General features: G+C 50.7%; 94 protein-coding genes and 1 pseudogene (2 of these 95 cut by a window edge). 31 read left to right on the top strand and 64 right to left on the bottom strand.

Going from position 1 to position 115,343, the window contains the following annotated elements; translation table 11 throughout:
- Together AB1L42_RS01645 and AB1L42_RS01640 are read left to right on the top strand one after the other, a co-directional pair.
- Positions 1 to 262, top strand: the 3' end of a protein-coding gene (locus AB1L42_RS01645; RefSeq protein WP_367050473.1) for an FAD-binding oxidoreductase. The gene continues 962 nt to the left of window position 1, outside the view; only the last 262 of its 1,224 coding nucleotides appear in the window; its start codon lies beyond the left edge, outside the window; it ends in the stop codon at positions 260 to 262.
- Between the two features lie 65 nt (positions 263 to 327).
- Positions 328 to 1,488 (top strand): multiheme c-type cytochrome, encoded by a 1,161-nt coding sequence (locus AB1L42_RS01640; protein WP_367050471.1) that lies wholly within the window; start codon positions 328 to 330, stop codon positions 1,486 to 1,488.
- 145 nt (positions 1,489 to 1,633) lie between these two features.
- On the opposite strand, the gene AB1L42_RS01635 is transcribed toward AB1L42_RS01640, so the two are convergent.
- A complete protein-coding gene (locus AB1L42_RS01635) occupies positions 1,634 to 1,759 on the bottom strand; it encodes a hypothetical protein (protein ID WP_367051721.1) in 126 nt (41 codons plus the stop codon).
- A gap of 9 nt (positions 1,760 to 1,768) precedes the next feature.
- Between AB1L42_RS01635 and AB1L42_RS01630 the strand changes: the two are divergent.
- From AB1L42_RS01630 to AB1L42_RS01610, 5 genes and pseudogenes are all read left to right on the top strand, one after another.
- Positions 1,769 to 2,689, top strand: a pseudogene (locus tag AB1L42_RS01630) (multiheme c-type cytochrome); the annotation flags it as partial.
- A 34-nt stretch (positions 2,690 to 2,723) separates the two neighbouring features.
- Entirely contained in the window at positions 2,724 to 4,445 is a 1,722-nt protein-coding gene (locus AB1L42_RS01625) for a cyclic nucleotide-binding domain-containing protein (protein ID WP_367050469.1), read from the top strand.
- Positions 4,442 to 5,269 carry a hypothetical protein gene (locus tag AB1L42_RS01620; RefSeq protein ID WP_367050467.1) on the top strand — a complete coding sequence of 276 codons (828 nt, stop codon included), beginning with the start codon at positions 4,442 to 4,444 and terminating at the stop codon, positions 5,267 to 5,269. Before AB1L42_RS01625 ends, AB1L42_RS01620 begins: the two co-directional genes overlap by 4 nt.
- A gap of 868 nt (positions 5,270 to 6,137) precedes the next feature.
- Positions 6,138 to 7,274, top strand: a complete 1,137-nt coding sequence (locus AB1L42_RS01615; RefSeq protein ID WP_367050465.1) for a hypothetical protein — start codon at positions 6,138 to 6,140, stop codon at positions 7,272 to 7,274.
- Positions 7,275 to 7,603: 329 nt separating this feature from the next.
- The gene (locus tag AB1L42_RS01610) at positions 7,604 to 9,754 is read left to right on the top strand and encodes a right-handed parallel beta-helix repeat-containing protein (protein WP_367050463.1); all 2,151 of its coding nucleotides are present in this window, start codon (positions 7,604 to 7,606) and stop codon (positions 9,752 to 9,754) included.
- 127 nt (positions 9,755 to 9,881) lie between these two features.
- Here AB1L42_RS01610 and AB1L42_RS01605 read toward each other — a convergent pair whose 3' ends face one another.
- Complete coding sequence (locus AB1L42_RS01605; protein ID WP_367050461.1) at positions 9,882 to 10,334, bottom strand: type III secretion system chaperone; 453 nt, start codon at positions 10,332 to 10,334, stop codon at positions 9,882 to 9,884.
- Positions 10,335 to 10,596: 262 nt separating this feature from the next.
- On the opposite strand from AB1L42_RS01605, the gene AB1L42_RS01600 reads away from it, so the two are divergent.
- A complete protein-coding gene (locus AB1L42_RS01600) occupies positions 10,597 to 11,241 on the top strand; it encodes a hypothetical protein (protein WP_367050459.1) in 645 nt (214 codons plus the stop codon).
- A 27-nt stretch (positions 11,242 to 11,268) separates the two neighbouring features.
- Here the strand turns inward: AB1L42_RS01600 and AB1L42_RS01595 are convergent, their stop codons facing one another.
- From AB1L42_RS01595 to AB1L42_RS01570, 6 genes are all read right to left on the bottom strand, one after another.
- Entirely contained in the window at positions 11,269 to 11,751 is a 483-nt protein-coding gene (locus tag AB1L42_RS01595) for a hypothetical protein (protein ID WP_367050457.1), read from the bottom strand.
- Between the two features lie 61 nt (positions 11,752 to 11,812).
- On the bottom strand, positions 11,813 to 12,259 hold the full coding sequence (locus AB1L42_RS01590; RefSeq protein WP_367050455.1) for a CesT family type III secretion system chaperone: 447 nt from the start codon (positions 12,257 to 12,259) through the stop codon (positions 11,813 to 11,815).
- Between the two features lie 61 nt (positions 12,260 to 12,320).
- Positions 12,321 to 13,283 (bottom strand): hypothetical protein, encoded by a 963-nt coding sequence (locus tag AB1L42_RS01585; protein ID WP_367050453.1) that lies wholly within the window; start codon positions 13,281 to 13,283, stop codon positions 12,321 to 12,323.
- A 68-nt stretch (positions 13,284 to 13,351) separates the two neighbouring features.
- Positions 13,352 to 13,906, bottom strand: a complete 555-nt coding sequence (locus AB1L42_RS01580) for a tetratricopeptide repeat protein (RefSeq protein WP_367050451.1) — start codon at positions 13,904 to 13,906, stop codon at positions 13,352 to 13,354.
- A gap of 69 nt (positions 13,907 to 13,975) precedes the next feature.
- Complete coding sequence (locus tag AB1L42_RS01575) at positions 13,976 to 15,508, bottom strand: hypothetical protein (protein WP_367050449.1); 1,533 nt, start codon at positions 15,506 to 15,508, stop codon at positions 13,976 to 13,978.
- Positions 15,505 to 16,014 carry a SycD/LcrH family type III secretion system chaperone gene (locus AB1L42_RS01570; protein WP_367050447.1) on the bottom strand — a complete coding sequence of 170 codons (510 nt, stop codon included), beginning with the start codon at positions 16,012 to 16,014 and terminating at the stop codon, positions 15,505 to 15,507. The genes AB1L42_RS01575 and AB1L42_RS01570 overlap by 4 nt, the downstream gene beginning before the upstream one ends.
- A gap of 304 nt (positions 16,015 to 16,318) precedes the next feature.
- On the opposite strand from AB1L42_RS01570, the gene AB1L42_RS01565 reads away from it, so the two are divergent.
- On the top strand, positions 16,319 to 16,951 hold the full coding sequence (locus AB1L42_RS01565; RefSeq protein WP_367050444.1) for a sigma-70 family RNA polymerase sigma factor: 633 nt from the start codon (positions 16,319 to 16,321) through the stop codon (positions 16,949 to 16,951).
- A gap of 259 nt (positions 16,952 to 17,210) precedes the next feature.
- Positions 17,211 to 19,478 (top strand): type III secretion system outer membrane ring subunit SctC, encoded by a 2,268-nt coding sequence (gene sctC / locus AB1L42_RS01560; RefSeq protein ID WP_367050442.1) that lies wholly within the window; start codon positions 17,211 to 17,213, stop codon positions 19,476 to 19,478.
- Positions 19,479 to 19,510: 32 nt separating this feature from the next.
- Here sctC and AB1L42_RS01555 read toward each other — a convergent pair whose 3' ends face one another.
- The 6 genes from AB1L42_RS01555 to AB1L42_RS01530 form a co-directional block, all read right to left on the bottom strand.
- Complete coding sequence (locus tag AB1L42_RS01555; protein ID WP_367050440.1) at positions 19,511 to 19,747, bottom strand: hypothetical protein; 237 nt, start codon at positions 19,745 to 19,747, stop codon at positions 19,511 to 19,513.
- Between the two features lie 123 nt (positions 19,748 to 19,870).
- Positions 19,871 to 20,371 (bottom strand): hypothetical protein, encoded by a 501-nt coding sequence (locus tag AB1L42_RS01550; RefSeq protein ID WP_367050438.1) that lies wholly within the window; start codon positions 20,369 to 20,371, stop codon positions 19,871 to 19,873.
- A gap of 40 nt (positions 20,372 to 20,411) precedes the next feature.
- Positions 20,412 to 21,437 (bottom strand): hypothetical protein, encoded by a 1,026-nt coding sequence (locus AB1L42_RS01545; protein ID WP_367050436.1) that lies wholly within the window; start codon positions 21,435 to 21,437, stop codon positions 20,412 to 20,414.
- Between the two features lie 278 nt (positions 21,438 to 21,715).
- Positions 21,716 to 23,140: a hypothetical protein gene (locus tag AB1L42_RS01540; protein WP_367050434.1), complete on the bottom strand. Its 1,425-nt coding sequence runs from the start codon at positions 23,138 to 23,140 to the stop codon at positions 21,716 to 21,718.
- A 43-nt stretch (positions 23,141 to 23,183) separates the two neighbouring features.
- Positions 23,184 to 23,606 (bottom strand): hypothetical protein, encoded by a 423-nt coding sequence (locus AB1L42_RS01535; protein WP_367050432.1) that lies wholly within the window; start codon positions 23,604 to 23,606, stop codon positions 23,184 to 23,186.
- An 89-nt stretch (positions 23,607 to 23,695) separates the two neighbouring features.
- Positions 23,696 to 24,346, bottom strand: coding sequence for a hypothetical protein (locus AB1L42_RS01530; RefSeq protein ID WP_367050430.1), 651 nt, complete (start codon positions 24,344 to 24,346; stop codon positions 23,696 to 23,698).
- Between the two features lie 239 nt (positions 24,347 to 24,585).
- On the opposite strand from AB1L42_RS01530, the gene AB1L42_RS01525 reads away from it, so the two are divergent.
- On the top strand, positions 24,586 to 25,851 hold the full coding sequence (locus AB1L42_RS01525) for a hypothetical protein (protein WP_367050428.1): 1,266 nt from the start codon (positions 24,586 to 24,588) through the stop codon (positions 25,849 to 25,851).
- An 18-nt stretch (positions 25,852 to 25,869) separates the two neighbouring features.
- Here AB1L42_RS01525 and AB1L42_RS01520 read toward each other — a convergent pair whose 3' ends face one another.
- The 12 genes from AB1L42_RS01520 to AB1L42_RS01465 form a co-directional block, all read right to left on the bottom strand.
- The gene (locus AB1L42_RS01520) at positions 25,870 to 26,274 is read right to left on the bottom strand and encodes a type III secretion system chaperone (protein WP_367050426.1); all 405 of its coding nucleotides are present in this window, start codon (positions 26,272 to 26,274) and stop codon (positions 25,870 to 25,872) included.
- 39 nt (positions 26,275 to 26,313) lie between these two features.
- Positions 26,314 to 26,874 (bottom strand): hypothetical protein, encoded by a 561-nt coding sequence (locus tag AB1L42_RS01515; RefSeq protein WP_367050424.1) that lies wholly within the window; start codon positions 26,872 to 26,874, stop codon positions 26,314 to 26,316.
- A gap of 56 nt (positions 26,875 to 26,930) precedes the next feature.
- Positions 26,931 to 29,690: a hypothetical protein gene (locus AB1L42_RS01510; protein WP_367050422.1), complete on the bottom strand. Its 2,760-nt coding sequence runs from the start codon at positions 29,688 to 29,690 to the stop codon at positions 26,931 to 26,933.
- 216 nt (positions 29,691 to 29,906) lie between these two features.
- A complete protein-coding gene (locus AB1L42_RS01505; protein WP_367050420.1) occupies positions 29,907 to 31,349 on the bottom strand; it encodes a hypothetical protein in 1,443 nt (480 codons plus the stop codon).
- A gap of 80 nt (positions 31,350 to 31,429) precedes the next feature.
- Positions 31,430 to 31,921, bottom strand: a complete 492-nt coding sequence (locus tag AB1L42_RS01500) for a type III secretion system chaperone (protein ID WP_367050418.1) — start codon at positions 31,919 to 31,921, stop codon at positions 31,430 to 31,432.
- 162 nt (positions 31,922 to 32,083) lie between these two features.
- Positions 32,084 to 33,124 carry a GNAT family N-acetyltransferase gene (locus AB1L42_RS01495; RefSeq protein WP_367050416.1) on the bottom strand — a complete coding sequence of 347 codons (1,041 nt, stop codon included), beginning with the start codon at positions 33,122 to 33,124 and terminating at the stop codon, positions 32,084 to 32,086.
- Positions 33,125 to 33,163: 39 nt separating this feature from the next.
- Positions 33,164 to 33,625: a type III secretion system chaperone gene (locus AB1L42_RS01490; RefSeq protein ID WP_367050414.1), complete on the bottom strand. Its 462-nt coding sequence runs from the start codon at positions 33,623 to 33,625 to the stop codon at positions 33,164 to 33,166.
- 139 nt (positions 33,626 to 33,764) lie between these two features.
- A complete protein-coding gene (gene sctU / locus AB1L42_RS01485; protein ID WP_367050412.1) occupies positions 33,765 to 34,826 on the bottom strand; it encodes a type III secretion system export apparatus subunit SctU in 1,062 nt (353 codons plus the stop codon).
- The gene (sctT, locus tag AB1L42_RS01480; protein WP_367050410.1) at positions 34,823 to 35,614 is read right to left on the bottom strand and encodes a type III secretion system export apparatus subunit SctT; all 792 of its coding nucleotides are present in this window, start codon (positions 35,612 to 35,614) and stop codon (positions 34,823 to 34,825) included. The genes sctU and sctT overlap by 4 nt, the downstream gene beginning before the upstream one ends.
- Complete coding sequence (gene sctS / locus AB1L42_RS01475) at positions 35,611 to 35,880, bottom strand: type III secretion system export apparatus subunit SctS (protein ID WP_367050408.1); 270 nt, start codon at positions 35,878 to 35,880, stop codon at positions 35,611 to 35,613. Before sctS ends, sctT begins: the two co-directional genes overlap by 4 nt.
- Positions 35,881 to 35,951: 71 nt before the next feature.
- Complete coding sequence (gene sctR, locus AB1L42_RS01470; protein WP_367051690.1) at positions 35,952 to 36,602, bottom strand: type III secretion system export apparatus subunit SctR; 651 nt, start codon at positions 36,600 to 36,602, stop codon at positions 35,952 to 35,954.
- Positions 36,595 to 36,975, bottom strand: coding sequence for a FliM/FliN family flagellar motor switch protein (locus tag AB1L42_RS01465; RefSeq protein WP_367050406.1), 381 nt, complete (start codon positions 36,973 to 36,975; stop codon positions 36,595 to 36,597). The genes sctR and AB1L42_RS01465 overlap by 8 nt, the downstream gene beginning before the upstream one ends.
- Positions 36,976 to 37,284: 309 nt before the next feature.
- Between AB1L42_RS01465 and AB1L42_RS01460 the strand changes: the two genes are divergently transcribed.
- The 4 genes from AB1L42_RS01460 to AB1L42_RS01445 all read left to right on the top strand — a co-directional run bounded on the left by AB1L42_RS01460 (position 37,285) and on the right by AB1L42_RS01445 (position 40,354).
- Positions 37,285 to 37,836 (top strand): hypothetical protein, encoded by a 552-nt coding sequence (locus AB1L42_RS01460; protein WP_367050404.1) that lies wholly within the window; start codon positions 37,285 to 37,287, stop codon positions 37,834 to 37,836.
- 117 nt (positions 37,837 to 37,953) lie between these two features.
- Positions 37,954 to 39,057: a hypothetical protein gene (locus AB1L42_RS01455; protein WP_367050403.1), complete on the top strand. Its 1,104-nt coding sequence runs from the start codon at positions 37,954 to 37,956 to the stop codon at positions 39,055 to 39,057.
- Positions 39,058 to 39,192: 135 nt separating this feature from the next.
- Positions 39,193 to 39,732, top strand: a complete 540-nt coding sequence (locus AB1L42_RS01450) for a type III secretion system chaperone (RefSeq protein WP_367050401.1) — start codon at positions 39,193 to 39,195, stop codon at positions 39,730 to 39,732.
- Positions 39,733 to 39,874: 142 nt separating this feature from the next.
- Positions 39,875 to 40,354, top strand: a complete 480-nt coding sequence (locus AB1L42_RS01445; RefSeq protein ID WP_367050399.1) for a CesT family type III secretion system chaperone — start codon at positions 39,875 to 39,877, stop codon at positions 40,352 to 40,354.
- Positions 40,355 to 40,561: 207 nt separating this feature from the next.
- Here the strand turns inward: AB1L42_RS01445 and AB1L42_RS01440 are convergent, their stop codons facing one another.
- From AB1L42_RS01440 to AB1L42_RS01335, 22 genes are all read right to left on the bottom strand, one after another.
- Positions 40,562 to 41,905, bottom strand: a complete 1,344-nt coding sequence (locus AB1L42_RS01440; RefSeq protein WP_367050397.1) for a serine/threonine-protein kinase — start codon at positions 41,903 to 41,905, stop codon at positions 40,562 to 40,564.
- Between the two features lie 299 nt (positions 41,906 to 42,204).
- Positions 42,205 to 42,522: a hypothetical protein gene (locus AB1L42_RS01435; RefSeq protein ID WP_367050395.1), complete on the bottom strand. Its 318-nt coding sequence runs from the start codon at positions 42,520 to 42,522 to the stop codon at positions 42,205 to 42,207.
- A 92-nt stretch (positions 42,523 to 42,614) separates the two neighbouring features.
- Positions 42,615 to 43,244: an ECF-type sigma factor gene (locus tag AB1L42_RS01430; RefSeq protein ID WP_367050392.1), complete on the bottom strand. Its 630-nt coding sequence runs from the start codon at positions 43,242 to 43,244 to the stop codon at positions 42,615 to 42,617.
- Positions 43,245 to 43,584: 340 nt separating this feature from the next.
- Positions 43,585 to 45,672, bottom strand: coding sequence for a type III secretion system export apparatus subunit SctV (gene sctV, locus AB1L42_RS01425; RefSeq protein ID WP_367050390.1), 2,088 nt, complete (start codon positions 45,670 to 45,672; stop codon positions 43,585 to 43,587).
- Between the two features lie 70 nt (positions 45,673 to 45,742).
- On the bottom strand, positions 45,743 to 46,156 hold the full coding sequence (locus AB1L42_RS01420; protein ID WP_367050388.1) for a hypothetical protein: 414 nt from the start codon (positions 46,154 to 46,156) through the stop codon (positions 45,743 to 45,745).
- 10 nt (positions 46,157 to 46,166) lie between these two features.
- On the bottom strand, positions 46,167 to 46,568 hold the full coding sequence (locus AB1L42_RS01415; RefSeq protein ID WP_367050386.1) for a hypothetical protein: 402 nt from the start codon (positions 46,566 to 46,568) through the stop codon (positions 46,167 to 46,169).
- Positions 46,569 to 46,743: 175 nt separating this feature from the next.
- Positions 46,744 to 47,133 (bottom strand): CesT family type III secretion system chaperone, encoded by a 390-nt coding sequence (locus tag AB1L42_RS01410; protein WP_367050384.1) that lies wholly within the window; start codon positions 47,131 to 47,133, stop codon positions 46,744 to 46,746.
- A gap of 26 nt (positions 47,134 to 47,159) precedes the next feature.
- Positions 47,160 to 47,447 (bottom strand): TyeA family type III secretion system gatekeeper subunit, encoded by a 288-nt coding sequence (locus tag AB1L42_RS01405; RefSeq protein ID WP_367050382.1) that lies wholly within the window; start codon positions 47,445 to 47,447, stop codon positions 47,160 to 47,162.
- The gene (gene sctW / locus AB1L42_RS01400) at positions 47,387 to 48,310 is read right to left on the bottom strand and encodes a type III secretion system gatekeeper subunit SctW (protein WP_367050380.1); all 924 of its coding nucleotides are present in this window, start codon (positions 48,308 to 48,310) and stop codon (positions 47,387 to 47,389) included. The genes AB1L42_RS01405 and sctW overlap by 61 nt, the downstream gene beginning before the upstream one ends.
- 96 nt (positions 48,311 to 48,406) lie before the next feature.
- Positions 48,407 to 49,435, bottom strand: a complete 1,029-nt coding sequence (locus AB1L42_RS01395; RefSeq protein ID WP_367050378.1) for a FliM/FliN family flagellar motor switch protein — start codon at positions 49,433 to 49,435, stop codon at positions 48,407 to 48,409.
- Complete coding sequence (locus tag AB1L42_RS01390) at positions 49,432 to 50,724, bottom strand: type III secretion HpaP family protein (RefSeq protein WP_367050376.1); 1,293 nt, start codon at positions 50,722 to 50,724, stop codon at positions 49,432 to 49,434. Before AB1L42_RS01390 ends, AB1L42_RS01395 begins: the two co-directional genes overlap by 4 nt.
- 3 nt (positions 50,725 to 50,727) lie before the next feature.
- Positions 50,728 to 51,228: a YscO family type III secretion system apparatus protein gene (locus tag AB1L42_RS01385; protein ID WP_367050374.1), complete on the bottom strand. Its 501-nt coding sequence runs from the start codon at positions 51,226 to 51,228 to the stop codon at positions 50,728 to 50,730.
- A 12-nt stretch (positions 51,229 to 51,240) separates the two neighbouring features.
- Positions 51,241 to 52,563, bottom strand: coding sequence for a type III secretion system ATPase SctN (gene sctN, locus AB1L42_RS01380; RefSeq protein ID WP_367051688.1), 1,323 nt, complete (start codon positions 52,561 to 52,563; stop codon positions 51,241 to 51,243).
- Between the two features lie 8 nt (positions 52,564 to 52,571).
- A complete protein-coding gene (locus AB1L42_RS01375; protein WP_367050371.1) occupies positions 52,572 to 53,270 on the bottom strand; it encodes an HrpE/YscL family type III secretion apparatus protein in 699 nt (232 codons plus the stop codon).
- Positions 53,258 to 53,947, bottom strand: coding sequence for a SctK family type III secretion system sorting platform protein (locus AB1L42_RS01370; protein ID WP_367050369.1), 690 nt, complete (start codon positions 53,945 to 53,947; stop codon positions 53,258 to 53,260). The genes AB1L42_RS01375 and AB1L42_RS01370 overlap by 13 nt, the downstream gene beginning before the upstream one ends.
- Before the next feature lie 8 nt (positions 53,948 to 53,955).
- Positions 53,956 to 54,825, bottom strand: a complete 870-nt coding sequence (gene sctJ, locus AB1L42_RS01365) for a type III secretion system inner membrane ring lipoprotein SctJ (RefSeq protein WP_367050367.1) — start codon at positions 54,823 to 54,825, stop codon at positions 53,956 to 53,958.
- A 42-nt stretch (positions 54,826 to 54,867) separates the two neighbouring features.
- Positions 54,868 to 55,302, bottom strand: coding sequence for a hypothetical protein (locus tag AB1L42_RS01360; RefSeq protein WP_367050365.1), 435 nt, complete (start codon positions 55,300 to 55,302; stop codon positions 54,868 to 54,870).
- A gap of 43 nt (positions 55,303 to 55,345) precedes the next feature.
- Positions 55,346 to 55,747, bottom strand: a complete 402-nt coding sequence (locus AB1L42_RS01355; protein ID WP_367050363.1) for an HrpB1 family type III secretion system apparatus protein — start codon at positions 55,745 to 55,747, stop codon at positions 55,346 to 55,348.
- Between the two features lie 75 nt (positions 55,748 to 55,822).
- Complete coding sequence (locus AB1L42_RS01350; RefSeq protein ID WP_367050361.1) at positions 55,823 to 56,077, bottom strand: hypothetical protein; 255 nt, start codon at positions 56,075 to 56,077, stop codon at positions 55,823 to 55,825.
- 62 nt (positions 56,078 to 56,139) lie between these two features.
- The gene (locus AB1L42_RS01345; protein WP_367050359.1) at positions 56,140 to 56,412 is read right to left on the bottom strand and encodes a hypothetical protein; all 273 of its coding nucleotides are present in this window, start codon (positions 56,410 to 56,412) and stop codon (positions 56,140 to 56,142) included.
- Between the two features lie 9 nt (positions 56,413 to 56,421).
- Entirely contained in the window at positions 56,422 to 57,678 is a 1,257-nt protein-coding gene (locus tag AB1L42_RS01340; RefSeq protein WP_367050357.1) for an FHA domain-containing protein, read from the bottom strand.
- 102 nt (positions 57,679 to 57,780) lie between these two features.
- Positions 57,781 to 59,127, bottom strand: a complete 1,347-nt coding sequence (locus AB1L42_RS01335) for a serine/threonine-protein kinase (protein ID WP_367050355.1) — start codon at positions 59,125 to 59,127, stop codon at positions 57,781 to 57,783.
- A gap of 525 nt (positions 59,128 to 59,652) precedes the next feature.
- On the opposite strand from AB1L42_RS01335, the gene AB1L42_RS01330 reads away from it, so the two are divergent.
- Together AB1L42_RS01330 and AB1L42_RS01325 are read left to right on the top strand one after the other, a co-directional pair.
- Positions 59,653 to 60,966: a hypothetical protein gene (locus AB1L42_RS01330; protein WP_367050353.1), complete on the top strand. Its 1,314-nt coding sequence runs from the start codon at positions 59,653 to 59,655 to the stop codon at positions 60,964 to 60,966.
- 339 nt (positions 60,967 to 61,305) lie between these two features.
- Positions 61,306 to 62,970, top strand: a complete 1,665-nt coding sequence (locus AB1L42_RS01325; protein WP_367050351.1) for a hypothetical protein — start codon at positions 61,306 to 61,308, stop codon at positions 62,968 to 62,970.
- 488 nt (positions 62,971 to 63,458) lie between these two features.
- Here AB1L42_RS01325 and AB1L42_RS01320 read toward each other — a convergent pair whose 3' ends face one another.
- Positions 63,459 to 63,935 (bottom strand): type III secretion system chaperone, encoded by a 477-nt coding sequence (locus AB1L42_RS01320; RefSeq protein ID WP_367050349.1) that lies wholly within the window; start codon positions 63,933 to 63,935, stop codon positions 63,459 to 63,461.
- A 107-nt stretch (positions 63,936 to 64,042) separates the two neighbouring features.
- Positions 64,043 to 66,121: a hypothetical protein gene (locus tag AB1L42_RS01315; RefSeq protein WP_367050347.1), complete on the bottom strand. Its 2,079-nt coding sequence runs from the start codon at positions 66,119 to 66,121 to the stop codon at positions 64,043 to 64,045.
- A gap of 432 nt (positions 66,122 to 66,553) precedes the next feature.
- Between AB1L42_RS01315 and AB1L42_RS01310 the strand changes: the two genes are divergently transcribed.
- The 6 genes from AB1L42_RS01310 (at position 66,554) to AB1L42_RS01285 (ending at position 77,038) form a co-directional block, all read left to right on the top strand.
- Complete coding sequence (locus AB1L42_RS01310) at positions 66,554 to 69,001, top strand: protein kinase (RefSeq protein ID WP_367050345.1); 2,448 nt, start codon at positions 66,554 to 66,556, stop codon at positions 68,999 to 69,001.
- Positions 69,002 to 69,062: 61 nt separating this feature from the next.
- Complete coding sequence (locus tag AB1L42_RS01305; protein ID WP_367050343.1) at positions 69,063 to 70,580, top strand: serine/threonine-protein kinase; 1,518 nt, start codon at positions 69,063 to 69,065, stop codon at positions 70,578 to 70,580.
- A gap of 365 nt (positions 70,581 to 70,945) precedes the next feature.
- A complete protein-coding gene (locus tag AB1L42_RS01300) occupies positions 70,946 to 71,419 on the top strand; it encodes a type III secretion system chaperone (RefSeq protein ID WP_367050342.1) in 474 nt (157 codons plus the stop codon).
- Between the two features lie 60 nt (positions 71,420 to 71,479).
- A complete protein-coding gene (locus AB1L42_RS01295; RefSeq protein ID WP_367050341.1) occupies positions 71,480 to 74,632 on the top strand; it encodes a hypothetical protein in 3,153 nt (1,050 codons plus the stop codon).
- An 89-nt stretch (positions 74,633 to 74,721) separates the two neighbouring features.
- Complete coding sequence (locus AB1L42_RS01290) at positions 74,722 to 75,177, top strand: type III secretion system chaperone (RefSeq protein WP_367050340.1); 456 nt, start codon at positions 74,722 to 74,724, stop codon at positions 75,175 to 75,177.
- Between the two features lies 1 nt (position 75,178).
- Positions 75,179 to 77,038, top strand: a complete 1,860-nt coding sequence (locus AB1L42_RS01285) for a hypothetical protein (protein WP_367050339.1) — start codon at positions 75,179 to 75,181, stop codon at positions 77,036 to 77,038.
- 160 nt (positions 77,039 to 77,198) lie between these two features.
- Here AB1L42_RS01285 and AB1L42_RS01280 read toward each other — a convergent pair whose 3' ends face one another.
- Positions 77,199 to 79,103, bottom strand: a complete 1,905-nt coding sequence (locus AB1L42_RS01280) for a hypothetical protein (RefSeq protein WP_367050337.1) — start codon at positions 79,101 to 79,103, stop codon at positions 77,199 to 77,201.
- A gap of 160 nt (positions 79,104 to 79,263) precedes the next feature.
- Positions 79,264 to 80,781, bottom strand: a complete 1,518-nt coding sequence (locus tag AB1L42_RS01275; RefSeq protein ID WP_367050335.1) for a YrhK family protein — start codon at positions 80,779 to 80,781, stop codon at positions 79,264 to 79,266.
- Positions 80,782 to 81,120: 339 nt separating this feature from the next.
- On the opposite strand from AB1L42_RS01275, the gene AB1L42_RS01270 reads away from it, so the two are divergent.
- A complete protein-coding gene (locus tag AB1L42_RS01270; RefSeq protein WP_367050333.1) occupies positions 81,121 to 81,834 on the top strand; it encodes a hypothetical protein in 714 nt (237 codons plus the stop codon).
- A gap of 329 nt (positions 81,835 to 82,163) precedes the next feature.
- Here AB1L42_RS01270 and AB1L42_RS01265 read toward each other — a convergent pair whose 3' ends face one another.
- The 3 genes from AB1L42_RS01265 to AB1L42_RS01255 all read right to left on the bottom strand — a co-directional run bounded on the left by AB1L42_RS01265 (position 82,164) and on the right by AB1L42_RS01255 (position 85,091).
- Complete coding sequence (locus AB1L42_RS01265) at positions 82,164 to 82,649, bottom strand: SMI1/KNR4 family protein (protein ID WP_367050331.1); 486 nt, start codon at positions 82,647 to 82,649, stop codon at positions 82,164 to 82,166.
- 280 nt (positions 82,650 to 82,929) lie between these two features.
- The gene (locus AB1L42_RS01260) at positions 82,930 to 83,466 is read right to left on the bottom strand and encodes a hypothetical protein (protein ID WP_367050329.1); all 537 of its coding nucleotides are present in this window, start codon (positions 83,464 to 83,466) and stop codon (positions 82,930 to 82,932) included.
- A 41-nt stretch (positions 83,467 to 83,507) separates the two neighbouring features.
- A complete protein-coding gene (locus tag AB1L42_RS01255) occupies positions 83,508 to 85,091 on the bottom strand; it encodes a sulfatase (RefSeq protein WP_367050327.1) in 1,584 nt (527 codons plus the stop codon).
- Positions 85,092 to 85,394: 303 nt separating this feature from the next.
- Between AB1L42_RS01255 and AB1L42_RS01250 the strand changes: the two genes are divergently transcribed.
- From AB1L42_RS01250 to AB1L42_RS01240, 3 genes are read left to right on the top strand one after another with little or no spacing between them, the layout of a single operon-like run.
- Positions 85,395 to 88,373 carry a PSD1 and planctomycete cytochrome C domain-containing protein gene (locus AB1L42_RS01250; RefSeq protein WP_367050325.1) on the top strand — a complete coding sequence of 993 codons (2,979 nt, stop codon included), beginning with the start codon at positions 85,395 to 85,397 and terminating at the stop codon, positions 88,371 to 88,373.
- A gap of 60 nt (positions 88,374 to 88,433) precedes the next feature.
- On the top strand, positions 88,434 to 89,864 hold the full coding sequence (locus AB1L42_RS01245; protein ID WP_367050323.1) for a DUF1501 domain-containing protein: 1,431 nt from the start codon (positions 88,434 to 88,436) through the stop codon (positions 89,862 to 89,864).
- A gap of 39 nt (positions 89,865 to 89,903) precedes the next feature.
- Positions 89,904 to 94,214 (top strand): sulfatase-like hydrolase/transferase, encoded by a 4,311-nt coding sequence (locus AB1L42_RS01240; protein WP_367050321.1) that lies wholly within the window; start codon positions 89,904 to 89,906, stop codon positions 94,212 to 94,214.
- Between the two features lie 180 nt (positions 94,215 to 94,394).
- Here AB1L42_RS01240 and AB1L42_RS01235 read toward each other — a convergent pair whose 3' ends face one another.
- The 5 genes from AB1L42_RS01235 to AB1L42_RS01215 all read right to left on the bottom strand — a co-directional run bounded on the left by AB1L42_RS01235 (position 94,395) and on the right by AB1L42_RS01215 (position 104,614).
- A complete protein-coding gene (locus tag AB1L42_RS01235; protein WP_367050319.1) occupies positions 94,395 to 96,413 on the bottom strand; it encodes a polysaccharide deacetylase family protein in 2,019 nt (672 codons plus the stop codon).
- 262 nt (positions 96,414 to 96,675) lie between these two features.
- Positions 96,676 to 100,230, bottom strand: coding sequence for a PVC-type heme-binding CxxCH protein (locus AB1L42_RS01230; protein ID WP_367050317.1), 3,555 nt, complete (start codon positions 100,228 to 100,230; stop codon positions 96,676 to 96,678).
- Between the two features lie 98 nt (positions 100,231 to 100,328).
- Positions 100,329 to 101,855: a sulfatase gene (locus AB1L42_RS01225; protein WP_367050315.1), complete on the bottom strand. Its 1,527-nt coding sequence runs from the start codon at positions 101,853 to 101,855 to the stop codon at positions 100,329 to 100,331.
- An 84-nt stretch (positions 101,856 to 101,939) separates the two neighbouring features.
- The gene (locus AB1L42_RS01220) at positions 101,940 to 103,529 is read right to left on the bottom strand and encodes a sulfatase (RefSeq protein ID WP_367050313.1); all 1,590 of its coding nucleotides are present in this window, start codon (positions 103,527 to 103,529) and stop codon (positions 101,940 to 101,942) included.
- A complete protein-coding gene (locus AB1L42_RS01215) occupies positions 103,526 to 104,614 on the bottom strand; it encodes a LacI family DNA-binding transcriptional regulator (protein ID WP_367050311.1) in 1,089 nt (362 codons plus the stop codon). The genes AB1L42_RS01220 and AB1L42_RS01215 overlap by 4 nt, the downstream gene beginning before the upstream one ends.
- 240 nt (positions 104,615 to 104,854) lie before the next feature.
- Here AB1L42_RS01215 and AB1L42_RS01210 point away from each other — a divergent pair, with 240 nt between their 5' ends.
- The 3 genes from AB1L42_RS01210 to AB1L42_RS01200 are packed head-to-tail and all read left to right on the top strand — an operon-like array spanning position 104,855 to position 107,801.
- The gene (locus tag AB1L42_RS01210; protein WP_367050309.1) at positions 104,855 to 105,865 is read left to right on the top strand and encodes a sugar phosphate isomerase/epimerase; all 1,011 of its coding nucleotides are present in this window, start codon (positions 104,855 to 104,857) and stop codon (positions 105,863 to 105,865) included.
- Positions 105,862 to 106,224: a hypothetical protein gene (locus AB1L42_RS01205; protein WP_367050307.1), complete on the top strand. Its 363-nt coding sequence runs from the start codon at positions 105,862 to 105,864 to the stop codon at positions 106,222 to 106,224. Before AB1L42_RS01210 ends, AB1L42_RS01205 begins: the two co-directional genes overlap by 4 nt.
- Positions 106,221 to 107,801, top strand: a complete 1,581-nt coding sequence (locus tag AB1L42_RS01200; protein WP_367050305.1) for a sodium:solute symporter family protein — start codon at positions 106,221 to 106,223, stop codon at positions 107,799 to 107,801. The genes AB1L42_RS01205 and AB1L42_RS01200 overlap by 4 nt, the downstream gene beginning before the upstream one ends.
- Positions 107,802 to 107,822: 21 nt before the next feature.
- On the opposite strand, the gene AB1L42_RS01195 is transcribed toward AB1L42_RS01200, so the two are convergent.
- The 4 genes from AB1L42_RS01195 to AB1L42_RS01180 all read right to left on the bottom strand — a co-directional run bounded on the left by AB1L42_RS01195 (position 107,823) and on the right by AB1L42_RS01180 (position 113,827).
- Positions 107,823 to 110,858 carry a serine/threonine-protein kinase gene (locus AB1L42_RS01195; RefSeq protein ID WP_367050303.1) on the bottom strand — a complete coding sequence of 1,012 codons (3,036 nt, stop codon included), beginning with the start codon at positions 110,856 to 110,858 and terminating at the stop codon, positions 107,823 to 107,825.
- Positions 110,859 to 111,083: 225 nt separating this feature from the next.
- The gene (locus tag AB1L42_RS01190) at positions 111,084 to 111,854 is read right to left on the bottom strand and encodes a PEP-CTERM sorting domain-containing protein (protein ID WP_367050301.1); all 771 of its coding nucleotides are present in this window, start codon (positions 111,852 to 111,854) and stop codon (positions 111,084 to 111,086) included.
- Between the two features lie 469 nt (positions 111,855 to 112,323).
- On the bottom strand, positions 112,324 to 113,109 hold the full coding sequence (locus tag AB1L42_RS01185; protein ID WP_367050299.1) for a PEP-CTERM sorting domain-containing protein: 786 nt from the start codon (positions 113,107 to 113,109) through the stop codon (positions 112,324 to 112,326).
- 190 nt (positions 113,110 to 113,299) lie between these two features.
- Positions 113,300 to 113,827, bottom strand: coding sequence for an ECF-type sigma factor (locus AB1L42_RS01180; protein ID WP_367050297.1), 528 nt, complete (start codon positions 113,825 to 113,827; stop codon positions 113,300 to 113,302).
- Between the two features lie 532 nt (positions 113,828 to 114,359).
- Between AB1L42_RS01180 and AB1L42_RS01175 the strand changes: the two genes are divergently transcribed.
- Positions 114,360 to 115,343, top strand: the 5' end (the start) of a protein-coding gene (locus AB1L42_RS01175) for a GMC oxidoreductase (protein ID WP_367050295.1). It continues 1,209 nt past the right edge of the window; only the first 984 of its 2,193 coding nucleotides appear in the window; the start codon lies at positions 114,360 to 114,362; its stop codon lies beyond the right edge, outside the window.

The raw sequence follows: 115,343 nt of genomic DNA, 5'->3' as shown, positions 1-115,343 counted from the left end.
CACAGGTGGCAAAACCGTCACGTTCCAACGATCGAAGAAGACTGTGCTGTGGAATTCACAAGCTGATTCACTGTTAGATCTCGCAGAAAGGAACAGCGTCGAATTGGAGTCGGTCTGCCGGTCTGGCGATTGTGGTGCATGTCGAGTCGGAATTTTGAAAGGCTGTGTAAGGTACGACGATGAGATGCGTTCTGAGAGTCTCGACAACTCCTGTCTGCCGTGTATCGCCAAACCGGTCGGTGATCTTGTGCTGAACGCATAACTGTATCTGACTCATAGTTTCGAACGAGTCAGAACTCATCGGTTTGGATTGAATGAGATCGTCCCATGCGAATCCTCGATGAGTCGCTTCATCACCCGTTCCGGTCACTCACGATCGTACTGATCTACGTGATGTTATTTTCAGTCGTCTGCGATGCACAAACGCTTCCCACTGAAAACTCTGAAGAGTCTATGCTTGCGGAATGGGTACGGACGATCGGAGTGAGTCGAGGTGACTGCAAGAAGTGCCATCCATCAGAAGTTGCGGCTTGGATGAAATCGACACATTTCCGTTCTGCCGACTTGAGGCTGTTCGCGAAAGATGCAAATACGCAGAAGTATGTTGCCGCGCTGAATATCGATCATCAGGAACTTGCCACGACATCGGTGTGTGCATCATGTCATGGGACGCAGGCGATTCGCCGAGACCAAGTTGTGGTGCTTGGCGGGATTTCATGCGAGAAGTGTCACGGTCCTGCGGGCGGAGAAAACGGCTGGCTGAATCGCCATCAGTCTTACGATGCTGATCGCGTCATTCCTCGCACATTAGAAACAGCAGAGCATCGTGCAGAGCGTCTGAAAGAATGTAATAAAGCGGGGATGATTCGCTCCGACAACTTGTACGACTTGGCAAAAGCCTGTTATCGCTGTCATCTTGTAAACAACGAAGACTTAGTGGCTGCCGGTCATAGACTTGCTAGTGCGTTCGACTTCGTCTCATGGTCAGACGGCGAAGTTCGACATAACTTTTTCATGAATCGCGACGTCAACGCCGACGCTCCAAGTCTTTGGTTGGAGACGACGGGTAATTCTGTTCAGAACCGTCGTCGATTGAAGTTTGTCGTTGGAGCCCTCGTTCAACTCGAGATGGGATTGAGAGCTCGAGCGGCGACCACGAATCCGGTATTGGTCCCTCAGATTGGCGGCATGATTGCCGCAGCCAACGGAAAAGTCTCGCAGATCAGCGGAGTTGCACCCACAGCTGACTTGGCTGAAGTGACGTCTGCTGTGAATTCCTTAATGGCAACCCTATTCGTTCCGTTACCCGATGACGCACAGAAGTACTCACTTGTCGCAGACGACATTTCAAAAGTGACGAAGCAATTCCTCAAGGATCATGACGGATCAGAACTATCGGGAGTCGATGCTTTGTTGGTCCTATTGCAGCCACACTATTCACAACATTTCATAGATAGGTACCGCTCTGCCGGCGATGGTGTGAAGTAATCTGAGTTCTCTTGTAATGACTCGCAGATTGTGTGGTGAATTGCGTTCCAGCTGTACAACTAATTTGGGGATTAAAATAGTGCCTGATCACAAGCTCATAATCCACTTTCGGACCGTTTTCTTATTCTTTACATTCGCATTGGCTCTATCGAACCTGAATGTCTTCGCTGACGAGATCTTGTGCGATCCGATGCAAGTTGTCGGCGTCGAGGAAGCGAATTGCGCGAAGTGTCATCCTTCCGAGTTTGAGCAGTGGCAGAAGACCACTCATTTCCGCTCTGTTGATCGTCTCAAATACTCTGGGAATTCAAAAAAGTACGTCGATGCACTTAGAATTGACCCTCAAACTCTCATGTCAACGTCTGTCTGCGCAGACTGTCATGGGACCAAATCAATTGTCGATTCCAATCCAGTGGTGGTCTCAGGTGTCTCGTGCGAATCTTGTCATGGCGGAGCGAAGGACTGGCTGAAGCCGCACGGAGAATATTTCAACGGCCAAACCTTCAGCACACTCGCCAACCTTCGCTCAGACCGCAAAAAAGAGACGGAAGAACATCGAGTTCAGCGGATTGAGCAATCTAAGAGTGCCGGAATGATCCGCTCTGAGATGCTCGTTGAACTCGGTCAAAACTGTCTTGGTTGCCATCTTATCAACAATGAAATACTCGTTCTGGCTGGGCACAAATCTGCGAGCGCATTCGAACTGTCGTCTTGGTCAAGTGGTGAGATTCGGCACAATTTCTTGCTGGATCCGGAAACAAATGCTCTCGCTCCGAGCCTTTGGATGGAAACGCACCATTCAACGCCTGCGGCCCGAAATCGAATGAAATTCGTGGTCGGGGCAATGGCTCAACTCGCTGCGACATTCGAGCAGCGATCCAATGCAACGAATACGGCCTACATCCCGCAAGTTGGGGGAGCCATTGCTGCCCAAAACGGAAAACTGGCACAGATCAATGCACTGAGTGGAACACCGGAAACTCAGGCAGCATCAGCTCTCGTCACACCAATGCTGGGAACGCTGTTCATCGCAGGTCCGACCGACAAATCGCAATATCACTCTGCATCCGAGCAAGTCTCCGAACTCACTCGATCGTTCGCGGAGCAACACGACGGACACGCAATGCAGACTTTGGACACACTTCTCAACTTGCTCCGTCCGCACTACTCGGCAAAGTACTCTGAAAGTCTTTCCAACTAGTCATCAATAAGTTGGGTACAACGGATTAATCGTCATGCCGCAGGTTCATGCTTCCTCGAGGCCTAAGCGTTGGGATCACCCGTTTTGCAATGAACTATCCGGCGCAGGCGGAATCGATCCCTCATGCATTCTGAGAATTCTTCAGTTTGAGCCGTTCTGTAATATGGACGAAGCTGGATTTCGAAAATCTCTGTCTCTACGCGACATTCTGAGCAACGATACTCGAATCCAAAGATACGAACCGGGCGATCTGGTTGTTCGAAGCGGAGATTGGGGTAACTCAGCTTTTTTTGTTTTAAGCGGTCAACTTCGAGCAGAGATTGAACGTCCCGGGCGATCTCTGCCTCCTGAGACACTCGGTCGAAAGCAACCGGTCCATAAAACGTTTCTTTCATCCATCGCTCGCTTATGGAACAAGCCAGAGTATGGTGACTCTCCATCGCCGGAGGTACAAATCTCTTCGCGGCAACATGGGAGTCAAACTCGTACTTTCATCCAAGATCTGCCAACGGTTCTTGATGAATATAGAACGTCGATTCTGTCTCCGGGCCAGTGGTTTGGTGAGCTCTCTGCGCTCGGTCGAACTCCTAGAACGACGACAGTCTTTGCAGAAGAGCCTGCTAAACTACTTGAGATTCGCTGGCAGGGACTTCGGGATTTAATGCGGTTTGATAAGAATGCCGCCGTCAAAACACAAATTGAAGATGCTTTCCGCGAACACGGTTTAAACGAGTTCCTAAGAAATAATCCGATGTTTCATGATCTCGATGAGAACGAGCTTGAAGCGCTTGCAACTCAGGTCGAGTTTCGCACCTACGGCGAATACGACTCACCAAAGCCTTTCAAGGAACTGGCTCGCGAGGGCTACGAAAACAATTTCGAGACCGAAGCTCTGATCTTCGAAGAGGGACACTATCCAAATCAGGCATTGATCGTCCGCAGCGGGCTCGCACGTATGACTGTGAGGCACTATCACGGACATCGCACGATTGGATATCTGACTGCTGGGCAATCTTTCGGGCTCGAAGAAATTGTTGAGGGAGCTGGTCGGGAGCTTGCAGTCCCATACCGGTCGTCATTGCGGGCAATTAGCTTCCTGAGTGCAGTTCTCATTCCGACCAATGCAGTTGAAAGGATTGTTTCGCAACGTCCATCGGAAAAGAATCTAAAATGCACTACCAGTAGCGGAAAACTAGATAAGTGCTCGAAGTCGAATGGCGTTCCAGAGAATTTGATTAACTTCTTTGTCAAAAATCATTACGTACAAGGGACGGCAACAATGGTCATTGACCTTGACCGTTGTGTCCGTTGTGATGACTGTGTTCGAGCTTGTGCCGCGACGCATGACGATGTCCCTCGATTTGTTCGGCATGGACCGATCTACCAAAACTACATGATGGCCAACGCTTGCCTGCACTGCCTTGACCCGGTTTGCATGGTGGAATGTCCAACAGGGGCGATTCATCGACATCTTGAAAATGGTCACATCGTTATCAATGAAGAGACGTGCATCGGCTGTGCTCAATGTGCCAATAACTGTCCGTTCGATGCGATTCGAATGGTTCCGCTGACAGATCAAAGTGGTCGAGTCATTGTCGACCAAAAATCGTCATCTCCACTCAAACAAGCGACGAAGTGCGATCTTTGCGCCGACCAATCGGGGGGCCCAGCATGTCAAGCTGCCTGTTCCCACGATGCCCTCTACCGCGTCGAAATGAGTGACTTTCGACAGCTGGAGAAGAGGTTCAAGCAATGATGCCCCTCGCTTCTCGAAGAATTTGCTCGTTACTCATTTGCTTCGTCGTCATCATTGGAGTGTTCATCGTCGACGAAGTTGCCGTCGCTGCGCATGTGCACACCGCGTTTCTATCAGGTTGGGTGCTCTTTGCGATGATCGTCGTCCTCGCTGCTTACGGACTCCGTAAGAGCAACTTGTTTTTGCGAGTTTCCAGTCGCTACATCGGGACATCATCCGGTTGGCTGCAAGTTCACATTTACCTCGGCCTGTGCACTGCGTTTGTGTTCGGAATTCACACTCGTTTTCGCATTCCTGATGGGGTTGTGGAAACAACTCTTGCTTCGCTTTACGTTGCGACCTTTTCCAGCGGAGTGATCGGGCTGCTGATGACGCGTTGGTTTCCTAAACGACTGGCTAACCGACGAGAGGAGGTCATTTTCGAAAGGATCGCAGGCTATCGGCATCGGCTTAATCAAGAAGTCATAGATATTGTTCGCGAAGATAGCACTCATTCTCAAGAGTCTGCTTTCCTCGATTTGTACACTGATTTGTTGCAGAACTTCTTCGAGAAGCCACGAAATCTGCTGTGGCATCTTGTCGATTCCCAACGTCCTGTTGCTTTATTGTGCAACCGCGTCGGCGAGTATCGTTCGTACCTTTCTGAAGAAGAGTCGCCTCGCCTCAATCGAATTCTGGAACTCATCCGCGTCAAGAACGAGCTTGACAATCATTACACCTTGCAAGGGGCACTCAAGCTCTGGTTGTTCATCCATATTCCCTTGGCCTGGGGATTAGTGGTTCTGGCAGTCTTTCACGCGCTGCTTGTTCTGGCCTTTACATAGCAAACGCTCTTCATTTTTTTTCGACGCTCATCGTAATCCATTGATGTCCAAACCGCTTCAAAAATTTGGCTGGAAGTTCAGCAATTATGAACATCCTTCGCATGATTGGGTCTGTGGAAGGCTCTGTGAAGGAAAACCATGCGAAGTTGGTCCGAGTCAGACTGGACGATGCGGTGGTTTAGCTACGTCTTCAAGAGAAAAACGGGACTCAAATGGGAACTGCACATCGAATTTTGAAGCATGCAAACCGAGACGCAGCCTGAGATACACCAGGAAGCTGATCACGATTTCGTTTGTCGCACTTTGTCTTGCTGGATGCCTCTTTCTCTGGAGTGGGGAGTCAAGTGACGCCATCTCGCCCGGGGCTCTTAGCGAAGCTCATCATTCCGCAGGGCTGAAGTGCTCGAATTGTCATGTCGCAGCCGATGGGGACTGGACAGCTTTTGTCACCGTTAAAAATCTCTCCAAATTCGATTCCATGCGTTGTCTCAAGTGTCATCAAGAACTCGGAGAGAGTGCTCTTCTCGCACATGGGTTAAGCGTCTCTGAGCGAGAAAAACTTGCACGGGATGTGAGTGATCAACGTCAGGATGTTCCGTGGATTACACTTTTCGCTTCAAATTCGCTCGATAAATCGAACAGCAGTGAGTTGTCCTGCAGTAGTTGTCACAGCGAACATCACGGGAGTTCACATGACTTGATGCAACTTTCGGACTCGCGATGTCAAACATGCCATTCGCTGCAGTTTCACAGCTTCGAGAAGGGACATCCTGAATTCTTTGACTATGGATTGAATGCAAGCAGCCGGTTGAATTTCAATCATGCGAACCACATTGATAGATACTTCCTTGATGATTCCAACCGTCTAATGCCAGGGGCAATTTCGCCGACGTCCTGTTCCGACTGCCATGTTCCAGATGGAAGCGGCGAGGCGATGCAAACTCTCGGTTTTGAGGCCATGTGCAAAGATTGTCATGGACGCAACATTGCGGATCGAGACTTTCCTGGAATCCCGTTCTTCACAATTGCGGATCAAGCTGGCAACCAGTCAATTTCAGAAGCGAGTTTCACTGAATTTCCAGCATTCATGAGAATGCTTTTCGCATCGGACCGCCGGCTTGAGAATGTGGATTCGCCAGACGGTGAGGTTGCGCGCGTTTACGGGGTGCGAGAGTTTCTCGACGATGTTTCGAGGAATGGTCAACGAGCAATTGATGACCAGCTTGGTGAAAGGTTTGCAGCCTTTGGGAGTTTTGAGCCGTCGATCGTCCCTAGTTTGATTGAAGCTAAGCATGTCTGGATGTCTTCAGCAGACCAAGATAGTGATCAGATCCAGGCGAGCAATGCGAACTCGGTGAAATACCAATCCCCACCGGTTTCGGAATTCGGCGGTGGATGGTATCTCGAGCACGATGATCAATCGGTCCGCTACCGACCGATTGGACATGCCGATCCGCTGGTTAAGAATTGGCTGGAGCTTCTTATTAGGCGATCAAATCAAAACACGCCGCTATCTGCCGACGATCCTATTTTGGAATTGACGACGCTTCTGGCGAATCCAACAGCTTCAGGAAATGAGCCGCTCATCGGACCAGTTTCATCCGGGCGATGCCTTTCGTGCCATGTCGTAGCACGAGATCAAAGTGGCCAATTAGCGATTGACTGGGGCTCGAATGGATCATCCACAAAACTCGGACTGACAAAGTTCGCGCACGCTCCGCACCTTATCACGTCCAACGAGACATCCTGTCTGAATTGTCACGTGCTGGATAGCCAAGACACGCTAATGCTTGGACAGCAGAAACAGGATTTTGCTTCGATCTGGAACGATTGTGAACAGGTGCAGCTTGGATGCTCCAGCGGATTGAAGGCGATCTCGAAGGCAACGTGTATCACATGTCACAACACCGCCTCCCGGTCTCAGCAGTGTGGGAAATGTCATAATTATCATGTACGCGATCTGCGAAGACTTCTGAACGCCAATGTCTTTCGAGCAGCCAAGTGACTGTCAGAAATTCTACAGAGAGCCGATCGCGTGCCCGCGTCGTGTTCTTGGAATTCGAACTGCGCATCATCAGAGCTTTAGCGTTGGGACGGCTGTTCGACACTCAGCTCTGCCTGAGAATTCGGAATAATTGTTACAACCGGATACTCGGTTGCGAGGTTTCAAAAGATTGGCTGCGCGAGTGTCGCTTTTGACTTCAAACTGCGTTCTTAGACACGGGAGACACCGCGTTTCAGGACTTGGAGCGCCGCTGGCGAGGAGAATGTCTTCCAGGAAAACGTCGAGGTCGGCTCGCAAGAGCGACTTCGCTAAAGGTCAGGAGGACGACGATGAATGGATTCCAGAAGCTTGTGATCACCCTGTTGGCTTGCGCTTCCGTGGCAAGCAGCACCACCGCGAGTGATCGCTGGAATCCGTATGTGGAAGGTGAAACACGATGGTCGTCCGAACGTTTGACTGGCCGTGGTGGGCCTGTTGTTCCTCTTTGGCAGGACGATCAAACTCTTCTCTTCACTGACCTTCGCGGCCTGGTCGCTGAAAATTCATTTCAAGGCGGCAGCTTTGGCCTGGCGTGCCGAACGATGGTGTCGAGTCAACGCATTCTCGGCTTCAATACCTTCTATGATGTCTTGAACACTTCGGAGAGTAACACTTTTCACCAGGCGGGAATTGGTGCCGAGCTACTGTCGGTTGACTGGGGGGTCAGAGCTAACGGATACCTTCCTCAAACTGGTTCTCGTTCTGCTGCCGGAGAAAGTACGACATTTCTCGCTGATGAAGATTTGTTTGTCCGAGCTGGACTTGAAGCGGCCTATTGGGGAATGAATGTTGAGGCAGAGCGGAGACTCTTGTGGACTGGAGGTGCCCCAACAGTTCCGGTCGGCGACGTTGAACTGTGGGCCGCAGCAGGAATGTTTCACTTCGAGAACGATACATTCGGCTTCGATAACATGACTGGTCCACGTTTACGGACCGAGTTAAGAGTTTACGATCTCCCATGTCTCGGCTTCGGTTCACGATTCGTGTTTGGTGGCCAGTACGATTACGACGACGTGCGTGGATCAGTCGGAACAGCGTCGGTCAATCTTCGCATCTCGCTCGATCTTCGAAAGGACGATTGTCGTGAACGAACGTCTGGCTTAAGTCGGAGGATGCTCGATCCAATTGTCAGAAATGTGGAGATCGTCACAAATCGTGGAAGCTATGGTGCCCCGGAGCCAGCCAAGTTTTCAAGAACAGATCGATTAGTCGATTCGGTGATCGTGTTAACCGCCGACGATGACATCACGAATCGTATTGAGGAGGCTGGAGAGGACAGTGTTGTTATCCTTGATGGCTCACTCGGAGAATTCGAGACGACGACTGAAACCGTCCTCAATGATGGACAGGTTGTCATGGGAGGACAGGCACGTTTGCAGGTGTATGGTTGCGAAACCGGAGCAAGAGCAGTTTTTTATGCACCGGGTGAGCGGCCGACGGTTCGGTATTCTGGATTCGGAGAGGAAGCCATTTTCTACGTCGCAGATCGATCTGCAATCATTGGTCTGAATCTGGTTGGCGGACCTTTCGCCATCTACGGGGAATCTCCGCAAGATGTTCTGATTCAGGATAACATCTTGAGATCAAATGAAGCTGGGATTCTGTTGCTCGGCGATGTTGTCGCAGACGTTGTTGGCAATGATGTCTCTGAAAATGATGAATTTGGAATTGCCGTTCAGCGATTTCACGGTGGAAATATCTCCAATAATACTCTTCATCGAAATGGCGAGGATGGATTGTCGTTTCAAGTGGTGTCTGCAGGAACGGTTTTCAACAATCAAGCTCACCAGAATGGATCGAATGGAATTGCGATTGACACTCTCGAAGGTGGCTTAATCGTACGCAACGTCGCTAGCGAAAACGACGATGACGGATTCGACGTCGATGAATTCTATGATGGAGTCATGACGCAAAACATTGCTCGAGGCAATCTCGACGATGGATTCGACTTCGATGAAATGTACGGTGGAATTGCATCCGAGAATCTCGCCATCGGAAATGACGAATTCGGATTCGAGATCATCGATTTCGATGGAGGAGAACTCTTCGGAAATTCGGCTGGCGAGAACCTCGCCGGGTTCTTCATCGAATCACTTGATGGAGGCACACTGGCAAACAACAAAGCGTTCGAAAATGAGATTGACGGGTTTGTGATCCTTGGGCTCGACGAAGGTGTCGTCAGAAACAATCGCTCGCTGAGAAATGGCGATGACGGATACTACTTTCGCGACGTTGATGCCGGGCTGATCTCGAACAACGCATCTCGACGGAATTCAGGCGACGGATTTGATATCGAGTTTGAACCGTTTAACACGAGCGAGTTTTCTTTTAACCATTCTTCGCGGAATCGGGAGCGTGGATACAACTTCGATGACGACCTGCCGAGCATTGGCGAAGGTACCAACACAGGACGGAGTAACCAGGCTGATGATCGCTTTTGAGTCGAAAGTCAGCGTTTCCTCGAGTGAGGAGCGCCAGTAGAAGCTGCGTCGCTGTAGCGGTCGGCCGTCAGACGTGACCGGTTGATTGAGGTTGTTCGTGAAACGTTCAGTCTTAAGTTCGAACTCATCAGACGCGAATGAGCCCTTCCTCGGACTGTTTCGACTCTTGTGGTTCGTATTCGGTTTCGATTTCCGATTTTCCCAGCAGATGCTTCCAGTGAGAAACCGTATCGACAAACAGCTCAAGGCTCTTGATGAACACATCCATATCGAGGTTCGTCGTACGGAACGATTGAATCAACAACACTTCGTCACGATTGATGTCAATCGAAAATGCGGATCCATTCGTTTCCCGGCCAAAGAGGTTGGCTTTCAACAGCTGAACATATTTGGGTTCCAACTCGGACGCCCGGGAGTGAACGACAGAGTACATGTGCAGCATTTGAGATGTGTCGACCCATTCGACATCGACGACGAATTCTCCATCGAAGATGAGTCTGCAGATAGAGTCATCGTTGAATTTCAGCAATGAAAGCTCGAGGCGAGCGGCCAATTGGGCTGCAAACTGATCTTGATGCATAACTCAACCAGGAATTCGTGATGAGAGAAATGGAGTGTGTGATTCCATTCTTGAACGTCAGGAATCGTTGAGATCTTGCAGAGAAGACCGGGAATCAGAGCTGAATTCGTTGGAATGGATGCCGTCACATTCAACAAAATGAGGCGATTCTTCTGCTTCTCTCAGTTTGAATGCGAGGCTTCGTCATCAGCGTCCGATGACATCAGTAGAGATCCACTTGTCCGCCTTTCAGGACCCGATCCACTTCGACAGGTTGGTTGAAATGACTTTGCTATCAATTGTCCGCCGTTGGTTTCTGTTTGTGGTGACTTTCTGCCTCGTCTCCACCAGTGTTCAGCGATCGGCCTCTGCCACCGACTTGCATACCTTGACGACTGATTTGGCTTGTCAAGCAGTCATGCTCTATCACCCCAAAGTCAAGTATGATGAAATTCGAGTGGTGGACTACGCATTCGGGCGTTATGGCGATGTTGCCAAGACGTATGCAGTCGTCGAATTTTCGAAGAAGAATCTCAATCGAGCTCGCACGGCTCATCTCGCTGAAGTGCGTGTCACACTTGTTGATGTCCCAAATCGTCAGGTCATCACAAATCTGGACTATCTCGACAACGACCGGACGTGTCTGGCAAATGTCGATTACACACCTGGCCTGATCGCGGAATACAACATCACACTCGAGAGGGCGAATCACTTGCCCGGACTGGACGTTCGTTCGCCGTTACTTGGCTCGCAGAATGCGAATGGTTTCCATCGCGTCGGAAGTGGACGACGGATGATGGACAAGAGTTTTCCCCGCGAAGATTCGGGGAGCAAATTCATGCGAAGTCCGGTGTCGTGGTTTCGCGGCACGCCAGCACAATCGTCCCCGTGCTTTTCTGAGAATCCGTCGAAGAGTGTCAATCAGTGATCATAATGAGAGTCTGATTCATCTGCTCTACACTTTGATGCCGGGGAGACGTTGCCATTCTGTGAATTTGGGTATCTCGCTGCTCGGGCATTGACCGTTCTGATTGGCAGAACCTCCGTGTTTTGTGGTTCTTTCCCAGCGAGCAAGCTTGTTCAGGTATGAGAAGAGCCAGTCACATAAGGGGGCGACATTGAGGGCATTTACAAACCAGTCGTAAATCGGGCGCGGTTGTCCCGATGCCAGGAGAGGTGCCTGTCCTGTCTCATAGAGTTGTGTATTCAGGTAATAATACAACAACATTGTTTCATACGCCGAAAGCTGACTTTCACGCGATGGCTCTTGCAAGTCACAGTCGGCCAACGATGCTTCCGTCTCGTCGTCGTCATGCTCAATTTGGAAGAGCGGTTTGTCTCTTGTTTCGAGTCGATTTGATCGCCGATCGAGTTCAACGGTCGGCGTAGATTCCGCGATGCTTTCTGGAATGTCAACGAGATTCTGAGATTGCGGCATCGGGGACTACGTTGACTGCTGCTGGCTGACGAGAAGTTGATTGTATGACCACTGCAAAGGACTAAGGCGTCACAAACTGTAGCGGCATCGAAGCGATCGATGGTGAGTCGGACTCTTTGATTAAGTTTCTCCAAGGTTCCAATGTGTTGAGAAACTCCTCCAGTTGCTCGTGAAAACCGGAGATGGAGATGTCGTCGAGGTTGAACGACCTCTGCAGTACGATTTGTTCCGATTCCGGCTCATAACAGACAACATCTCTACACCTTCGAAAGTGGAGCAAACTCCGACCGAGAACTTGCTTGAGGAGGTGTTCAGCTCGCATCTCGTCGTCTGGAACCGGACCGAGTGCCGACTCCAAAATGACTGTGGATCGACCGTCGATACGGATGCTGACATCCAGTTGCTGGTCGAACTGCATGCGATAGCGTCCATCCTCTTCTGGAATCAAGTCGTCGATTCCAAGCGTTTCGCTGAGGTGCTGAAAAACGGTATCGAGTGAGGCAGTCATGTGATTACTTTCGCAACCGACGGTCAAGCTGAAGGAGGTGTCGGAAGATTTGATTCCGCGATCAGGCCTGAGTCATTCTTCGGATCGAGGCCTGTTCCGTCTCTTGAGCATGCATGATTTGTTCAGACAAACCGTTGATTGTCGACATGCTTTGAGAAGCATACTGCTCGAATGCGGAGGCTCGATCGCCGTGCCAGCGTTGCAGCGTATCGTACTCTTCACCCTCAATTCGAACGGACTCGCCCGCGTATCGAAATGTCGCTGCCAAACCTTTACCAGCAGCCATCGAGACCTGACTCATCATTTCGACATCCATGTGAAGTTTGTCGCCGATCCTGCGTCGCTCGGTGTCGGCCAAACGTTGCATGTCCTGCTCGACGGTGTTGATTTCCGACTTCGTACTCTGAAGTTTATCGTAACCCCCGATTTGCTTGTTCAGGGTGTTCACCCGCTTGCGCATCGTGGCTCTTTGTTCCGGGGTCAGGTTGGGTTGTGTGTCGAGTTGAATTTCCAAATCGGAACGTTCATCTCGCCATCCCTGAGCCTCTTGTTCGTTCACCTCCGACAGTGTTCTGCCATTGTTGTCGACTCCCGTGGGAGTCTCACCGTCAACGCCGGTTTCGGTTCCATCGACGGATTGTCTTCCGAGTTCCGTCTCGGTCTTCTTGAGTGTGTCGAGTTTTGTTTCTTTCGATGTGTATTGGCTTTGGAATTCTGGTGATCCTTGTTTTTGAACGTCGATCTTCCCCATTTTTCTGGATCCGATTCCATTCGACAGAGCACCCAGACCAGTTGATGCCGCGTCGATGCCTTCGGCAATTGCCTGCTTCCCGGCGGCATCGAGTTTCTTCGAACGAGCGACTTCCGCATCGTCAAGCATCTGCAATCCGAGGTCGCGAGAGAATTCTCGCTGGGCAACGAAGATGTCATCCTGAGCTTCCATTTGATTGACGCCAGCAATCAGCATCATGTGGCCTAAGCTCATGCCATTGTCGGATTGTGATCCGGAGATTTGGTCACCCATTTTGTTACCTCTTCGTTGAGCCTCGAAATTTAATGTGCAGGTCGACAAATCGTGTTTTAGCGGGAGTGTTATTCGCGTGGTGGCGAATGGTTGTCTTCGCGCTGTTTCCGTCTTTCCAATCCGCGGCGCAGCATCGTGATGCGACTCTGAAGTTGTGACGGGTCTTTGCTGGAGTTGAGCCATTCTTCTGCATCGTTCAACGCCAATGCTGCTTTGTCGAATTCAGCGAGTTGAATTAGACATTCCGCTGCGTGCAGCGGTGCCCAGGGATTCTTGCTGCCGTTGTGGGCTGCCAACGAGAATGCATTCAGAGCTTCGCTGAACTTGTTCTGTTTCTTACAAGCAACACCCAAGGCGATCCAGTTGCGGTCACGATGGGATTCGAACAGACAACACTGAGTCCACCAGTATTCTGCGGCGCTGAATTGTCCATTCTGGAAGTTACGAAAGCCGAAGTCGTACATCGTTTCCCAAACTCGATCATCGAAGTCGACGAGTTCCTTCAGCGGACGGCCTTCTTTCAGGCATCGTGCTACCTCTTCTGGATCGAACGCTTTTACTTCGAAATTCGAAGACGAAGGCACTTCCGCAGCAGGCTGCTCATGTTGAACGGTCGCAGTCATCGTAGAGTCCAGGAATCGAGTGGTTGGGAGGAATTTTATGCAGCGGAGACTCACGGTCTCATTCGTTCGTCAAATGGCGCGAAGGTGTCCGACGACAGCATCATGTACATCATGAATTGCATCCGTCATTTTTGAGACCCGCGTCTGATAGTTTGTGGAAGCCTGATCCATGATCGACTTCCAGGCGTTATATCGTTCAGTTGTGTAGCTCATCTCAGCATCGATGTAGTCAGCGTCTGCCTGAAGGACAGCGACGTCGTAGTTGTAATCGGCGTAGACAGCTTTTGTTGCGGTCGTGAATGTGTCCATCACTGTTTGCGTCAGCATCGTGTACTTATTCATCGTTGTGACGGCGTCTTTTCCAGCGTCACTGGCGACCCCCAGCTTAGAAGCGATTTTCGCAGCTTTATCCAATCCATGCTGGATCATCTTTTCGAGTCGAGCGGAGCTGAGCTTCTGCATGAGTGACTGTGACTCACGGATTTGATCGGTCTGTTCCTCGATCACCTGCATCAATTTCTGCGAGGCACTATTCAATGTTTCCGTCGTCTTTGCCGACGTTTGTGCTGCTCCGGTGGCAGTGCGAGTCGTTGTCGTCGCAGCATTGGCGGTCTGAGTTCCAGTTTTTGCCGTCGCTGTCGTTGAGCTTGCAGTTTTCGCAGATGTCGTTGCCGTCGTACTCGTTGTCTTGGCGGTCGTGCTCGCTGTTTTGGCGGTGGTCGACGCGGTGTTTGCAGATGTGGAAGCCGTTTGAGATGCGGTCGTCCCGGATTTAGCGGCCTGACTTCCTGCTCGCAAAGCTGAACTCGACTTGCTGAGAGCGATCGCTCCAACTCCGCCCAACAATGCTACGCCAATTCCAACGCTCAACGAGACCCACATGGCTGCCTCGCTGTCCATTCCCATGTTCTCACAGTTTTCGGCCGAGAAGAGCATTCCGGGTGCCATGGTTGTAAAGATCGCCACACCAGCTGCACCGCCAGATGCGACGGAGATTCCAACGATTGCAATTCCCAGAAGAACCGTTCCTAAGACGGTGTCGTCGTTGCCGAATGAAAGTGCTTTGATAATGTCTTCTGTCGCTCCGGTTTCGTTGAGACATGTCATCGTCAACATGGCGATCCCGGCGACCATCATCGCTGGGCACGCTAAACCTGCGACCAGTGTGAGCCCTGTCGCGATGTAGCCGGCGATTCTCCCGAACTCGCCCCATTTCTCTGCTTGTTCAGCTTTCTCCCGCATTTGTGAAAGCTTCTCGATGTTCTTCGCAGCGAGATCGCTTCTTTCTGATGTCAGATTTGTCATCTGCTCCGCACTGAACTCAAGCTGATCCTCGGCAATCTCAGATTGATTACTTCCGAGGATTAAGAGTGCGTCTTTGAGATCGATGTCTGCCGGATATGACAGCCCATTCACATCCGCTCCGTCACCAGAGCTTCGTTGTGATGAGTTGCCGGTCGTCCTTGATTGATGTTCTTCGGAATAGGAGACGCTGAGGGTTTCCGCATTCTCAACGGCGACCTCGTCGACAACCGCAGTTTCACCATTCACCATGGTTGTGTCAGTGATTGGGTTGGAACTGTAGGATGAGACTTGACTCACTGTGATTTCTCCTTGGCCATACGTTTTTCAATGATTTTGAGGAGAAATTCAGCGCGATCCTTGCGCTGAACGAGGTGAGGTTCGTCGGTGGAATTTTCGATTGCCATCAGGACAGCGTCTTTGGCAGCTTCCAGTTCGCCCATCTGCATCAGGCATTCTGCAGCACGGATGCTCGGAATCGGGTTGTCGATGTCGAGCGTCCCTGCAAGAACGTAAGCCTGAAGAGCCTTCTTGTAGTTCCGAAGTTTTTCGCGACAAAAACCGAGAGCAACCCAGGAGCTGGATTCGTAGTGGTCAAGGAAGCACAAGTACTCAAAGACGGTTTCAGCGGTGGAATATTGCTCGCGTTTTTGCAGGTCGTAGGCATAGGCGTAAAGTGCCGATTTCATTTCGTCTGTGACCTGAAATGCGTCACCGAATGTGTAGCCTTGGCACATGATGAGTTCCACCATTTTGGCCAGGCTCTTCTCGTCGACGTTCGGGATCTGAGGAGAATCGACACTCATGTGGCGGTTTTGACCTTGTTGTTCGGATAGCTGGATGAACACATTTCCGGCGAGAGAACGCAACGGAGATAGGGTTCTTGCAGATTGTTCACTTTTTTCATGAGTGAATTCGCTCACTGGCCATAGTCGTTGAGCGTGAGCTTCTTGAGAGAATTCTTCAGATCCGGCGGCAATTCAGAAAATTGATCTGTTTGAAGAAACTTAAGAGCGCGATGTCGCTCACAAGACTGGTTTGCGATTGAAGGAGAAGTGCAGGCCAGAACACTCATCATGTCCTTCAACACCATCGCGAGTGGAGTTTCTGATGTCAGTCAATTTTGACATCCCAACCCGATTGTCGATGTTCGTACATCTGCAAGCGAACGAGGAACAAGCCTGGTCAGAATTCGTTCGCCAGTACGGACCAATGATCGCTTCGTGGTGCATGCGATATAATCTGGATGAAACAGAGACCGCGGACGTCACTCAAACCGTGCTGATCAAGCTTGTTCAGGTCATGCGGGAGTCGCGCTACGACTCGAACAAAGGGAGCTTTCGCGGCTGGCTCAAAACTGTGACCAACAACGCCGTTCGAGATGTCATCCGAACATGGCACAAACCGGGACGAGGAAGTGGCGATTCGGTCAATCTGGATCGACTCAGCGCACTCGAAGATCCAGCTGCCCTCGAAACTCTCAATGAGTGTGTCGACGAAGAGTACAAGCGAATTCTTCTGCATGAGGCGGAGCGTCGTGTTCGAGAGCGTGTTCGAGACTTCACATGGCGGGCGTTTGAGATTACGACTCTTGAACAGCGCAGCGCTAAAGAAGCTTCTGAAGAACTCAACATGAAGATTGCAGAGATCTATGTCGCCAAGTCCCGTGTCATCAAGATGCTGAATGAAGAAGTCGCACGGCAGGAAGAGGAACTCGAGGGGAACCAATCTGACCAGTCCTAAGACTGATCTATTAGCGCAGTAGCTGCCATGTTCATTGGTGGTCGTCTGCGCTTCAATTATGCGCACTCACAATCGGGAAAACGATGGTGCAAAATGCATTTGGACTGCATGATTCATCATGTTTGCAGCATTGATTCACGGCAACGGCACCGAAAGTCATTCATTTGCATTTTGAAGGCATTTCTTCCCTCGTCGAGCGAATGTTGTGTGCCGGTTAAGCCGATTGATAGGTATAGAACAATCGGTATGGGGTAAATCAGTGAAAACTGCGAGAGCAATCATTGTCACGTTGGTGCTGACCGTTGCAGCACGGTCAGCGCACGCGCAGTTGCCGACGAGTGTTGAGGTCTATCAATACCGCGCTGTCAATCGTGAGCTGACGGAAGTTCTCCGTGCATTCGCGTCTGATCAACGACTCAACATTGTCATCGACGAAGCTGTTGAACCCAAGCTGATCAATGAAGAGATCGAGTTACCTCCTGAGCAGTTCCTGAACTATATCACCGGGAAAAATGGGCTGGTCTGGTACTACGATGGGACATCTGTTTACATCAATCGCAGCAGCGACCTCCAAACGCAAGCCTTTCGACTTCGATACACGACACCTGCACGTGTGACCGAGACGATGCAGATCTTGAATGCGTATTCGGACAACTTCCCTTTTCGATTGCTCGATCCAGAAAAAGTGATCCTGGTCGTCGGTCCACCTCGGCTGATCGAAATGACACGTTTTGCTGTCGAAACACTCGAGAGCGGAGGCGAAGCAAACCTGATGAACGAGGTGTCGATCGCGGTTTTTCCACTTACTTTTGCATCCGCAACCGATCAGACTCTGGAGTTTCAGGGACAATCGGTTCAGGTCCCGGGCGTCGCAACGATTCTGGAAAGCCTGATTTCCGGTCAACCGATTCAGGGAAAGTTGTCGACGTTGTTGCCTCGTAATCTTCCGGGCCTCACCGGTTACGGATTGGATCGATTCTCGCAAACTCCCGAGGCACGTTTGTTCAGCCGTCAGCCATCACTAGTTGGTGAAACAGACGTTCAGCCGGACGAATACATTGCAACTCGCGAGGACTTGGCAACTCAAATCAATCCTGATGGGACGGTTGAAGAATCTGATCAAGTACGAGTCATCAATACTGCATCGATCACGCCGACGATCCGCGCTGACCCCCGATTGAATGCCATCGTTGTCCGCGATCTTCCTGAACGGATGGAGTCATACCGTCAGCTCATTCACTCGCTCGATCAACCGTCCGGGATCATCGAAATCACAGCGAGAATTATCGACATCACGAAGAGGGGAGTCTTCGAATGGGGGCTGCCATATGACTTTCAATGGGACAGCGGCGGTCAGGCTCGACAATTCTCGATGCAACTTACAACAACCGACACCGCGAATCTCGCTGTGACATTGTTGAAGGACGAGACAGTCCAGTTCATGCAGCAGATTAAAGCTCTTGAACAAGACGGATACGCCAGGGTCGCCAGCCGACCTTCGATTTTGACGCTCGACAATGTGCAAGCTGAGATCAATAACAGCGAAACATTTTTTGTTCGCGTCGAAGGCGATTTTGAAGTCGATCTCTTTGATGTTTCTGTCGGGACCAAACTCAACATCACTCCTCGGATTATCGAAAAGGATGCAAAGAAGCTGATCAAACTGAGTGTCCAGATTGATGATGGTGCTGTTCTCGAACAAACCGTTGATGAAATTCCTCGAATTCGCAACGACTCGATCACAACGCAGGCACTCCTTTCTGAGAACCAGAGCCTCTTGATCGGTGGGCTTTTCCGCGAGGAGAAATCGACTGTCGAGTCGCGAATACCTGTCTTGGGAAATCTTCCCGGCGTGGGCTTTCTTTTCAGGACGGAGGAGTTCAACACCAGTAGAGTCGAAAGAGTCATTCTGATCGAGCCGAGAATCGTGACTCTTGCGTCATTGCAGGGAGGCGATATTCCACCTGGTCTCGACTATTTCCCCGATCCTGTTCCGCTCGACGCCGATGAGCTCTGTCCTCCCCTGCCCGCGTGTCCTCCCGGTCAAATTCCGCCAGTTGGCTTGCCCTCAAACCCAGTTGGGCAGAATCGGCAGGGAGCTCAAGAGGGATCGCCAGGGAAGTTTCCAGTTTGGGCGAGCGAAAATGAAACTTCGGTCAATGACGTACGCCGAGCTGAAATGAGGGTGAGCAGCGAAGAATCCAACGGACACCTTGAGCGGGCAAGCTACTCGAAATCCACAACGGTTCAGGGCTCGTCTCAGATCACCAACGAACAAGCAGCTGCGAGTCTCAACATGAAGACCCTTGGTGGGGCCCACCCGGCCCTGCAGCGATTAGAAGCTAACTCCCCGAGATGGGAGCAGAGTTCTTCAGGCAACGTCTACAAGACGGCGCAAATTCAGAAAACGGAGTCCACTACCGAGAACCGAAGAGTCCCATTCAACCTCTTTCGGAAGAAGGACTCGGATGAACAGCCGAAGTCCGAAACGACCGGCCGACGGTCTCTCTTCCGCTGGAAGGACTGAAGTCGATTTCTGTTCAAGGATGTTGCAGGACTTTACTGCTGTTTTCCAATCTCATCTTCGATGTGATCATAGATTCCTTTCATGAACAGATACGAGATCGTCTGAAAATTCTTCTCGTATTGCTTCTGCATCGTGATTTCATCTTCGAGTGACGTTCCTTCATCAACAAGCTGAGCGAATTGCTGAGCATCCGCTTCGGACACTGACGACATCGGATCATAGGTCGGAATCACTTCTTCTGCCGTTCCGAATGAGTTGATTTCAGTCATGGTTTATCCGCGATCTAGTGCTGTTTGACAGTTGTTCGAAAAGGTCCCCTCCCCTTTCAGGGAGAGGATGGGGGGGATGCAATGTCTTACAGTGTGAAAGTCCTCAATGATTTCACGTTCAACTTAGCGGATGTGTCCGCGTGCAGAACTTCGAAGCGTATCCACAATGTTCATGAACTCATTGTTTCCATCCTCCACGTCTCCAATGAGAGCGTTTGAAAACAATGAAACTTGATCTGTATGCGAAGATAGACTTTCAATCTCCAGGCTGAGCAACTCAAGAACCTCGGAGACTTCGTAGTCGCTTTTGATTTTGGTGGTGATCGAACTGCTGGTGTTGAAATACTGCTTGAAGTCAAATCCAATCGAATCCAGCCACTCGGTAAACTCAGTTCTTTCGCTGAGTGATTCATCACTGAAACTTCTGCCCTGTGCTGTCACTCCGCTCAGCCAGACCATCCAGTCGTTGCTTTCCTCCAGAAAGTCTGTTGTTTCTTCGTACCAACTCAGAAAGTCCTCAGCGACGTCTGACACCAGTTCGATCAATGCAAACATCGGATCGATATCAACATCGTTCAGTTCACCATCAATATAGCTGCCGGTGACGACTTCAATTGTGCTCATCGGAAGTTCCTCAACTTGCCGCCTTTGTCATTCTCGAACGTTATGCGCTGTTGTTGCTGGCTCGCTGGAGAGCATCATGGACGTATTGATGAATTAAATCCCACACATCGTTGAGTTCGCCCCACTCAGTGATTGCTGAGTTGGTATAGAGAAGTGCAACTTCTGTTGACGTCGATTGACTTTCGATCGCCGTTGCCGCAGCTTCCAGAAGAACGTCGATGTCTTCGCTCTTGAAATCATCATTTAGGTCCTCATCAGCATACGCTGACCAAGATCGACTGCTTGCAGAGACTCCACCCCAGTCCCACATGTCCTCTCGATCATCAAAGGCATAATATCCTGTAAGTCGAAAGAAGGCGCTGTCTTCTTCCCCTCTCAATGGTTCTGGAAACCCCAGGGTGCTCTCGTCGTTGAGATATTCGCTGTACTCATTGACTTCGATTCCCATTTCCCGCATTGCCGCAGAACCATTATACGTGACACTGATGGTTCCGGCGTCAGTATCACGTTCGATGCCGACCTTGCCGAAGTAAAGTTGCATGAATTGTGTGATATTGTTTGGATTTGAATCATCGAACATCACTGGATGCAAAACAACGTCGGAGCCGATGAATCCTGCAAGTTGCAAGACCGAAGCAATGATATAGTTTTCAAATTGCTCAGTACTTAGTGTGACCAACATGCCGACCGTGCCAACCAATGAATACTGAACATTACCTGTTGTTGGATCGAAGCTTATGAATCCATCATCTATAAATGGCGATGATGATAAGTTGTCAATTGCGAAAAGATTGTATATGTTGAACGACTCGCCATATTGAACATCGTCTGCGGTCATGTAAGTGTTGGAATCAAGGGCATCCAGGAAATCTTCAAGGTTTTCGAACGTGATTGTTCCCCCGCCCAGTAAGTCGGATACATCAATCGGGACCTCGCTGAGATCCGTTGATTCTGCGTTGAGCGAGTCAATGAAGGTGGTTTCTACTTCCAGGAACTGAATCAGGTCTGCCTTTGTGGCATCGTCCGGAGTTAGATAGTCTCGCAGGTTATTGAGAACCTCTTGCATCGCTGACAGTTTGTCTGTCTCAATTTCATAAGCTGACAGAAGTTCTTCAATATCAGTCGACTTCGCAGTGATCGCATCGAGGACAACTACGTTTGTCACAAATGCAAGGCTCTCCAACTCCCCATCGGTGTAGAGGTCGTTTCCAAGTTCGTCATAGACTTCGATTCCCAGATCGACCAAGTCCTGTTTAATTGTCGCGGGATCGAAACCGAGATCTGCAAAATCAGTCGACATAGCTTTGTGCTCGAATACCTGAGTTAATAGTTCACTTGAAGCGATTATTTCATCATTTCGATGACACGGTCGATGGCATCGGTGACGTATTTGTGTATTGTGTCCCACCCGGCGTGGTACTCACTCCATTCAGTCAGCAATGTGCTGATCGATAGCAGGTTTAGCTCTCCTTGAGCGGCGAAGCCCTCCACCCCACCACCGATGTCTGTGTAGAGTTCTTTGATGGACTCCCGTTCCATGTAGTCTTCATCAAGCACAGAATCACCTGAGAAGTCGCTCCAGCGTTTGTCGTCCCATCGGTATTCCCATGAGACCTTGGGAGCCCCGTCGCTGAGCGGATTTCGCTTGCCGGACGTGAGGTCAAACGCGTCACTCAAATCGTCGTATGCATACGCAGCTGTCATGACGAGATAAGCATTGAAAGTTTCACTTTCGAAGGGTTCGATCGTCTCTGAATTGCTGTCAGTCAGATCAGTATTGAATTTTTTATCCCAGCTGCTCGTGATTTTGTTCGCGTTTTCCCAGTATTCGACGCGGACAGGTGTGTCGTCGAAGTAGTCGGTGAGGTTGTAGCCAAACTCACTTGTCGCTGCGGGAGCGTTGTAGTCAACGGTCAGAGTCCCGGCTGTTGCGTCAAATGCGATCGTCGTCTTTCCGTAAAAAAGCTGATGCCAGGTCGCAAACTCATTTGCTAGTGCTCCAGCTTGAGCTGGTTGAGAGCTGCTGGCGAAAATTACGGGCTCGATGTAAACATCTTCTCCAATGAATCCTGATGTCTGAAGTGCTTTCGCAATCAGATATTCGCGAACTTCGTCCAGACCTAGGTAGACGGTGGGGGCGGAACTATCTTCATTCGCGACCTTGACAGAGTAACTCAACGAACCGTCCGCGAAGTCCGTCCAAGAGGAGTAGACATTCACTTGCTCGATGCCTGTCGTGCCATTGTAGATTCCCGAGATCGCCGACTCGAATGCGCCCTCGTCCATGGCAGCCTTGAGGCCGAGGAGCAAAGCCTGATAGTCACCTCCTGTCAGTGCGTCCAAGTAATCCTGCATTGTTGAATATGTTGCTGTCGCGTCAGGACCAAATCCCGCCACTGTCAACTCCGGAGAAGTGATTTCGTAGTCCAGCGTCATCTTCGAGGCGTCGCCGATATTCAAGAACGTGTAATCCTTTGTCATGAAGTCCATCAGACCAGCGAGCGTGACGCTCTCGTTGTCGAGCGTCGTCATCAATTCGTTAAAGAAGATCTGAGAAGCCTGCAACTTGCCCGATTGGATCTCAAAGTCATACATCTCCAGTTCGAGCTCATCGGTCTTGTTAGTAATCTCGTTTCGAAGAATGATGTCCGAGACGGTCATGACACTCTTTAGCTCCGAGTCGCTGTAGAGACTTTCATCAATTCCGAGATTGATAAGATCGACACGGATCGATGTAGGATCAAGCGCGAGATCGGTGTAGCTGGACATGAGTCAGGACCATTCAATTCATCAAAGTGGGGGCGCCATCGATTCAGACCGTCATCCGATTCCGAGGTGGTTTGCGTTTCTTGCTAGCAGACTGTTCCGGATATTGGCGAGCCATTTCCTCCTCTGCGCGCTTGCGAATCTTCTTGCGAATGGAGTCTTTGAGAGCTTGAAGCTCGGCCTGAGCTTCTGGAGAGATCTCTGGGGTATCCATGTTGCTCATTTTCTCTCGCAATAGTTGACTGAGACGATCGACCGTCAGTTTCATCTCGGCATAGCCCTCGCGGATTGCATTCACGCGTTGGTTCACCCGCCGAACCGGATCATGCTCACGTTTTGCAGCAACAAGCGCGTGCATGGCTGGACTGTTTTGCTGTTTGGTGTGCATCCCATTGATGATTTTTTCAATCACCTCACAGGCATTGTGGACGTCGTTGACGTCAATTTGGCGACTTTCTTTTTGCAACATCTGGCCGAGTTTCTGTCTTAGAAGTTCCAAGAGGCGTCGATAAACGCAGATAAATGACGTGTTGACTTTCCGAAAAGTACGCTTGAATTCTATGGATCTTGCAGTCCGTGAATTGGACTCGTTGTCTTTGGGAGTGCCTCGATTGCAGCGTTTATTAATTGTTGATCTTCGATGAGCGATTTCGTGACCTCGCTGTGAGAAATTATCGAGTCAATCAGCGTGGTGTCGAAATGGCGGTTAAAAGCGATCATGCGTTGCAGGTCTTCCGCGAACTGAAGATGTTCCAGGTGTTGTTCCTGAATTTCGTGCTCAGCTTCGTTCCAAGCCATTTCTTCGGTTTGTTGTTTCATCGAGAGAAGACGCTGTTGCACAAGACGCTCGTCTAATTCTTCTCGATTTCGACGCGTCAATGCCGAACTTCCAGACCGAACGTGATTCAGGCTCCTGCGTTTTTTCAGCAACGACAGCAGAAACTGTTTGACACTTGGGTTCTTGCGTAGAAGTTCTACTGCCTGCGAGATCTGACGATCCGTGATGCGTCCCGCCCGGATTAGAAAGCGGTTGCGGATCAGTGACTCCCGTGTGAATTCCATATCCGGCCCCACTTCGATCGGTTCCACAGTTTTCTCGAAGATCCTTCCAGATTGGGATTCAGCGTCATTCTTCTCCGGCTGCAACTCATCCACAATTCGCGCATGTTCGTCGGCTTCGTTTGTGGTCAGTTGGGAATAGGTCGACATGACACACCTTTCCAAGCGATCGGAAGTATTGACATTTTCAAGACAGAACTGCAGTTGCTGGAAGTCAACGTTTGATTCGAATTGATGGGACTCATGCGACGAATCGCTCCGACTGTTATGTACGAATTTCGACGATGGAACTTGCACCCAGTGTTTGAGGTTCTCGTTTGCAAGAAACGCAGAGATGGCACGTTCCGTATAAGAGGCGATAGATCTTTACACCCAATCGAGGCCAACTCATGGCATTCCAGTCGCTGTCGAGCCAGAACGACCCACTGCGTAACAACGACTTCTTTCATGAGAATGAACAGCAAAGAATGTCGATGGACTCGCAGGATTCGATTGGCAGTATCGACTCCGAACTCGGCACCCAGATCAATCAAGTAAATCAGGAACAAGAGGGTAAGTTTCACTTACGCTGGTATCGTCCGGGAGCTCATGATCTCGATGCCATTTTTGCCGGCTCAATCGCTGCAGCTCGTCGCGGTCGAAAGGGTGTGAACGGTTTTCATCAGGAGGAATCGCCGAATCCCTCGAATTCGACGACTGCCTCTTCCAGTCAGTTCACGTCTCCACTGACCTTGTCCCCACGCCCCAATCACTCTGAAGCGATCGAAGAGTCTCACGAAATGACGGTTCGCCTGGTGAATCCATCCAGCGAAAATGAGGACGAAATCTCGTCACCCGAACACTTGGGACAACCATCGTTTTCTTTCGAGAGTCTTCGCGACTTGACGCTACAGCTACCAGATCCAGATATTTCTCATTCGATGGATTCGACACTCGATTCACAGGACTTCGGAACTGAGACGACGAGGGGGACGTCGAAAATTCGTTTGTTTGGTTGGCGAAGAAATACGCACGGAGAAGTCCGCCAAGTGGAGATGGTGCCTTTGGTTTGTCAGGACTCTGTGCAGGTTCCGGATAACGAGTCACTGGTTGGACATGAAGTGACGGTCCTGCATCGTGGGGAGAAGTGGTTCAAACGAGGATTGGTCGCCGGTTTGGCAGCGAACGCTGGACTGGCACTTGGGAGTGGAATTGTGGCTGCAATCACCGCGAAAGGAACGGTACTTACGATCGCTTCCATTCTCGGAATTGCGTCCGGACCGGTCGGCTGGGTCATCGGGTCCATTGCGTTGACCGTCATTGTCTCCTCATGTCTTGCCGGTGCTGCCGTCAGCGCACCGATTCTCATTCATGACGTCAAGCAGTCGAAAAAGGATCGAAAACAGTTCGAAGAGGCAGAAAGAGAACGTTATATCAGGGAACTGAATGCAGTTGGCCCTCCAAAACGCGGTGCGAAAGTTCCAATCAATTTTGACTTAGACGAGTACTACTTCGAGTCGGACGAGTTGCTAAGAAAAGTCCTGGATGAGGACGAAGTCAGCAATACTGAAAACGCTGACAGAGGCGAGCTTGAAACTGACGTGAGTTTAACAGACCTTGAATCGTCTAGTTCGACAGGCACGAGTCGAGAAAAGTCATCCGATACAGGTGATTAGCCGCAGCGATAATGGCAGTCAGAGAACCTCTGCAATATTGCTTTCGTCCATTTGTCGCACTGCCTTAGCAAACTGCTCGGACAGATCCAGGAATGATCCGACCACTCGATCGAACTCAGCAGGGTCAAGGTCGTCAATCGAAATCATGATCCACAACACGATGTTCTCTCCAGTTTCGTCGAGCGAAAACGACGCGCCCTGAGTTTTTACTCCAAGATGATTCCATCGCAGCAACTGCCGAAACAGATCGCTCTCGGATTGAATGGAAACAGTTGCAATCGTTGACGAAAGCATCACAAATCGTCCGCCTTCGGTCGCTTCAATTCGGAAACCGAAGTCATCGTTGTAGGTGAAGCTGCAAGCTCCATGAAAATTCTCAACGCCATAATTTCGTGACCAGATTTGCAGTTCTTCCATTGTCATTCTTCTTGCTCTTTCGATGTGGCGAAGCACGAAAACTCGTCAACTCAATGATGCATTCACTTCGTTTCTCTCCGAGATGCCGAACAGTGGAGGAATCGCGATCCCTTTCACTTCGAGCTCTTCGATGAATTGCTCGGCATTGATCTCTCCTTGAAATATTCGACTGATGAAACGTCCGTGGTTGCGAGTAAAGAAACCAATCATGTCGACGACTTCACGAATCAAATCAGGGTCGACGGTCATGGCGCCGGAAACCACCAGTTGATACTGAAAGAAGACAGCGGGAGTCTGTTCGCAGAACTGATGTCGACCAACTGGCAGAAAGCGATTCAAAAGAAAGAGTGTCCGAATCACCTCTGGGACGCAATCAACATGATCGATCACGAATGGATAGATGAGCGAGAAGTGAATGAACTCGACCGCGTCTTGTGATTCTGCTGGCATCACCTCAATGAAGAGGGAGTATTCACGACCCAACTCATCGGGTCGAAACGGCACAACGAGTGTGCTGAGCGATTTTTGAGTTTCTACAGAATCAGCCAGGACAGGTTTGTACCCGGAGCCTTCCAGACTCTCCGCGATGCGTTCAATAGCGGTCATCGCTTCCCTTTCTAATAAACTATTTAAGTACGTTGTGCTGTTGTATTCCAAAGATTTCATTGCGTGAGTTCGGCCTGATATTCTCCGATCAGCTTTGCTCCGATTTCGTCGTATTCTTCGCTGTTCGGTGCGTCGACGAGTGCCACAATTTCTTCCTGAGACATGCGGTAGGCGTTCCGCAACACGTGTGCGGCGGGGGTTCTCAAGATGCTGTTGAAATGTGCGTCTTGAATAAGATTCCGGCGAGACGACAACTTCTGAAGTTCAGACTCGAGGTAGCGTTCCGCTTCGATCGGAATGTGCGGATCTCGTAGTTGCAGTTCACAGGCTTGGATGTCATCGTTTACTGATTGAAGTTCGCGGGCCGCATCATTGTTGAATCGCATATCACGTGTTTGCCACTTCAATTGATGGAGCAGTTGCATCGCTGTTGGCCGCTTCGCCGCGGCTCCATGCCCTCGGGAAATCCTCGTCAGAGCGATCGCTTCCGGTGTTGTTCCTTTTTCCTCTGCTTCAACGATCAAATCAGCGAGAAATTTGGTATCCCCCCCGCGTCCTAGAAGCAGGTCTTCAGTCCGTTGAATCTTCCAGATTTCATGCGTCGCTTTCGCGACTTTGAAGATTGCAATTCCAACCGCGACTGTTGCAAATGAAGCGAGCAAGATTGGTGCGACGACCGGACTGAAGACAGTCGTCACTCCAACAGCGGCCAGGGCAACAAGTGTGTAACCTGCCGCCATCCCGAATCCCTTCAGCGAGGAGCAGACATTGAGGAGGCGGGTTTGTTGGTCCTTAAGATCGTTGAGAGTCCGAATCTGGTATTTCAGCGACTCAACCAGTTGAGGGGCGGTTTCCGTTTCCAGCTGCCTTTCAAGTCGTTTGACTGTCTTATCCAATCTGCGATAAGTCATCTGGCCACGGATTGCTTTGAAGCTTCCAATCACTCCTTCCGTGAACTCAGCCGCTGCTGCTCCAAACGCTCCGAAGACTTTTGCGATCGTCGTCCCGACACCGGTCAGACCAACTTGAACAGCGATGTCGTGCCCCATCGTGGCAGCGTGGCGATTGACTTGCGTGACAGCAACTCCTTGCTCGATACGATCAAGAGCGATCTCTTGGTCTCCGAGTTTCTCGAAATAAAGCCTCTTGAGGTTCGATCGGTATTTGTCGACCTGATTGAGAGAATCTTGACTCACTCTGAGATCTCTCAACCCCTGCTCTGCAACTCTAATTTTATGCTTCTTGTGTTCGACTTCTTTTTGAATTCGGACAAAGTCGTCAGCGTTTTTAACGATCGCTAGAGTGTGGAGGACATCCTTTGCCACAAACTCAGCGACGTCCATTTTCTCGGTGGCACTGGTGTCAACCTCTTCACCAGATTCTTGTGCTTTCAGGCTCCCGATCGCGATCCCTGCTTCGTTCTGAGCGATCATGCCTTCCGTGCCGAATGCCCCTGTTTCCGCTGTTTTTCTGCGGAATACGCTCGTGCTGAACCAATTCTTGAACGCTTCCCATGTCCTTTTGACTCGGCCCTTGGGAACAAGTGACTCTGCCAGCGATCGGTATTCCGCAGCCCATCCGTCAACGAGCGAATCGATCTCTGAGAAGACTCGCTCTTGTTCGTGCGGTTTAAGATGCGTCAGTCCTTCAATGTAATAATTTTCGCTTGCGTACTTCGGCAGATGCTTGAGGTCCAATCCATTCGTATTCGCCAAGTGAAGAATTCGCGAATACTTAAGTACTAATTCGTTTCGCTGCGTATCTGTGTCTTTTACCGGGTTCGACTGCTTCAACTTTGATAGCTGATTTCGCCATGAGTCCAGGTTGGCAACCGTCTCTATGTCATCATCCTGAGCGGCAACAAGCACGCTTCCAATCTGACGAAGCCGACTACTGCGGGCAATTCGACTTTGGACTTGCCGGTCCGCTGAGGAGGGACGAGCGACACTCGATTCTTGCTCCGTTCCTAAAGCATCTAGTCCTGGCGAAGAACTGCTCCAGACTGCTTCCAAGTGGTCGACTTCAACTGCAAGGCTTTGAAGTTGACGTTGCGTTTCACGATTGTCTTGTTGGTCCGACGACAGTTGATTGAACTGCGTTGCATTGGATTGATTGAACTGCGTTGCATTGGATCGAAGACTTTGGCGAAGAGACTTCAGTTCATTAAGTTTTGCAAGGTCGACTTCGGTGGCAGTACTTTGAGTTTTGAATGACTCCAATGTCTCCACTTGAAAGTCGACGACGATCAGTAGATTTCTGAGAGTTCGTTTTAGGTTTTCCTGCACATTGGACAACTCGGTAGAAGACGATTCTGCGATTTTGCCCTGTGGATCGATTCGCCGATATTCCGGAGTTCCAGACAGTTCGTGGAATCGTTGCTCGGCAGATCGAAAAGTCGCCAGCAAACCACCACGCTGTCGATGCAAGATGCGTTGTTGCATGCTTGTTGTCGGAGCGTTCAATTGAAGCTGCCCTTTGACGTCAGCTTCGTTTCGATCCCAGAAACTGCGGTCTCGTTGGAATCGATTGCGGGATGTCAACGTTTCTTTAACGTTGCGTGACAGATTGGCTTCGGCGAGTTGATCGATCGTCTGCTGCTTGATCGATCGCTGGCTTTCATCAGCGTGATATCGAAGAGCGTCCCGATAGTGTTGGACGGGATGCTGGGGAGGAGCGGAAAGTGGTGGAGCGAGGTAGTGAGTGGGCGCGGGTTGCGGGTCGCTCAAGTTCAGAGTGAACTCATCTGCGACATGAGCCTGTTCAGTGTCACTAATTGAAAGAATGAGCGATGATGTATCACGAATATCAGCGGACATAATCAATCACTCCTTCCCGTCACTTTGCAAAGAGCGTCGTTTTATCGAGGAAGGCTCACAAGCTGAGTTGTCAGACGACATTCAACGGACGACCCGTCCCTTTAGGGAGACCGACTGTTGTCGTCCAAGATACAAAACGAGAATGAGAAGAAGTCTTGCAGCGACCACCTGAAAGGATCGATCCCGTGGTTGCCGAAAAAATGGACCAGCAATAGATCACTTCTTCGTCAGGACGAGCCCTGTATTGGTCAACTCGCATGAACTGAAGCGGACATTCTTAAGTACCTCATCAGAGAGTGTCGTTTTATGATTAAATGCTTTGGAGCACGCTTTCTGCGAAAACTGAAAAGTGAAATCGAGATCGTCACCGTTGTTCTTGGGGACCAGACCACCTCCAGATCCTTTCTCGGCGGCCACTCGTTTCGTCCAGTTGATATTCTTGCCGATGATTTTCAGGACCAGATTACCATCTTCGCTAACGTGGAATTGAACGTGCTTTGTCTTTGGATTGCTGGGGTCCGTCCTGATGAGCTCGTTCTTGTCAGGACCTTTCTGAATTTGAGGCCGCCATCCAAGCCCCGGCGATCCGTTCAGAAACTTTCCAATCGCCTCCATTGGAATTTCGACTTTCGAGCCAGACGGTCCCTTTGCAGCATCTTCAATTCGTGATGCAATCACTCCTCCTGCCTCGTTTGCGGCTGCCTTGATGTCATCCTCCGATGGTTTTCTTACTGCCGTGCTTACGACCACCACGTTCGAACGCACTTCGGAAGCATCGCTCGTGTCATTGCTTTTCGCATGGTTGGTTGGATTGGTCGCTGACGAGTTGACTGTGTCCGACTTTGCATTGGTTTTTGGCCCTGATTGATCGTCGATTTGGGGAGACTGATTTGATTCGTCGGTCTTTGAAGTCGGCGCTAAGTTCTTTTCGGCTTCGACGTTCGGTCGATCGACTTCATTTTTAGTTGGCTGCGATTCGAGGGGCTGCTGTGGTCCTGAATCGTCCTGCGTGTGAGTCGAGAGTTGTGAATCGAGTCTTGATCGGTCAATGCTGTTCCCGCTCTCATTTTCCTCGACGAGCGAATCGATGAAGTCGAAGAACTGATTCTCGTCTGCAATCGATTTGCGGCTGAGGTGATCGCCCTTATCGACTGAAAGGCGTGGATCAGATTGTTGAGATGCATGCGAATCACCGCTTGGAGGTTCTTCCGCAGTCGACGTATTCGCACGCTGACTGATATCGACATGACCTGATCTAGGTCGAGTGAAGTCATTCTGTTCGTATGCTGGGGCTTCGAGATATTCCAAATCACGCAACAACTCTTCGATGTCTTCATCGGTGAGTTGATCGTTATCGACGACATTGCCCTTGAACTGATCGACGAGGTTGTTGTAGCCGTTGACCAGATCTTGATGTTTGGCTTTCAAGTTCCCGTGTGATTCACGCAGATCTTTAGCAAGCTCCAGGCCACCCTTCTCTTGCTTGGACTTGAGTGGATGATTGATCTGATCGTCCAGCTTCTGCTGCAGGTTCGCGGAAGGCTTCTCCTGCGATTGATGCAGCACATCTGACTTGATGTCCGGGTCTTCGTCGATCGCGTTTTTCCGGCTGCGAGTCAATGCGGTCGCATCGGTTGCTGAGATTTGTGACATGCTCATTGCGAATGCCGATCTAGTCAGAAGGATCAAGATAAAACAGTAAAACGTTCAGCTGCCAGGTTGAGCGCGCGTTCAGGAATTCAGACTCGTAGTGCTTCTGTGGTGCATCCGGAAGTGTCAAATTCTTCGCCGATGGCGATTTGCTGATCGCAATTCTGTTGAATTCGGCAACTCGACAGAATCAGTTTTTGCCACACTCGCACCTTGCGTTGAAAACCAGTGACAAGTTGGCAGAATTCCGTCACGTTGAGGTGTCTGACGAAATGTTCGTAGCTTTGCACGAGGTCATCATCCGTCGAATCAAGAGAGACTTTGACACCTCCGGTGTGATTCCAGAGAAAGTTGTATCTCAATAGCTGCTCATAGATTTCGAGTCGATCCATCATTCCGACTGTTCCCAAACGTGAAGACAGCACGAGGCGACAAGTTTTCGGGTCATAGTCGATGCGAATAATGCAGTCTTCGTCGATTGCAACGAGAAAAGAAGACTCGTCGAGAGCTTCCACATGGACGGCTCTGAGAAGAGGTCCCGACTCTGCAATGATCATCCGAAGTTGTTCTAATGTTATCATGCCTGATTACTCTCAATCGATACTACAGACGGCAATAGCTGTTGGTGGAAAGTGAGCGAATGGTCAGCACACCACAGTTTCAGAACGTTCAACTTCCCCGTTATTGCAGCCGAATTTCTATGCCAGCCGTAGATTGAGCTGTTCCCGGGAGTCTGACCGCCATTATCGATTAAGCGGTTCGTTCGTCAGCTCTTTCGCGAAGAGCTTCCAAGTTCCGTCAGGCTCGAATCCACACGTTCGATAGAGGTTCCAGGCTGGCAAATTGCATCCATCGCACGTCAGGATGATGCGTTTCGCGTTGGATTCGATACAGATCTTCTGAGCATGATGAATCATTGCACTACCCAAACGCCGCCCCCTAGCCTCTGGAACAATCGACAGATAAACCACTTCAAATTCTGGCTGAGTGTTGTGGCGAGATAGCAACAGACACCCGATGTCTTTTCCACCCTCATTAAGAATCAACCAATTTGAAGGAGTTAATGACTCTCGAAAACAGTGTCCCTCCAGCATGTCTTCCGTTTTTCGAGTCCCGTGGAGCTTACGGCAGTCGAGCGAATCTTTCTCGCAACGATTCAGTATGTCTACGAGTCGTCTTTGATGCTTTGCGTGCTCATAATTTACGAAAGACAAATTGTGATTTGTGACAGGTTTGGTTTCTGAAACCTGCCAGAACATCCGAGTCAGTTCTGCGACTTCTTTGAGTCCCAGAAATTGCAGCTGAGAGATGGAAGCAGCCGCATCGGGTTTCACAGTGGACCAGGCCAAGTCGGATGGCGACTTGGCAATGCGATCTGAAACTTGTTGCAAAAAATTCAGTTGGTCAGTTTCGCCGATCGACCGCGAGAAACAAGGTAGCCAAACGTTGAGTTGTCGCCCGGGGAGCTGATACAGCCAAATTGCAGCCTCAATTTCTGATGTCCGACCGGCTACGAGCAGCCCACTCAAGAGTTTCGGATGATTTTTTGCGAGCGAAATGATCCAGTTGAGCATTCGCCTTCTCGCGACTCCGACCGGATTCTTGAAGAGATGACTGATCGCTGCTAGTCGTTCAGATGGTCGAGCGATTCTGAGCGTTAATTCTCCACTCGATTGCCCATGCTCAGCGAACGGCTGCTTGAATTTTGAGTCGGTCTGCGACTCTTGATGATGGTGCGAAGGTCTCGAATCCGTGAGAGTATCGGCGAAAAGCACGTTGTTCATTTTGATCCCTTAGTCATTGATCCACTCTTTTGAGAGGGACTATTTCGCTGTCAGAGCGGACGTGCAGAGCGTTGTTCCGACCCTCGTGTCGCTGTGAAATCCATCGGAATCCTGAATCTGCTGCGACCAATACTCGACTGCATTCACAAATTCCTCGATGAGACTTTCGAAATCCTGGTAAGTCATCCCCTGAATTTGTTCGATTCGCTGAAGGGTGATTTGTTCCGTCAGTTCGTCGATTGCAAAAACCGCTCCATTCGTCGACTGTCCAAACAGAGACGCGTCGAGTAAACGCAACAGCAGACCAACGGAAGTTTGCTCCGCAACGTGTCCCACATGTGAGTAAATCAACAACTCGTCTACGTTCGATGTTGGCATCATCGAAACGGAAATTGACCGGTCGAACAATAGTCGGAGCTCACCATCTGCATTGGGGCTCAGGTTGGGAATGCCACACTCCTGACCGAATTCGCTGACCAGATTTTGAAACAAGTCATGCATTGCCAGAATCAGATATTCTCAACCAGAATTCACCAGTCAGAAAACGGGGAGATGAATGGGATCTTGCAAACAAATTGACCGTTCTCGTCGCCATTGAGTCGAATCCGACAGTTAGCTACAACTGAATCTCAGGCCAGCGCTATAAGTGTTCAAGACCTTGAGCACGTTTCAGTCGAGAGACGGCCTTGAGGACCTCAGCAACCGGTTCAATGAAGTCTCGAGGAATGTAATTATCGATGCTTCCATCGGCGTAGAGAGCACGAGCCAACGGGATGTTTCGCATGATGGGGATGTTCTCCTCTTCTGCGACCGCCATCATGCGAAGTGCAACCGGACCTTTCGCTTTCGCAAGCATGATTGGCAATCGAGTGATTCCCTTTTCGTAATAGAGAGCAATGGCATAGTGCGTTGGGTTGGTCACGAGAACTGTTGAATTCTTAGTCTTCTTGACAGCTTGATCGTTCGCCAGTTCCCGGTGCAGCTGCTTGCGTCGGCTCTTGATTGTCGGGTCGCCCTCGTTCTCCTTGTGTTCCTGTTTCACCTCTTGTTTGGTCATCATCAGCTGTTTCGTGTGCTGCTTTTTCTGAAACAGGTAGTCGAAGACAGCAATGACGACATAGGCGAAGGTCGTGACAACGGCCAGGTTGAACATGAGGAGATGAAGCACGCGTACTACACCGTCAAGACCGTCGTTGGGAACGTAAACGAGTGTCGGAATCGAGTTGCGAATCAGTCGATAGATAAGAACGCCGAGGAAGAGAACTTTGATCGCCGACTTCAGAAACTCGACGAAGTTTTTCATTGAGAAGATCTGTTTGAATTTCTCAGCTGGATTGAGCTTTTCCAGCTTGGGAATGATCGGTTCAAACGACAACAGAGGGCCGACTTGAAAGTAGTTGGCAGCAAGTCCAGCAATGATGACCGTCACGAGAGCGGGCAATGAGATCAGCATTGCATAAGTCGCGACACCTGTGAAAACCTGTGGCAGTGCGTCGTTGAATGGAACACCGTAGAACTTTGCCGGAAGGTGAATCATCTCTATGAATTGCTGGTAAATCCATTTGTGCGCGACCAGAAAGTAAGTGAATATTCCCAGAAGAGTTGCTGTCGAAGAAATCTCTTTGCTGTGCGCGACCTGCCCCTTCTTTCTCGCGTCACGAAGTCGTTTGCTTGTCGGCTGTTCGGTTTTTTCCTCGCTCACTTCACCACCGCTTTCAAAGAATCGACGATATGCTCAATGGAGGTCGAGTCGGTCAGCAGGAAATTGACGAGATAGGGAAAGTAGAAAATCAAAACGATAAATGCGACGAGGCTCTTGAGTGGCATCGCCAGGAAGAAGACATTCAGTTGCGGAGCGAAGCGATTGATTAAACCGAGCCCAAACTCGGAAATAAAAAGAGTAATCAGCAATGGTGACGCCAAGATGACTGTCATTTTCATGACGTCATCAACATGCCCGAGAAAAAATGTGGGAAAATCGCTCGCGAATGTCGGAAAGCACGTGAAGATCGGCCAGGCGATATAACTCTGAAACATCGCTGTTAGAAAGAGTAGATAGCCTCCACTTGTGTAAAACAGTGCAATGAGGGCCTGCTGCATCAGCTGCCCAAGTGGGCTGACTTGCTCGTTTGTGTTTGGATCGAGGCTTTCTGCAATCGACGCTCCTCGTTGGTTGTCGATTACCATTCCGATTCCCAGTGCAACCCAAAAGAGTTTTGAAGCCAGGAATCCCAGCATTAAGCCCAGGAGTGCTTCCTTGAGGAATATGCTCACGAGTTCAAGCGGGGCCAGTGACTCGACCGGGAGTGTCGGTCCGACAATCGGATACAGGATGAGTCCCAGGCTGGCGATGATGCTCGCGCGAACCGGAAGCTGAATAGAATCACCACCCATGAATGGCACGGTTAGGCTCGCGACGGTCATGCGTGTGACAGACAGAACAGCTGTCACGAACAGGCTTCGAAATGATTCCAGAATCAGGTCGCTCATTGGACTACTGTCCCGAACTGGTCGAAGCTTTGAATTGTAAAGTTGTAAATTTCCCCGCCCATCCAGCGAGCCGTTCCAAGAAGTGTCACCACAACTGCGATAAGCTTAATCGCGAATGAAAGAGTCTGTTCCTGAATTTGAGTAAGTGCTTGAAACAGACTCACCAGCAACCCAATGATCGTTGCAGCCAGAATGGGAGCGAGCGAAGCTGTCAGAACCAGAATCGACATCAGGATCGTCTGGTGCAGAATCATTTCCGTGGTCATAAAAGTCGCTTCTTCAGACTTCGAATACTAGCGTGGACAACGATCGAACGACTAATGTGAGCTCAGATGGGTTAGGTGTAAGTCAGAATCAGTCCGTGAATCAGGCGTGTCCATCCATCGGCTGTCACGAAGAGCAACAGCTTCAGCGGTAACGAAATCGTCATCGGCGAGACCATCATCATTCCCATCGCGAGAAGGATGTTGGAGACGATCAAGTCGACTGCGATAAACGGCAAATACAACAGAAAACCGATCTGAAACGCACTTGTCAGCTCGCTGACAGTGAACGCCGGGACGAGGACCATTAGGCTGTCCGTTTCAAGACTCTTTGCTTGTTCTTCAGGCCATAGTTTGAACGCAGTCTGGTGAAAGAATTTCTGCTCTCTGGCGGATGCGTGCTTTTTGAGGAATTCCTTGAGAGGAGTTTGAGCTTGCTCAAGGGTTTCCATGAGCCCATCTTTGTCCTTGATGTCGATCGTCCGGCTGTTCAGAGCGTCGAACATCACGGTGGTCACTGGAGACATCACATAAAGTGACAGAATGATCGAGAGGCCATTAAGCACAAGGTTAGGCGGGTTCTGCTGAATTCCGAGTGCGTTCCGAATCAGCGACAGGACAATCACAATTTTGACGTACGATGTGACCATCAAAGCGACAAAAGGTAACACTGCCAATGCAGAGAAAACGAGGATGAGATCAACGGGGTTGCTGTTGTTAAACATTTCCACAGCTTGGACCCTCCGTTAGACGAACGCCGAGGCGTCCGTTGATATCCAATAGTTCCCCTTTTCCGATGGTCTGGCCGTACGCTTTGATGACCACAGGCTTTTCGACGTGAGTCGAGAGTTCGAAGATGTAGCCCACGCTCATTGAGCGCAGCTGGTCGACGGTCGCTTCGCTCTTACCAACTTCGAAGGTGAGTGGAATCTGAAGCTGCGGGACTATTTCAGCGATCGAGTGCCGAGAATCAGATGCGTCCCAACTCTCATCATCGTTATGACGATGATGAGGACTTTCTTCGACGTTGTTCGTTTCTGAGGTTTCGGCATCTTCCGGGGACATACCCCAGGTTGCTTCGAATGTTTCGGTCGACATCTCTATTACGATTCAGTTGGAGAATGACACAGGTATTGAGTCGCCAGAGTGTTCAATCTTCTCGGCAGCAAGTTGAACGCGGTGAGTTTGCTGGCCTTGCAGTGAATCGATGAATTCGCGGCTTGTGCCGAGATGTTTGCTTTTCGCAACGGTCATTCTGATGGTTGCATCAACACTGTGGGCATACCGGAAATCTCGATGAATTACGGCAATGGTCTGCAAGCGCGACCGGAACAAAACGTTCTGTAAAGCGGTGCTGCCTGAGAGCAGCGTGTGATCTTGAACTGTTGAATCGACAAGGCCGTTGCGATGTCAGGTGTTTCACTCAACACGAATCAGACAATTCAGGAAGGCAACGAGCAGTCAACTGTCTCATCGCAACCTGAAACAAAAGAGACAAGCTCGGGGTCATTGGGTGGTGACAATCTGCGCGTCGCGTCCGCAGAAACGAGAACTTCCTCATCGGAATCCACAGAGTCCGATGGGGTTGAAGACCCGGACGAATCCGAAGTGATCGACATCGCAGCTGAAATTGCTTCGGAGACGACGAAGGCGCTTTATACATCGCTCACCAATATTGTGGCTCAATCGATGGCACAAACGCGATCATCGGAGTCAGTCCAGTCGGAGTGGAGCAAAGCACAAAGCCATTCAGCGCCAGAAGATCCTGAATTTAAGACTGACATGACCACCGGTCGGCAAACGACAAGGATGGGGCAAAGTGGAGAGGGCTGGCGGAATGACGAGCTGATTAACAACTTGGATTTGCTGAATTCCAAGGTTCAACTGCAACCGCTCCCAGAAAATCAGAACCGAACCTCAGTTTCAGGAATGACTGGGGTCAACACATACGAAGCGTAAACGGTCTTCAATCATTCGAAATGATCAAGTTGACTTAGCGGAACATTCGGTTTTTAGAGTGCTGTCAGCAACATTGGTTCATCGGATCTTACATCAAAATCTAAGAGGCTACCCCGGATGTCTGGACAACCTATTGGCGGAAATGATTCTGCTTCGATGAGGTTTCGTACTGATAGTGAAATCTCTTTCGACGATGCGTCCCTCGGAAGTTATGACGAGTTTAATGTCGCGATGACTGAGACTCACATAGAATTCGATAATGGGTTGGATGAAGGATTGGATTTCAACAATTTCTCAATGAACGATCAGCTCCGCTCCGATTCATTCGCCTCAGAGAGTTCGTCGCAGGTCAAAGCGGGGCCAACCCATGAGCTGGTTTGGAATCCCCATCTTCAAGGGTATCAATTGCAGAGGAAGACCGGCGAGCATTCATCGATTGCCGATGCTTTGAAGGCATTTGGCAATTTGATCGGCGATAAGATTGGTTCTCTCGGTCGATGGATCGACAACAAATGCGGCAATTTCTTCACCATGACGATTCCGTCAAAGCTCGCAGAACTGAAGAACTCCTGGGACAGGAAGTTTGGAGGGGCAGACACCGTTCGGAGTGATTCCAAATTGACTGCGAGTGATTTGCAATCGGTGCTGGACCTTCGAGACGAGGCGGTCCAGCAAACTGCCGATTTCCGTGCGAAACATGCAGTTAGAGAGACCGCCGGCAAGGTGACCAGCCATTTGAGATCGAATTCGAAAAAAGACTTTCCGAATGAAGTCGTTGACTCGATCAACAAGACAACGACTCGCGTCCGCAAACTTCTCGAGACGTCTTCACAGAGCGACGAGATTTCACCGGAATCTTTTCAGTCAGAAGTTTCACAGCGGTTCAACTCGAACAGATCGATTCTTGAACACGTCGACCGCACTGATGGGTTGGTGGAGTTTGACATCAGCAATGAGTTTGCAAGTCGGAAAGGGCCGCTCTTCGATCTTCTCGTCAATTCCTATGAAACTGCAGCCAGCGCGCGACCTGGATCAGACAAAGCCCTCCAATGGGAGACGACAGCTTCTCTCGTGGCCGCAATGTCACGAAATCCGGAGGACTGCCGAAAGACGATCGATGATTTGATGCACGAAGAACAACAGTTCGCTGATGATTTGATCAGCGACCTCAGCGATCCACCTGAACCACAAAGCTTCAACCCATCGACTCATATCGATTAGAAGGCTGGTGGATCTGAAGGTTGTTCATGGGAACGCTTGAGGACCAATGCAAACTCAAAGCGATCATCAGCGTGACGCTGCCTTAAGCTCGCCATACTACAAATTCCAAAGTGAGAGTTGTAGCAAAGGATTAAGATGACTGTTCAAATAGACGCCGACCAAATTGAAAAAGACATCATGGTCCTCAAGGATGTCACATTGTCGAGACAAAGCATCGATGATTTGATGCAGTCGCTCGGCGAGATGATCGGCGTTGAAGAGGAAGGCGGTCTTGCTCTCGACGATGATGGCATCGTAGAAGTGATCGTTGATAACGATGTCGAACTGACGATAGCACACTTACCGCATCTTCCTGGTGTTGTCGTTGCCGCTCCAATGCCAGAAGAAGCAGCATCAAATGCGCAGGTTCTTCGCTATGCACTTCGAATGAACCTGAATTGGATGAACATCGAGGGAGGATGTTTCTCATTCGTTGAGCCTTATCTCGCGATGTGTAAGTTCATTCCACTACATCAGGGAACGGCCGCCAAGCTCGACCAGGAACTTGCGAGGTTCATCGGAAAGTCCAAACAGTGGAAAGCACTGTTTAAAAACATGGTCTCGCAATTGCCGCATTCGGAAGACAGCCCCAGTGAATTCAGCGAGTCGGAAGAGTGCGTTGGATTACGAGTTTAGATTCAGACGACTGCCGACCAAAGAAGTGTTTCGCTCTGACAAAGCTCGACAATATTAACGACTTTGCAATGACCAATCCCGTGACATCGACTCATTCTAAAATTGAGAAGTCATAGTTCCTTCAGCGACAGCGAGCCTGATTATGTCAAGTAGATACGATTACGTTGCGAGAATCCTGAACGAGCTTGGTGACGAAATGGGCATGTCATCATTGCGGTTCGATACGACTGACAGGATCAGCCTGTACTTCGACGACATTCATCTCACGCTGGCCTACGGGGCAGAACCGGTTGAACTACTCTGGATTTACGTAGACCTTGGAAACGACATTGGTGACGATCCCAATCTGCTGCAGAGAGTTCTGCAGTTAGGCTTCGAAACCTGGACTCGAAGCGTGATGACGATTGGATTGGACGACAAGAAGGATCAACTTATTGGTTACACATCGATTCCTGTCACAATCCTTGATCTGAATGTTCTTCAGGAAACGCTCTCCCTGGTCCTACAATCAGCCAGAGTTGTCCGAGTGATTACTTCGTCGAAACAACTCGAAGTGAGTTGCGATTCCACACAGGACGACTCATCTGAGCGAAGAGCGAATGAGAACTGGAGTGTTGTGTGATTTCCACATCACATCTGATGCCCTGCTCTCTTTCACTTGCTGCGGTGCTACATAAGCCATCAAAGAGTTCATGGCTGACAGTTGTTTGAGCTCAGGAGCAAGCTGCTTTCACTGGAACTCCTAGAGTCGCTGTTTCGATCAACAAACAGCCGAGTGCCCTTAAAGTGATCGCGCCAATCAATTCGAAGAACTTCCTGGCGAGCAATTTCAGCGGCCAACGATTGATGCCAGTCGGCGGGCGATTCTGGCCCGAATCTCAGTGACGACTCCTTCTGATCGGGCGGAAGGGTTTTCAGCCCGGCGGGATTTCTTGATCAGCGCCTCAATGTCTTCGATGAGGTGTGCCATCGTAGGATAGCGGTCTTGAGGCTGCTTCTTCAGGCACGTCATGCAAATAGCTTCAATCTCGGGAGGGACATCTGGCCGCAATTCTCGAATCGGGACTGGAGTCGCCTCGCAGACGAGTCGCAGTGTTTTCAGATGGTTCTCACCGCGGAATGGTGGTCGACCAGTGAGCATTTCGTAGAACACTGCACCTAAAGAATACACATCCGATGCGGGAGTGACTTCGAAAGATCGACCGTCTGCCTGCTCTGGTGACATGTAGCTAGGAGTTCCAAACGTAGCCCCCTCCTGGCTGATCGTCTCTGCCGAATTCAGTTGCTTCGCCAATCCAAAGTCGGTGACGATCACTCGACATGGCATCGACTCCCCCGCTGAAGATCCTTCGATGAAATCACGGTGAAGGATGTCGGACAAGCGTTGATCAACTTTGGCAGACACCAAGACATTCCCTGGTTTTAAGTCTCGATGAATAATTCCCGCCTGATGAGCGTGGTCGACTGCTCTGGCGATGTTGAGAATGACGTCGATACACCAGGTCAGTGAATGTTGCTTTCCGTTCAGGAATTCATTGAGACTCGAGCCATCAACATACTCAAGAATTAGGAAGCACTGGTCATGATGTTCGACGATGCCAAAAACCTGAACGATGCCTTCATGACGCAGCCGAGAAATGACGGAAGCTTCCCGGCGAAACTGAGACATGTGATCCCGTTTCGAGTGAAAGCGTGGGAACAACTGTTTTACAGCGACTCGACGACCTAAGTGGAGATCGACCGCTTCCCACACGACACCCATGCCGCCGCGGCCGAGTTCTTTCACGAACCGATAGCCCGGGAGTTCGGCAGGAGATTCCAGGACATCTTCTGTAGACTCGTTCTGTGGTGGCCGGTTCTCTCCAAAGAGCTTCAGAATCTCTTCTGAGTAATCTGGGAAGCGAGACAGATAGTTCGATTGTTCGACCTGTTGCCCAGTCGCGTTTGCAATTTCGAGCTCGATCAGAATGAGTTCGATGACCAATGTTCCGAGATCATCGACATCTTCCTGGCACGAAATCAGATCCTCGATCCGTGGTGAGCGACCCGCACGAATTGCAACTTCGAATTGTTCACAAATCTGGTCAACGAGTAACGCTTTTCCGCGTTGTTGCTGGCTGACGTGAATTGAGACCATCGACGTTTCCGAGAAGTGTTGAATCAGCGATGTCACGAATGCGAGACAAGATTACGACATAACCGAATCGCGGGAGTGCCTGAATTCCAGATTTTGGACCGTAGTCGAAAATCCCTAAAATCGTTAGAAATGGAATTGTTTAACACAGTTTTATCTTCGAACCAATCTGTGAGAAACATGACTCGAAAATGATCGGTTGCGACAGTTTTCTGCCGAATTCAGAGTGCTTGTTGCCGAGAATTGACGCCGAGTGATACAGACTTGCGGTCTTCAGCGATCGGCCTTGCCTGCAGCTTCAGCTTTCTTGCCGAATGCGAGGCGGGTTTGCAGAAACTTCAATCCGTCGAGCTTTGGCGTTCTTGCTCAAGGAAGCTCTGGTTCTTCAGGAGTTCTGGATAAGTCAGCACGTCATCCTGATTCTGGTCCAGAGATCTCAACGACTCAGACGCTGATCCCATCTCTTGATCTGACAGTTCACCATCTCCATTGTGGTCGAGCACAGTCCAGACTGGATTTTCCGAGTGTGAGAATTCGCTAACCCCATCGTTCTCAGGACCGATGACTTCGGATTGGACGCGTTCTCTGCCGCCTGGCGGATTGCATCCGCCTGCGAAGAAGAGGAAGCCAAGAGTAATCAGCAGCTTGTGTTTCATTGCGAACACGGATCAGTAAGGCTCAGTTTTGAAATTCGAATGGTTGTTGGATTGTGTGAAAGCTTGCTTTGACTTGGCCCACTCCTGCAGTTTCACGAATCCTGGTCACGTTCAATCTGTTGATCATACTCAACCCAAATTTCGCGGATCATTTCAACGCGACGCTGGATCGTGCGTTGTGTTCGATCCAGTTTTTCGGCGATTTCAGCTGTCGAGTATCCGGCCATCACAAGCTTGGCAACTTCCCGGAGGTTATCGTCCTGCAGTTCTGCGAGGAGCGATTGAAATTCCTCGGACAAAGCTGTCAGGTCGTCACTTGTTGGCATCTGATCCGGAATCTCTGCCAAGCCGTTGGATTGCTTTTCATCTCCATTTGAAACGAACACAGATTCTCCACGAACACGTCCAGATCCGCGTTTGGTCGTCGTCTGTCTGCGTGTGGCATCGTGAACTCGGCACTCGGTGATGGTCACCAACAGTCGCCACAAGTGTTGACGGTCTTTGATCTGAGGAAACTTTGCGTCGCGAACATTTGCGAGGCAATCGTAAAGCGCCATGATCGCGATATCTTCTTCGTCGACAACGCGTCTCGTCGCTCCGTGGAGCCTCTTTCTCGCCAGCGTGACAAGTCGTTCAAAGTATCGATTGAACAGTTGCTGCGCACCGTCCTCGTCCTTCTGTTCGATTGCACGCAACCATAGAGTGACAGAGTTCGACGTCACAAAAACTCCTTTTCGTGCTGCGAAATGGATGACAGCTTTCCGTTGACTCCAGAACGCCACCGATGTGTCGGGTCTTCCGCATCTGAATATCAGAAAACCAGCCGGACCTCCAGCGTCGTCAAGCCTTGCTTGAGGGATGACTCAGCGAATGATCCCTGCGACATTTCTTCAATGGACTCTTCAACAGAATCCTTGAACGCAATTCGAGGACTGGTTGGGGGGAGATCAATCAAATGGGGCTGGCTGGTCTGCGGACCGATATGTTAAGAACAGGATCGCAAATGGTCAAACTGATTTGTTCACGGAAAAGTTCAGGCGTTGAAGTTCAGAACCAGCTGACTCAAACATCGATCTTCGCTAATGGCTGCAGCGAAATATCTTCGATGAGCTCCTGGTATGAGAGAACTGGCAATCGAGGCAACTCAAGTTCCAGGAGCCGTTTGACATAGCGTCGAACGTCCATCGATGTGAGTAGACAAGGAATCTCCATCGCCTGTCCGAGATCACCGATTTTGCTTTTGATCGTTTGGACAAACTGGGCTGTTGTGTCCGGGTCCAGAGCCAGGAAACTTCCTCCTGACGTTTGACGAATCGCCTTACGAATTGTCTCCTCAGCGTTTTGTTCCAGCAGGTAAACGGCGAGTACGTTTTGTCCCTTGCTGTACTTGTAGCTGATGTATCTCTTCAGGCTCGATCGGACATACTCAGCCAGCAGAACGGTGTCTTTCTCTTTTTGTCCCCACTCGATCAAAGCCTGCAGAATTGAGCGAAGATTCCGAATTGAGATGTCTTCCTGTACGAGCCGTTGGAGTACTTCAGAGATTTTTTGAAGTGGCATTACTCGATGAACTTCCTTGACGAGTTCTCCATAGCGAGCGTCCATACTATCGAGAAGGAATTTTGTTTCCTGAAGGCCCAAAAACTCCCCGGCGTATCGTTTGAGGACGAACGAAAGATGGTGCGTGAGAATCTGTGGAGCGTCGAGAACAGGAATGCCCGCTTCTTTCAATTCCTGTTGCTCGTTATCTGGAATCCAGAGTGCCGGGACGTCGGGTAGGAATTGCTTCTCCTCGACAATGTCGACTCCGAGTAGTTGGAGATTCTCGATTCGCTCACGGGCAAGAACATGCCCGGATTTCAGTTTTCCCTCAGCGACGGGGATTTCCTGAAGCAAAATTCGGTAGGTTTCTGCCGGGACACCTTTGTTGTAACGCAAATGAATGCCTGGGAATGGGACGCCCAGATCGTGATACAACGCTTTTCGAATCCGAATCAGTTCGTCATTGAGATGTCTGGGATTGAGCCTTGTTTCGACTTCAGCAGCAACGTCCATGATGAGCGGGACGGACATCGAGAATTCTTCGTCTTCTTCAAGGGCTGATTTCGGTGGCTTTTGACCGGCAGGTGCGATCGCAGGAACCGGATGGCTGTCGTCTTCAGAATCTGCATCCCGTCTCGCCTGATTGATTGCAAAACCAACGAAGGACACCGCCGCTCCAAGGGCAATGAATTGTGGCTTGGGGAAACCCGGGACGAGGGCAAACAAGAGCAACAGGCCTCCCCCGATCATGAGTGCCTTCGGTTGCGCGAGCAGCTGAGCTCCAATGTCTCCCCCCAGTGCAGGGGAATCTTCGCTGGTCACTCGGGTGACGATAATCCCGGCCGTAATGGAAATGAGAAGCGCCGGGATCTGCGAAACGAGTCCGTCACCAATCGTCAGAATCGAGTAAGTCTCCAGCGCCTTGTAGATCGGCATTCCGTTGAGTGTGACACCAACGATCAGACCTCCAATGATATTGACGCACGTAATGATAATGCCCGCAATGGCGTCACCTTTGACGAACTTCATCGCTCCGTCCATAGCCCCGTACAATTGACTCTCTTTGGCAAGTTCAGCCCGGCGTTGTCGGGCTTCATCGATGTCGATCACGCCGGCACGCATGTCGGCATCGATGCTCATCTGCTTACCGGGCATCGCATCGAGAGTGAATCTGGCTGCAACTTCTGCAACCCGTTCAGAGCCTTTGGCGATCACCAAAAACTGGACGATTGTGATGATCAGAAAGATCACTGCACCGACGACCAGATTGCCTGCGACGACGAAGTCGCCAAAGGTTTCAATCACCTGGCCGGCATCGGCATAAAGCAGAATGAGGCGTGTGGTCGTGATATTAAGCGATAGCCGAAGCAGTGTTGTAAAGAGCAGCAAACTCGGAAAAGTTGAGAACGATAACACTGACTGGATATACATCGACATCATCAACAGCGTCACTGCGAGACCGAGGTTCGATGCCAGCAAGGTATCGACAATGACTGTCGGCAATGGCAGAATCATCAAGCTGATCACGGCGACGATCACGCCAGCGAGAATTAGGTCGCTAAACCGTGTCGCTCGAAGAACAATGTTTTGCAAAGACTTAAGTGCCATGACGATTACTCAATAATAATTACTTTAAATTGAATGAAACTCTTCGCTATGAGCGGTTGAAATGGTCCCATTACCTAAATGCTGGAGAGGTCGCAGCGACGGAGACATCAATGGACCTGAGACCTTCAAAATGCGAATTGTCGGTGGGAAACAGCTTCGCGCGGCCGGATCGCTGTTGGACTTGTTTCCAGAGTTTTCTGGCTTCCTCGTGCTTTCCCATTCCTTGCAATGCTCGACAATGCAGGAGCCAAATCATTCCAGTCGTTTCCTCTTGTTTGCCCCCCAGTAGATAGTTCGTGAGTTCAAGGGACTCAGAAAACTTTCCGATCTGGAGATATCCATAGGCAAGCAGTTGGATGACATCGCGATCGTGCGGAGTTGAAATGTAAACCGCTTCCAGCAAGGAAACTGCATCTTCGGCGTCGGAATGACGGAGGTAGATGTATGCAACCAGCACCAGGAAATCTCGTTGACGTTCGTCCATGAGTTGCGACCTATCCTCGGTGCAGTGCATGTTGATAGCGCGTGAGTGTCTGCTTGAGCGACTGCAGATTTTCAAGCGTCTTGAGTGCTTTCCTGCGAGTTCGTCGTTCAGAGGGAGATTTTGACTCTCGCGTTGCTCGCTGAAACTCTTCAATCTCTTGACCGATCATCGAGTTGAAGACAAGCGGCTTCATGAGTTCGGTGTGTGTGATCTGCGGAGTCAACGCTGAGAGTAGTTGCTGCTCCTGAGATTCAGGCAGGTACAAAACCTCTTCGAGTTGCAACGCATAGGTCGTTCGCGACGGCGTCAACAGGTCAGCGATTGTCGGCGAATGGGCGGCATGTGATTCTTGATGAGTGCTGATTCTCACCACCCCGACGTCGAAATCCATTTTTGGTGTCACATCGGTCATTTATTCTTCCGGGTGAAATCAACGCGATAGCAGATGCACGCTCGGATTCGTCGAGACCGTGCCTATCTTCAGAACTGATCGACACTTTCGATCTTGCAGGAGGCCGTCTGCCCCGGGGCCGATGGCGATGATCCGATGCGAATTCAAGCGAATACGCCGGTCCTGCTGTTTAAGATCAGCGATAGGAGATGCTTGCAACCTCGTCGTGCATGGTTGCTAGCTGGTCGATGACAGATTCGAGACGGGACAATTGGAAGTCTTGGTGAGGAAGCGTTGTCGCGATCGCGAGGTGATGATCTTTCATCAGCGCAGCTTGACACCAGTCGAAGTCATGCAAGCGATGGTGACATATTTGTAGGGATTTCAGGAGTGTCGCGGGTTCAGCATGTGAGAAATACCGCATGAGATAGATCAAAACCTGTTTGTCCTGCTGTTCGAGTCCCAGTGTTCCCAGCTCGTCGAATGCAAGATGAAGCATGCCTCGCTCGTCAAATGTGAGATCATCGAATCCCAAAGATCGTCCGAAGTCGCTCATTGTCTGCGAGACCCAGAATGCTGCTGCCATGAGTATTTCTCCTCGTTTACTGTACCCTACGCTTCGAGCTCTTCTTCCTCTTCTTCAATGGCAAGATCGAGGGCTTCCTGAATTCCGTCAATGAGCCGCAATCGCTCTTCCGTCGACTCAAAGACCTTCAGCGGCAACTGACGGACGATTCCTGCCATTTCGCGGAGGAAGTAGATCTTTGGCTCGCAGTCATGAAGCCCCAGACGCTCCGCCAAAGACATCAGCTTTCCGGAGTCAATCCGCCGTTGATTTCTCAGCGGGAGAACTTCCTTGATGATCGCTTCTGCCGTTTCTTTGTTTTCCGAGGCTTGCATAGTGTGATTCCAAATGTCTCTTCAATGCGGTCCGTGATCTCCAGGACGTCTTCGTAAAACCGGCGAACAACTTGCAGGAAGTAGATGTCATCCCGAATTGCTGAGAGCATTCGCGGATCGCAAGATGGACCGAGCGACTGCATTTCACAGCCCAGGGCTTGAAACAAGAAGTCTGTGGCAGTGGAAAAAGACTCTCCGCCGAATTGATTCAAAATCGAGGAATACGCATCGTCCAGGCTGCTCCAACTGAGAACGGTCTCTCGATAGAAATCTCTCAACTCGAGGTCAGGAGCAAGAGCGGCTTCAAACTCAGTGGCCGTCGCGGCGACATTCTCCCCTGCCTTGACGAGCGGTCCGTAGTCTGACGTATCCCGCCATTTCTGTTTGAGTTCCTGAACTGTTTTGAGGGCAACAGGGTGATCGCCATTACTGAAGAGCTCTTCGAGAGCTTCGAGAGTTGTGACCTGACTCGTTGTATCGTCGCCGAATTTTTCCTGAAGTAACCGTTCGAGGTCTTGCGGATTCGGCTGGGAGAGTCGACGCAGGAAATCGGCGTATTGGCTGAACTCGTCAGGCGAAAGTGTTTCGGGAAGAGCTGTGACGTACTTTGCCAGCAGAGCGTGCAGGCGAGAAGCAAATGACTTCGATTGAGTTGTCCGTTCAGCGAGTTTTTTTGATTCTGATTCGTGGAGCGTGAACGTAAGTTCTTCCAGCGAGTCTTGAACGTTGGTCGCACTGGCCCCCGGAAGGATTGTGACCGCTTGTCCGCGATGCGAACCTTGCATCGCGGCCGACAATTGCCAGGTGGCGTTCTGGAGTCCTCCCAGAACTGCCATCTTGTTGCCTTCAATTCCGGGCTGCATGGGAGAAACTCGATAGAATCAAACTCGAACGGACTGACCGAATACAGAACGCGGTGCCAAGGTCATTCTTGCAGCGAGCGAGAATTGTGGACCTGTTCAAGTCGCTGCAGGAGCGAGCAATTGTTGCAATCGGTTGGAAGAGAATTCGACAATTCTGACGCCGAGTTGTTCATCAATCTGAATGAGCTCGCCGGTGCCGACAGTTTGATTAGAGCTCTTTAACTCCACGGTTTTTGCATTCGTCCCGCAACTCCGAATTGGAGTTCCCTCCTCCAACGTTGACAGCTCAGAGAGTGAAATGTTCACGCGTCCGCAGCTCGCTTGGAGATCAACTCGCAAATCACCTGCAACGGTTGGAGGGACTTCATCGCCCTGCTGGCAATGAGATTGTGTGAATGGAGACCATCTGTCAAAAACTAAGTCCGAGTCGTCGACCTGTAGTCGAAGTTGCCCTGTTTGTCCGAACTGTGCTGTGACACATCCATCTTCGAGGAGGTCAGATTCGTCGAATAGCACAACATCTCCTGGCTCTACAGAAGTCAGTTCATCGATTCGAAGTTTGGCGGAACCAAGGTCGATCAGTTCAACGATCTCCAGTGCGTTGATGTCGTTGGATGCTGAGTGATTGATTGTTGCTAAGGCCTTCTGGATTCGCGAGCACCATTCTTTACTACAATGAATTGAGCCGAATGTCCGAGCGGCAGAACTACTGAGTTCAAATGGAATAGTGTTTTCAGTCGCAGGCAGCGATGTCCCAATCTCGACTGTTGTGATTTCTAAATCGTCTCCAAACTTAGAGCTCAGAGACTCCAGCAACTCCCCCAGCGTGCTGTCGAGGAGCGTCGATGCAAACTCTTCTGGAAGGTCTTCCAGGTGGTTTTCGTCGAGCCATTCGACGCAGCCTTCAAACAGCTTGGTATCTGTCAGTGAAATCCAAATCGGATCGAGTTGACATCCTTCGATGGCAAATGAGAGGACCGGTGCTCGGCAATGATCTTCATTCGCAAAGGTGAGCAGGAACCGTTCGTCTTGAACTGCGAACCCAATTTCGCGTCGCGGACAGAGCAGTGAATTGCGAAATGCCATCACTTCGCGATCGATAGTTTCAAGTTGTAGCGGCTTCAAGAGTCAGCCTCCTGCATTTCGGTGTAAAGGTCGCGTTGCCCGCGTGAACGTCCGTCTTGTTGATCTGCTGAAACATCAACTGACACGGAAACCGGCTTATCAAGAGCACCGGATAGTTGCGATTCCAGCAGCCGCTGGTTGCTTTCCAGGAGATGGGCCGACTCGTCCGATCCAGTCAGAAAGTTCACAACGATCATCGCCTGCTGACGAGAGACGACGACTTCCGTATCTGGGAGCACACTATCTTTAAGTGCAATGTGGATGTCACCGAACTCTGAACTGCTGGTTTCAACGATGGCAATTCGGTCGACCACTTGTTCGATGTAGGTGATCAATTTTTCGCTTGTCGATGGAGCGAGTGTTTTGTCAGATTGTCTCACACTGTCCTGAAGTCCCCGCAGGACTTCGTCTCCAAGAGACACAGGAGCAAACGCTTCAGAATCGCTGTGATGCTCTGATTGTCCGTTGGTCAGATCGTTGTCCGTCTTGCTACGAGTGACAGTCTTGTGCTCGATACTCTGATTGTCTGCCCCTGGAGTTTCTGGTGTTGACGGCCCATCCACGAGTGGGCCTTCGACCAATTTCTTAGGCACCGCAGCTTGGACATTTTGCCCCGATTCAGGATTTGCATCTAAAACAGGATGGGGCGCTACGACGGTTGACTTGTCAGTAGTAGGAAACGTCCGAAAAACAGTTGGGGGTTCGAAATTCTGCCCCGATGTCGTTGTTGGAACGTTTGGAGCGGATGCTGAATCCGCGTTTCCTAAAGGTGACTTCCCTCGATCTTCAGCGATCGATTTAGCAACATCCCCTGTATATTGAACTGGACGATGTGACTCACCTACCGCCTGCTTCACTCCGGGTGTTGCGTTTGCATCATGAGGCTCGGCTGTGCGGTTGTCTTTGACGTAATGACTTTCGAAACGTTTGGTTTCCGGTGATAAGGTTCGGGTGACAGATTGCTCTTGTTTTTGAGTGAACTTCGTCGATGGTTGCTCGCGACTTTTCGGATCGATATCCGAGTTGTTGGTTGTCTCGAAACGTTGGCGGGATACCGGAGGATCGACTTCATCGGAATCGAATGTGTGAAGCGGCTCTTTCTCGGTGTTGCCAGCATTCTCGTTTGCATCACAGCAGAACGCACTTTGATTGTGATCGTTCTGATCACTCAGCATTTGTTCAAACAGCGAAACATCTGCCGCGAGTGGTTGAGTCGCACCAGGAGTTCCAGCTGCTTGTTCGCTGGCCAAGGATGTAGCAGAAATTGTTGCCGAAAGAGCTTTTGTCATGAGTCATAATCCAGCGAAGGCTGCAAGTCGTCTCCGGTTCTTGAAGTCTTCCAGTTCCTTTTCAGCGTTCAGCTCCGCAACCCGCTTGGCTTCAGTGATCCATAGTTGCTTGTGCTCGTCGAGTTTCTCTCGCTTGTGAACCGCTTGTTGATAGGCCTGCTGATCTTCAACAAGCTGTCTCTTCTCCTCCTCGAGCTGCTCCTTAGCCTGAATGACTCTGCCTTCGTACTCGTGTTCTTTGTCACGAATTTGCTGTATTTTGAAGCGGACTGACTCCAGATCTTTTTGTTCGATCGTGCGATCGATGATCTCTTCGTAGAGCTCCGCTTCTCGATCGATTCTCCAGGCGTGATAGCTTTCGAGTTCGCGTTGTCTCTGTTGAACGAGCTCTTCGGCCTCCTCGACTCGGATTTTCTGAGCGGCGAGTGCTCGGGCAGCGTTCTCCTCACGCGACTGACGAATCTTCAAAAGGTCCTTAAGAATATATTTCTTTTCAAGGTTCATCAGTTTGCGGATTTACTTTGCGATCTGAGCAAGTTGGTGGACCATGTCGTCAAACATCGATTGTTCAGACGTCTTCTGTTGTAGGAACGCATTGATCTGGTCAATCTTGCGGACAGCTTCGTCTGTGTCGGGATCATTTCCAGGTTGGTATTCACCAAGTTTGATCAGCATCTCGACATCTTGATACTTCGACAGCAGGTTTCGCACTCGAGATGCAGCCTCCTGATGTTCGGGGGTGACAATTGTGTTAAAGACCCGGCTGACACTTTCCAACACGTCAACAGCTGGATAATGATTAGCTGCTGCGAGCTTGCGCGAAAGGATGATGTGTCCATCAAGAATCGATCGCGTCTCGTCCGCGACCGGTTCAGTCATGTCATCTCCCTCGACAAGAACAGTATAAAGGGCTGTGATAGAACCCTTGTCTGACTGCCCTGCTCTCTCCATCAATTGTGGCAAAGCTGAAAAGACTGAGGGCGGGAATCCGCGACGTGTCGGCGGTTCGCCTGCTGCCAGTCCGACGTCTCTTTGAGCACGGGCAAAACGAGTCACAGAGTCCATCATCAACAGGACTTTCTTGCCCTGATCGCGAAAGTATTCGGCAATGGCCGTTGCAACGTGGGCTGCTTTAAGTCGCTCCATCGGTGGCCGATCAGATGTCGAAACGACAAGGACTGAGCGTTTCAGGCCTTCTTCACCGAGATCGTGATCGATGAACTCACGGACCTCACGTCCACGCTCTCCGATCAATGCAAGTACAGTGACGTCGGCATCGCAATTTCTCATCAGCGATGCCAGTAATGTGCTCTTCCCAACTCCGGCTGCAGCAAAAATTCCCATCCGCTGACCTTCGCCGCAGGTCAGGAGAGAATCCAAAGCACGAACGCCGAGCTGAATTGGTCGGTCGATGATGTTTCGCTTCATCGGATTCGGCGGTTCGCCATAAACTGGATAGTGTTCCTGGTATTCCAGTTCGCTCTTCCCGTCGATGGGATTCCCGAGTCCATCGAGGACACGACCCAGTAGTTGCGATCCCACTCCAATTTGATGTGTTTTGCCGGTCGGGACGACTTCGGTCCGTGCCGACAAACCAAGCAACTCACCTAGTGGTGTGAGAAAAGCAGTCTCTTTCTGGATGCCAACAACTTCTGCTTCTAGCTCAATGTTTCTGGTCGGGTCATGCAAGAGCACGAGTTCTCCGACCTGAACGTCTGGAATTGCAGCTTGGATAATTGTTCCGATGATCTGTGTGACACGACCCGTGACAGGACGAGGAGGAACGGTTTCCAAGGCTGATTCGAAGATGTCGGTGATATGTTCGAAGGGTGTAGCAATCGTCACGTCTACGACTCCTTTCTTTGCTCATCCAGAATCGCCGACGCCGGTTCCGAGAGTTCGGCATTCTTCAGGCCATTGGAGAACGTTTTCGAATGTCGGTCTTGGATTGATTGAGTGAGCGATCGAATAACTGCTTCACACTGAGCATCAACGCTCGCATCAATCGAACCGATCTCCGTCTCGACGACGCATTGGTGGGCAGACATATGGGAGTCTGGTTCGAGGTCGATGATTTCGACCGAGGGGTAAAGCGACTTGAGTTCGTCCACTCGTCGACGCAATCCATTAATATGCTGCGGATGGATCCGAAGAGTGATGCGCGACTGATTTCGCGCCCAGTTCAGTCCCTCGCGGACTGATTGATAAATCAACTGGTGGTCATCAATTTCGCCAAGAATGTTGTGAAGAGAACGTTGGACGACGGCGATCATCCGTTGTTCGACTTGGGCATAGTATGCAGTTGTTTGCTGTACAGCCTCAGTCATCAGAGTCGTTCGCTCGATCTTCGCAAGTTCGAGACCATCCTCGTAACCCTGGCGCTGTTGGTTTTCGTATTCCAGCTGAGCATCGAGCCGAATCTGTGCGGCATCTGCTTCTGCTTGAGCGACAATCTGATCAGCCGTCAAAGCTGCGATAACATCTTCGCGCTTGACCAGCTTGCGATTCGTCGGCAGGTGATGACTTTCATGGACTATTCGAAACATGTGGCCAGATCCGGTCGGATTTCTGAGATCGTGATTTTCTTAAGGTGTTGGAGTACCGACTGACGACCCGTCGAATTCAGGAGAGCATCGAACTCGTTCTCCAATGGCTTCATCAGTGTAATCTTGCGGGGGGCCTTCAATTGCAGCCGCGTTAAAAACGCTGCCGGTTCATCGACGTAGCACGATGCGAATAAATTCCAGCCCACGATTTCCATTCGTTCACTGCTAAGGTCACTGACATCACAGTCATATTGCGGGAAGTTGGACGTGAGCTGTGATTTCTGTACTGCGAACTGAAATAGGTCCTCTCCAAGTTGATCACAGACTCGCTTACGGTCGTCGCGACGAATCAGCCTGGTGATGCTCTTACCAACACAAACGGCACCTGCCAGAGTCACGAGGCGCTTCAGTTCCTCCCACGTGAGCAATGCGAACCGACGGAGTGGTGGTTCAAAATCGAAGAACGCCGAATCAGCGAGTTGAAGAGTGCTTTGCAATTCGCGTGACATTCTTCGACGACCGCGGGCTGTTGATTCAATCGCTGTCAAGTTGAGCGTCGAATCCCACGTTCGTCGTTCCGGGTGGATCGTTGAAGCGAGTGGGTGATTGAATCTCATCACCATTGTGGCAAGCTGCGGATGTGTCTCCATCCAATGGCACATTTGTGATTGCGTCATAACACTACTCACGCTGTCACAGTTCCGTTCTGGCGAATGCGGCTATCAACGCGCGAAGTTGAACCGCCGGAACCGTTTTGCGTCGCGGACTTGTGCCGGGACTGATAGTCTCTCCATCCCAGCCACAATGTGAGCACAAGGCATAAGACTGCGATGCCAGCGATACTGCCGCCGATGATCCAGAATTTCTTCAGCGAAGTCGTCGCAATCGTTATCCCAAAAACTTGTGAGTAGGAGGCACCTTCTTCAGGAGGCGGAGCGATGGGTTCTACTTCGTCAAGGAAGACCTCAATCTCATCGCTTGCGAGTCCTTCGATACTCTTGGCAACGAGGTCCTTAATCTCCATTTTCTCTGCCGTGAGATCGACATCGGAACGGTGTTTTATGTAAACAGAAGCTGATGACGGCTTTGTACTGTCCGAGAATGGATCGTTGTCAGGCAGAACGACGTGGACTCTTGAATCGACGACGCCGTCAATTCGAGAAATGGTTTCAGCGATCTCTTCCGAGAGTGCGTAAACAAAACGGATTCGATCTTCAGTCGGCGATGAAACTAGGCCGGACTTTTTGAAGACGTCACCCATCCGCACATGACGATCAGTGGGATATCCCGAAGCAGTGAGGATTTTAACAGCCCGAGAGAAGTTTTCAGATCCGACTTTCAGCTTCCAGGTCTGGTCTTCGTCGCCTTCCCCCTTGGTGCATGAGATCCCACCATCGAGAAGGATCGCCATCATTTCGTTGGCTTCTCGCTCATGAAGATTTGAGTAGAGATCGACATCTGAGCAACCGGAAAGAAGCAGGAGGACGAACGCAGTCAATGCGAACGTCGGCCGTCCAATCCTCAACGTCGTCGATATGCGGTTTAGAATGTCCATAGTTTGGTCGTCGGTGTTCGTCGTGTAAGGATGGATCGAAAGTTATTGGCCACGCATAATTGTCTTGACGTCCTCAACTCCATGATGGGCCATGTTAGAGGTTGTCTGGATTTCGACACTCAGCGACATCATGTGAAACTGGACTTTAAGCATCTCACTCGGATTCAACTCACCCTTGTCGAGCGTTCCCAGAACGTTTGCCTGAACACTCTCTTCTTTAATTTTCAGGCTTCGCAGATTGTCGAGAATGACATTGCCGATCGTTCCTTCGTAAGGAGTCTTGGCCAGTTGATTCAAACCGTCGATCGCTTGTGAAGGCTGTTGCTGAAAGTTGTCAAACTCGACGAGTGCATTCTCGAATTGTCCCTGATCGGCCGGAGCGACAAACTCCGAGTTCCAGGTGACCTCGACTGGCTCGACGTGTCCCGCCGAGTCTGCAAGCGTTGACGCCATCGTCTGGGCGGCGATTTGTTCCATCTTCGTGCCAATCTTTACTAAAGAAGTTTAGACTTCAAATTCTTCAGGCTGGAGTGTGATGAAAAGACAATCCGCCGGCGGGAATCTGCATGAGTGAACGAGCAAGGTCGGCCGCAATGTCGTCGGAAGAGTTCTCCATGACTTCAACACACAATGTCCGGCTCCGATCTTCCAAACCATTCAATTTGTGAGTCAGAGCGAGGAGATATCTGGCAAAACTCGATTCTGGGTCCTTCTTCAGCGCCTCTTCAAGAACGTGCATGGCAATACCGGATTTCCCCTCGTTGAGGAGTGCAATGGCTGTCCCAACCTCTAGGCTCGCACTTTCAGGACGAACCGCTTTCAGCCCGTCAAGAATGACGCGGGCTTCTTGGGTTTCACCTCGCCAGGCTGCCATCATGCCAATTTCAAGCATGAGTTGAGAAAGGTTCTGAGAAATGTCCATGATCGAATCGTTCGATGTATTCGAACGCCCTGAAAGCGTCAGAGTGAAAAGAACGCGTTCTGCGAAGAGAATCGCTTAGCGCATGTTGGCCACAGTATTGGCGATCGCATCGTCGATTTTCTTGCCGATGTTACTGCTGGTTTCGTAGAGCAGTGCCCACTTGGCGAGTTCGTATTGCAGCTCCAACGCTTCGCCCGTTGAGAGCTCATCATCAAGAGCCGCATTCGAAATGGCTGTTTCAACTGCTGTTTCGAGATCAGAAAGCGTTGTAACAACGACTTCTTCAACGGAATTCAATCCGAAGTCGAGTGTAGGACTGTATGTAGTCATAAGAATTCCTCAACTGACATCAAGAGTTAGTGTGTGCTGGAAGTAAGGTGGATGCTCATGGGTTAACTGGTTGATCCGAGAACTTTGCGAGATGTGTTCAACGTGTTCCAAGTTTCACGAACGACATTCACTGAGACCCGTAAACTGCGGAGCAGTCTTTCAGCGACAGCAAATTCTTCCGATGAAAGACCGGCTCTCTTTTGGGATTCAATCTGAAGTTCCCATTCGGTCAGTTCATTGAGAATCTGATCTCGTTCGAGACCGGTGTGATCTGCTTTCAGTCGCCGTTCCAGGTCTGTAACAATGAAGTGTTCTCGAAGTTGTTTAAGTTGCATGATGGTTCCTTAGAGTCCGAAGGGGACAATCATTCTTTGACCGGATTTCGTCCGCACGATGGCGTGCTCAAATTCGATTTCTTCCACTCGCGATCCATCCGAGAGTCGTCCGCCTACCGAAATCTGGATTCCATTGGGCAGCGTAAAAACTCGGTCGTTAGCAATACGGACGTCGATGATTGGAATCGGATTGCTTCTCAAGAGTCGTTCCGTTGGTGGAGTCGGTACGGTCTGAGTGTCTGAGTCTTCGCTAAGATTAACTTCCGCGATCACTTCGGATTCTTCGAGAATCGAACGAGTTTTCGTTACGTCGACCAGTAATTCCTTGAGTGGCACATCTTTCTCGATCCTTTCCAAAGTCTTTCTGAGCAGTTCTTCAGAATCGGTGGACCGTGTCTCGAGTGTGCCGGAGATTTTGATAACTCCCGGGTTGGTTATTGAAGCCGACCAAGTTTGTTCCAGCTCAGCTTGAGATAAGATTTCGTTTACAACTGCCAAGAGTGACTCTGTCGATCGAACTTTGAAGATGACGTGGGGATCAATGTTCTTCGCAGCTTCGAGCAACTGTTCACGGTCCGTTTCACGGATGACATATCCGGTCAACTCGAGTCGTTGATTTGACTCATCGACTTCGACGCCAGGTGAGAATTCCTTCACGAGCCTTTCGAAGTTACTTCTCTCTGCTTCTATATCATTGGCCTGTTCAGAAGTGGTCTCAGGTTTCGAATCGAGCCAATTGTTCGAGAACCCTGCAAAGACGAGTGCTGCGTTCAAAGCAAAAAACAAGGCAACCGAGGTGATCATGACAGGAAATCGTCGAGATCCCCTGCTCTGACTCAATTGAGTCTCAGCCGGTGTGACGCTGGTTTCGGTCGCATCTGATTCGGACTGAACGTCGTCGAGTTCTTGACTCGGTTCGGCTTCTTCGACTGGTGGCCGAAGTTGAAAATCGGACAGATCAAAATGCGGCCACGGTTTATCTGCCGGTCCAATCGCTAGATGCGTTGTGCCAATTGTGAAGTACTGAAACGGACGAAGTTCTGCCGAGTCGACAGGCTTCCCATCCACCAGGACTGCTTCTGATCCAAGCTGTCGAATAGAGATGGAAGAGTCGGAGACACTGACGGCGACATGTTGTTCAGCGATCAGTCGATCAGTGAGGACGAGATCACAGTCGTCGCTGCTGCCGATCGTGGATTCCCCGGTCGGGAGTTCGACTTCCGCGCCGATGTGTGGACCTGAAAAGATCTTCAGCAGGTATCGCACTGGAGGAACCTCGGGCAGCTAATTCTTGCAGACAGAGCTGAAGGAACACGATCCTTCAGCGGTGCCTAAAGAACGAAGCTGCCCAGATTCTCTTGCAGGAGTTTATTGCAGTTCAGCGGAAGAATTCCGAGGATTCAGCAATCTGCGAATCGTGCGGGCTGTCATTGGAGCAGAGGTGTGGCGTCGTGCACGTGCCACGAGACAAATCTCAGAGAAGTTGTATGTACGTAGCAGTTGAGCGAGGCAATCTGCCATCTCTTTGGCAGACGTGAACCGCTGCTGAGGATCGGAGTTCAGGCAACAGCGAATCATTTGGACCAGAGAGCCAGATACTCCAGCAGCGATCAACTCACTCACAATTCGTTCTGAATTGTTATAGTTTTCGTCAGGGGTGTGAAACGATCGATGGAGATCTTTAATTCGCTCTCCGGCGAGCAGTTCCGCGAGAATCACTCCGAGTGAATAAACATCCGCGGTCGGCTCAATTGTGTTTCCCGACACCTGTTCCGGTGCACTGTAACCTGGCGTCCCGACAACGGATCGACAAAGGTTCGTGATTGACCTGGGAAATGCGGAATCGGCCGAACTGTCAAAGACTTGCGATGGGCCGAAATTGTTTTTCGCAAGCCCCCAATCAAGGACGGCGACTTGACCATCTTGATCAATCAGAAAGTTCGATGGCTTCAAGTCGCGGTGAACCACTCCGTTTGCATGGGCTCTCGCAACGATTTCACATACCTGGTGCATCAGAAACAGAATTTCGCGTGTTGACGTCTCTTGACGCATTTCACCGAAGAATGATTCCGATACGGTCACGCCCGGCCAGTATTCCATTACGATAAATGATCGCCCGTCAATGAGTTCGCCCCACTGGAAGACTTCAGGGACGCCCTGTCCCAGGAGACGCGACTGTATTTCGGCTTCGTGTAAGAATCGCTCGCGGGCCTCGTAGTCAGTAACGTAGCGGTGTCGTAGCACTTTGACGGCAAGTTCCCGGTCGGACAGCTCGTCGTGACAGAGAAAAACAACAGCCATGCCGCCCTCACCGAGGACGTTGATGACTTCCAGTTGTGAAGTTTCGCTGGGGAAGAGACTCGGACTGAGGATTCGGTCCTGAATCCGCATTTCATTCAGCCGTTCAGGCGACGTCTCGCGATTCTGAATCACATTCCAATTGGGCGTTTCTTTCTCCACAACATGGATGACGGAACTTGTCTGAGAGTCCGTCGAAGATTCAGGATGCGACCACTGGTGCGAGTCCACTAAATCGCAGCTGGCCGCAAGCTCTAACCACTGCTGACAGCGTTCGCAGGACTCGACGTGTTGCTCAATGCGGCTCTTGATATCAATTGCCAATTGGTCGTTTAACAGGCACGTCAGTTCTTGATCAGATGGACAATCGGATGAGATTGTCTGAGCTAGCAGGTCATTGGACGACAGCACGGCCATCAGATCGCCCTCCCAAATGGAGAGAGACCGTCAGCTTGAATCTGACGAACTCGTCGAACTGTGCTGTGGACAATTCGCATAAAGTCGTGTCCAACGGTGGTGATTAATGACTGCTTTACAAGGTGTGCGTAAATGTGGCGGGTTAGGTAACCGTAGCTCGCACTTGCGTAGAATGCGGCGGCCAATGTGAATAATTTCTGAGACAGGTGGTTCCAACCGACTGACTGAAGAATCCGCTGAAATCGCTACAGTTGGTACCAGGAACGGCAAGAATGCCCATGTCGCCTGAGACTCGGAGAATTGGGATGAGGTCCTGAAGCCACTGCAAACCGGACAGATGGTGATTTCTCGAAACACGGCCGTCTTCAAAGGCCGGGAATACTCTGCAAGAGACGCATTTGGAGGGCGTACTGAACGTTGGATTGCGCCGATTCGCATTTCAAGATCGTGTAGTCAGTCGCTTATGGGCTCCATGAGAGCGAAGTCACTTTGCGACGAAGAGACAGTTCCACTCAAGGGCGATTTATGAGTAACTCTCCAATCAGATCCAACTCTCTGGATTGTGACGGACTCCGGGGCTATGACGGAGATGTTATTGATGCTGATTTGGGGTGGGACAACGAGCAATCGCGACTTGGCGCACATAGCGTCCAACACTCGGAACTTCGGCTGTCTCAGATTTCTGCACTTTCCCGCGCTCGAAATCTCAGCGGTGTCGATTCAGTTGCGGAACTCAACGAACTGAACGTGCAGCAGCTTAAGCAAAGACAGATGATCTGTTTGAACCAATTGTCGAACAATCTTGCTCATCATCTGGGATCTCACTCGAACGGCAATGCGGATAACACAGCGACCGAAGATGATGGACTCTACAAAGCGATGGAAGCAACGTTATCAAACTTGATTGAACTTCAAGTCAACGCTTTAACTCATCAGGAACGGGAAACTGCCAGAGCGGATTTCGATCGTCTGGTCAATGACCTAGAGCAGTTCGACAATCAGACTCTCAAACACACTGAACAACTTCTTGCACATTGCTATCCGAACTGGACTTTGGGACAACGTCGGCAGTTCGCACAGAAACAGAACTGGTGGAGAGTGTTGCCGATGCTCGGATTCGATCCGGCGACCAACCAAGCCTATCTTCACTCTTCAAGAGATGTGATTCGGAAAGCAGCTTTGCAATCACTTACCGATTCGTCGAAGTATGGTTTCGCGCACGACGAGGCAGTCGGATTTCTTAATTCGATTAGCAGTCAGCATTCTGACGACGAGACATTGGAGTTTTTTCGTGAGATCGTACTGATGGGCGATCAAACAGAACTTTATCGCCCAGGGCGACTGCTAAAAACCGCTCGTAACCTGCAGAATAAACTCTCTAAGAAGCATGTCCCGGAAGTGTCGCAAAAAGACCTTAAGGACGTTCTCGATATGCGAGTCGAAACCAGGCGGGCACTTCAGAGAAGTCGAGTCACTCTCGAAAATACAATGTCTTCGATTTTTAATAAGTATTCGAAGAAGAATCTGAAAGCAATTCAGGAGGCTGCGCGAAAGGAAACGCTGCAGGTCAAACAAATCGAGGCCAGGCGTGAGAGTCGAGAAGCGTCGAGCGGAATTGCGAACGGTCACGTTCAAACTCAACTGATTTTCGATGAGAACGAAGATGATGCACAGATCGGCCCTGTGATAAACGTCAAGCATCCCCATCAATCTGTAAACGCTCGATCGTCAGTTCAATTAGAGATCTCAGACGAGAACGAGGAGTTGCCACAGTCCCTGGCAAACAACTCCAATGAGAGAATTCACGACGACAACGTCTCAGCTCAAGATAACCGCTAACGTTTCGTCAGATCCAATCTACCGCACATCCCCAATTGAATACTTTCCAAATCGACTGAGATATCAGCTATGTCGAATCCAAGCATCTCCGAACAGCAAGTCCTGAATCAGCAATTAATTGATTTGGTGCCGGAATCTTCCGAACCGGATTTGCCGAATGAGCGTTGTCGTCTTGCTGGACATGTCGTGAGTGACAATAAGGGAGCATTTGCTCGCTCGAGGCAAAATGGCAGCAGCCACGTGAGCGAGTGTCTAATCTCGCACAATCCGTTGTCAACTCGTCGTGTGGTTCACGAGTTCTGTAATGTACTTGGACGGAACACAGTCGATAAGAGCGAAATGTCGGACGATCAGTGGTCTGCATTTCAAGACTTTCGAGAAGGCATCAAACAGCAGTCCTTCGGTCGCGATGATGAGAAGGGAAATACAATTCAGGGGTTAATCCACAACCTTCCGCGGAGCGCGGATGGTTTGGACTGCATGCGCGACATTCAGCACGCCCTGCTGAATCCTGCTGCTCAAATCAAGGCTCTCAGAGCTTATGAGGCAATGGCGGCGCAGAGGTCGATTCTGAAAACGTTGACGGCCCCTGCGAAAGAGGGCGGTTTCAACATGAAGCAGAAGAATGCAGAGAAGTTTCTGGAGAATACGTCGATTCCATTCAATGACGACCCGGTCAAACTCGCTGAGGAACTCAAACAAATCGGCAAGGGCAACGCCGATAAGACTCAACCAGTGAAAATTAGTGTCGCCTATCTGAGAGACAACAAAGAGATCGTCCGCGATATTCGACAGCAGCTGAAGGGGCGGCAACTTTCTGCGAAACAGTTTAAAGAAATCGGTGCGACAGACAGCGAAGTGCGTGATTTGCTCTATGGAGCGGACATGAAGACGCTCCAAAAGTTCGGCTATTCGATACCGAAGTACCTCGATCTTGTCTTGAATAAATATCGCGATGATCAAAAACTTCTTGCCCAGGTTGACGATCCCGGTTTTATGCCGGGCGCCTTGATTGATGACGATGAGGCCGAATTGCAACTCGATGACCTGGGAATTGACGAAGTCGAAATGCCACGTCCGAATGATGACGACGGGCAGATGTCATCTCCAAACAACGACATTGATCCAGTTCCGTCTCCAAATGATGGCAAGATCCAAGATCAATCCCGGGAGGATGACGTTGTCGAAATCTCTGTGATGAATGATGAGCATCAACACGAAGTTGCCGACAACGACCGGCCGATCGATGGACCGGCTGAGGAAGTCGACGATGAAGACGATAACACAGTGCTCAATGATCTGACGCATGAGACCAAAGGGAGCACTTACGAGCTAAGTAAGCAATTGGTTGATCTCCAAATCGAGAAAAATCCAAAGCTGAAAGCGGAAGTGGAACAACGTCCCGAGCTTCGAGAAAAGCTCTACAAGATGCCCGGACTGATGGAGAACTTCGAAATTCAAGTCGACGAGCCCGTATCTGATCCAATCGAAATTCAGAATCGAGTCAACGATGAAGGCATCGACGATGATGATGATGACGTCGAGGAATTATACGATGATTCGCTGATCAAGCGGGACACGGATATGTTGCGGACTGCAGAAAACGGAGAGGAGGAAAACTATTACATCGGAGACCCCATTGCGACGGGAGGGGAAACGATTGGAGAACTGCAAATTGACAGCCCGGAAGGAACTCCGGATCTAGAGAATCGGGAAGATAACTTCCAGAACCAGATAAATTCGAAGTCTGAAAACCAACATCCGACAAAGACTTCACTTGGACGTACTTCGAGAGGAGTAACTGAGAATGGAACCACCTCAGGTCAATTGGAGTTGCCTCCAAAGATCGTTGCGGATCGTCCAGCTGCTCCCTCCAATGCTGAAAACATCGAAGTTCCAGAAAACGACGACGTCTCTTTTGATCAGGTCAATGTGAGGCCGAGCAGCGTCTCTGGTGTTTCCGATATCTTTACGTCGGGCGATCTGCCTAACGCGGATCAGTGAGTCCACGGAGTTCGCAAGATCTTCTGAGAGATCGAGGTGAGTACCACTTCATCTGTTCGGAAGAGTCACAACTGCGGAATTGTCGTCGTCGATCTGTGGCACGCTTCTGGAGTCGACTACGACTCCACTACCACGATTTTAGCAGAGCATTTTTCTTCTTCACGCCGCCTGGTTTGCCGCACTTCGAATTGCGGACATACTCTCGCGAGTGGGGGCCATTAGCGTTTGAGATTCACTCACAAATTGATCTGCCCTACTCTCTTCAAATGCAGCGAATTTGCAACTCGGGATATGAATCTGCCTCGACACGATTCCGCTCGGACTGATTCGCAAAATCGCAGGTCATTCTCAGCCTGTCGGCTCAATCTTTTGAGCGTGTGAGGATGCTCGGAGAGTTGTCGTTCGCAGTTGTCTATGCCCTGAACGAACTCACTCAAATGCATCGTCCAGGGGGAAATTCGCAATCGCAGTCGAAATGTTCTGATCGCTCAAACAAACAGATTGTTGTTGTCGATCTGAAGCTGCGAAGCCGGTTTTGGAGAAGACTCGCCCGGCATTGTCTGCCCTTTCGCGATCGACTGTCGCCAGAGGTTGACTTTGTCGATGAAGTGCTCCAGGACTTCTGCGAATGTCGTTGTATCGAGATCTTCAACAAACATGTCGAGCAGCAGCAGCAGGCTTCCGTCTGGAGCGTCGAGCGCGACACGAACTCCGCCGGTTTGCGTGTCGAGTGATGCATACACGAGCAGTTGTTCGTAGGTATCAAGCTTTCGCTCGTCTGCGGGAACGCCAATCTCACAACTCAGAGTCAAGCATTTGCGCATGCTATCGAAACCGATCACCGTTTGGAGATTCTCACTAAAGACGAATCCCCACTGGTCAGTACGCAATCGTAAGAGTTGCTGAACTTCACAGATGTCAGCCACTTCTTTCAACAAACAATTGATTTGTTCAATTTCAGTCATGAAAGCTCTTCTCGGAATCACTCTGGTGTTTGCTGCTGGCCGGGAAACGGTGTACGCCATGTAAAGCGGAATCGTCAGTCCGGCAGCATTGAGTTGGGACTCGCAGGTCAGTCAAAGTTCGGGTCATTCTGAATGGCGAGATTCAGCAGCTGATCTGCTGCTCTGTAGACTTGATTTTCGCTCGCATTGAGGTCTCGCAGATCATCCACATAGAGCCTGGCGGGAGGCTTGCGTGGAGGCGCAACTGAAGGACCTGTGTTGATAGAGTCGGGAATGGTTTCAAAGTCTTCGTGTATCGATACAACTTCATTTTGCGGAGACTCGTAGTCATCGTAATTTGCAGCACGATTGACGACCACATTGAGGCGATCGGTATTCGAAGTGTTGACGTCATCAAACATAGTGTGGAACTGATCTGTCCCTGTTGCGACTAAATTAATAGCCGACTCAATTGTTGATGCGATCTGTCCCGCCGAGTCGGCATGACGTCCGCCATCATCTTCACCGAATCGGAATGTCTCGTAATTCGCTGCAATGTCGGCTGCGAATCGGAAAGCACGCAGATGAGCTGAAGGTGGCCGACCGAATACCTTAGCTGGGAGTTGATGCACAGCATTGTTGAGGAACAGGTCTTTGAATTCTTTAACCCGGGGGGGATTTTCCAACTCATCCGTCATCACATTGATCTGGGACGAGTAGTAGTCGTTGAACTCGCTCAAGTTGGAATTGAATTCCCGGTAAGATGCAGTCAGGTCATCAATTGACGCATCTGGATTCGTAACCGCTTTCATGAACTGATTGGCTGCAGTTTGAGCCTCTTGATAGCGCGTCGCCAAATCGTTCAGTCCATGAGCGACGCGTTTGCCGTGGATTGATTCGTTTGGTTGACTGGATAGCACTGAGTGAAGCTGGAGAATGGACTGCAGTCGTGATCGGGCGTCACTTTCATCGATCTGTTCGCCCTGCTGTGCTCTGCATCGTGCCCAACCGACCATCTGCTGTGTGATGAGGTCTTGTTCCGTCTTCGTGAAAAGTTCGTCCACGCGATCAGCTGGCACTTCAGCGATCACTGCAAATTCTGCCTGTCCAGGCAGAAACTTTCTGACAGTCGCTTCGTTTTGCTTTCTTGCTTCGACTTTCTGTGAGTGAATCACTTTCTTCTCTGCCAATCCTGCCTCGACTGCCGCGTCCGTGTTGTTGTAATCGCCGACCTTTCCACCCTGCAGCTCGTTAATTTGTTTTAGCACTCCTGCACTTGTGTTTTTTGAGTCATATTTAGCTGCCTTTTCAAGCCTCTTCATGACGAAATCAAGTCTCTCTCGCCCTTCATAAACCTTTGTGCCCACGATGACACTCACGGCGAGTTTCCCTTCGAGGATTTTGGGAAGGCGTTTCGCATCGTTGTACGAAATGTTCAATTGGTCATCGCCCTTAAGATTAAGGTAAGTCTCTCGCAACTTGTTTGCCATCCATTTCATCGTATCGTCAGTCAACTTCCCTTCCGGTGTGTAAATCGAAATGTCAACGTCCTTCAAATCGACGTTTGGATTTCGCTCAATAGCTTTCTCTCTCACGAACTTGATTCGATCTGAGTCATCTTTTTGCCCGACAAGGCTGAGAAACCTTGAGTAGTCGTAGATCGAAGGCTGTTCATTGGTGAGGAGACGTTGCGTGTATTTCCAGGCTCTCATCCCCTGCAGCGCCGCATTGTAGTCCGTGTGTGTGTCGCGAAACTCAGAACTATCGAAGTCATCAATGTTGTCTGTCACGAAGTCGAAGAACTCCGTTGCATGCTGTCGTTCGTCCAGACTTGCGAGTCGAGCGACATTGCCACGTAGCGATTCCCAATTGGCAATCTGCCTCGCAGCTTTTCGGATTCGACGCACGTCCCGCCACCGGAGCCGCGTCTGGTGATCGGAACGATCACAACTGAGGACATTCTTGAAGATGCGGTTGGCGACGTCTTCGCCGTGCTCATTCGCGAGTGACTGCCAAACGAGCGGACCTGCAGCGATTTGCTTTTGAGTTCTCCGCTTCATTGCTGCCTTGCCCATTCCACTCAGCAGAGCCGTATGTCGGTAAACCCCTTTCTCGTCGCTGCCGCGCAGGAATTCTCCGTCTCGAAAACCCTGTTGGGCGAGGTCATTGTAGAGGTCGGAAAAATTTGTATCCGTTTCGACATTCATGGTTTTTCCTTCATTCAAACTGAAAGTTCTCAGACAATCGTGGCTCGGACCGGAGTAAAAATGGGTCCGAAAACACCGTCTCTATCAATCATGCTGGTACGGAGTCTCGTGTTTCGAGTCACGTCAGAAATCGGCTTGTCTTAAGGAGTTGAACGCGAAATCTGAGTCGCTCTTGCAGCATGGATGAGGCCCAATGCAAGTTGACGCTCAAGGGCAGATCAAGTCGATGCGCACCCACAGGCGTTGTCTGAAAGAGCTTTTCACAGCGAATTTGGGCAGTCTACACGCTGTAATGACTTTTCTCGGACGACCAGTTTCTTGCCGAAATCAACTTCCCAAATTCGTAGCGTTTCATGACAATCCGGACACACGAAGAGATCGGATGAGATCTTCTAAAAGCTTGGATTACTTCTTCTTGCGACTGGCACCGTCATGGACGAAACAACGATTGTCATTAAAGCTCTCAGCTTGGAGAGCGGCTTGGAACGCCACGATTTTCTCAGCCAAGCTTGTTCCACAGATGCGTTTCGAGAACAGATCGAAGAAGCCCTTACGAAAATTGAAGTGCTCGAATCGCTCGCAACTCCGACCGAATCGGAGAGAGATGTCGACATTTCTGAGTTGACGTTTTTCAATCAGAGTCTGCATGCCGATTCAATTGGACGAGTCGATCACTACGAAATTCTTCGAGTCCTGCGGGCGAATCAGCAAACACTGATGATGCTGGGGTTTGATTCGACACTCGATCGCGTTGTACTGATCAAATCGTTGACACGTGAATCGCAGAGTGACAATGAAGTTCGGAATGAGTTCCTGGCGACTCGGTCGACTTTGGCAACGCTTTCCAGTTCCTATCTCGCACAAGTCGTCGGTGGTGGTGAGCAGAATGACGTTCCGTACGTGGTGATTGAAGCGGTTCGCGGAACGACTCTGAACAATTATCTGGCTGTCGCAGGGCAACTTGATGCAGATCAAGCATTTCGGATCGCAAATCAGATCACGATGGCTTTGTGCGATCTTCATGGAAGTGGAATGCTTCTCGGTCCCGTCAATGTCAGCGAGATTTTTGTAGATGAGTTGGGAAAGACGGCGAAAATCTCCGGCCTCCCATTCCCTCGCCTCGCTACCGGAACTCAGTTCGTCCACGAATGGTTGACGTCTCAATCGCAACTTGGCGAACCGCCTGAAATCAGAAATGGAGGTTCACCGGATGTTCGATCTGATCTTTATCGCTTGGGACAGATCTTTCAGGAACTCCGGTCCAAACTCGCTGACAAAGCGTCGACAGATTCTGCAAAGAAAACGGCATCCCTTGAGAACATTCATCAGCCTCAGGACTTTGCAGAGTGGTTTGGCGATGTGACCAACGTGCTTCTGGAACAAGATCCTGAGGATCGGTTTCAGTCAGCGACCGATTTGCTTCAAGTTTTTGCAGCACATGAGCCAAAGCAAGTCGTCGAAACCGCGTCGTTTCGCACATTGATGCGACCAACTCAGCCCAAGACCTATCTAAAACGAGCGTTTGTTGCTTTCCTCGTCTTCACGCTCGGTTTTGGTGTCTATTCAGTCTTTGGAATGGTCTTTCTCCAGCGATTCAATCCGCTCGGTCCGTGGATGCCTTACTTCCGAAATGCGGGACTACTCGCTGTTGATACTGGAAATCCAGAGATGGTGTTCACAGTTCAACTCCCTCGAAGAACGGTTTCGAGACAGGGAAGCTTTCAAGCTCATCTGCCGGCAGGACACTACAATTTGACCGGCTTTCTGGATAATCGCCCTGTCTATTGCACACAAGTCTTGCTCGAAGGAAACGTTCGGACCAGAGTCGTTGTCGAGGAGTCAGACCGTTTTATGCCCTGGTCGAATCACGAGGAAATCCCTCTCGAAAGTGATCCCGACTTGTTTGCAGCGATGTGGATTTTGGAGCAAGGAGGAAAAGTTCAGTTTCGAGAAACTGCATCTTCAAACAGTCTGGACGCTTCAAATATTACTGACCTCCCGACGAATGGCGGCTTTTTACTCTCAGCAAAGATTGAGCACTTTCCAGAAGAAGATCTGCTCGAACTCGTTCAATCTTTGTCCATGTGTTCGCGTCTTCAGTCAATTCACATCGCGAACTCACGGGTGACCGGATCGATTATTTCCGCACTCGGTGAAATTCGCACTTTGCGACAATTAGAACTGGCGAATGTTGTCGAGACCTCGTTCGAGCAAGTCTCTGAACTAAAGTCCCTTGTGCTTCTGAATCAGTTCTCTCTGAATTACAGTCCAAACAGTTTGGACTTCGTCAAAGTCATGAGCGAACTTCCGAATCTCGAGTCGTTGTCAATCGTCGATTGTCCACTCCATGACGAGGACTTAGCAGCTATTTCTGGATGTGAAGAACTGACCACTCTCACACTCTCCTCACGATTCCTGACACCTGCGTGTGTCGACCATTTTGCAGTGTTGCCCAACTTGAAGTCACTTCAGCTTGAGTCTCCGCAACTGACCGATCAACTGTGGAAAAAGGTCGCTGTGAATCAGAAATTTCAGTCAATCGGTGTCAGCGGAATCAAGAACGAGGCAGTCAACTCGTTCGAAGGACAAAGCATTGGTTCATTGCGAGAGCTAAAGTCCCTGACATCTCTCCGAATTCGCGGCGTCAATTTTGATGAGTCATCGTTTCGAGAACTCGTTGGTCTCAAACAAGTGCGAAGTCTAACGCTTGATGAGTGCCGACTAGAAAATATCAAGCTTGAAGAGTTCGCCGAGATGACGAACCTCAGTGAATTGATCATCGACGATTCCGTTGTTGAATCAGAAGCAGTGACTTCTCTCAAACCCAAAATGCCGCATTGCATGATTTCTTATAATAACAACTCAAAAGTCACACTCTGAAATCGTGACAATCGAGAGTTGTCAAACATTGACGACTGACCTCAGCAGCTAACGCCGTAGAATGAAAAGCAATCAAAGTTCCGTTGACGAGATTGAGATCTTCTGTCGAGCAATCTTGATTCCGGCGGGGACTGTTCAGGCAAGCTATATCGAATCCGAATGCGGCGGCGATGATCGACTTCAGAAATCGATTGAAGACCTGATTCGAGTTCACAACTCCATTCAAGTCAATCAGCTTCAATTCGCAGACGACGATTCATACACAGATCGTGATGATGAAGAGGGGCGAACGGAAACTTTCCTCCATCAACTTCTGCAGCCGTCCCAATATCCTTCCAGCCTTGGTTGCCTCGATGAATATGAAATCCTGCAGGTCGTCGCCACTGGCGGAACCAGTATCGTTGTCGAAGGACTCGATTCACGCTTGAAGCGAATTGTCGCGATTAAGATTCTCGACCCGGCACTAAGTCGATTTCGAAAAGTTCGTGAGCGATTTCGCAGAGAAGCGAAGTTGCTAGCCACGATCGACCATCCCAGTGTTACGAAGATTTTCGCATCAGGTGAGCATCGCCACTGCCCTTACCTTGTCATGGAATTCGTTGTCGGTCAGTCGTTGGAAGATCGAATTCGGCAACATGGGGCTGTCGGAATCGAAGAGTGTTTAGAGATTTGTGCCGAGGTTGCTGACGGAATCCATGCGATTCACAAGTGCGGCCTTTTGCACCGCGATGTAAAGCCTGCCAACATTCTGCTCCGTTCAAGTGATCAACGGCCGAAAATCGCGGATTTCGGAATTGCCAGAGACGCTGATGATCATCAGCTAACACATACCGGAGAAGTGACAGGGACGCCGGAATTCATGTCGCCTGAGCAGGCGCGCGGAGAGCGGATTGATGAAAAGTCTGACCTGTTCAGCTTTGGGACGCTCATCTATTCGATGTTGACGGGGCATTCTCCATTTGAGGCGGATACTCCACTCGGAGCCATGCGTCGAGTCTGTGACGAAGACGTTCCAAACCTCCGCAAAGTTGATCGTCAGGTTCCCGTACCGCTGGCCAATCTTGTCCATCATCTCTTGGAAAAGTCACCAACTCGACGGCCGAATTCTATCGAAGAAGTTCGGACGCAATTGCAGGATTGCCTCAATTCCTTACGTTCGGGTGAACTTGGACGTTGGGAAAAGCGATGGAAGAATCGACGGCTCCTGAAGGGATTTGCGATAGCGTGTTGTCTGGCTTTGCTGGTTGTGACGTTAATTCCACCTCAAGCGAATTCCCCTTTCATCGTTGGACTGCTCTGGGACAATGTCGTTGGCGCGCCTCGAATTCGTATTCGCGGGCTGGAAGAAGATTCGCACCTTGTCTTGACGCATGTTCCTTATCCAGGCGCACCATCACCGCCGACCACGGGTGATATTGACGTGACTGGTGATACGAACCTGTCACTCTATCCAGGTGATTATCTTGTCAAAGTGATGAAGGATCAGAAACCAGTCCGGACTCAGAGGATCTCACTGAATCCGTGGGACCGCCGAGACTACGTGTTTGATGAAGAGTCGGACGCACTCTATCCCGAATAGAAACTTCAAGCAGGCTACTCAGGGATCGTTTGCTCTTTTTTGATCCTCCAAACCACTCCCGCTCAGACCAAGACTCTAGCTCTCAGTTTCTCTACCCAGAAGTGTGAACCGCTGGGAAGGCTAACGGCATCGCTACGCTCCGTGCAGATTGCCACAGGCTCCGAATCACTGTCGGCTCTCCTCCGCAATTTATCCCGCTGCAAGGTTCACCGGCCGGATCCGTTCACTCTTCCGAGTGACGGTGATACGCCGAAATTCTCACTCAACCGATCCGCATGCCATCGGTTTGTCGGGACGTCATCGGCAATGTCCCAGACCTTTGAATACATCCACGTGACTGTAAGTCCAATCGGCAAGGCAATTTCATGTCTACTCTCGAATGTGAACAATCAATGAAGTCGGTGCTCACCCAGTATGGTGAGGAAGTGGGTCTCGGCACCCCAATTTCAGATGAAGACAATGTTTTTACGCTCGAGGTGGATACGGGCCATCTCATCAATTTTCTGCAACATCCGCACACTGAGGAAATCATTATGTGGATGCTGATCGGAAGTGTTCCTAAAGACGGACGAGACCACTTTCTGACGCGAGTTCTCGAAGCCAATTTGTTCTTGAGCACCACCGATGATCTCTCTCTCAGTCTGATGCCGGACGGAGAATCGATTGTACTCGCGAGAATGACCGATCTTGAACAGTTTACGCCAGAAGTCACTCACCAGGTGATTCACGATTTTCTTGACTTCACGCATCGATTCGATCGGTGGGTTCGTGACGAAACAGATTGCCTCGAGGCTGAAACTGTAGTCGAAGACATTGAAGAAAGCGGACTCCGCGTTTAATTCGCATCTCGCTCGAAACACAAGAGTCCAATTTCAACTCCATGTTCTAAGGAATCATCCATGTCAGGTTTCCAGGCACTAGATAGCGTCGACACGCGTGGCAAGAACGATGCTCTGAAGTTTGCATATAATCGAGACTGTGAGAATCCGACTCTTACTTCGAAAAGCAGCTTCAAAATGAAGCTGCGAAGTGGATACACCTGCCTGCTTCGTTGGCTTGGTGCGTCGGACTCCAATTACTATAAGACTCCCTTGAACATTCTGAAGAATCAGAATTCGATTAAGGCATTGCTGAATTACATCGAGGATCAGTCGAATTCAGCTGTGAGAGAATACGTCGCGACCCATCATGTCAAACTCGACGGAGACGCCCCCGATGCAGGATATACCGTGAACCAACGATACGATCGGGCGTCGTTTATCAATAAAGGCATGGTTCAACAGATGAAGCAACTCGCCCTGAAAGGAGTGAAGGCAGAGAATCAGAATATCGTCGAGAATTTTCTCGGATCAGCGAGCCCGGACAAACGAATTTTGGCGGAGCAAGGCTGGGATGCTGGAAGAAACAAAGAAGACATTGTTGGTCAACGGAAGAACAATTCGCCCTTAGCGAATTTGGTGCTCGATATTTGTGAAGGCGCGCACCCTACCCCCGCTAAACCGATTGAAAAGTATCCTAGAACTTGGGCATTTGCCTACAACGCCATTCGAAATTCAGGTTCTAACAAAGCTGGGGAAGAAATTCAGCGTATCGTACGTCGAGAAGTTCAAGCTGAAGTCGACAAGGCGAATGAACGAGGGGAACTTGTTGATCCTAAGAATATCGAGCATGCGGCGATTCGAGCACTCACGAGAAATGCGAACTTTCTGAGTATTCTTCGCGGAAGCAATCAGGAATATCGAAACGAATTCGTCAATGGGACTGGACTCGCGCAGGAAGCTCAAAACCTGAATGACGACGTGCGGCAGCAGAATATTTGCCGCAGTCTGGGACGAGTCATTCGCACGCTGAAACCCGCTGACTTCGCGGAGAAGGACGCCGATGGCTTACAAGCAGTTGGAAACAACATAACCCAGGACGAGATTGATAAAGTCGCGGCCACGCTCGAAGACTACAATAGTTCTCAAAGCTTTCTTGAGTTTCTGAAGACATCCTGGAAAGGACAGCACGAGCATCAGGACGAATACGATCAGACACTTGATCAAACAGTCAACCAAATGCTTGGTTCTCTCAACGAGGAAGCTGACCTCTATCAAAACAAAGACGCCCGCCAGAATCTCAATACGCGCGATGCCCATCGCTTCATTCACAGCTTGAACGATCCAGAAGAACTCAATGATGTCAACTTTGGAAAGAAGTCGACCAAATTCATTGGCAATCTGATTCAGGCACATCGGAAGATGGAATCAGATCACGCCGAGCGTGGACAGGCTGAGCAACAGTTCAAAGAACGTCTCAAAGTCTTTCCAGATTTACAAGATCTGGAGTCAAAGGTGCTTCGAGGAACCGTGCCCAGCCTTGAACGAGGCAAAGTCGGAACAAACAGCGAGTTTCTGGCCAATGTGATCGATCAGTTCTCGGATCAGTTTGACGATCAGAAACTAGCGAAAATCCAGGACCTGAAGGAACATCTACAGGCATTCGATGAGTTTGAAGAGTTCCAGCGACAACGCGAGTCTGTTGACAACGCAAACGGACTGAGAAACGTCGACAACGTCAAAAGGCAGAATCTTGAGGACCTCGCGAATAAGCTTCAAGAAGACGTCACAGGTATTAAAAACCTGGTTGATCAGCTCGACGATATTGATCACGACCCGTTGACAGCAGACGGGGTTCCTTCGACATCGGAAATTGGCTCTGCCGTGATTGGAGCTGCGAATCAGATCGGAGACGTCGTCAAGAACTACACAAATTTTGTCGAAAGCATCAGTCTCAATGAGGCTCAATCACAGCTAAGACAACTCCCTCACTTGCAAAAAATTCGCACTCGAACTCAGGAGATGGACAAGAAAGAACAGGAGCATCGTACGTCCGCTCTCGATGATCAGATTGAGAAGGCAGCATCTCAATCGAATCGTAAGGAAGTTGACGCGAAAGACGATCTGGATGTTTCCGGCATTGCGAATAGGTTTGCATGGGACACAAGAATGTTGCTCACGGGCGAACAGGAAAAACAGATGGCTGCCTGGCAGCATTCGTGTCCCGATATACTCGCTGAGTACGCAGTCTTCGCGGAGAAAGAGGCTGAACTGGCTCGACTCGATTCACTTCCGAACCCCACGGAGAATCAGAAACTGCAATTGACGACTGCTAGAGCCTATGTCCACACGCATCGATCAGAACTGAAAAAGAAGATCGAAACTTATCAGGCAATAACTCATCCATTGCGTCAGATCAAGAAAGACGATCTGCAAGTTGCAAACGATGAAACATCCCACCTTTCGAAGCTCGTGATCTCCGACTTCGAGTCCAACATCGAAGATTTCTGGAACGCTGGACGAATGATGCAACTTCGGCTCGATGAAACGGACGAAGACAATTCGACGGTCCGCTTCTCGCCAGTGATCGACGGTAATGATCAGACACTGAAGGCCAAAGCACGAGAACATGCACAGTGGATCTCGAAGACGAAGTCGACTGTGGCGGCGATCGCTCAAACAGTTCTTTCAAAAGACGAAGCCATCTCTACCACGAAAGCCATGGACGAAGCTCCGATCGACAATCGTCACGCCCGCCGATTCCGAAACGATTTGGTGGAAGCTATGGAGGAAACGCCAGTTCCGGAGAACTACAAAAACTCAGATGTCGAGTTCTTACAAGCCACCAACGATGATATCCATCAGGATATCAACAAGTTGCGTGAAGCACGGAAAGAAGTGCGGAATTTGTGGAGCAAAGTCAATCATGAATCTCTCCTCCCCGACATCCACGGATACTGGAACCCAGGGCAGGACAAGCCGGTTGCCGTTTCGAAAGTGGAAGCTGACGAACAAAGCGAATCAGATCCCAAGCAGCTCATGCTAAACTCGATTCGTCAATTGGATGATCATTACAGCACGATGATTAGTGAGCTGACCACAATCGCCAATGACTACAACAGCTACGTGACCCTAAATAATGCCATTAAAGAAATGGACGAATATGTTCCACCTCAGTCGCCGAAGCAAAAGCAAGGTTGGCGTGAACGGTTCGGTCTCGGAACCAAATCGTGATTACTAAACAGACTATCCGATTGCATTAGGATCGCTCACATTCGAATTGGCGAGTCAGAGATCTAATTGTGAAATCTTGGAGGTATCGCTTGGCTAGTTTTCATGAAACAATCAGCGAGGTCGGAAAGGTCTTGGGAGTTCCCGGATTCGCATTGGACGCGGATGGTATTGGAACTCTTGAGGTGGATGAACTCGTCAATGTCACCATCTCCTATGACGAAGTCACCGAAGCTGCGGTCTTTCACAATGAACTCGGAGAAATCGCTGAGCGAGATCTTCCTAAAGTGCAAAGTTTGCTACTCGAAGCAAATGTGATGTGGTCCGGAACCGGTGGGGCGACGTTTGGTGTCGTCCCTGCAAGTCGCAAAGTGATTCTCGCTTATCAGGAACTAACGTGTCATCTGGATTCAGAGGCGGTGATTGGCCTGATCGTAAGTTTTCGATCTCTCGCCGAATTTTGGATGCGTGCCATTCAAGAGGAAGCCTTCGCAGGTGTCGTAGAAGAGAGTCCGGATCCGGACGACCAACTTACATTGAGAGTTTGAAATGTCTCTATTCGGAAGTCGAGGTGTGCAGAGCGATCAACTGGCGAACGTTCCAGAAGAGACGTCGATTTCAGCTGCAGCACCTAAGCAGGCCCCACAGTATTCTCACGTTGAGTCTCTGGATGCCCGGGAGTATGTGAACGCTACTCGATTCGCAGACATCGCCGGGAAAGCAAAGGGAGGCATCTTTAGTCGGAATTACAAAGCATTGATCAACTCGTTGAAACGATACAATGTTCTAATGCAAACGGCGGAACTTTCGTCGTCGGAAAAGATCGAAGCGACCGACGCAATCAAGCAGCAGGCGGTCTCTTTTCTTCAGCGGAAACTCAAAGAGAGCGGCAACAAAGCTGACAAGTACGAACAAGATGTTTCTGGAATCAACAACAACAAGTTCATTCATCAACAGTGGAAGAACGCCAAGAAGAAGGCGTTGAAATCACAGTTTGCTTCTGATAATCGCAGAATTGAGTCTCGTATCCAGGGAACATTGAATCTCATCGATGGTTTGAACCAAGTCGGAGACGATCTGGCGAGAGAGGTAAGAACCGCGAAGTACCAAAAACTGACAGGCGTCGACATGTCGATGTCGCTGTTTGTCCCGGAGTACGAATCCGAAGCAGAGCATGACATTGCTTCAGGTAACATGTCCAGTATTGATCGGGTGACCTATCAGGGTGGTCGAGAATTCGCCTTTAAGAAGAGTTGCATTTACAACGACGTCTCTCTGATCGGCGCAAACTCGGGCATTCCAGATGATCCCGCTGAATCAAATTTTGCCGGGCGAGCTGTGGCAAGTTCTGGACTTTGCCAGGCACTCGGAATGGATTTCGTGCCGACAACGAACTATGCAGTTCATGGTGATTCAGGAGGGACCGTTCAACAGTTCGTTCACGGCACACCAGCAATCAAAATGGGGCACGTTCCCGACTTGCTTTCTCGAAGTGCAGAGACAGCCTTGGAAGTCATTTTTAATCCGATGCATGGAATCGGTGTCGGCACTAAGCCCGGTCCTGACGGGAAGAGCCTCGACCTGCAATCCGTGCTCGCTGGTCGATCTGACAAGGAAAAGAAAACAATCGTCAAAGACCTCATGGATTCCGGTCAATTGTGGCTGACAAAGCCAGGGATGGTTGGGTGGGCCGAGGTTGATTTCGCAAATCCAGTGATGCAAGAGCGGCTGGCCAATGCTCACATCTTCGATTTGCTGTCCGGACAAGTCGATCGAACACTTGATGACATCCTCTTCGAAAAAACTGATCAAGGTTACGTGCCCCGAGGCGTCGACAACGACATCTCGTTCGGATCCGATTTCAAAGACTTTTCGAAGGCGACTCTCGATCGAATTCACTCACCCAACATACCGAAAAACCTTCCGGCCTTGATTGACGTGAAAACTGCCAACAAGGTCCTGGCGATGACACCGCAGAAACTTCGCGAGTGCCTGAAGGACGGTCATCTGAATCCGGAAGAACTTGATGCAGCAGTCGGTCGGTTGAAAGCCCTGCAATCTCATATTCGCGACATCCAGTCAGGAAAGATCGCCAACGGTCGGATTGTCAGTCGCTGGGATGAAAACACGTTCCGGCAGATGCAGTCTCACCGAGACAACTACGTTCATCGATTCCTCGAAGCATTCGCTTCCAGAGAAATGTTGGGATCGCCGAAGTTCACAGAGTTGGTCGTTCAGGACCTCGAGGCTAGAAACGGTCAGCTATTCGCCCAGTTTCTGCCATTGATTGATCAAAGCGATCTGTCCCGGATTTTCAAGAATGATTCCGAAAACGGGGCAATTCTGGTCAATGCAATCCAGCAACATCGTCCTGATCTTTACGAAGAGTACATCGTCGACGTCCTGTAACAATTTACGATGTCGATGCTCAGTGTTTTAGCTAATTCATTCGACACTGTTTCAATTGAGATTGCCACGACACTTCAGGTCCAACACCTGCGAGCTTGATACGCATTGATGCTCATCAAAGCGGTGTCGAACGAGAATTCGCAGCGAGAGTACCGAAAAGTTACTGAACAGAATTGAGGAATGCTCGGATGCTGGCAGCTTGTCTTTCCGAGTAAGCATTGACCCAATTCGTATAGCCACTGCGGCTCATACCGAGAGCCCGCTGTTCCCATTGCTGCTGCAGGTTTTCGCGGTCCAGCCCAACTTTAACAGACGGTGCCATCTCTTCCTTGTTGGTCGAGAATACTTGTGTCGGATATAGCGATTTGAGGTGTCCGACCGTGCCGATGGCATTGAACTCGTTGAAGAGGCGGCGCATTTGAAACGTATCTTCGATCGGCTCAAACTTGCCTTGAGCAATGGCTGTGAAAACTCGCTCTGCCCGATTCTGATCCATCCCGAAGCCTCTCGCATGCACAGGGCGAGTCAATTCATCCATAAAGTTCTGGTGGATGTCTGCGTATTGATTGAGCACCGTCTGAAGTCGTTGATCGTTGTTAGCCAACGACGAGAAAAATTCGTCGGCGTCTCCTTCAGAGTCTTGCACCTGGCTCGTTGCGATCGCTTTCACGATTGAGACATGTTCTGGCGGAACACCCCACTGCTGAAGGCGATCACGTACCGGTCGCTCGTTCGCGATTCGCTGAAGCTGGGACTTAATATTGCTCATGACGGTACTGTTCAATGTGGTCCAACGAGTGTTTGAGATCGTCCCGCCTATTTCCCTGAGGGCAGCTTCGAATTCCCGGTTACTTCGGAAACCTAACTCTTGCTTTAATGCGAAAAGTTCTGAGCTGCGCTTCTTCGCATTGGCTTTGGTCATTCCAAATCCCCCTTGGGCGACCGGTCGGGCCAAAAGCTCTGTGTAGGGATCCGGTCCCTTGGGGGGAGGAGGCTGGTGAGAGACCTTGGGGCTTTGAATCTTGATATGGACCACTTCTTCGTGAGCGTGTGCTCGGTCCCGCTCTGACAAGTTTTGATCAGCGATTTGGCGGACGGCGTCTTCGTAGGATGTTGATCCCTCCTGCAGTTTCTTCAGCAAGTTCGGATCGATCCGTGAAGGATCGGAAAGATCCGCACGGAGAAGTGCGTGGACTTGAATGTCACTCAGGCCGCATTCATCTGAGTAGGTGATCATTGCTTCACGAGTTGCATCAAGGCGTCGTGCAATTTGCTCCATCGCTCCGAGATTTTCACCGCTTTCTTCGACATTATCGACGCCGTTGCCGAAGTCATTGATCTCTACTCTGCTTATAGCATCCATGATGGCGGGATTGTTGCCGAGTTGCAGATCGTCGTGGTGGTCATTGAACTCGTCGAGTTGAGTGTGAAGATGTTGGTACATCTTTCTGGAGGACGTGCTCGACTTCGCCCACGAGTGCTTTTCGGCTCCGATGATCTTTAACTTTTCAGCAATCAGATTCAGATCTTCCTTCGTCTTTCCATCATCCCAGAAGCTCTGCTGTGCGAATTCGAAAGCATCCGATTTTGACATCTCGAAGCCACCCAGTTCGCGAGGCTTAGTGAGTGTTTCCAGAATCGTTGCCATGGCCTTCAGGTTTTCACCAAGGCCTTCAAACTTCGAAAGAAGCGGTTCTGCAGCTATATGGGGACGCCCCATTTGTTCTTTCAGGCCATTCTCAAACGATCCATTCCGATTCAACATATTGACAATTGAGCCGAACTCATTGACTTGAGTTTGGAAGTGATGACCCAATTTTGCCGCTCGCGGTTTAAGTTGGTCCAATCCTTCGAGCATCACCTCGACACGTTCCTTGAGAGGACGCGTCGACGACGATGGGATCACTAATCCATCATGCTTGGCTGAGTTGAATCGCGAGTGAGCCTTGCTCTCCAGGTCTTGTTCGACGCTTCTGGAAAAGTCAGTCGACGGTCGATCCTGGAATTCGGAGTACTGGATGTTCTCGACGAAATCAGATTGGGTAGACGAAATAGACCGACTCATTGATTTACTCTTTTGACTTGATTGCCGCGCAACCGACTGCCTACCTGCGGCGAGTCTCGGTTTGGTCAGTCGTAAAAACACTTTTAATTGCAGAGTGCCCCGGATTTAACTGGCGACTTCTCAGTGAAAATTGTGTTTGTCCGCACAATTCTTGTTTCAACTAATCCCAAGTCTCCGACTCAGACCTCATGGGAGCAAAATCTCTGGACTTGTCAGTTTCGTTCTGTGACGGTCCCAACATGATGAGCTCTTCAAAGCCAGACGATTGAATTGCTTGGTACTCTTCAAGCAATCTGGCATCGGACAGTTTCTGACGATCCAATCCGAGCCCTTTTTCTCCACAGAGTTTTTGAAGCGCAAAGACCTTAAGGACTGTCTTCATTAGAGGTCGTGGGTCTTCATCATCATTTTCGAAGGCTGGACCGTTGAGCAGTCGATCAAACTTTGCGTACTTCTGACCGAAACCTGTGCTGCCGGAACTTCGATCTATGTAGTCATCGAGCTGCGTTCGTAGTTCGCCCACGGAAGTTCCGGAAAAACTGTCCGCATCGACCACGACATCGAACGTGCATTCACGAATCTGTGCACATACGTTCTGCAAATGATTCCCGGACATGAAATCTAATCTGAGATCCGTCAGGTCATCGTGGTCGAGAATTAGCGAGCCGACGGACTGTTCACTGTCATACGAATTTTTTGTCGAGTCGCCGGATTCGAATTCGTCAGATTCTCTCGGGCTGAAAGGTAACTGTGTAGGGGCAAACTTATGGAGTGTTCGCAAATTGCTTGGTGAAAAAGGGCGGGCATTTAACTGTGGACTCGTAAACGAAGTTATGTCTGACTTTTCGCTTGCAGTCGGGGAAGAGAAATTCAACTCGCTCCGGTCGATGAGCTGCGTCTCTGTATCTGAGTTTTCGCTGGACTCGAAAATGATCTCGGAATAGCGGCTTTTCTTAATCTCGTCAATTTCCTGATTCAATCTCATGTCTGGTGCAATGTTCCGACGCTCGCAAACACCCTGAAGCAAGACCGCTTCGTGCACGGCGAGCAGGACTGACTGGTCCCGGCCTGAAACCTCTAGATGGATGAACCTTCGCGGACGGACGAGTTGATAATGTTCAAGCCGTTGACCATCCATTTCGTGTTTAGGTTGTTCATGAATCTGTGTTCGGAGTTCAGCGACAGAACCGCCGTCACACAAGGTGTCGAGAACAGCAATTCCGGATTGTGCATCACGAGCGATTTGATTCATCGACAATTGAAATTTTGTCCCGCCTTGCATGTAGCCGTTATGTAAATCCTTCGATGTGAACGCAGGATCATTGGCTTTATCGACGTAGTGAGCTTTGGCCAAGAGTGCTGCGCTGATCAAGAAGAGGACTGATGCTGAGATGATTAGCGGAAGTGCGTACGTTGTCAGAATGAGACCTACAATGAAGCAGGCAGCTCCCAAGAACAGCGATACGAGCCCGGCGTTTTCCCATCGATTCGATTCTTCGGAGGCTGCAAGAGATTCGCTGCGTTCCTTGGTCGTCAAACTGCCAATTGATGCACGTGTGCGCGCTGAGACCTGGTTGTCCGACCGATCAGTATCAAGTTCGACATTGTTATCGCTCGCAAGATCTGTCGCTGAGGGGAGTCGAATCGTGTCGAGGGATGAGGTGTTACTCATGGACATCAGAACTTCTCCTGCGAGATCTGCTGCAAATCGAGATCGAAAGTGGCCGAATTGCCGAGCGAATTGAGTGGTTGGTTTTTCCGTACAGACACTCATTGAACGCTCGTTCAGCGGAATTCTTGCAGGCTTCCAGACGTTCGAACGTCATTTCTACTGCCGGTAATCTCGTTTTGCGACACCTGACGAGACCGGCAAAGTTCGGAAGGGAATTCGACTGAAACAATTGAAACCTCCTGGCTTACTGCAAGAGAGAGAAGATTCCGCCGTTCTCGTATCGAGATCGTGCTCATATCAGTGAAGACCTTTTCCTCAACTTGCTCAACCAATAGTGCGGATTCCATGATCACTTCTCCTCAGCTTGGTGATGAAATCATCGACGATGTCGTTTCTCAAAGCGAAAGGAGCGGACTGGTCGCGAATCACTCGACTCTGCAAGCAGTTCTCAATCGCCAAGAACTGAAGTCTCTGTTAAAGCAGGCCACTGAGACCTATCAGGAGAATTATGAACAGGGCCTGAGAGCCTTTGAGCGTCTTGTAGATGCTCAAGCCATGAAGAAGCTGCGATCGGCTCGTGCTCAACAAACCGATCGTCCGAGCGAGTCTTCGTCGGCAACAGCTACAGGCTCCGATTCGTTGAGCGATGGAGAATTCGACTGCCTGTTGTCTCAGGGAATACAAGAAATTCAAGATGGGAGAAGTGAAACCGGGGCTGCAATGCTTTCGGTGCTTGTCACTCTTCGTCCCACTGATCCGCGATGCTATATCGGCTTCGGGACAGCTATTTGGCAGACATCGGGCGTTCAGAAAGCAGCACAATTCTACGAGATTCTGACTGAAAGCTGGGAACAACCAGAGCTCGCGTATTTCGCTGCGGACTCACTTTTTGAAGCCGGTAGGCTCGAAAGAGCCAGGCAACTTCTGGAAAGAAGCGTTGCCGTCTTCCAGAAGCAGCCCCGCCAGCTTTCGAATTACGATGTCGAATTGTTCGACAACATGACGTCGCTCTTGGACGAAATCGAATTCGCGAGTAAGCATCAGTCGCAATCCCATTGATCGAATCGACTGGTCTTTTATTCCAGTGCCCTCACCATTTTCTGACGTTAGAGGAACGATTGACTGTCGATCGGCAAAGAAAATGTCCATGCAAACAGTTGGTCGGTACACTCCGCTGCAGTTGGAGAGGCTCTTGCCACCCTTCACGCACCTTGAGAGTTTCAGCAACGCCTTGACGAGTAGTTTTGAGATATCCTCGAAAAACCAAACATTGAGTGAATTGTTACTGGCTAAACTCTTTGGATCTCTTCACATGCGAGCACGGCTCGACGTTCTTGCTTATTCTCATCTCGGATCCCAGAGGTGGTTCGAATAGTGATACAGCACCACTACTGTTCTTTCTTCTTGATCGCCTCTAACTCTTCAAGAAAAGCGGGGTCGATCCAAACACGCTTCACTTGTCCCGGATGAAGCTTTACTTTGAACGGCACTAAGCCGTTGAGGAAATCCGTAAACGTTTCGGCAACTGTTTTGATCAGGTTACTTTCGTGATCCCAAAAGTCGACTCGGCTCGAGTCGATATCCATTGTGACGTAATTGCCACACCCATCGTCAGCGATTGGAAAAGATCGACTTAGAATACTTGCGACGTTACTCCGTTCGCCAAGGACATCTTTGATTGGGATGAACTGATTGACTCCAGTTGCTATTTCCCCATTGTCGGCCCGGAACACACATGTTTCCGGTCTTGCCCCATCATGTTGCATGATGAACTTCCGATAGGAATCGGGTAGTTCGGTGGCGAAATAGATCTCGACTGCCTCGATGGATTGGATTGAAGGTGCTTTGGATGAATTGATTCGGATGTTTCCCATCGATCGGATCCCCCACTCTTAATTATCGTCACACCCTCTGTGTGAAGAATCCCACATTGGACCTCAATCGAAGCTGACTGCATGGTGCTACAGTCCTCACCAGTGAGTCAGTCCTTTTCACTACCTCGGCGTATTCAAAGCGATTCATGTCTCTATTGCCATCAACCGCCTGTGCGGTCGTGTTCCTGTTTTTCGTAAGCAAAATTGAATGATTGCTCTGAATAGCCGGTGATCTCGAACGAAACGCATAGGTTATCGCAGGATATCTACGTATTGCCGATCATCGGTTCGTTTCAAGATGACTGTTTTCGCTGCCTTCCGTCTCTAGAATCTGGAAGCAGCTGACAAACCCACTCTTGAAACTTTGTTGGTGTGGTTGCTCTTCTCTGAAAGGGGCACCTCTCCACTTTAGAATTTCGAACCCGGTATATGTTACTCTTCCTGTTGAGTTTATCTCCTTGCCAGGAATGAATGCCATCTCCACTTGCCATTTGTGGAAGATGACGGGCTTGTCGAGTTTTCTCGAATTCACAACGTCGATAACAAGCACTGGTTGAAGCGTTTCCTTGGTGATGATCGCAGGCTTGTTTTCCGTTTCTCGCCAATTCCCACTGACTGACAATATGCTCCCGAGTGGCTTCTCCAGCAAACCCACAATCACACAACTGCCATTGATAATCTCATCTGCGTTCACATTGGACTCTGCAGGTGCAACAGTTGTGCCTTGTACTCCTTGAGCAAGAATTTCTTCTTGTGATTGAGCAATCAGAGTGAAGACCGAAAGAATCACCGAAAACGCTGAAATTCGACGATTCATGGAAGCCCTCCAGCGTGACTGATGATGAAGCAAGGAGGAAACTATTTGAGGCCGACGGAACCGGAGCCATATCGGCGTTCGAATTCTTCAACTGGGTTCCAGTCGGGGCGCTTGTAGAGTTGCTGTTGCCGCTCGATGGATCGGTTGGGATAGAAATCGAAGATCTCGCCGTTCCCGTTGATGCGTGGGTCGCCCTGTGCTTCGAGTTTTTCCTGCAATTGGTTCCACAGCTGTTCAACGATTGCGACGTGTTGAGGATCGACGGCCAAGTTCTTCACGCAGTCCGGGTCAGCCTCGATTGCATACAGCTCTTGCTCGGGGCGTTTTCCGAAAGCAAGTTCGAAGAAATGATAGTGCTCGTGACCAACTGTGAGTCCGGTCAGATAGCTCTTCGTTGGGGAACCATCGCAGTTAAGGAAACCAAATTGCGGATCTCCAACTGGCCACCTTTGCGGCTTAAAATTTCGGACATAAAGCCAGTCGTCCGTGCGGATTGCTCGGGAGGGATACCCGACTGACAGGAGTTCTCCGTCTGTCCGTCCGATGTCATGGCGTTCTTTTCCAAGCAACGTGTAGTTGCGCTCAGGGTCGATGCGTCCGGATTCTTCCGAAAGTAGCTGAGGCAAAAAGCTCTGACCGGTCACTTGATCTGGAGCAGCGACTCCGGCAACTTCGAGAATCGTCGGGGCGACATCCGGAAACGTGATGAAATCTGTCACGGTTCGGCCAGCTTTCACACGGTCTCCCCACCGAACTGCGAATGGAACATGGAATCCATCGTCGTAGATTTGCCCTTTCACTCGCGGAAACGGCATGCCGTGGTCCGACGTGGCGATGATCAGAGTGTTTTCAAGCCGACCACGACGCTGCAACTCTTCAAGTGCGCGTCCGATATGCGTATCAAACCATTCAACTTCGATTGCGTAGTCAGCAAGGTCACCTCGGATCGTTTCTGTATCAGGGAAATAATCGGGGACGGTGACTTCCGAAAGATCACGACCATCTCGCTTCCAACTGTCTAACTCGTAACCGCGGTGTGGTTCCTTTGTCCCGAGCCAGAAACAGAATGGGGCATCGTCGTCGAGACTATCGAGAAAGGCGGTGAAGTTGGCGGCGTAATCAATATTCGATATGCCCTTGTAGGGAGGCTTTGCAGAAATCTTGTTCCATGCTGGGCCGGCAGGATTATCTGTATTCGCCTTGCCAGCGACATTCCCTTGCCAAATACCCGGTCCCCAGCCCTTCCCTGTATATCCAATGGAGTAGCCTGCCTGTTCCTTGAGAATCCATGGATAAAACTGCCATTTCTCCGAGAGGAAAGGTTGGTGATTACAGGCTTCTTCCAGCTGCCAAGAGTAGCGGCCTGTTAGGAGACAAGCACGTGCTGGTGAGCATTTTGGATTGCAGTTATAAGCTTGGCTGAAGAGCACACCCTCACTGGCGATGCGATCGAAATTCGGCGTCTTGACGTAGTTTGCTCCGTAAGCTCCAAAGCTGTCGCGAGAGGCATCGTCTGCAATGATGAAGAGAATGTTGGGCTGATCAGCGCTCCATCCCCTGCTCTGCCCGCAAACCAGGGTGATGATAGAAAGCAGCGACATTAGAAGCAGAGTGCGAATCTTCATGGTGTTCTTCTCATTGATGCGCGATCGAGGAACATCGAGTCACTTCCCGCTTGAGGCATCTGATCGACGATCAAACAGGAATCACACACTGAACCTAATCCTTTCAAATGCGATGCACAACATCGCGGCGAAACCGGTGTGGTCTCAGAGAGCGGATTTCGAGCCGGGAGTACAGAGCTCCTCTCCAGAGCTGCCCGAGAGTAGCAGAAGCAGTGCGCTTACTTCTCTTCTTTCCCAGCGGACAGTAGAGTGAAGTGTTGATCCATGATGCGACTTCACGAGAATCTCTAGTTCAGAATGAAGATGAAAAGCCAGTACCTGTCCTTTGCAGCTCTTTGTCTGATCGCAACCAACACTTTTGCCGCCGATCGGGAAATACGTTTCAACAGAGACATCCGTCCGATTCTGACTGACAAGTGTTTTGCCTGTCACGGACCTGACGCGAAAGAAGTTCAAGGCGATTTGCGATTGGACCTCAGAGACCAGGCAATCGAGGCGGGGGCCATCGAGCCTGGGGACATCTCAGCGAGTGAGTTGGTTCGAAGAATTTCTTCCGATGACCCGTTCGAAGTGATGCCACCTGAGGAATCGCATAAACCGCTCAGTGAAACCGAACGATCTCTATTGCTGCGATGGATTGCTGAGGGAGCTGTCTACGAACCACATTGGGCCTACGTCCCGATGCGGCGACCGGAAATCACTGAGACTCCCGGTCAAAATGTGATCGATCACTTCGTCAATCAGCGATTCGAAGAGGCAAACGTCCTTCCGACTCCGCCGGGTGATCCGATCACATTATTGAGACGGGTTTACTTCGATCTGACCGGATTGCCACCGACTCCTGATGACGTTGACGCGTTTCTCAATGATCACAGCGAGACGGCATATGCACAACTCATCGACCGCTTGCTGGAATCGCCCCGATTCGGCGAGCGAATGGCTGTCTATTGGCTGGATCTCGTTCGATACGCCGACACAGTTGGATATCACGGAGATCAGGACGTCTCGCAATCGCCCTATCGTGATTACGTCATCGAGGCATTCAATTCCAACATGCCCTACGACCGTTTTATCCGAGAACAACTCGCTGGAGACTTACTGCCGAATCCCACGACAGATCAGTTGATCGCGTCGGGCTACAATCGACTCAATCAAACGACGGAAGAAGGAGGATCTCAAGCGAAGGAGTATCTCGCGATCTACTTTGCTGATCGTGTCCGGAACGTATCGCAGGTGTTTATGTCTGCCACGATGGGTTGTGCACAATGCCATGACCACAAGTTCGATCCGTTCACGGCTCGCGATTTCTACTCGTTCGGGGCATTCTTTGCCGATCTGGAAGAAGTCGGGGTTTACGGAGGACGAGGACACCGGCCCCCCATGATGCATGTGCCGACTGAGGCACAACGGGCACAAATGGCCGAACTCTCCAGCCAGGTCGAGCAACTGCAGTCGCAGATTCCGACGTTGACGGCGGAGGTACTGAAAAGTCAGGACGATTGGGAATCGTCGTTGGAATCGAAACTCGATGAAAAGAGTGAGAAGGAGTTCACTTGGATCGATGACTCGCAGGATACTGGCGGATCAAGCAACGGTACTTGGGACTTTGTAGGCACCAACGTCTTCAGCGGTGAAAAGTCGAGACGACAAGCAGCGACGGGACTTGTGCAGCATTTTTTCTCAGACGCAGCCAAGCCGATCTCTGTTGAGCCGATGACAAAGTTCTATGCGTGGGTTTATCTCGATCCCGATAATCCACCGACTGCATTGATGTTGCAGTTGAACGACGGGGACTGGGACCAAAGAGCCGTCTGGGGAAGCGACGAAATCCGATTTGGTCGCAAGGCTGAAGATTGGAACGGCTATCGCCGACAGGGGAACCTCCCAGAGGCTGGGAAATGGATTCGACTTGAGTTTGCCGCAGCTGACGTCGGCCTTGAAGAAGGTGCGAAAGTGAATGGCATGGCCTTCGTTCAGTTTGGTGGACTTGCTTACTGGGACAAGAGTGGTTGGCTAACGGAAGACGGAATCCCGGCTCACATTGCCAGCGCATTGCGAACTCCACCGGCTGATCGGAGCACTGAACAGACGACGGAGGTCAAAGAATATTATCTCGACAACGAGGCGAGAATGGTTGCTCTTCGAGAGTCCGTTCAAGATTTGAAAGATCAACGGACTCAAATCGAGGAGGCAAGCACCTCAACGGTTGTCAGTAAATCGGTTCAGCCGCGGATGATTCGCGTGCTGGCACGAGGTAACTGGATGGATGACTCAGGAGAAGTTGTCTCGCCAGCGATTCCAGCTTTCCTGGGGGAACTTGAGACAGATGGTCGCCGGGCGACTCGACTCGATCTTGCGAACTGGCTTTGTGAGCCCGATAACGTGATGACGTCGCGAACCATGGTCAATCGCTTGTGGTATTTGATGTTTGGCCGAGGAATCTGTTCGTCCGTTGATGACTTCGGGGGACAAGGCACATTCCCTTCGCATCCCGAACTTCTCGACTGGCTAGCCATCGAGTTTGTGAAGTCTGGTTGGGACATCAAGCACATCATGAAGATGATTGCACTCAGTGAGGCTTATCAACGGTCTTCAACACCAACGCCACAGCTTGCAGAAGAAGACCCCTACAATGAATTGTTCGCTCGGCAAGGTCGTTTCAGAATTCCAGCGGAAATGATTCGTGATACGGCCTTGATGACGAGCGGATTACTCGTTGAGGAAGTCGGCGGCCGGAGTGTGAAACCCTATCAACCAGCAGGTTACTACGCGCAACTGAATTTTCCTCGTCGCGAGTATGAACCAGATACGGGAAGCGACCAGTATCGACGCGGCGTCTACACACACTGGCAGCGTACGTTTCTGCACCCGATGTTGAAAGCCTTCGACGCACCCAGCCGAGAAGAGTGCACTGCTCAGCGTGCAAGGTCGAATACGCCGATTCAAGCGTTGACCCTTCTCAATGATCCATCGTTTGTTGAAACAGCTTGTGCACTTGCAGCCAGAACAATGACGGAAGCTGGTGACGACACAGAAGACCAGATCGAATGGGTGTACCGCGTGGTCACATCTCGACATCCGGACCCAGCCGTCTCGGCAATTCTTCTCGACCTCCAGCAGAAGCACCTGGAGTATTTTCAGCGGAACCCAGAAGAAGCCAATGCGTTGGTGGCATCACTCACTGTGCAAGAATTCGAAACCCTCGATCCCGTTGAATTGGCTGCCTGGACGAGCGTAGCCCGAGTCGTCCTGAATCTGAAAGAGACAATCACGAGATACTGAGTCGGCAAACAGAAAGTTGACTTTGAACAGTATCACAGCGAACTCATGTTGAAGCTTATCATGAATAGATCTTTGAATTCCTCCGATGCGATTGCTCGCCGGACATTCTTACGTCGAACAGGTCTCGGATCGGTCGCGTTGGCGTCTCTGCTCAATCAGCAAAGTCTGTCTGCCGTAGACGCAGCGAGTGAAGCACCATCGACCGGTGTTTTAGATCGCGCTCATTTTCCGGCAAGAGTCAAACGCGTCATTCACTTGTGTATGGCTGGCGGGCCGAGTCATCTTGAGACTTTCGACTACAAGCCTGAACTTGCCAAGCATGATGGCGAAGGAATGCCGTCATCGCTGACGGAAGGCCAGCCGATCGCTCAATTGCAAGGCAAAGAGCTCAAAGTGCTCGGTCCTCAGCATCCCTTTGCGAAATGTGGAGACAGCGGGCTGGAGATCTCTTCGGTCTTTCCTTACATCAGCGAGTGGGCGGACAGCCTCTGTGTCATTAAGTCGATGTACACCGAGCAAATCAATCACGACCCTGCTCATACTTTCTTTAATACAGGCACCGTGATTAGTGGCCGACCCTCCATGGGATCATGGGTGCTGTACGGTTTGGGGGCTGAAACTCAGGATCTACCAGGGTTCATTGTCCTGACAAGCGAAGGCGGCGGTCAAAGCCAGCCGATCAGTTCGCGCCAATGGCACTCCGGATTTCTTCCAAGCCGCTTTCAGGGTGTGCAAATGCACTCAACTGGAAGCCCGGTTCACTATGTGTCGAATCCTCCTGGAGTCGGCCGCCAGCAGCAGTCGGACATAGTCGACGCCATTAATGGGATCAATGAGCTACGGAATCGCGACCTCGCCGATCCAGAGATGACAGCCAAAATCGCGGCCTATGAAATGGCATTTCGAATGCAAGCGTCGGTGCCGGAGTTGATCGACACGTCAAACGAACCCAAACATATCGTCGACATGTATGGGTGCACGCCAGGCGATGGAAGTTTCGCAAGCAATTGCCTGTTGGCACGGCGTCTCGCAGAACGCGGTGTACGTTTTATTCAGCTCTATCATCGTGGATGGGATCATCACGGCGGTGTCAAGAACGGAGTGGCGACGACCGCGAAACTGGTCGATCAGGCAACAGCGGCGCTTCTCGCCGATCTTCAACAAAGAGGTCTTCTTGAGGATACACTCGTTATCTGGGGTGGTGAATTTGGTCGGACACCGATGGCTCAAGGAACTGGCCGCGATCACCACATCAAAGGGTTTTCCATGTGGGTTGCCGGAGGTGGAGTTCGACCCGGGATGTCATACGGAGCAACCGACGACTTCGGATACAATGCTGTCGAGGACAAAGTCCATGTTCGAGACTTTCATGCAACGCTCTTACATCTTCTCGGAATCGACGCGAATCGCTTCTCCTACAAGTTTCAGGGCCTTGATTTTCGTCTGACAGGTGTTGAGGAAGCTCATGTCATTCGAGACATTCTGAGCTAAGTATGGAACCTTTATATACTGAATATGAGTTTACACATAATGAAGTCTGATCATCCAACGATTCGTTCGACACGCTTGCGACGAATCTTCATCCCAATCTGTTTTGTAGCCCTGCTGTTTCAGGCAAGTCGCCTTTGCCATGCCAGCGAACAGACTGCACGGCCCAATATGGTCGTTTTTCTATCCGACGATCATACCTGGCGAGACTCATCGGTTTATGGTTCTCGAGATATTGATACGCCAAACATGCAGCGACTGGCCGATGCCGGGATGACGTTTGACAACGCGTTCGTCGCTTCTCCTTCGTGTGCTCCCAGTCGAGCAGCTCTACTGACTGGTTTGTACCCAGCCAGAAACGGAGCTGAGGCGAATCATTCGAAACCACATCAGGATGTGAAGAAGCTGCCAGCTTATCTTCAGGAACTGGGTTACGAAGTCGTCTCGTTCGGCAAAGTCGGACACTATGCGCAAACGCCGGACTATGGGTTCGACCTCGCGAAGCACTTTGGATATCACGACGACGTGGCTGTCGATGAAGCGATCAAATGGTTACGCGATCGTGATTCCGACAAGCCGCTCTGTCTATTTGTCGGAACGAACTGGCCCCATGTCCCGTGGCCGGAAGATATTAGTGGCATCGATCCCGAAGAGCTTGTTGTCCCGCCGAACCATGTCGACACACCGACCTCTCGCCAATGGAGGGCAAAGTACGTTGCTGCAATCCGCACGATGGATAACGAATTGGGCAAGGTCTACGACGCATCGCGTGAAGTGTTGGGCGAGGACGTTTTCTTCTTGCACACCAGCGATCACGGTGCGCAGTGGCCGTTCGGGAAATGGAATCTCTATGAAGATGGCATCCGCACTCCGCTGATTGTCTCATGGCCGGGACGAGTCGCCGCAGAAACACGTAGCAAGGCGATGGTGTCATGGATTGATATCCTCCCAACGCTGGTCGAAGTCGCTAGTGCAACGCCTCCAGAGCATATCGATGGGCGGTCGTTCTTGCCTGTTTTAGAGGGCGAAGAATCCAAGCATCGGGATGTGATCTTCACGACTCACAGTGGTGACGGCAATCACAACGTCTTTCCAATTCGAGCCGCTTACACGTCAGACGGTTGGAAGTACATCAGAAACTTGCATCCCGAATTCCTGTTCTGCAGCCATGTCACCGAGACAACAAAAGACAGAGGATATTGGACGAGTTGGGTTGATCAAGCGACGCAAGACACCGCTGCGAGAAGGCTTGTTCAGAACTATCAGAATCGACCCGCAGAAGAACTTTACAACACTCAGGGCGATCCATGGGAACAAAAGAATCTGATCGCGGATGACGTACAGCAGCCCAGAGTTGAGAAGTTGCGAAGACGTTTGGACGAGTGGTTCGCCCAAACCGGTGACACGCAAGCTGTGTTTGGCGATCCTCGTCTGGCACCGACCGGTGATCAACCGAACGTGATCACCGTTTTCATCGACGACATGGGCTGGTCAGATCTGTCGTGCTACGGCGGTAAGCAGACGATTACTGAGAACATTGATCGACTGGCAAACGAAGGTTTGCGATTTACGAATTTTTACGTCAACGCGCCGATCTGTTCGCCATCCAGAGTTGCCCTTTCAACTGGCCAATATCCACAAAGGCATCGGATATCGTCTTACCTTGCGAATCGAAAGAGAAACATCGAGCGGGGCATGGATCAATGGCTCAGCAAAGACGCTCCAGTGTTGGCTCGCCAATTGCAAAAGTCTGGCTACGCGACGGGACATTTCGGCAAGTGGCACATGGGTGGCCAACGCGATGTCGGCAACGCACCGCTGATTCGTGAGTACGGATTTGACAGCAGCTTGACGAATTTCGAGGGACTCGGTCCCCGCGTGCTGCCGCTGAAAGATGCGTACGACGGAAAGACACCAGAGAGACATGATCTCGGTTCTGCAGACCTCGGCAAAGGTCCGATTCGCTGGGAAGATCGCAGCCAGGTGACAACCGCCTTCGTCGACGAAGCACTCGAGTTTATTGACCAGTCACAAGCGAAAGACCAACCGTTTTTCATCAATGTCTGGCCGGACGATGTTCATTCGCCATTCTTTCCCCCACAGGTGCTTCGCGAAGGAACCGACGGCAGCAAGAGGCAACTCTACTATGCTGTGCTCGATGCGATGGACCAGCAACTCGGCAAGTTGTTCGATCGAGTCCGACGCGATCCGAAGTTGAAAGATAACACTCTCATTTTGGTGATGAGTGACAACGGACACGAAGATGGTGCCGGAATTTCCGATCCGCTGCGAGGTTCTAAAGGCTGGCTTTACGAAGGCGGGATTCGCTCCCCATTAATCGTCTGGGGGCCGAAGTTCATCGCAGAGGGAGCTGCGGGAACAACTAACGACCAAGCTGTACTCTCCGCAATCGACGTGAATCGGTCGCTGTACGAGTTCGCGGGAATTTCACCCGATCCAGATCAACGACTCGACGGTGAAAATGTGATGTCGACGTTGCTGGGCCAAACGAAGGAAGGTCGACAAGCTCCGATCTTCTGGCGCCGGCCGCCAGACCGTCCTGGACAGGCTAATGAAGACAATCCAGATCTCGCTGTTCGTGACGGCAAGTGGAAATACCTCGTCAACTATAATGGCAGCGATCCACAGTTGTTCGATCTGAAAGCTGATGCATCTGAGACCACGAATCTCGCAGAGACGAATCCAGACGTCGCGAAGCGGCTTCATGCAGCTGTGATGAACTGGAACAAAGAGCTTCCAGCGGATGCCGGTGATCCCGATTGGGAAAGTCCAGAAGATGCCGGCTCATTGAAAACTGACGTCTTCGTCAACCCCATCGGAGAAGGTGCCGATCCTTGGGTAATTCGTGACCCGAACACCCAGCGGTACTTGTGGTGTATGTCCGAAGGCAATCGCGCGATCGCGATTCATGTCAGCGACAGTGTGTCATCGATGGGGCAAAAACACATCGTCTGGAAGGCTCCGACAACAGGTCCTGTTTCTCAGGAAGTTTGGGCTCCCGAACTGCATTGGCTCGACGATCACTGGTACGTCTACTTCGCTGCGTCGGACGGGAAGAATGAGAATCACTTGGCATACGTTTTGAAATCTAAGACTCCTGACCCGCTGGGTGAATACGAGCTTCACGGTCCTCTGGCGACCGGTGACCGACCAGACGGAAAGTCACCCAATATTTGGGCCATTGACATGACAGTTCTTGAACATCAGGGACGTCGGTATGCAATCTGGTCGGGGTGGGACAAACCAGGTTCAGATCAGCAGTATCTGTATATCGCGCGGATGGAGTCACCGACCAAACTGGCCGGACCACGGATACAGATCTGCGACAACGACGATTTCCTTTGGGAACGTATTCAGCCCGATGATTCCAAACGCGGGTTGAATGAAGCGCCGCAGATTTTTCAAACCAAACGGCAAACGGCCATCGTCTATTCGTGTGGAGCGTCCTGGTTGCCAACCTACAAATTGGGACTTCTTGAATTGGTCGGCGATGATCCACTCCAACCGTCTTCATGGAAGAAACGTCCGAAGCCTGTCTTCAACGGGACGAATTCCACATATGGCGTTGGCCATTCATGTTTCGTCAAATCATTGGACGGCAAAGAGTGGTGGCACGTCTTCCACGCGAAACGGGATCGTGAACCAGGCTGGCGTCGTGCAGTCTTTGTGCAGCCAATGCGCGTCGGAAAGAAAGGTTTTCCACTCTTTGGAAAACCAGTTGAGCCGGGTGCAGTCCAGAAAAGACCCTCCGGAGATAAGACATCAGATGCTCAATTCTCTACCGAGTCGTTCGAGTACTTCGGGCATCACCAATATCTGTCAGTCGATGGAAATGTGATTCGAATTGGCCAGTCTCCTGATGCGTCGGTCAACGTCTATCGATCTGGTGAGAAAGTCATCTTCGCGGGAGATGTTCCAAAGAATTTGGTTGTGAAAGCTACGATCGACTTTCATGGAGATCCTCAAGCTCGCGATGCTGGAATCCTCTTCCGAACCACTGGACCATCAGTCGGCTATGACGCGCATCGCGGGTACTTCGCAGGCCTGATTCCTCGCACACAACTCGTCATTCTCGGCAAGATGGATGGGAGCAGTTGGGAGGAGTTGGCCCGTTCCAAAACGAACATTGACACGAAGCAACCGCAGCAACTGTCGGTTCAAGTTCAAGGAAATCGTATTACGGTGCTGCAGAACGGCGAGCAGAAAATACAGCACGTTGACGACTCTTATCAGCAAGGTTCAGTCGGACTACGAGTCGTCGATACCGACGCCACTTTTTCCGAAGTTGAAGTCGTTGGTGACCAATCAACTAAATCACGAAAAAGTGAATGAACACAACAATGATTTCGTTGTGAAGCAAGTCCGATTCCCTGCGAAACGAGTCCTATCAGCTACCGGAGAGAGCAGAGAAAACAAGTTGAGCGAGCGACAGATTTTGAAAGACTGAACCTGGCCAACCCGTTCACTGATGTTCGTTTGTGTGACATTTGCAGTTGCCAATTGCCTTCAATGCTAGAATGCACGGTATTGAATGTCTCGAAGACGCAGGCCGGTTTCAGGGTCGGACAGTCTCAGGAAGCAGGCCGCCAGCCGCTGCGTGTCGAAGCCCATTTCACAGCCTGGATAGATGACAAGAATTCGATTTTCTCCTTGTTCGAGTTCAACCTCATCTGACACGACATCGTGTCCATTGACCATGACTCTCGACAATCTTGGATGGCTGATGGTGAGACGCGCTCGCTGCCTTTTACTGCACGAAATGATGCTTCGCAGGAGGTAAGTCTGGGAGTTCGTATCCCACGTTCCCATCGTCCGCACGTACTCTGGGTTGAGCCATTCCTGATTGACGTAACCGTCATCTCCGCTTGCTCTCCACGTGATGTCGGTTTCGTCGGGAAGTTTCCACTGTTTCCCGTCCCAACATTGCTTCGTCCACTCGTTCAAAGCAATCTGACACAAGTCTTCAGTATTGGCTGCACCAGGATTGATCGGCCCCAAGATGCTGAAGCCGTCACGAGGGAGTGAAGCGTCTGGCTCCACCCCTGCCCTTTGGCAAGTGAGGTGCAATCTGCCGGGTTGTCCATCAAGCAGAAAGTCTACTTGAGCAGCGAAGTGTTCTTGTCCCCAATGCGCGTCTGGCTTTTGCAATGGATTCAGAGACTTGTGAGCTTCCAATGAGTTGTCGCTGCGTAAATTGACTTTAAGCGGGACTGGGGCAACGTCATATCCAATCGGAGCACGCCAGATGACTTTCACATCTTCGAGTCGTTGGCCTTCTTCACACCGAAGAGAAAGCGTGAGTCTTTGACCGTCAGCGAATAAACCACCAACCAGTTGCGGAAAATCTTGATCCCGTCTTAGCTGATCCAGAGTGGAAGTGTTCTCAGGATTGGCGACGTGTCCGATTAGAATAGGCAAACGCTCGTCCCTTCGATGGGGGACATGGAATCGAATGAGATCAGCCTCACTTCGGTCCGACATCACAACTGCGCAGCCAGAACATTCAATTGAAGTGTTTGAGTCTCTCGTCGTGCCTGATACGGCAAGCGTTAAAGGTGTGTCATCGTTCAACAATGAAATGCTTGGGCGCGACAGGGTGAAAGAGACCGTGTTCTCAATCCTTTCAATCTCGCCGAGAGTCGCGCTGCGGTATTGCCGACGGTAACCGGCGTATTGATTCTGATTGCAGTGCCAAACATCTTTCAGTGAACGCAGCAATTCAAACCGCTTTCGCAACTCGTCATAGCCATAATCCAGACGAGGTGTTCCGTACCAGGCATGCATGGAATTGGTAATCATCGGATAGTTCTGGGTCAGCTTGTCTTCGTTGTAAGCCCAGTCCACTGCCTTTATAAATTCGTCGAATGGGTTGTTCTCAGCAGGCATGATCGGACTCAATTCCTGGTGCATCTTTACATTCTCAAAGAAGCTGAGGTACTCAGCGACGTGATCAAATCCGGATCGCGTCAGTGAATCCAGAGTCCGCTGCATGACATCGTGCCGCTCAGGTCCTGGGCTGATGTCGACGAACGAGTACGCATAGGACAAGACAGGCTGGTCGAGCGCAGATTCCCACTCGATTCGCACTCCCGACATTTCTGCAAACATTCGGTTGCTGTGAAAGTAGGTGATGTATGGATGCGTCAGTGAGTGTCCGCCGATAGAGTTTCCGCCCCGCAATAATTCTTTCGCCACTGGCAAATAGTCGGCAGGTCGATTCTCGGGCGAAAAGTCTCGTCCATTCAGATACCAGGTACCCCGGATTCCGAACTTTTCCATCAACTCTCGAGTCCCTTGATTGTCGCTGGTCCAGTTGTCGTCCCAGCGACAGGAGACGGCTCGATGATGTCCGTTATACAGAGGTTCAATTTTGAGATTGGCTCTTTCGGCAGTCGCGGAGTCTCGAAATCGAATTGTCAATCGCTGTGAATAGGTTTCTTCAGCTCTGTTCTCTGCAACCGTAGGGCGTGTACACACGACCAATACGGTCACCAAGCAGGTCGTCCTAAGTGAGAGAGAAAGTACCGGCACTCTTCTAACCTTCTGTGACAGGAGCTTCGAAACAAACTGGATTAAGTTGTTACTTGCGTTGTGGACTGGCTTCCTGGAAAGGAGTGGCAGAACAGGGACGCAGAATTCTTGGAGGGCGATTCGTGGGAGGCATTGCACTATCGTCGCGTTGTTACGAGCGTATCGCAAGCACTCGAAAGGAGAATGTGGGCGCCTCGAATTTGAATCGCTCGTGTGCATTCAGTAAATGGCTCGCGGACGAATGAACCCCGTAGCTGATCGCTCAGTCGTCGTTTTTCACTTGGGATTGTTGGATGCGAATGTTGCGAAATGCGACTCGGCAGCCCTTCCCGTGATCCTGAAAAGCGATGACCCCGTTCCGGCGGCTCATTTGAGCATCGTGGTCAGTCACTGAAGAAAAGACGACTCCATTGATCTTTTGAACGAGTATGTCGCCTGTGACAATGATTTCCAGTTCGTTCCAATCGTGTTCACGGAAAGACTGCCGGACTTGATGCGGATCGGCCTCCTGTCTGACGTCCTTCGTTCCGTCAGCATTCAAGACAGCGGATTGCCCTGCTGTCGACATGAAATGGCGGACACCTTTACGCGGATGTTCATCATCGAGCAGCGAATGATGCCACAGCCCCATAACACCCTGCTCGGCGATTTCGACTTGATACCCGAACACCATCCAGTCGCCCAAATCATCGCTGCGAACCTGGACGCCGGAGTTCCCGTGTTCCCACTTGAATTCCATCCGCAGCACAAAGTCGCTGGAGGGGGAACCGCGCCAGATCAACCAATTTTTCGATTCTGACTTTCCAGTACACCAAATCTCACCGTCACGAACTTCCCAGGAACCAGGCTTTCCATCCCAGCCTGTTAAATCCTTGCCATTAAAGATTGGTGTAAACCCAACTTCATCGGTTTCAGTTGTTCCGTCTCCCATGATCCATGCGATGAGATCGCGAGTCTGTTCTTCACTGAAACGGTCAATCAGCCCATCGGGCATGATGCTGGTTGAGGTTTTGCGAATCTCTTCGATGTTGTCGTGCTGAAGCTGAACTGTCTCGGTAGCTGTGACCACGGTGATGCCAGACTTCGTCCGTTCAGTGATCACTCCCGATATCACTCGTCCTTCGACTGTCGAAACGACAGACATGCGAAAGTCGGCCGGGACTGCGGCGCTCGGGTCGATGATGTTGGAAAGGAGATAGTTCACATTCCCACGTTGAGAACCTGTGAGGTCCGGCCCCAGCGTCGTTCCTTGACCAAAAAGCTTATGGCACTTCCCGCAGTTTTCAGCGAAGAGTGATCGACCTGCACTCAAGTCAGCGGTGCGAAGAAAGTCGGGAGTTAGCTTCGCTTCGAGGCGCTGCATTCTCGCGGTTCGATCCGCTGACGAAGTTCGGACACTCCCCCACAGATGTTCGAGTCGTTTGGTTAATGTGCTGTCATTTAAAGCGATAACCTGGTGAACTTGTGCAGCCGAGAGGTCGGAAGCAGGAATCGCTTCTCGTTCGATTAAAGTCAACATGCGTTTCGCACTCGGCTTGCGTGCGATAAAAGCGTCGATCGCTGCCGATTTTTCGTAAGCTGTGAGTTCACCGTACTTCTTGACGATCAAGTCAATGACGGTCGAGTCTTGAATCGATCCAGCCGCCCTCAATGCTTGAACGGTCAAGCGTCGTGATTCGATGAGTCTCTTGATATCTTCAGCGAGAGTCTCTTTTTGATGTAAAACCATTCCCGACAGGATTGCCGTGGCTGTCTCTGCATCGGTAGCGTAATCATGCAATAGTGGACGGAGCGAGTTGAAGATGTCGCCACCCACCTTGGCAGCGAGTCGGATGCTTGCGTGGCGAACGTTTGCATTCTTGTGTCGGCATAGTTCGCTGATCAATCGCGAGGACTCCTTCGAAAGGTTCATCGACTGGACGGATGCACTGTTCATTCCATCCAGCCAGACGACGATTCGTTTGAGATTTGACTCTTTCAAAAGGACCGTTGTGATCAGGTCTGTAGATGGAGCTGTTTGTTCGCAGACACGTCGAACAACCCAGTTTTGGAGTGACGGTGAGAAACTATTGAGTGCTTTCAGCGATCGTTCCGGATTAGAAGCAACTTCCGGTTCGATTGCGTACCAGATCATGAGTTGCAGGTTTTGATTGGCCCAACCGCTTCGCCGTTTAGCCAAATTAAGAATGAACGGCCAGCGTTTGCCCGTTGGGAGTTTTCGAACAGCTGAAGCGAAAGACATTTGCACCAGAGGGGATGGATCGGAATTTGCAATTGTTTGTAATAACTTGGGGTCAACGGATTCGAGCTCGTTGCGGTCGGCCAGCAAGCGTAGAACCCATGATCGAACATGTTCGCTCGCATCTTTCAATTGACCGACAAGGCGGTCCTGTTGCAGCCCGTCGATGCAATGGAGTGCCCAAAGTGCACGCAAGCGAAGTGCGGGTGTTTTCGCATCGCCGCACATCGTTTCAAGTTGCCGGATTTCAGCCTGCATGTCGTCACCGACAGCAGCTCGTTCTTGCAGAATTCGTTGGGAGTGTCGGACATACCACTCGTTGCCATTCGACAGGTTTGCGATGAGTTCCGGATTTGTGGCGTTCGAAAGGTCGGCGGAGACTAACCGCGGTTTGCCCCATGAAATCTTATAGATCCGACCGCTCGTGCGGTGGACACCGTCGCGGTCGTGACATTCTCCGTTGTCGGACCAGTCTGTGAGGAACACGTCTCCATCAGGCCCATATTCCATCGAAACAGCCCGAAACCACGGATCGTCAACAATCATGAAGTCGTCGTCGTGAACGGCACGAAAACCGTGCTCGCCTTGAACTAACCGATCGCAGTTAACACGCCTTCCATGAATGTTGCTCATCAACATCGCGCCGCGAAACTCGTCCGGCCAATGTCCTCCGAGGTAAATCATTGCATCACAGTGAGAATGACCTCCTCCATGTGCTGAGTTTCCTTCGGCTACTCTGCTCTCTTTGTCAAACTTCCCGGACGCCCAGTGCACATGATCGCACATCGAGGTCATCAGTTCATACGCGTATTCGTTGGGGTGATCGTTTCGATCTTTCCATCGCTCAAAGTGAGCACCCGGAATCAGTGGCCACAAGTGCTCGACAACACTCGTTGTGAAAAAGCCGTGACCGTGCTCGTCAAAGTCGAGGCCCCAGGGGTTGATGGTTCCATCGCAGACAACTTCGAAATCATACGTCGTTGGGTGATACCTCCAGATGCAACAACTCAGGTGAACTCGTTCTTTGTTGTCAGCATCAGGTTTCCCAACCAAAGAAGGTTGTTTGATCCCATGTCGACCGTATAGCCATCCGTCCGGACCCCATTCAAGACCGTTGACGTTGTTGTGTTCGGCTTTGACGTTCCATCCGTCGAGGTGGACGATCGGCGGGCCATCGGGAATGTCGTCCTGATCGTTGTCAGGAATGAAACTCAAGCTGGGCGGTGCTGTGATCCAGACACCTCCGAATCCAATCTCCAGCCCAGTCAGATGAGTTAAGTTGTCACAGAAGACGCGTCGCTGATCGAGAACTCCATCACCGGTCGTGTCTTCGAAAATGAGGATGCGATCGTTTTTCTCATCAGTAAAACTACTGCCGTTGTAGGAATAACTTTCCGCGACCCATAAGCGACCGCGATCATCAAATGTGATTGCGATCGGTTGACGGACATCCGGTTCGGCGGCAGACAGAGTGACATGAAATCCGTCCGGGACTTGTAATCGTTTCACTGCTTGCTCGGGAGGAAGCGGTTGTTCACCGGCAGCTTGCGTATTGACTGGGACGAAGTCGTCAGCCATCGTCGTGCAACTGCCAACGAACAACATTGCCAGTGAGGTGAGCGACAGAAAATACCTAAATGATAGCAAGGAGAGGCAATCGGTCTTTGCACAATTGTTCATTCATTCGCTCCCTCTGCGATCCCAAAAGAACGCACTATTAACCGATGCAGTCTCTGCACGTGTTCGGAATATTCGAGATTGCTCGCCACGTTGACGGTTTCGTTGGGATCAGTGCGGTGATCGTAGAGTTCCCGCTCGAACACCCGTCCGTTTGCTGTTTCCGTCCATTCGACGTAGCGAAAACGATCTGTGCGAATCGCTCGTCCCATGTACTTATCTCCATGTCGCGAAATCTGGCTGAGTGCAAAGCTCTGCCCTGCTCCCTCCCCTGTAAGTTCTCGAACGAAACTCTCCCCTTCCAAATGTTTGGGAGCAGGTATCCCAGTGAGTTCGCAGAGTGTTGGATACACGTCGACCAACTCAGTCAGCATGGTTGATCGACCCGGTTTGATTCCCGGAGCAGCCACGATTAGTGGGACGCGGGTAGCGACTTCAAAGTTTGTCATCTTGGCCCAGGCACTCTGTTCACCGAGATGCCAACCATGGTCTGAACAGAGAATGACGATGCTCTTGTCGAGTCGACCGGTCTCTTCGAGAGCCTCAATGATCTTGCCGACTTGCGCGTCGACGTAGCTCACACACGCTGCGTAAGCTTGCAGAATCTGAAGTTGTACAGACTCCGGTATCTCGCCCACGTTGGGAACTCCCACGTAGCTTCTGAGCTCATACCCACTCCATAGCATCGCTTCCGATCGCGAAGGATTCTTTGGCATCGCGAAGCCGAGTCGTGCCGCTGACTTGGCATAAGCCACCGAATTCAGCCAGGCGACGATGGGTGAATTTTGCGCCGGTTGTGGGTTCACAGCCAGCCAGGATCGATCGGGTTTGTAGAGGGAGAAGTATTGCTGTGGCGCAACCAATGGCAGGTGTGGTCTTCGATAGCCCACTGCAAGAAAGAGAGGATCGTCGCCGTCGCGCACTCGGATCGTCTCAGTGACTTGCTTTGTCATCCGACCGGCAAAGAGTGTTTCATCAGAGACTTCAGGACTTTGATAGAAGGGACAATTGAATCTGTCGGCAATGATTGTGGGCCCGGATGGATTTTGCGTGTCGACGATCTCGAGGATCTCTTGCTCTCTTCCCGGCGAAGGTGGTTCGGACCAATCGTCAGCTTGTTGCCAACCATCGTGATCGATCTTGCCGAAACTCAACGTCCTGTAGCCATGCTCCTTAAACCAGCGAGCAATCGAAACAGCCTCGTGTTTATCATTGCGAAATCGGTTCAAGTCGTCTTTGCTGTGACCATAAACGCGGGTTGAATCAGGACGAAGTCCGGTCATCAGCGAAAGTCGAGACGGGCCGCACTTGGCGAACTGACAATAAGCTCGGTCAAAGACGACGCTTCGCTCCGCCAGCCGGTCAATGTTTGGTGTCTGGATGTGTGGCGCTCCATAACAACCAAGCATTGGCCGCAGGTCATCGACCATGATGAAGACCACATCAGGCCGTTCATTCGAATAAGCGGATCGAACAAACAGACAGACGCATATGAACAATACCGCAATCGTTTGCTTGGTCATCATGGCCTCCGGGGAGTTGATCCCAAATTGGCGAGGAGTTTTGTTCCGATCAGCTTTCTAATGATCATCCCATCCACTCAGTTGTGGCTAGTCTGATTGCTTGTCTTGCAAGTACTTCTCGATTTCTTCCTGCTGTCGGTCAACCCATAATTCACCCGAGCCTGAGTAGTATGGATCTTCGGCCCAACTCACAGGTTGCCCCAAGGCCCGTGGATCTCCAGTTCGCTTGAGTTCCTGATCGAGTTGCAACTCCAATTCTTCGCGGACTTGTCTGAACTCTGGGCGGTCGGCGAGATTGACAAGTTGATGAGGGTCGTCGATGCAGTCATAAAGTTCGATGGCAGGCCGCTTATTGAGGACATAACCTTGAGTACGCAACACTTCCGGATCATCAGGATCTAAAAGGAACGCGAATTTGGTCGGGCCTCGATCCACGTTCGTATAGTGCGGAGGTTGTCCCGAAGGGTAAAGTTCTGGGAACAAGTTTTTAATTAAGAGATATTGCTGCGTCCGGAGTCCTCTCATCGCATAGACGCTGCCCGGATTTGCGTGATTCAAGTGACGTTCACGCCCGAACACAGCATAGTCGCGTCCGGGGTCAATTTGACCGGTGCGGTCCGATTCGAGCAGCGGTAACAAGCTCTTTCCGGACATTTCGGCGAGCACGTCAATTCCAGCAGCTTGCAGAATTGTCGGGGCGATATCAGCGAAATGGACGAAGTCTTCGATCTTTCGGCCACCAGGGATTCGATTCGGCCACGAGATCGCAAGTGGCAGACGAACTCCCGAGTCGTAGAGGCTGCACTTCGAGCGTGGGAACGGCATTCCATTGTCCGACGTTACCAGGACGAGAGTGTTATCAAGTCGCCCTTGCTCCTCAAGAATCTTTAAACATGCGCCCAACTGCTGGTCCGACCATTCGATTTCTCGATAGTAATCCAGCAAGTCAATGCGAACGTCAGTCAGATCCGGGAGAAATTCCGGGACGTTGACGTCCTCCGGTTTTCGACCGTCGATCAGACCGGATCGAAATTCGAATGAGCGGTGCGGTTCATGAGTCCCCACCCAGCAGCAGAATGGTTTGTCGTCGCTTTGTTTCAAAAAGTCTTCGAAATTCGCCGCATAGTGATTATTCGAAATTCCCTCTGCTGGCACATCATCCGGTTTGAATCGCCGCTTGTTGAATGCTGGCCCGGCAGGGTTTCGCGGGCGTCCACCTACGTCGTGTTGGCCTGGCCCCCATCCTTTTCCGATAAAACCGACCGAGTATCCAGCATCTTCGAGTACGTCCGGATAGCATTGGAACTTCGCTGGCAGTGTGCTGTGGAGATTCGCTCCTTCTTCTAGCTGCCAATGGTGCATCCCTGTTAAGATCGTTCCTCGCGATGGTGTGCAAGAAGGAGACGAACAAAATGCATGTTGAAACAAGACACCTTCGCGAGCGATGCGGTCAAAATTTGGAGTTTTGATCAGTCGGTTGCCATACGCACCAGCGTCACACCAAGACTGATCATCCGAAACAAAGACGAGTATATTCGGCCTCTCGCTACTCGCTAGTTGTTCTTTCGATGACTCTGCTGACACCGGCTGGTGGAATAAAGTCACCACGAGGGACAACACCATGGCGAGGGTTGGTGGCCACTGAAGTCGTTGAGCGAAATTCATGCGAGCACTCACAAAAGACTCCTTACGGATTCGCCAGCTACTAACGTCGGTTCGAGGCTGACTTCTACGTCGGGCCGCTCCTTTCCGCTCGAGAGGCGAGCGCTGAGTTGCGTGACGGCCAACGAGCCGAGTTCTTGGGCGTGAATATCGAAAGTGGTTAGGCTGGGATATAAGCTTTGGATGATCGCGGTGTCATTGTTTCCAGAGATCACGCTCATGTCTTTGCCGACTTGCAAGCCTCGCACGGCCAGTGCACGGTAGCACATCGCCGCCACGCTGTCAGAAGCAGCGAAGAGAGCAGTAATCGGCTTTTCGGACTTCAACAATTGGTCGACTAAGGTTTGCACGCTGTCTGTCGTCAATGGAGGTTTGACTGGGATCTCCCAACCTTGCGAAGGAGATTCCACAAAGCGATCGACTGTTAGCCCGCGTCGAATGGCTTGTGAAAGAAAACCGCCCTCGCGGCGCATCATCAGCAAGTGGTCAGGCTTCGGGCCAACAAACGCGACATGCCGATGTCCACGATCCGCCAGATGGTCGGCCGCCATGGAACCGAGCTGAACATCTCCCGAACCGACGGAATCGCCGGTGCAGCCTTCTGGTCGACCCAACAGCCAGACTCGAGGGATCTTCAGTAACTTCTGAACGAAGGGGTCAGTGCAATCAGCGATATGTCGACCCTGCATTGCACCCAGCAGGAAGACTCCGTCCAGTTGTAGCGAAGTCTCGGTCTTTTGCTTGAGGTACGGCAAATTGAGAAGCTGCAATTTGGTGCCTGATGCCGAGACCGCTTCTTCTGTCCCGCTGATGGAATTTGCGACTGCGGGAAGCGACACCAGCGATGGGTCCATGCCTAACGTCACGATCGCCAGTCGATTCAGGAACAACTCCGGTGCATTGGGACGTGAAGGTTCGGGCGATTTGCGTTTTCGCAGGGGCCGATAGTTCATCGACTTTGCGATGTCGCGGACTCTGGCGGTTGCTCCTTCGCTGATTGCAGGATGACCACGAAGGGCTCGACTGGCAGTGCTAACAGAAACCCCAGCCGCATCGGCAATCTGCTGCAAGGTCACGGTTTCAGTCGCCTGAGTTGTCAAAACTGAGTCCTGTCGCAATGTGCAAACAAAGATTGAGAAAGCAGTCGGTTTTGCTGTTTTGCATAATTTGTTGCAAATATGACTGTTGTCAGCAAGTGAAATGGCCAAGAATCTGCTATGAATCCAACAACCGCTTCTTCAAGTTGCGATCTCTATTTGCACTAATTTGCATTCAGGCGAACCTGTTCACTGAACACCTTGAAATGATGCGTAGTGTTCTTCTTCTCATGAGGCCTCGACATGAACCGACAAGCGAGAGACCACTTCAGTCCACTGACGAGTCCGTCCGAATTACAGGACAATAAATTTTCTCGTCGCGAATTCTTCGTCTTTACATCAATTGCGTGTTTGACCAGTGGATTCGGAAATTCAAAGCGTGTGAGTGCAGCGGATTCGGACGTTGGCGAGGTCGGGTGCACGTTGGGCTTCAGCACTTACGGCATGCCAGAGATTCAGTCCGAACGGGCTATCGAGTTACTCAACGAGATCGGATTTGACAGTGTTGAGCTATCTGTGCGAGAAGGCGTCGATGCAGATTCAGCTGCACTTTCAGAAGAACGTCGCCGGGAAATACGGAAACGGCTCAGCGACTCCGGGATGAAGTTGACCTCTCTAATGGAGCATGTTGCGCCATCGGATGAGAAGCGTCAACAACATGCTTTGGATCGATTAAAATCAGCAGCCGACTTGGCACATGACTTATCACCTGTCTCACCACCTCTGATTCAGACTGTGCTGGGCGGTGGCGAATTCCTCGAAGCGCGTGAACGATTGGTCGACTACTTAGGTCAATGGAATGAATTGGCCGAGAAGTCCGAAGTCGTCATCGCTGTCAAGCCGCATCGAGGAGGCGTCGTTTCCAAACCGTCCGAAGCAATTTGGTTATTCGAGCAACTCGGCAAGCCGAAACAGCTTCGAATGGTCTATGACTTCAGCCACTACGCGTTTCGCGGGATGACACTCGGAAAAACTGTCGAAGAGTCCCTGCCCTATGTCGCCCATGTGGCTGTCAAAGACGCTGCCCAGAAAGATGGTCGCGTCTCATTCTTGCTTCCCGGTCAAGCAGGCACGATCGACTTCGCGAAACTCATCGGGGACTTGCACGCCGGAGGCTATCGAGGTGACATCAACTGTGAAGTCAGCAGCATGGTCTCTAAACAAGAAGGCTACGACTCACTGAATGCTGCCCGCGTCTGTTACAAAAATATGTCCGATGCTTTTGAACGTTCTGGAGTCAGGAGGCCGCTTTGACAATTAGCGATTCGAGTGAAGCTGGCAGCGAGAACAACGTGTCAGTTGGGGAAGAGCAGTCCGCAACAAAAATTGCATGGTCGAAGTTGCCGATCATACTCGCAGCTATCTTTAGCCTGAGTGTCATTATGGGAACCGGGCCAGGCATCCTTCTTGTGAATCGGCCGGAGAGTATACTCGGAATCCCGCTTGTCTACGCGTGGGGCATTTTGTGGTACTTCGTTCAAGTGTTCGTGGTGATTGTCGCAAGTTGGACGGTCTGGCGATCAAAAAAAATTGCGGAAGATCGTGAAGCACGCACTCCGTCTGGATCGGAAGTTGAAGTTTCAGTTCAGAGTGAAGGAGAATCGACACGATGAGCATCGCAATTTTTGTCGTGTTGATTTACCTCGGTCTGTTATTGCTGTTCGGATGGCTGGGATACTCTCACGGCGAACGGAGTGAGGAAGATTACTATCTGGCGGGACGCGGTCAGGGCTGGTTGATCTCAGCGATGACGATCATGGCCACTTTCTTTAGCTCCTTCGCCCTGCTCGGTGCTCCTGGGATGGTTTATCGCGAGGGCTTGGTATTTGCGCTGGTCAGCCTGAACGTCCCCATCGCCGGAGTAGCAATTTATCTGTTGGGAAATCCGATTCGTCGCGCGGGAAAACGGCATGGCTACATCACCCAAGCCGACATGCTTTGTGATTACTACGGCGATGGACTTGGACTGCGGTTGCTTGTGACCTTGGTTGGATTCCTGTTTGCGATTCCGTACGTAATGATGCAATTGAAAGCGGGGGGCGAGCTGGCAGCCGTTCTCTTCAGCGGATACGACTACGCATTCGAAGTTGGCGCCATCGTCTTGTCGCTGATTACCGCTCTCTACATCATGATTGGTGGAATGCGTAGCGTTGCCTGGACGGATGCCCTGCAGTGTGTGCTGCTGGTGCTCGGGATGACGCTGGGAGGCATTGCTCTCGTTGTCAGCATGGGCGGTCCAACCGCATTTCTGCGCGAAGTCAATCAGCTCCCGACTGCTTCACTCACTGTGCCTGGGAATACGAAATTCTGGCAGATCCCGATGTTGTTTACGGTCTGCTTGTTGATGCCGATCGGTGGAATCATCCAGCCTGCACAATGGATGCGGTTCTATTCAGCCCGGGATTCCAACACGCTGCGCCGCAGTGCGCTAATCTTCACCATCCTGCTGACTGGATGTTATGTCTTCGCCATCATGCCCATCGGACTTGGCGGTCAGGTGATGTATCCGCTTGAGTATTCGCCGGATGGTGTGGCTCCGAATGAGCGAGTGGGAAGCTTTGACCAGATCCTGGTTGTCATGCTTGACGATCTGCTTCCCAACCTGGTTGGCGAAGTTGTTGGGGCAACACTTTCGTCTTTGGTCATCGTTGCCATTATGGCGGCTGCGATGAGTACCGCAGATAGCAATTTGCACGCGCTCAGTGCGATGTTCACGCGTGATATTTACAGTCGCTTTCTCCGCCCTGGTTGTTCGGAGCGCGAAAAGCTTTGGTCGGGTCAGGCATTAATATTTGTGGCGACCGCCGTCTCTCTCAGCCTGGTGCTGATTGGGAGCCGACCGGACAGCAGTCTGTCGGGGCTGATGCAAATGATCGTGACCCTCGCGCTCTTTGCCGTCTCGTTTAGTGTTCAACTGCTTCCGATGACATTGGATGTGCTGTTCTTTCAAAGAGGAACACGACTGGCAGCGATCACATCCCTGTGTTGTGGACTACTCGTTGCGTTTCTGTTTACTCCGTTGTTCCCATTGCTTTTTGAAGATGACTCATCGCAACTCCTCCAACGGGTGAACGCAGCGAAAGCATTGATTCCCGTGCACGCCTCGGCCTGGGGACTCGCTATTAACGCAATCGTTTTTGTGACGATTTCGAAGATCGATCGGCGCCGCATCGATGGTCGTACCAACTGACAATTTCAACGCACTGCATCCCTATGGTGTGGAGTTTTGCTGGTCGTTGGAAGATTCTGCGAAGGCGAGAAGAATAGCGACCTGTGCTGCGAGTGAATCTTTGGAATGTGAGTTGAGTTCAACTGTCCGAGTCACAAGTTGTAGAAATCCTCGGCGGAACACCTCGTCTGAACACTTTAGAGTTTTCTCGAGTGGAATCCATGTAAGGTTGCTGATGTCTGTGTGCTTGAGATTAACTCCACGGTTCAGATCAGCCAATGACTCTTGGTATTTTCCGAGTTCAAAGAGTGCTGCTGCGCGTCTTTTGTGCATCCAGTAACAGCTTGGCACTTTTGTCAGAAGGTTTGTCGCATCATCGATAGCATCGAGATATCTCTGCTGTTCGAAGTTCATCTCGTACCTCGCACGATAGGTTCGAATGGCGAGTTCTGAATCCTCCTCGATGAGTTCATCTGTCAGTACTCGCTGAACGCCATTTAGATCCATCAGTGCAGCTTCGCAGTTACCGATTTGATGGTAGATTTCCGCTCGAAGGATGGGATACCACAGGATCTCCGAGTGTTCCTGCATAGCTGCGGTTAGCTCTTCGATGGCTTCCTCTGGTGTTTTGAGGATCGTCAGCAACTCTGCCTTTACCGATTGAAATCGCGACGATGAAGCCAGTTCTCGGCTGATTTCGTCGAAGCGTTGCACTGCTTCGCTTGTACGCTGATTTGCGATAAGAAACTGCGAATAGTGTTTTAGTGAGTCAGCGAGAGTGACATAGTTGCGATGGATTTCGGGGTACTCCCGGCACAGCCGCCAACTTACGTCGATCGATTCATTCCAGAGACGTTCGGCTTCTTCCGGGTGCCGATCTTGAAAATGAACAGCCACCGTATCGCAGAGCCAAGCGAGTGTGTTCGTCATCACTCGTGTTGGATTTGCTTCTGATCTACGTATTTCCAACGCTTCGCGATAAAGCCGATCAGCGCGTTCGGGGTCGGTTTTCACAAGAGCATCGGCCAGAATTTTGCAGGCGGGCATGCTGCGAATTGAGCGATTCGTCAAGCCGTACGCACGTTCTGCCAGAATCAGGCGGTCAGGATGATCTGGATCGGTGCGCCGAAGCAAATTTGCTTGCGAGTATAAAGCAGCAGCTTCTCCTCGTTGATAGTCTTCGTTCTCGGGATCGAGAGCTAAAAGTTCGTGATAAAGCACCCCTGCTCTCTTCAAACGTTGCCCGCCAAGGCTGTCAGAATCCGGGAGAGAGACCGTGTCGGCCAAAAGCCGTCCGGAGACGAGATACGCTTGTGCCTGCTGTTCACGATAGATTCGCTCATCAGGTTTGGAAGCGACCAACTGATCTGCGAGCACAATGGCCCGAGAATAAGCTTCGTGAGCTTTGGGAGCCCGGAACATGTCGGATGCAAAACGTCCCAGTTGATGGAGTACGAGGCTGGCTTGATATTGAGTTGCCGGGCTGGTTCCGTGAACTGCGACAAATTGGTCGTAGTAGGCCAGCGAATCTTCGAGGATCTTCTCAAATGTCGGCTGAAGCTCAGGGATATCCGCGAGTTCTGGGTTGCTGACATGCTTCAGAAGCCGTTCCATGGCAACTAGAGCTGCTTCGAGGTTGGCTTCAGATTGTTGACGCTGATATCTCGCTTCCTGTTCGGCTGCGGCTACTCTTCTGGCTTCTGCATCAGCCTCACGCTCTGCTTTTGCTGCTCGATCACTTTCTTTGAACGCCTTGATCGCAGAAGAGGTTGTGCCGACCAAGCCCCCAATAAGACAACATGTCACGAGGAGGACAGTTGCTATCAGTGTTCTGTGACGACGTGCATACCGGGACAGCCAGTATCGCATCGTTGGTGGACAGGCCAGCACTGCTTCGCCATTGAGAAAGCGTTTGATGTCTGCGACAAAACCGCTGACCGTCTCGTAGCGACGATTGCGGTTTTTCTCGAGAGCTTTCATTACGATCCAGTCGAGTTCTCCGTGCAGCAGATCGCAAATCTGCCTTTGATCGACCCGGCGGCGATCTGCGATCGTCGAAAGAAGTTTCGCGTCGATTGTAGTCAGACGCGTGCTCGGGCGAGGAGGATCGTCTTCTCGAATGATGCGTCGTAACTCGTCGAATCCGGCCTGCGTCAGCGATTCTTTCGAGAACGGTGTCGTTCCAGTCAGCAGTTCGTAAAGAAGAACTCCAAGGGAATAAATGTCTGACCGAGTATCGATATCGATCCCGTTCATCTGCGCCTGCTCTGGACTCATATAGAGTGGGGTTCCCAGGAAGTGCTGAAAACCGGTCACTAGAGTTTGTTCGGTCAGTTGCTGATTGAGAGCTTTTGCGATGCCAAAGTCGATCACTTTGGGAACAGGTTGATCGTCATGCATAGTGACAAGCACGTTGGAAGGTTTGAGATCACGGTGGATGATCCCTTTTTGATGAGCATGTTGCACAGCGCGACAGACCTCGGAGAACAGTCTCAAGCGTTCTTCTGTCGAGAGTCGTCCATCATCGCAGTACTCCGTGATGGGGATTCCGCGAACCAGTTCCATAACAAAGTACGGGCGACCGTTCTGGTCCGTCCCAGCTTCAAGCACCTTCGCGATATTCGGGTGATCGAGAATGGCCAGTGCCTGACGTTCGGCATCGAACCTTGCCAGAACTTCCTGGGAGTCCATGCCCGGATTGATGAGTTTGATTGCGACGAGGCGTTTGACGGGAGTGGTCTGCTGGGCCATGTAGACCGTGCCGAATCCACCGCGACCAATCTGCTCGAGAAGTTTGTAATTTCCGACGATTCGCTGTTCAGGTGGTCCGTTTTCGAATGCCAATGCTTGCGAATCTCGAGATTCTTCATTGACTGCAAACAGGAAGTCGATTTCATCAAGCGGATTCGTCAGATTTGCCAGATGAACTTCGATCATGGAGTCAATCGTGTGACGAAGTTCAGTGTTGCCCTGACAAGCGCTGTCCAGATAGGCGAAACGCTCTTTCTCGTCGTTCAATTGAGTCGCCCGGTTGAAGATCTCCTTTGCTGACGGTGTTGAATCTTCGAATTCTTTCACTGGACGGATTCCACTACAGAGAAGAGCAAAATCAAAATTAGCCGCAGTTGGAAGACTGCGGCCTGGCCCAGTTCGATTCATTCGATGGTGCACAATTGTTGGACTGATTATAGCTCGTTAATGCATTTCACAAGATCGAATCCTTCTGCCGCTGACCCAAAAAGATCGCGAGGAACCTGATGCGAACGTCTTGGGGGCAGCAAGGCTTTCGGAGTCAACTAGCGGTTATGCACGTTGGCGACGACGTCGCAGCAGCAGCCCGATGCTTCCGATGCCGAACAGGGCGAAAGAAGTCGGTTCAGGTATGGCATTCGTCGGAAGTTTATTATACTTGGGGTGGGAGACAACGAACCGAAATGCACCGTTGGCAGTATCACCATTGTCTCCACCGTTACTAGCTTGCATAAACATTCCGCCATAGAGAAAATATTCACGTCCGGCAATTAGAGTACCAGTCAGGCTCCCTTCAAAGTATGGGAATTCTCCCTCCATGCCACCGAGGGTGTAGTAAGGAGAGGCCAATCCAGTGCTCCCGAGAGCACTTTGGAAAAGGGGGGAATGATCGGTTGTGTCAAAAAGATAGAAAAGGAGTGATGAGTTTCCCGATCCAAGTGATGCGGTGTAGAACCCGCTCGCAGCGTAGGACACATTGACAGTCGGCGTGAAGAAAAGTCCAAACTGCATGTAAGCTCCGTCAGCCACCATTCCTGTTCGGACTTGATTCGTCGTGAGATTGAGTACGAAATTCCCTTGAGCCGCAATCGAACCGACGTTGACCGTTGACGAGATGCCAGCCGTCGAAATATTGTGGGATTTCGATGGGCCGAAATTCAAAGGACCGGAGTCGGATAAGAAAGCCTCTGAGGAACCATCGCGGAGACTCGCTTGGATGTAGCTTCCTCCGCCCACGTCGACCAAGCCTGCTTGGGCGAAGCCTGCTGTCATCACCAATAGGGTGAAGATCGCAACTGTTTTCACTGTTAAACTCTGCGGCATTTCATCTTTCCTCAGTTTGTTCATTCACATCGTTTGTCCGACAGGCAGCAGAGATCGAAAATGGCCCTACAAGTTGTCGGGTTACTCTCACTTCGGAGTAACGAGACCTGGTCCGGATTACGATCTTCTGACGAGGCGCAGCTGTGCCTTCAGCGTTCCGGACATCAACTCATGCAAGAAATAGCCGCAGAGTGTCCGGAAGATTTTGCCGATTTTGTAGAGTTTCTCGACTTTGTGAGGGGCACCAAACCAAGCCCAAGCTAACGCCTGGTGTTGGTGGCTTACTACCTCATCAAGAGTTGTAAGATTGACCCAGATTGATTCACTCGATAGTGCATTAATGTGGTTTGGCTATCGCTCGTTATTGCATTTCAGAAGATCGAATCCGAGTGCCGCTGACCCAAAAAGATCGCGAGGAACCTGATGCGATCGTCTTGGGGGCAGCAAAGTTATCGGAGTCGATGAGTGGCTATGCACGTTGGCGGCGACGTTGGAGCAGCAGCCCGATGCTTCCAATACCGAATAGGGCAAAAGTAGCTGGCTCCGGCACGGCTTCAGGGTCTGTCGGTGTGGAGAGAACGAAGCGTATTGCACCGTTTGCTGTGTCACCGTTGTCTTCACCGAAAACAGCTTGCATACTCATGTATCCCTGAAAAATATACTCGCGTCCGGCAATCAGATTACCAGTCAGGCTCCCTTCAAAGCTGGGCAATTCTCCTTCCATCCCACCGAGGGTGTAGTAGGGAGAGGCCAATCCATTGCTTCCAAGAGTGCTTTGGAAGAGCACCGAAAGATCGGTTGTGTCAGTGAGAGAAAAACTGAGTGATGAGTACCCCGATCCAAGCAATGCGGTGTAAAAACCGCTCGCTGTATAGGACACATTGACGGTCGGCGTGAAGTAAAGTCCCACTAGCGTGCCGGCACCATCGTTGACCATCCCAGTTCGTGCATGATCCGTAGTGAAATCGAAAATGTATTGAGTTTGTGAGGTTAAAACATTGTAGTTGACCGTCGACTGAATCCCGTTTCCGTTTGAAACGTTAAGTGTGGTGCTTGTACTGGCATCCAAGGGACCCGAATCGTCCAAGTACGTTGCTGTGGAACCTTCATAGATATTCGCAAGGACGTTACTTGCATTGTTCACATTGACCAGGTCAGCTTGTGCGATGGTTGCTGTCATCACCAACATGGTGCAGATCGTTACTGTTTTTGCTGTTAAACTCTGCGGCATTTCATCTTTCCTCAGTTTGTTCATTCAATCATTTTTCCGACAGACAGCAGAGATCGAAACGGCCCTAGAAGTTGTCGGGTTACTCTCACTTCGGAGTAACGAGACTTGGTCCGGATCACGATCTTCTGAGGGGGCGCAGTTGTGCCTTCAGCGTTCCGGACGACAATTCATGCAAGAAATGCCTGTGGAGTGTCCGGAAGATTTTGCCGATTTTTTAGAGTTTCTCGACTTTGCGACGGGCACCAAACCAGGCCCGAGCGAACTGCCAGGTTTCGTAAGCTGAAGCCCGCGACAGATTCAGAATCTCGCCTGCCTCAGTCACAGAGAGGCCAGCGTAGAGGCGGAGTTTGACGATTTCGGCTGACTCGGCGTCGATTTTGTGAAGCTCTTGGATCGCTTCTTCGAGGTCGAGGATCAAGTCCGGATCAAGTGGAACACCCTGGATTGCCTCGCACATCAATTCGACCTTGGCTCCGCATCGCTTTTTAGCCCGCTTTGCAACGGCCCAATTCACGAGAATTTGCTGCATTGAGTTGGCAGCGGCCGCAAAGAACTGAGCTTTGGTCTCCCAGCAATGCCCTGAATCTGCCAGCCGCAAGTATGCCTCGTGGACAAGGGCTGTGGCCTGAAGGGTATGGTCCGGACGTTCTTGTCGAAGCTTCGCTGCAGCTAATGCCCGTAATTCATCGTAGACCTGCGTAAACAATTGCTCCGAGTCGCTTGAATTTGTCGCGTCGTACATCGTCAACAACGTCCATCAACCGCACAAGAAAAGCGGCATGATACATCTGGGTCGATCCCTAAGCGAGAAAATCGTTCGAAATTCTTTTTGGAGTAACTCTTGCGAAGAAGGTTCGAATCGGGATCTCAAATTGAGCCAAATGTCGTTCAGCTGCGTTGACGGAAGTCAGTCGATCGAATTGGCGGGATTGGACTCAATGACAGTGAGCTGTGAGCGTCTCGCTTCGTTCGGTGAATCCTTGAGACAGTCCGATCGGCAAGAGTGAGTGTGGCTTGTCGAACCGTGACGGACCTGAATTCGAGGAGGCCCAACTGATTCGTTTCCGAGTTTCTACAGAGCACAGGCAGGCAAAGTTGAGGAAGGTCTTGTTCGTCAGACTTTGGCCCTTCAGAGGCAATCTTTTGATGTCGAGACCAAATTTGAAAAGAGGTGCGTCTGTGAATTTTGAGTTTCGGTGATTCACTCTTGATTTGAAACATGTTACGCTCACCAACTGATCACAGGTTTCGGATTTTTTCGAAGGGCTACTCAGTTGATCAATCAATTCTCAACGGCTGACGAAGTCCGTCGCGGGTATCACAGCGGGCTCTCTGGAAAAGTCATCGACGTCAAAGCGGCAAAGGAGTTGGAGGCGAATCGTACTCCTCAGACCCGAGTCGAATTCGTCACCGGGAAGTATCGACCGCCGGCTGTCATCACGGTTCGTTCGTCGATCGACAATGACTGGAAAGATGATCGAACCGGCAGTTTTGTCGGCGATCGGTGGGTCTTCACTTTCGACAATGCTCCGGACTTTGAAATGAAGTTCGTGCTGAACCAGACATTCTGGATGTCGGGAGGGAACATCTCGATAAAGAGTGGGGAACCCGAGCATACGTTTCATGAGCCAGCCATTTCATTCGCTTACGAACTCTCCTTTCAGACGGAAAAATGGCAGCCAAATCATCTCGTTACCCTTCGAAACAGCCGAGACGGGTGGCGTCGCGATGTCTATGGAGTCTTTCGCGGCGACACCTGGAAATTTCTTCTCGATCTCTCGAATTATGATCCCGGATTCGAAGCGAAGTTCTTTCTCGATCGCTCCATCCCGATGGATGAAGATGTGATCGAGATCAATCACGGGCAGTACTACAACTACGATGATAAGAAGGTCAGTTTTCCCGCAGAGCCATCGCAGTTTCGTCACGGGTACGACAATTTCAGTACAGTCGAATGGCCGATCGAACAGTCGATTGTCTCGACACGCGGGCAGGACGACGAAGAGTACGACACAGTGATCGTCGGATCGGGCATTGCAGGCGGAATTTTAGGCGATGCACTTTCCGAGCGTGGAAAGCGAGTGTTGATTCTTGAAGCGGGCGGAGTCCGGTTGCCGGTTCATCAAGATCAATTGCCGCGAGGCGAACAGAGTCTGGTGGGACGGGATGAACTCGTTCATTTTGATCGCTCTGGAACTGCAGACTTTCAAAAAGGAGCGATCTTCAGTCTCGGTGGTCGCTCTCCATACTGGTCAGGA

The organism is Thalassoglobus sp. JC818, assembly GCF_040717535.1.
Taxonomy (GTDB): domain Bacteria; phylum Planctomycetota; class Planctomycetia; order Planctomycetales; family Planctomycetaceae; genus Thalassoglobus.
This window is presented reverse-complemented; position numbering and strand designations above follow the sequence as displayed.

What these genes read in the sequence shown, in the direction of transcription:
- AB1L42_RS01640 (WP_367050471.1), top strand. Translation starts at nt 328, where the DNA reads ATGCGAATCCTCGATGAGTCGCTTCATCACCCGTTCCGGTCACTCACG.
- AB1L42_RS01635 (WP_367051721.1), bottom strand. Translation starts at nt 1,759, where the DNA reads ATGAGTGGTCTTCTGCCACTGCTCAAACTCGGAAGGATGACACTTCGC.
- AB1L42_RS01625 (WP_367050469.1), top strand. Translation starts at nt 2,724, where the DNA reads ATGCCGCAGGTTCATGCTTCCTCGAGGCCTAAGCGTTGGGATCACCCG.
- AB1L42_RS01620 (WP_367050467.1), top strand. Translation starts at nt 4,442, where the DNA reads ATGATGCCCCTCGCTTCTCGAAGAATTTGCTCGTTACTCATTTGCTTC.
- AB1L42_RS01615 (WP_367050465.1), top strand. Translation starts at nt 6,138, where the DNA reads ATGCCAGGGGCAATTTCGCCGACGTCCTGTTCCGACTGCCATGTTCCA.
- AB1L42_RS01610 (WP_367050463.1), top strand. Translation starts at nt 7,604, where the DNA reads ATGAATGGATTCCAGAAGCTTGTGATCACCCTGTTGGCTTGCGCTTCC.
- AB1L42_RS01605 (WP_367050461.1), bottom strand. Translation starts at nt 10,334, where the DNA reads ATGCATCAAGATCAGTTTGCAGCCCAATTGGCCGCTCGCCTCGAGCTT.
- AB1L42_RS01600 (WP_367050459.1), top strand. Translation starts at nt 10,597, where the DNA reads ATGACTTTGCTATCAATTGTCCGCCGTTGGTTTCTGTTTGTGGTGACT.
- AB1L42_RS01595 (WP_367050457.1), bottom strand. Translation starts at nt 11,751, where the DNA reads ATGCCGCAATCTCAGAATCTCGTTGACATTCCAGAAAGCATCGCGGAA.
- AB1L42_RS01590 (WP_367050455.1), bottom strand. Translation starts at nt 12,259, where the DNA reads ATGACTGCCTCACTCGATACCGTTTTTCAGCACCTCAGCGAAACGCTT.
- AB1L42_RS01585 (WP_367050453.1), bottom strand. Translation starts at nt 13,283, where the DNA reads ATGGGTGACCAAATCTCCGGATCACAATCCGACAATGGCATGAGCTTA.
- AB1L42_RS01580 (WP_367050451.1), bottom strand. Translation starts at nt 13,906, where the DNA reads ATGACTGCGACCGTTCAACATGAGCAGCCTGCTGCGGAAGTGCCTTCG.
- AB1L42_RS01570 (WP_367050447.1), bottom strand. Translation starts at nt 16,014, where the DNA reads ATGAGTGTCGATTCTCCTCAGATCCCGAACGTCGACGAGAAGAGCCTG.
- AB1L42_RS01565 (WP_367050444.1), top strand. Translation starts at nt 16,319, where the DNA reads ATGTCAGTCAATTTTGACATCCCAACCCGATTGTCGATGTTCGTACAT.
- AB1L42_RS01555 (WP_367050440.1), bottom strand. Translation starts at nt 19,747, where the DNA reads ATGACTGAAATCAACTCATTCGGAACGGCAGAAGAAGTGATTCCGACC.
- AB1L42_RS01550 (WP_367050438.1), bottom strand. Translation starts at nt 20,371, where the DNA reads ATGAGCACAATTGAAGTCGTCACCGGCAGCTATATTGATGGTGAACTG.
- AB1L42_RS01545 (WP_367050436.1), bottom strand. Translation starts at nt 21,437, where the DNA reads ATGCAAGAGGTTCTCAATAACCTGCGAGACTATCTAACTCCGGACGAT.
- AB1L42_RS01540 (WP_367050434.1), bottom strand. Translation starts at nt 23,140, where the DNA reads ATGTCCAGCTACACCGATCTCGCGCTTGATCCTACATCGATCCGTGTC.
- AB1L42_RS01535 (WP_367050432.1), bottom strand. Translation starts at nt 23,606, where the DNA reads ATGTTGCAAAAAGAAAGTCGCCAAATTGACGTCAACGACGTCCACAAT.
- AB1L42_RS01530 (WP_367050430.1), bottom strand. Translation starts at nt 24,346, where the DNA reads ATGTCGACCTATTCCCAACTGACCACAAACGAAGCCGACGAACATGCG.
- AB1L42_RS01525 (WP_367050428.1), top strand. Translation starts at nt 24,586, where the DNA reads ATGGCATTCCAGTCGCTGTCGAGCCAGAACGACCCACTGCGTAACAAC.
- AB1L42_RS01520 (WP_367050426.1), bottom strand. Translation starts at nt 26,274, where the DNA reads ATGACAATGGAAGAACTGCAAATCTGGTCACGAAATTATGGCGTTGAG.
- AB1L42_RS01515 (WP_367050424.1), bottom strand. Translation starts at nt 26,874, where the DNA reads ATGACCGCTATTGAACGCATCGCGGAGAGTCTGGAAGGCTCCGGGTAC.
- AB1L42_RS01510 (WP_367050422.1), bottom strand. Translation starts at nt 29,690, where the DNA reads ATGTCCGCTGATATTCGTGATACATCATCGCTCATTCTTTCAATTAGT.
- AB1L42_RS01505 (WP_367050420.1), bottom strand. Translation starts at nt 31,349, where the DNA reads ATGAGCATGTCACAAATCTCAGCAACCGATGCGACCGCATTGACTCGC.
- AB1L42_RS01500 (WP_367050418.1), bottom strand. Translation starts at nt 31,921, where the DNA reads ATGATAACATTAGAACAACTTCGGATGATCATTGCAGAGTCGGGACCT.
- AB1L42_RS01495 (WP_367050416.1), bottom strand. Translation starts at nt 33,124, where the DNA reads ATGAACAACGTGCTTTTCGCCGATACTCTCACGGATTCGAGACCTTCG.
- AB1L42_RS01490 (WP_367050414.1), bottom strand. Translation starts at nt 33,625, where the DNA reads ATGCATGACTTGTTTCAAAATCTGGTCAGCGAATTCGGTCAGGAGTGT.
- sctT (WP_367050410.1), bottom strand. Translation starts at nt 35,614, where the DNA reads ATGAGCGACCTGATTCTGGAATCATTTCGAAGCCTGTTCGTGACAGCT.
- sctS (WP_367050408.1), bottom strand. Translation starts at nt 35,880, where the DNA reads ATGACCACGGAAATGATTCTGCACCAGACGATCCTGATGTCGATTCTG.
- sctR (WP_367051690.1), bottom strand. Translation starts at nt 36,602, where the DNA reads ATGTTTAACAACAGCAACCCCGTTGATCTCATCCTCGTTTTCTCTGCA.
- AB1L42_RS01465 (WP_367050406.1), bottom strand. Translation starts at nt 36,975, where the DNA reads ATGTCGACCGAAACATTCGAAGCAACCTGGGGTATGTCCCCGGAAGAT.
- AB1L42_RS01460 (WP_367050404.1), top strand. Translation starts at nt 37,285, where the DNA reads ATGTCAGGTGTTTCACTCAACACGAATCAGACAATTCAGGAAGGCAAC.
- AB1L42_RS01455 (WP_367050403.1), top strand. Translation starts at nt 37,954, where the DNA reads ATGTCTGGACAACCTATTGGCGGAAATGATTCTGCTTCGATGAGGTTT.
- AB1L42_RS01450 (WP_367050401.1), top strand. Translation starts at nt 39,193, where the DNA reads ATGACTGTTCAAATAGACGCCGACCAAATTGAAAAAGACATCATGGTC.
- AB1L42_RS01445 (WP_367050399.1), top strand. Translation starts at nt 39,875, where the DNA reads ATGTCAAGTAGATACGATTACGTTGCGAGAATCCTGAACGAGCTTGGT.
- AB1L42_RS01435 (WP_367050395.1), bottom strand. Translation starts at nt 42,522, where the DNA reads ATGAAACACAAGCTGCTGATTACTCTTGGCTTCCTCTTCTTCGCAGGC.
- sctV (WP_367050390.1), bottom strand. Translation starts at nt 45,672, where the DNA reads ATGGCACTTAAGTCTTTGCAAAACATTGTTCTTCGAGCGACACGGTTT.
- AB1L42_RS01420 (WP_367050388.1), bottom strand. Translation starts at nt 46,156, where the DNA reads ATGGACGAACGTCAACGAGATTTCCTGGTGCTGGTTGCATACATCTAC.
- AB1L42_RS01415 (WP_367050386.1), bottom strand. Translation starts at nt 46,568, where the DNA reads ATGACCGATGTGACACCAAAAATGGATTTCGACGTCGGGGTGGTGAGA.
- AB1L42_RS01410 (WP_367050384.1), bottom strand. Translation starts at nt 47,133, where the DNA reads ATGGCAGCAGCATTCTGGGTCTCGCAGACAATGAGCGACTTCGGACGA.
- AB1L42_RS01405 (WP_367050382.1), bottom strand. Translation starts at nt 47,447, where the DNA reads ATGCAAGCCTCGGAAAACAAAGAAACGGCAGAAGCGATCATCAAGGAA.
- sctW (WP_367050380.1), bottom strand. Translation starts at nt 48,310, where the DNA reads ATGCAGCCCGGAATTGAAGGCAACAAGATGGCAGTTCTGGGAGGACTC.
- AB1L42_RS01390 (WP_367050376.1), bottom strand. Translation starts at nt 50,724, where the DNA reads ATGACAAAAGCTCTTTCGGCAACAATTTCTGCTACATCCTTGGCCAGC.
- AB1L42_RS01385 (WP_367050374.1), bottom strand. Translation starts at nt 51,228, where the DNA reads ATGAACCTTGAAAAGAAATATATTCTTAAGGACCTTTTGAAGATTCGT.
- AB1L42_RS01375 (WP_367050371.1), bottom strand. Translation starts at nt 53,270, where the DNA reads ATGTTTCGAATAGTCCATGAAAGTCATCACCTGCCGACGAATCGCAAG.
- AB1L42_RS01370 (WP_367050369.1), bottom strand. Translation starts at nt 53,947, where the DNA reads ATGACGCAATCACAAATGTGCCATTGGATGGAGACACATCCGCAGCTT.
- sctJ (WP_367050367.1), bottom strand. Translation starts at nt 54,825, where the DNA reads ATGGACATTCTAAACCGCATATCGACGACGTTGAGGATTGGACGGCCG.
- AB1L42_RS01360 (WP_367050365.1), bottom strand. Translation starts at nt 55,302, where the DNA reads ATGGAACAAATCGCCGCCCAGACGATGGCGTCAACGCTTGCAGACTCG.
- AB1L42_RS01355 (WP_367050363.1), bottom strand. Translation starts at nt 55,747, where the DNA reads ATGGACATTTCTCAGAACCTTTCTCAACTCATGCTTGAAATTGGCATG.
- AB1L42_RS01350 (WP_367050361.1), bottom strand. Translation starts at nt 56,077, where the DNA reads ATGACTACATACAGTCCTACACTCGACTTCGGATTGAATTCCGTTGAA.
- AB1L42_RS01345 (WP_367050359.1), bottom strand. Translation starts at nt 56,412, where the DNA reads ATGCAACTTAAACAACTTCGAGAACACTTCATTGTTACAGACCTGGAA.
- AB1L42_RS01335 (WP_367050355.1), bottom strand. Translation starts at nt 59,127, where the DNA reads ATGGCCGTGCTGTCGTCCAATGACCTGCTAGCTCAGACAATCTCATCC.
- AB1L42_RS01330 (WP_367050353.1), top strand. Translation starts at nt 59,653, where the DNA reads ATGAGTAACTCTCCAATCAGATCCAACTCTCTGGATTGTGACGGACTC.
- AB1L42_RS01325 (WP_367050351.1), top strand. Translation starts at nt 61,306, where the DNA reads ATGTCGGACGATCAGTGGTCTGCATTTCAAGACTTTCGAGAAGGCATC.
- AB1L42_RS01320 (WP_367050349.1), bottom strand. Translation starts at nt 63,935, where the DNA reads ATGACTGAAATTGAACAAATCAATTGTTTGTTGAAAGAAGTGGCTGAC.
- AB1L42_RS01315 (WP_367050347.1), bottom strand. Translation starts at nt 66,121, where the DNA reads ATGAATGTCGAAACGGATACAAATTTTTCCGACCTCTACAATGACCTC.
- AB1L42_RS01310 (WP_367050345.1), top strand. Translation starts at nt 66,554, where the DNA reads ATGGACGAAACAACGATTGTCATTAAAGCTCTCAGCTTGGAGAGCGGC.
- AB1L42_RS01305 (WP_367050343.1), top strand. Translation starts at nt 69,063, where the DNA reads ATGAAAAGCAATCAAAGTTCCGTTGACGAGATTGAGATCTTCTGTCGA.
- AB1L42_RS01300 (WP_367050342.1), top strand. Translation starts at nt 70,946, where the DNA reads ATGTCTACTCTCGAATGTGAACAATCAATGAAGTCGGTGCTCACCCAG.
- AB1L42_RS01295 (WP_367050341.1), top strand. Translation starts at nt 71,480, where the DNA reads ATGTCAGGTTTCCAGGCACTAGATAGCGTCGACACGCGTGGCAAGAAC.
- AB1L42_RS01285 (WP_367050339.1), top strand. Translation starts at nt 75,179, where the DNA reads ATGTCTCTATTCGGAAGTCGAGGTGTGCAGAGCGATCAACTGGCGAAC.
- AB1L42_RS01280 (WP_367050337.1), bottom strand. Translation starts at nt 79,103, where the DNA reads ATGAGTCGGTCTATTTCGTCTACCCAATCTGATTTCGTCGAGAACATC.
- AB1L42_RS01275 (WP_367050335.1), bottom strand. Translation starts at nt 80,781, where the DNA reads ATGTCCATGAGTAACACCTCATCCCTCGACACGATTCGACTCCCCTCA.
- AB1L42_RS01270 (WP_367050333.1), top strand. Translation starts at nt 81,121, where the DNA reads ATGATCACTTCTCCTCAGCTTGGTGATGAAATCATCGACGATGTCGTT.
- AB1L42_RS01265 (WP_367050331.1), bottom strand. Translation starts at nt 82,649, where the DNA reads ATGGGAAACATCCGAATCAATTCATCCAAAGCACCTTCAATCCAATCC.
- AB1L42_RS01260 (WP_367050329.1), bottom strand. Translation starts at nt 83,466, where the DNA reads ATGAATCGTCGAATTTCAGCGTTTTCGGTGATTCTTTCGGTCTTCACT.
- AB1L42_RS01255 (WP_367050327.1), bottom strand. Translation starts at nt 85,091, where the DNA reads ATGAAGATTCGCACTCTGCTTCTAATGTCGCTGCTTTCTATCATCACC.
- AB1L42_RS01250 (WP_367050325.1), top strand. Translation starts at nt 85,395, where the DNA reads ATGAAAAGCCAGTACCTGTCCTTTGCAGCTCTTTGTCTGATCGCAACC.
- AB1L42_RS01245 (WP_367050323.1), top strand. Translation starts at nt 88,434, where the DNA reads ATGAATAGATCTTTGAATTCCTCCGATGCGATTGCTCGCCGGACATTC.
- AB1L42_RS01240 (WP_367050321.1), top strand. Translation starts at nt 89,904, where the DNA reads ATGAAGTCTGATCATCCAACGATTCGTTCGACACGCTTGCGACGAATC.
- AB1L42_RS01230 (WP_367050317.1), bottom strand. Translation starts at nt 100,230, where the DNA reads ATGGCTGACGACTTCGTCCCAGTCAATACGCAAGCTGCCGGTGAACAA.
- AB1L42_RS01225 (WP_367050315.1), bottom strand. Translation starts at nt 101,855, where the DNA reads ATGATGACCAAGCAAACGATTGCGGTATTGTTCATATGCGTCTGTCTG.
- AB1L42_RS01210 (WP_367050309.1), top strand. Translation starts at nt 104,855, where the DNA reads ATGAACCGACAAGCGAGAGACCACTTCAGTCCACTGACGAGTCCGTCC.
- AB1L42_RS01200 (WP_367050305.1), top strand. Translation starts at nt 106,221, where the DNA reads ATGAGCATCGCAATTTTTGTCGTGTTGATTTACCTCGGTCTGTTATTG.
- AB1L42_RS01190 (WP_367050301.1), bottom strand. Translation starts at nt 111,854, where the DNA reads ATGCCGCAGAGTTTAACAGTGAAAACAGTTGCGATCTTCACCCTATTG.
- AB1L42_RS01185 (WP_367050299.1), bottom strand. Translation starts at nt 113,109, where the DNA reads ATGAACAAACTGAGGAAAGATGAAATGCCGCAGAGTTTAACAGCAAAA.
- AB1L42_RS01180 (WP_367050297.1), bottom strand. Translation starts at nt 113,827, where the DNA reads ATGTACGACGCGACAAATTCAAGCGACTCGGAGCAATTGTTTACGCAG.